Genomic DNA, 88,237 nt, shown 5'->3' with positions numbered 1-88,237 from the left:
CAATCACCGATAAGCTATCGGCAATTGGCTGTATAAAAGGTGTTTTGATCCCTGTCTCAAAAACGGGGGTCAGTCCCATTGTTTGGTATGTTTTTTGATAGATAGGTTCTCAACATTGAATGCATATTTATTTACTGGCCAGCTCCTTAATGATCAAACTTAATTCATAAATTCCCTTTTGAAGATCTTCAAGAGATGCATAAGCGTATGACAAGCGAATATAATTGCCTTTTTCCTGAGCATAAATACTGCCAAGATTGAGAAGAATCCCTTTTGTTAAGGCTTTTTTATAAAGTAATTTCATAGATATCGAAGGCAATATTTTTAACCAGATAAAGAATCCCCCTTTAGGAATAGTCCAAACAGCTGCATTCTTCATATTGGTTTCTAAAGCGCTCGTAACAAATTGCCTTCTTATCTTTAATTGATGTCTCACCCGTTCTAAATGCCGCTGATATTGGCCAGATGTAAACCATTCCGCCGCTACTCTTTGAGACAACGAGCTCGATCCGTAATCTGTCTGCATTTTAATGTCAGATAAACGTTCAATCACTGGCTCTGGCCCGACGATCCATCCAATCCTTAAGCCCGGGCTTAGCGTTTTCGATAAACTTCCTACATATAGCACATGACCGTTTTTATCTATTGTTTTAATAGGGTATGGCGGAATGTCATCTATCCACAGCTCACGATATATGTCATCTTCAATAATGGGAAGCTGCGTTTTTTCGCTTGCGGCAAGGATTTCTTTCCGCCGCTCTTCTGACATTAAGATACCAGTCGGATTTTGAAAACAAGGGTTTGTATATAATATGGCTCTTCCCCGTTCCCCCTTTGTCATATGAATATGATTTGGCAAAAGCCCCTCTTTATCGATAGGAAGTCCGGTCAGATTCATTCCGGCTGATTGAAATACATGTAATGAATAAAGATAAGATGGCTGATCAAGAAAAACAGTTGAACCTCTTTGCAAAAGTCCCATTGATATAAGCTGTAAGGCTTGCAGTGCTCCTGAAACTATAAGAATGGATGAAGGTGAAGCCTGAATCCCGATTGTTTTTAAATAATCACTCAATGCCTCTCTTAAAGGCAAGTATCCTTTTGGTTCCTCATATCCGAACGCCTCTATGTTTTGAGATACCTTGCCCATAATCTCTTTCATAGCAGACAAAGGAAAAATCTCTTTTGAAAGTTCTCCTTTGCTTAGCTGTATAAGATCAGAATTTGATTCTGATTTATTGATCTCTTGAACAATTCTTCGGCTTGGCTGCTGGATTCCCGAAGTTACATATTTCTCCCAATTGGGTGCAGAATTCTTAGCCAACAGTGTCCAAGTATTGTTGATGACAACTGTCCCTTTTCCCATTCTGCCTTCAATCAACCCATCTGCTATCAATTCCTCTAACGCTGTGATAACCGTGCTTCGATTTACATGAAAGTCTTTTGCAAGCGTGCGCTGGCTTGGAATCTTACTTCCAATCGGCCACTCTCCATTACCTATTTTCTCTTTTATATAATCAATGATTTGTAAGTACTTAGGAAGCTTTCTAACCGTTTTTTCTTCTGTAAAGCTCATCAAAAGCAGTCTCCTTCAACTAAAGTGGTTGGGTCAAAAATTATGTAACTGGTTGAAGCCATTTTATCAAATCTCTATTAGTATAAAACACACTAAATAACTGGTTGGTTTTTGTAAAGAAGGAGTGAAAATCATGAAAAAGAAAACTGTTCAACTCATCATATCTTACAGTCTTATGATCGGTTTGTGGGCATCAGCTTTTCCGGGAATTCGTGTAGGTCTGGAATATTACACACCCGAGCACCTTGCTTTATTTCGTTTGTTAATCGGATCTATGGCATTGTTGCTTTTTGCTGTGCTGACTAACATGCGCTTACCTGACATGAAAGATATCCCTGTCATCTTATTATTAGGGTTTTTAGGTTTTGCACTCTATCATATTTTGCTTAATATCGGTGAAAAAACAGTTAGTGCCGGGATTGCAAGCTTACTCGTAACCACAGCACCAATCTTTTCTGCGGTGTTGTCTCGCCTGTTTTTTGGTGAACATTTTGGCTTTTTTAAATGGATTGGCTCTATCATTAGTTTATTGGGTGTGTCATTTATTTCATTAGGGACAGGAGACCATACGCTTTCAATGAAAGGAATTCTGTTCATTCTGCTGGCAGCTTTTGCAGAGAGTATTTATTTTGTTTTTCAAGCCCGTTATATAAAAAAGTATGGTTTTATTCCATTTGTAACGTTTACGATTTGGGGTGCATCCTTACCAATGCTTGTTTTTCTTCCAGGCTTATGGGGGGAGTTTGTAAACGCCTCAATGAACTCCACATTGTCTATCGTTTACTTAGGTTTATTCCCCACGGTCATCCCATACTTTGCGCTTGCATATGTAACTTCAATCGTCGGTGCTTCTGAAGCAACGATTTCACTTTATGTAACACCGGCTTTGACGTTGGTGATTTCCTGGGTGTGGATAGGCGAAATGCCTTCACTTATTTCACTGCTAGGCGGAATGGTGACTGTCAGCGGGGTATGTTTCACCTACATAAAAGGAAGCAAAATAAAGATGTTAAAGGAGATGAAAAAGTTCTAATTTCTTTTCTGTCTTGATGCACGGTATCGGTACCCTGCTTCATGTCATTACATGAATGAATAAAAAAAACATACCAATCGTATTTGGTATGTTTTTTTCTAAGATGAGCTCTTAACATTGTAAGTCCAAAAAGCATATCTTAATTATACTCTCATCGTTTGATCAATTGGTGATCACAAACCTTTACTATTACATTATTTATTGCTTAATCAATACTGATAACTCACCTTCGAATACTTTTTCTTCTTTATGATTATAAGTAAATAACAATACAGTAAGTATTCCCGTTCCACTTTTCTTTGGTTTTTTATCCACTACCTCAACAACTGTATGCAATTCATCATCTGGATACACGGGTTTTATGAATTTAATATGATTCATCTCTGTTCCAGCAATAATATCGTCGCCATAGAATCCCTCTTCAATCCAGAGCTTAAATGAAATGGCTAACGTTTGTATGCCAGAAGCGATGATTCCATTAAATCTGCCTTTATTCGCTTTTTCCTCGTCTACATGCATATATTGAGGGTCAAATTCTTCCGCAAACCTCATTACATTTTCTTTTGTTACCCTAAAAGACTTTGTATGAAATACTTGTCCAATCGCAAATTCATCCAACTTCATAAATACACCTCTTATCAAAATATTTCTATCATCAACTATCACATAAAAAATACTTTATCATATTTCATGTAGATCATCCTTTACATTTTTACCTATAACACTTGTCAGATCAAATGCTCAGTTTGGGGAAAGAAACATTTGCAATAGCCAACGCGACAGCCCAAAGATGATTTTGCACATGAAATAAAAAAAACTGCGTTTATAATAGGATAGCTTGTTTTTTACAAACAAATCATTCAGAAACACATTTCGTTTTCTTCTCTTTTGGTCCATATAAAATTGAAGCAGCTTTTATAGGTTGTCTTAAGATAAAAGAAACCATCGAAGGGATGTCATAGTGAGTGAATATGAAAAAAGATACCAGCTGGTATCTTTTTATATTGAAACATTCATTTAGCTCAAAATGAGATCACTTTTTCGTTCCGTTCTGTATATCTTTCCGTTCTATATATCGATCTTAAAACGTGAAATTGGTCATAAAGTTTTATTTTACAGATTAGATACGATACACTCCGCATCCCCCGCGAGTTTGAATTCCCCAAACCCGTAAGGCAGCAACATATGATCTCCTTTTTTAAAGTCATATGTACGCTCGCCGGAGATTATCCGGCCTTCTCCTTCGATGACGCTGACAAGAAGGAATGATTTTTGCTGTTTTAAACTTGCCGATCCTGTTAACTCCCACTTTTCCACTGAAAAATAAGGGCACTCAATCAATATGGCTATGTGCAAATCATCTGTTTGTTTATATTGAACCGTTTGCTGCTCTGGCGCAAATGGTACGTCTATCACTTCTATGCTCTTTTCCAAATGGAGCTCGCGCAAATTGCCTTCTGTATCTTTCCGGCCATAATCATACAATCTGTAGGTTGTATCGGAATTCTGCTGCGTCTCTAAAATGAGAATGCCTGTCCCAATCGCATGAACGGTGCCGCTTGGCACATAGAAGAAATCCCCCGGTTTTACCTTTACGCGGCGCAGGAGCTTGTCCCATTTTCCACCTTCTATCATCGAGATCAGTTCTTCCTTTGTTTTTGCGTTGTGGCCATAAACGATTTCTGCATCTTCTTGGCAGTCTATAATATACCAGCATTCTGTTTTTCCGAGCTCTCCTTTTTCATGCGTTTTTGCATACTCATCTTTCGGATGCACCTGAACGGATAAGTCTTGATTGGCATCCAAAATTTTCGTGAGAAGAGGGAAGCGGTCCCCCTTTAGATGTCCGAATAAATGCCGGTGATGTTCCCATAATTCGCTGAGCGTGAGCCCCTTGTATATCCCGTTTTGAACAATGCTTTGCCCATTTTGATGTGCTGCAAAAGCCCAGCATTCCGCCGTTCGTTCTGACGGAATGTCATAGCCGAAAGCAGCCAAAGCGGTGCCGCCCCAAATCTTTTCTTTGAAAACAGGCTTGAAAAATAACGGTTCAGTCATCATGAAAAATTCCCCCGCTTTATATGATTTCATCCAGGAGTTTGTATGCTTCTTCTTTTGTCTGCACAGAGAGCAGCCTTTCCCTATAGCTGTCATCCATCAGTTTTCGAGATAGCATTTGCAGCAGTTTCAGATGCTGGTTCCCTCCGCTATCTTTCGGTACAGCAATCATAAAGATTAACTTTGCTTCTGATCCATCAAGACTGTTCCAGTCAATGCCTGATCGTTTGATTCCAAACACTACACTAGGCTTCTTGACGGCATCAGACTTCCCGTGCGGGATCGCAATATTCATGCCAATCGCCGTTGTCCCCTCTTGTTCGCGATTCATGATCGCTTGTTTAAAACCGCTCTCTGAATGCAGCATACCTGTGCGGGACAATTTTTGAATCATTTCATCGATAATGTCATCTCTGGTTTCGCCTGATAATGTTGGTTCAATAAGATCTATACTCATAATGTCTGTCAGCTTGTTAATATCCGTCTTCTCCATCTGTCTGCTTTCCGCTTCATTGTGCTGTTGCGGAACGTCATTCGATGCTGCAGCTTCACTCAGCCCGGCGGGTGAAGAAACCGGAATATCTTTTTTTAGTACATTAACTAAAAGAGCGGTGGTAAGAGATCCGGCAATCACTGCAATAAAAAACATCAATACATGATCAACGGCGCCTAGTACTGCCACTATAGGCCCGCCGTGTGCTACTCTGTCTCCGACATTGCCGATCATAGCGATCACAGAACCAGTCATAGAACCCGCCATAATCCCCGGAATGACGCGAAGCGGATCTTGTGCCGCGAATGGGATGGCTCCTTCAGTGATGCCAAAGAGACCCATGGTAAATGATGCTTTTCCCATTTCTCTTTCCGACTCCTGAAATTTTCTTTTTCCAAAAAACGTTGCAATCCCAAGGCCGATCGGCGGTATACAAATGGCGACGGCAATCGGTCCCATAATTTCATAGTTTCCTTCTCCGATCATGGCCGATCCGAAAAGGAATGCCACCTTGTTTACGGGGCCTCCCATATCAAATGAAATCATTGCGCCTAAAATCAATGCCAGCAGGATGGAGCTCGAACCTTTCATACCCGCCAGCCATACCGTTAAAGATTCGAAAATTTGGGCTACAGGTGCACCAATCAAAAACACAAACGCCAAACCTACAATTAGTGAAGCGAACACTGGAATAATAATAATCGGCATAATCGGCTGAATCGCTTTTGGAACCTTTAATTTTTTTATCCAAAGGGCAGCATACCCCGCCAAAAAACCGGCGATGATGCCGCCGAGAAAACCGGCGCCGCTTGCACTGCCGTAAAAGCTTCCCGTCGCTGCAATATATCCGCCGATCATTCCTGGTACAAGCCCGGGCTTATCAGCGATGCTGTACGCGATATATCCGGCCAAAATCGGGATCATGAATGAGAATGAGGCACTTCCGATCTGTTCAATCGTTTTCCAAAAAGATTCATCCGGAATGACTAAGCCCTTCGGTGTTTTCTCACCTCCAAGCGTCAATGCAACCGCTATCAATAACCCGCCGACGACGATGAATGGAACCATAAAAGAAACACCGTTCATTAAATGACGGTAAATCGGATTTTGTTTTTTCTCCTGTTGATTGCCGGCTTCCGAATTTGAAGCTGAACGGTAGACCGGCACATCGCCGCTAAGTGCTTTTTGAATTAATTCTTCCGGTTTGCGGATACCATCCTGAACCCCGACAGACAACAGTTTTTTTCCTATAAACCGGTCTTTGTTTACCGAACGGTCTGCCGCGATAATGATCGCGTCTGCTTCACGAATCTCCTCACCGGTCAGCTCATTTTCCACTCCGATTCCGCCTTGGGTCTCGACTTTCATTTGGACGCCTAATCTGTCGGCAGCTTTTTGCAGATTTTCCGCCGCCATATATGTATGGGCAATTCCATTCGGACATGATGTAATCGCTAACAGTTTCATACGAGTCCTCCTTTAAAGTATGAATCATAAGGCTTGTAACAACTGTATATCAAAATCATGCTTGTAAAAGCGCTGTTTTTTACCGTTAATTCCGGAAAAACCGGCATTTTTCCATATACAAAAAAAGCAGGGCATCAAAGCCCCGCTTTTAATAATTCAAATAAGATAAAAATGTCATAACATTTGTTTCTTTCGTCAGCTTATGAATGAATGCCGGGTGCTCACTCAGATATGACAGTTCATGGAACAATTGCTTTGTCATGTTTTGATCCTCGTGTTTGACAGCCAGCATAAAGACGAGCGACACTTTTTCAGCCCCCCAATCAAGCGGCTCTTTTAATGTGGCAATCGCAATGGCTGATTGTTTAATAAATTTAGAGTTTGCATGAGGAATCGCAATGCCAGCCCCAATGTTTGTCGCCGACATTTTTTCTCTCAACACAGCATGAATGGCATATTCCTTTTCCACATAGCCTTTCTCGTATAAAACCATTGCCATTTGTTCAATCAGCTTATAGCGATGAACTGACTCTTGCTGCAAAAAAACTAAGAAAGGAGTCGTATTGTTCAGCATCTTAAACGTTTTTTGTGTTTGGCGTCGCGCTTCGTCAACCTGATCCATAAATGCACTTAGTTTCTTCTCATCAGAAGGCTCCAACAGCGGTGATACAACAATATGAGGAATCGGCACATGTTCCAGCGCTACCGTGGCAATGACAAGATCTATGTCCCCATGCTTTGTTGTGTAATCTGCTAAATCAGCTTTTGCAATACAGGCCTTCACAGCGATTTGATGAAATTTCCGTTCAATTTTTGTCCGCAGCAATTGTGACATTCCAATGCCCATGTGGCAGACGATGATTGCCTTTTTACGCTTCTCGCTGCTGTGGTGCAAACGTTCGACCGCAGCTTGAAAATGCAATGTCAGATAAGCGGCCTCTTCCTCAGGAATAGAAAGAGCAAACGTTTGATTGATGTCTTCCAGAACGTCAATGATCATATGAAACAGATAGGGGTACATTTTTTTTATGTCATTTAGCATTGGATTTGATACAGAAAGATCGTAATTCAGCCGGTTTAGCACTGTGTTAAGATGGATGTTCAATCCGTTGATCAAATCCTGATCACTATGAAAATCAAGCAATTTCAGCTCTGACACACGATCGATTAAATGCCGCACAACCATGGGAAGCAAGGGATTTTCCAAAACCTTTTTTTCTTCTTCCCGAGACCGAAAACGAACTTTTCCGCCGAGTATATGGAGCGTTACATACACGGCTTCTTCTCTAGGGAAGCGGATGGCAAAAACCGCTTCCAGCCGTTTTAAACATGTCATTGCCCATTGATATTCTTTCTTCTTTTCTACTGCTGCCATTTCTGTTGGCGAAATCGAGATGGGCTGCTTCATTTTGATCCGGCGTATCATCAGCAATGTATGCAATAATAGATTCTCGAACGTTTCATCTGTGAAATAGATAGAATGGTGCTTTTGCAATGTTTTGAATTCATTCGACACACATTTCACTTCATGACTTAAGAACTTGCTTTTGATAAATTGACTTGTAAACTCTGGGTTATCAATCAAATCAGAGATTCTGGCTAAGGCTTTTCTTTTATTTCTTTCATTTCCCTCAATCTTTAAACCGAGCCGCTGCTTTGACACCAATTTGAGATCAAATCGCTTCAGCCACTCTTCAATTTCATGTAAATCCCTTTTGATGGAGGATTTATTCAAAAAATGCTGAGCGGCAATTTCTTTTGCTGAAACATGTTTTGTGTTCATTAATAATTGATAAGCGATTTGCAGAATTCTTTCTTCATCGGACTGGTGCTTTGAGCCAAAATGTTCAGTACCTAGTTGTTGAGTTAACCGGGTCCTTTCATGTTCTTCTATATTTAAATAGACACCTAACCCTGGTTTGCGAATGAGCTGAGCAGGAGAATGTTCATGCAAATAACCTTCGATCGTTTTCAGATCATTCCTGATCGTTTTTTCAGAACACTTTACCCTGTCGGCAAAATCTTGCACGACTAAATAGTCATCAGGTTCAGATAACAACAGATACAAAATGTCTTTTTGTCTAGTATTCATGTATCTCATCTGTTTTTCTATCCTTCCTGTGTTTCACTCAAATGATGTACTAATAGTATAAGTATACTACAGGAGAAACCGCTTACATTATAAAGTAAAATAAAAGCGCTAAAAGTTTCGTTTTTTACCGAAACTTCCGGAAAAATTGGATTTATGCGCAGAAAATCTGCTGTTCATTCATCAAAAAGAAGATACTCACCATAAAGGAGCACCTAGTGTATTGCAAGACCTCTCATACAGGTTTACAAAAAAAGAGCAGCTCCTCAGCTGCCGCGAGACAAAAATATAAAATTACAAGAATTCTTCTACCGAAAAATTGATGTTAGATGAGCTATCAGGGCTATGAAAAGTATTTAATTAAGGTTTTTGTGCAAATTGTAAAGTAAGGGGATTAACTGCAGAACTCATTGTTCCTTATAAGACTACATGATGTGGATGAAAGCGTAACAACGTTATGGATCTGAAAATCTTCTGTCCTTTTCAGAAAAAGAGAAAAAAGGAGAATGGCTATGAGTATTGAGATAAAGGCGGTAACTGAAGAGAATCGTGAATCTATTCTGTCTCTTCATGTTCACAAAAGCCAAATATCATATATAGAATCAACCAAGCAATGTCTAGAGGATGCATCAGAATGTCAGCATTATAAACCTGCTGGACTTTATTACGAAGGAGAGTTAGTCGGTTTTGCTATGTATGGATGGTTTCCTGAGTTTGATGAAGAAAATAAAAACGGCAGAGTGTGGCTTGACCGATTTTTCATTGACGAGCGTTTTCAAGGTCAAGGATTAGGGAGCATGATGCTTGAAGCTCTTATTCACCACCTTGCTGAGCTATATACATGCAACAGAATGTATTTAAGCATTTTTGAGAACAACATTCATGCTTTGCGCCTGTATCAAAAATTCGGCTTTACATTTAACGGTGAGCTCGATTTTAATGGCGAGAAGATCATGGTAAAAGAGCTATAAATACTTAAGCTGTTGAAAAGCTACATTGACGAGACTTCAATTCATGTAACATTATGGCGTTTCACGCAAAAGTGAAAAAGCATACTATGTTCTGTTCTTGGTATGCTTTTTAAATTCTTTCAGCACTTTCTCTTGATTTCAGTAAACGCAGCTTTCCGATTTTATTGCATTCTAATGCGAACCATACACTGCCTTCTTTGTCACAGCCAATTCCGTGAGGTTCGCCATTAGAGGTTTTGATTGTATATTCTTCAAAGGCTCTCTCTTTCGTCAATCTTCCTATTTTATTTGCTCCCCATTCAGTGAACCATAAATCCGATTCGACTCCCGCCGCAATAGCATGAGGCCGGGCATTTGGTGTAGGAATATCATATTCCGTTATTTCGCCGGACATCGTGATCCTTCCTATTTTATTTCCCATTATTTCTGTAAACCAAAGGGCACCATCATTTCCGTTGGCAAGACCTACTGGCGCTGCTCCCGGTGTTGGGATTGGGTATTCCGTTATTTCTCCTGAACGGGTTATCTTGCCGATCGCATTGTTTTGGTTTTCAGTGAACCAAAGTGAGTCATCGGGCCCCAACGTAATAAAAGAAGGATATGATTCTTTATTCGGCAGTTCGTATTCATGAATCACCCCTTCTGCTGTCAATCTCCCTATGCGATTTCCATTCATTTCAGTAAACCAAATATCACCGTTAAGACCTTCAGCAATTCCATATGGCGCTGAATTTGGATGAGGTAATGGGTACTCTGTAAATACGCCCGTTTCTGAAAGCCTTCCAATTTTATCAGTCCCATTTTCAGTAAACCAAATATCACCTATTGAAGATATGGTCAAACACAGCACTCGTGCATCAGGAGTTGGAACAATGAATTCTTTGATTGTTCCATTTTGATGAAGACAACTGATTTTATTTGCTTTATGTTGAGTAAACCATACATTTCCTTCACGAGAGACCGCTATCCCATAAGGACCAGAATCCGCCTGTAACATATCTATTTCTTGCAGCTCAATATTCAAATAAATCCCTCCATTTAAGCATAACCTTATACAAAAAAAGCCCCCTATTCTCATTATACGAGACAGGAGGCAATGGAATTCCAGTACAGACTTTAACATACTGACTTGCTTGTTACCTTATTTTCTGAGCGTGAAGACAAAAACAATTTAATATAAAAATTCTGAGGTATCTCGCTTTCGGGTTAGAAGTTGTGTTTTTCTCTAATGACTCGTATGTCTTCTAAAATTGCTGCCCTTCACTTCAGCTACGTCATATACGGTAACAAAGGCATTTTTATCAATTTCATTAATAATTTCCTTTAGTTTTGTTTCTTCAAGGCGGTTGATGACACATGTGATTTCTTTAAATTTCTCGTTGGAAAAACCGCCATAAGCTTCTTTATAGGTAGCACTTCGACCTAACTGATCACGTATTGTCTCTACCATTAATTCAGGCTGGGTTGAAATAATTTGAAAGGTTTTAGAACCGCTTAAGCCTTCCTCAACGATATGTATGACTTTGGACGCAATGTAGTAAGCAATGACTGACAGTAATGCCCCTTGTAAGCCAAATACAAGGGATACAAAAATAAACACAAAAAGGTTTAAGAATAAAATGAGATCGCTCGTTCCAAATGGCAATTTTCGAGACAGCAGCACAGCGAGCATATCAATTCCATCCAATGCGCCGCCGTTACGTAACGCTAACCCCATTCCCAATCCAAGGATAATCCCGCCAACAACGGTTATTAACAGGGTATCCCCCTCTATGATGGCTGGAGTGTGGTGGAAAAACATTGTGCCAGCGGCAAGTGATACGATTCCGATAATGGATAATAATGCAAAGTCTTTCCCGATTTGCTTATATCCTAACCAGACAAACGGGATGTTTAATGCTGCAATAAGGACCCCTAGCGGCAAATCAAATAGCTGTGAACCAACGATACTAAGGCCTGTCACCCCTCCATCAGATACACTGTTTGGAATGAGCACTGTTTCCAGTCCATATGCCGCTATAATTCCTCCGATAATAACCATTATGACTTGCAGAATCATTTTCGCTTTAAATTTTTTATGTTTTTTGACTGTATACATACCATTCCTCATTTCTCAAATATTTCGTTATATTTAACTATACCATAATAGATATTTTCAGCTAAAAACATCGTTTTTTTCAAATAAAGTAATTAACAGTAAGATTACCCTCTTTGACTTGGAACATTCAATTTGCCCGTGCCGTCTGTCGAACAAATCGCCCTTTCAGTTCAGATCGTGAATCAGGTCACAAATATCATTTGATGCAAGCTCTGACAGATTATGCTTCAACCCTGGCCAATAACTAGCAAGAGCCTTGGTTTCATGTTCGCAGCCGAGAGAACGTGAGCCGCCTCAGATTTACCCGCCAGGCCCTTTAAACTTCAACACCGAAATTCCTGATTTATTCTGTTATTATACTTTAAAAAGGAGGTTTGATTACAATGAATAGCCTGTGCCGCAGTAAACAAGCCCCATTTGAATACACCTTATCTCTTATAGGGGGAAAATGGAAAATGAGAATTCTCTATGAGTTAGGGTGTGAAAAAACGATGAGATACGGCGAGCTGAAAAGGGCTATGCCCTTCATCACCCATAAAATGTTAAGCGCACAGCTTAAGGAATTACAAATTGACGGCCTTATTCATCGGTCTGAGGTCTCTCAAGTCCCACTGAAAGTAGAGTATTCGTTATCTGACAGAGGGCGATCTTTGTATCCCCTCATAGAAGAAATGTGTAAGTGGGGAATGGCAGAAGGAATGCCTCATATGTAAAAGCTACTTACAAAAAAGTGCGTACTTGTTTCCCAATGAGAGGAATTTTATACTGAATGAAAATACTTCGTTTGGAGGAAAAAATGACAAAACAAGTCTATATCATTCATGGCTACAGAGCCTCCTCAACAAATCATTGGTTCCCTTGGCTGAAAAAACGTCTGCTCGCAGATGGGGTCCAAGCAGACATTTTAAACATGCCTCATCCGCTCGAGCCAAGACTTGAGGATTGGCTGGATACACTCTCTTTTTATCAACACACTTTAGATGAAAATACGTATTTGGTTGCGCACAGCCTAGGGTGCCCCGCCCTTTTAAGATTTTTGGAACATATTCAATTACGAAAACAGCTTGGCGGAATCATACTGGTTTCCGGCTTTGTCAAATCATTGCCCACTTTAAAGATGTTAGATGAATTTACACAGGGATCGTTTGATCATCAAAAAATCATCGAGACCGCGAAGCACCGCGCTGTCATTGCTTCTAAGAACGACCAAATTGTTCCATTTTCATGGAGCAAGGAGCTGGCACAACAAATTGACGCTGCGTTATACGAAGTCCAGCACGGGGGGCATTTTTTAGAAAATGAGGGTTTTACTTCTTTGCCTATTGTTTATGATGTGTTAACCTCTTATTTTTCAAAAGAAACTCGCTAAAGTCTTTCACACATCAGCTCATTCAATCGAGCCCGCTTTAGGAAAGCGGGCTTTCTAAAATCTCACTTAAAGCTTTATCAATTGCCTATCATCTGAAGTATTTGATGCTGAAGAAGGTTCATATAGGAGTATCCATTCAAAAAGCATTCAAAAGTTATCAGGAGCGGGAGACTGAGGGCCACTTATATCTTCAGTATTGTCATTCATAGCTGGGGATATTTTAAAAGCCATCATCCCCTAATGACTCCAGACCTCTCATATCCTCCAGGCAGCTTTCAGTTTTTTGATGCCTTCTCGTATGTTGAATTCAGAAACTCCTGCAAACCCAAGTGAGACCCTTTTCGCAGGAGGATTGTTTTTATAAGAAAGTGAAACAGGGTAAATTTTCACCCCATGTTCCTTTGCCTTCTCAATCAACTCTTTTTCACTAAATGGCAAATAAACGTCAAGTAAGATACGAAGTCCAGAGTTTTCTCCGCGAATCCTGACATGCTTTCCTAGTTCTCTTTGTACAGCCTCTAATAAAGCGGCTCTTTTTTTCCGGTAAAGCTTTCTCATTCTGTTGATGTGTTTTTGCCACTCTCCGCTTTTTATAAAGTCAGCCAGCGTCAGCTGACTGTGGCAGGACACCGTTTGCTTATATAAGGACGTTATTTCATGGCCTTTTTTCAAAAGAGGCGAAGGAAGAATCATGTAACTGATACGCAGCGAGGGAAGAAGAGACTTAGAAAAAGTGCCCATATAAATAACACGGTTATGCTGGTCAAGCCCCTGCAAAGAAGGAACCGGCTGTCCTGTGTATCTGAATTCCCCGTCATAATCGTCCTCTATGATGAATGATTGATTTTCTGCCGCCCATTTGAGAAGCTGCATTCTTCTGTTAATCGTCATGATTGTTCCCAGCGTAAATTGATGAGATGGCGTGACATATACAAGGCCTGGCTGCTGTTCTTTGATCTTCTGTATACAAATCCCTTCATCGTCGACCGGTATAGGAACGATATTCATACGATTGGCTTCAAAAATCTTGCGTGCTCTTGGATAACCGGGATCCTCATATCCTATGGAAATATTCGGTTCAAAAACTTGGCACAAGATTTGCAGAAGAATAGGATTGCCGGCACCTATGATGACTTGTTCAGGGACACAATGGACACCGCGTGATTGATACAGGTACTCCGCAATGAGTGTTCTCAGTGCAAACTCTCCTAAAGCATCTCCCGGCCGATAAAGCTCGTCGCCATATTGGTCTAAGCTATTGACCATGCTTCTTCGCCAAGCGGAAAAAGGAAAGTAAGAAGAATCTACATTTCCATAGTGAAAATCAATCCATTGTTTATTTTCTTGAACTTTTTCTTTAAAAGGTGATGCGCTCGGCATTTTACGATAGGCAAAATCAGAATCATGATAATCAGCAAACCATCCGCTTCTAGGCTTGCTCACGATATAGCCCTCAGCCGCAAGCTGTTCATACGCACGTTCTACAGTCGTTTGACTGATTGAAAGCTGACTCGCCAGGATTCTTTTTGAAGGGAGCTTCATTCCTTTTTGAATACGCCCTTGATGCATATTTTCTTTGAAATACCGATAAAGCTGCTGATAAAGCGGAATATCCAGATTTCTATTTAAAAAAGGCGTGATATCCATTTGCGCGTTTCCCCTAACTGGTATGCAATTTTTTATGAAAACTGGCTGTTTTTAAAAGGTCAATTACAGTTTATAGTCATTGTAATCCTTAGATACTGGTTTTGTTAAGAACATCCAGATCATGAAAAAGAAATATATTTGGAGTGATTGCAATGAACAAAGCAACAAATGGCTGGATGAATGGTTTTCTGGGGGTGCTCATTTTCAGCGGATCGCTGCCTGCGACCCGCTTGGCTGTGGCGGACTTCGATCCGTTGTTCCTCACCGTATGCCGCGCTGCGATAGCTGGTGTATTGGCCGGAGCGCTCCTTCTCATCTTCCGGCAGCAGCGACCTGCCAAAGGTGACATAACTGCGCTATTGGTGGTAGCGTTCGGCGTGGTGGTCGGTTTCCCATTGCTGACAGCCTTGGCGCTTCAGTATGTCACATCCGCCCATGCCATTGTTTTCATTGGGCTTCTTCCGCTCGCGACGGCGATCTTCGGCGTACTGCGCGGAGGGGAACGCCCCCGGCCAGCCTTCTGGATTTTCTCAGCTGCAGGCAGCTTACTAGTAGCAGGATTCGCCCTCATCCAAGGCGGAGGATCTTCCCCGATCGGCGACGCGTACATGCTGGCTTCTATCGTCGTATGCGGGCTCGGTTATGCAGAAGGGGCCCGGCTCTCGCGGCGGCTGGGAAACTGGCAGGTGATCTCTTGGGCTCTCGTTCTGTCGCTTCCTCTTATGCTGCCATTGTCATTCTATTTTACGCCGGACTCATGGTCGGGCGTCGGCGTTCCTGCACTGCTCAGTCTTGCGTATGTATCCTTATTCAGCATGCTGATTGGCTTCGTGTTCTGGTATCGGGGTCTCGCACAAGGCGGTATTGCGGCGGTTGGACAGCTGCAGCTTCTTCAGCCCTTCTTTGGACTGCTGCTTGCCTCAGTGATTCTGCACGAGAAAGTGGGCTGGGCACTCGTAGCAGTGAATATTGCCGTTATATTGTGCGTGGCAGCTGCTCGGCGATTCGCAAAGTAAGATAGGCTATGCAAAAACGGGGAAAACCTTTGTTTATTCCAGTTTCACTTTAACGAGTGAAACAAAAAGAAAAAAAACTGCAAAAGCTAAAGAGAACATTAAAAAATACCAGGGGTCTACAACCCTTGGTATCTTTGATGCGGCCGAGAGACTTGAACCTTCATGGATTATTCACCTACTAGACCCCTAAATCAAAGCTTATTTTCTTTACACTCCGTATATTCACTTTCCCATCATTTCTATATGTTTATATGAAATGTGATTTAAAAAATGGAGTCGGTAACGGGTATTTAATCAGTAAAATACGTTTACTGTTACGTCATTTATTGCTTCATCACCTCTTCTAAAGGCATATATTGAGGGTCAAATTCTATCGCAAACCGCGCATAGGTGGTGTTATGAGCATGTATGCCACGTAACAATAAAGGTGGAGAAACCTGAGTGTTTCAATCAGTTTTGGAATCAAATGCGTGCTGACGTTCCTCTGCTTTACTATTTAATATTCGGTAGCTGGACTTTCCAATATGAAGCGGAATATCCAACTTTTCTAAATTTGGCATTCCATTTCTTAAGAAAAGCTCTTTATCTTGATATCTCTGTAAAACTTCTCCCACAATCCACTCTTGATCGCCCAAAGTGGACATACTGTGTACTTTACACTCATAAGCAAAATACGCATCAGTTAAAATCGGTATCTCAGTTTTTAATCCTTCTTCGGATTGAATATTAAATTCTTCAAACTTATTGATATCTCTGCCACTATGGGTGCCTAATGCTTGAATTAATTCCGAACATCTCCCTGGAAGAAAATTCACACCGAAAACACCACTTTTCTCAATCATTTTGTACGTATATGTCTCTTTGTTTACTGATATCCCATACATTCCTGGAGAAGATCCGATATACGTATGCCACCCGGAAGCCATTGCGTTTTTTTCACCTTCATATTGAGCCGTAACTACAGCTACCATTCCAGGGTAGGCGTACCAAATTGGTTCATCTATCGGTGCTCTCATATTCATCGCTCCTTTTTTTAGATTCATTTTTTATTAGGATTTGAGATACGATAAAACGTGTTTCAACGTAAAGCTAAAGCAGCACGTACAGCTCTAATATGATTCACTGCATTGTTATGAGGAATCTATCTTCCTTCACTATAGCCAGTAGCGATAATAATGAATCAACCCATAACAAAGCAGTATCTCCATCGTATGTTTCGTTTAAGGATTCAAAAGGAGCAAGTTCTGCACCGCAATCGCCGCAAGAACGTAATACGATATCAGGCCCTGTGCTTTTGAATTGGCAGATCGAGCTTGCTTTAATAAAACACTCCTATCAACAATCCCCTTCTCTTTTTCAAGGCTAGGTACTTCTTCAAATGGACCTTTCATTTTAAGATGCAAGCCAGTTTAATAAATGGGCTCCCAGTACATGACGATTGGTTTCCGCCTTGCCATTGCGTCACGAGTAACCGAAGCATCTTGTCATCTTATACATCCTCCCTTTCAAATATTCATAAGAAGATGCACAAATCATAAACCCTATAGCAACTATAGGGTCAAGGATTAGTTATTTTTTAGCACTCTTAATTCTGTAAGGAAGTTTTCTTCTCTTAATGAGTGAAAGTCGATTGGAAGAGAAACTTGATATACTTTTCCATCTGTTTGGATGCCATGAGATTCAATATATTGATAAAGCTTACGATAATATTCATCATAATTTTTTGCAGACCAATCAAATGCGATACATACATATTCACCGGACGGGATCGTGTCTAGCGTTATGTTTTTTTCTCCTATGTCTATCTCTTTTCCATTTCGAACAGTCGTATAAATACTGTTACAATAAATGTCACGAGAATCCTTATAGGGCTTGAAAGCATAAATGAATCCATAATAGTTATCTACTACATCTCCTATTTTTTCTACAACATCAGCCAGCTTTCTGTAATACAAATCTGATTGATGATGAGGATTAACTTGAGGCGTCTCCACTTTTATTATTGTTTGTTCATCTATATAACGAAAATAAACGAAACCTTCGTCTTTTTTATTGCATATGTCTACTTGTTCATTAAGCTGATTCCTTCTTCTATGAAGTAATTGCCGGGCACGTTTAAGTTTTTCCATTTCTTGCACAATCATGTTTTCTTGCTCCTCAAGAAAGTGTTGCATATGTTCAGGGGTACAAGTATTCGAGCTGAAACGCTTGATTTCTTCCAGAGGTGTTCTAATATATTTTAGATACTTGATAATATCTAAATAAAAGAACTGTTTCACATGGTAATATCGATAGCCACTATCCTGATCTGTATAATGAGGCTTGAAAACTCCGATCCTATCATAATAGCGCAATGTTTGAATTGAGATGTTATTGAGACGGGCTGTTTCTCCAATTGTAAAATACTCCTTCATCCATTATCATCCTTTCTATCTGTTAGCTCTTCAGAAATTCTTTCATTTACCTATTCACAAATACGGCTTAAATCCTAAACTGAGTAAATAGAAATCCCTAAAATCTGCTGAAGACGAGTTTTATACCAAACTGTTATAAATGAATACATGTATGAAAGGAGTAACATTCTTATTCTCTATAAAAAACAAGCGTTGAAGTCACAATTAATATAAAACATTTATAATGTTTCATGTATAATCTATCTAGAACCAACTTTTTCGCAATATCAAAACTTTTAAAAAATTAATATAAATAGGGGGATTAACATGCTACTCTCAAATACAAATCTATACACTTGGAAGCCATTTTCTACTTCACCGCCACCGCCGTTTACTCCAGCTGTTGAATCAGCAGTGAATAAGCTTATATTTAAAACAGATTAAGAATCTGCGAAATATAAGCTGTTTCGCAGATTCGAAGGAGTAGACAATGAAATCTAAGATTCAGTTTATATTATCAATGATCATTTTCGGCACAATGGGTTTAGTTGTAAGATACATTGATTTATCTTCGAGTGAAACAGCTTTACTAAGCAGTTCAATTGGATGTCTATTTTTAATAGTTGTGTTTATGATGATGAAGAAAACCATTCCGTGGAAATTAGTCAAAGCAAATGCTTACATCTTATTTCTTTCTGGTATTGCATTAGGAGGGAATTGGATCTTTCTTTATCAATCGTACGATCATACAACACTTACTAATGCAACACTAGGGTATTACTTTGCACCTGTGTTTGTCATGATTCTCTCACCATTTGTCCTTAAGGAACAATTATCTGTCAAAAAAATGGTTTGTATTGGTGTAGCGATCATAGGCATGTTATTGATTGTTGGAAATGGCATAAATGCATCTGGAACAGACGATCTGCTTGGGATCTTTTTTGGATTAGTTGCGGCTGCATTTTACGCTGCATTGATGTTACTAAATAAATTTATACACCGCATGGGCAGGCTGGAGATTACAATCATCCAACTTGGATTAACAGCATTGCTGCTCTTGCCATATGTGTTTTTCACCGAAGGATTCGGTATCTTTGGAGTATCTGGATCATCCGTTCCTTTTATCATCATTTTAGGGATTGTAAACACTGGAATTGGATTTTGGTTATTTTTCTCGGGGATGCAAAAATTAAAAGGACAAAGTATTGCTATGTTAAGCTATGTAGACCCATTTGTAGCTATATTAATTTCTGCCATTATCCTGCAAGAACAAATGACCATTGTTCAAATGCTAGGTGGTGCACTCCTTTTAGGCTCAACATTTGTTAGCGAGAATAAATCAATCACATTTTCCAAAACGATTAAAGAAAATATCAGCTAAGTAACGCACAAAACAGTGGGGAGCATTTGTTCCCCACTGTTTTGTTTCTTTTGTTTGCAACTTGACCTAAACTAACCTGACGATTACTGTCATTACTAGTGTCACTTGTTTAACCTTTCGAAATATTAAAAGAAGCTGCTATGCGTAAAGTGCATAAAAAAATAATACCAAAGGCAGTTAAACCCTTGGTATCATTAGGATGCGGCCGAGATGACTTGAACCTTCACGGGTTATTCACTAACAAGCCCTCATTCTGAAAGCTTATTTTCATTACACTCCGTATATTCATTTTCCGTCATTTCTATAAGTTTTTATGAATTGTGATTAGAAAACCGAAAGAGCCACGCCAGAAGCCTCTGCTAAAAACAACAAGTGTTCCTTGAACTTTCACAAGAAGGCTCTGCAGAATCAAACATTTGAGCAGTACCACGCATTCATCCCAAGTTCGCTAATAAAAGCGGACTGATATTTAATCTTTTAATCTCTTTTCCATCAGTTCTGCCATTTGTTTCGAATTTGGATTTCCTTCATGTCGTAATTGATCAATGATATTCATATAATCCTTTTCATTTCGGTTCTGACTTAATTTATATGAAGCCTGAATCTCTCCCACCTTCATCTTAAATCCGACAATACCTTTCAGCTGACTTTCTAAGAGCTGAGGAGAAAGCTTATCCCATAAAACTGGATTCTTGCGGTGTTTTTCGTATTTTTGCAGTAACATTGTCAGGTCATGTTTTAACTCTTCTTCGTTCAAAATGCTGGCTGTACCGTATACATGTACGGCTTGATAGTTCCATGTTGGGACATTTTCCTTTTCATACCAAGAGGAAGAGATATAAGCGTGCGGTCCCTGAAACATAACAAGCACATCTTCACAGGTTTCAAATGTTCTCCACTGAGGATTTCCATAAGCAATATGCCCCGTTATATAGTAAGTATCTCCCTCTTTCATTAACTGCAATGGCAAATGAGTTGCAATTGGTTTCCCTTGTGCTGTTGTGACAATTGTGCCAAATGAGTTGTTTTGAACAAAGTCCCAAATGTCATCTACATTTGTCACCTTATAGTATTTTGGAATATACATATAAACCCGCCTTTCATAAAAAGTTATACGAGTGTTTTGATCATGATAAAGTCTATTTGTTCTTCATCACCCATATAAAAAGAGTGAGCTCCAGTTTGAACAAACCCCATTTTCTCATAAAAAGCAATAGCATTTTCATTTTTTTCCCATACGCCTAGCCAGATTTTCTTTTTATTAGATTCCAGCGCAATCTCCACAGCTTTATTGAACAGATATTTACCAAGGCCATGTTTTTGAAATTTGTTCTTGATATAAATCCTCTCGATTTCTAGTGATTCATCACCCATTTCTTCAGACTGAGCCTCATTGGTATTGACCTTTAAATATCCAGCGACTTCATGATTAAAATAAACAAAAAAGAATTGTGAAGAGATATTAGATAATTCCTTTTCCAGCTGTTTAGAATGAAACGCACTTTCCAAATAAGCTTTCATATTTTCAGGTGAATTCTGGTCTTTGAATGTATCATTGAATGTTTCAATACTTATTTCTTGGAGTATTTTTAAATCTTCATGGCTGCACTTTTTTAGTTTTACACTCATGCTCATATATGCTCCTTTTATAAAATTAATAATCTCTCTTGTTCCCTTTTTTTACATACTCCCAGTCAACTTCTACATTTTTTCTCATTCTTTGAAGAAGGTGAAAAATGGTTTCTGCTTCTTTTTCAGAAAATCCTGCTAATGCGACACTATTCGAATGATCATTTTCTCTTTTTATAACGGGAAACACATCTTTCCCTTTTTCGGTTGGAAAGAGTTTTTTTATCTTTTTGTTATGTTCATCATCCATCTTTTCAATAAAACCATTTATTTCGAGTTTTTTTATTGCACGAGCTGCGGTTGTTCGGTCTACTTTAATCATTTCAGCTAACTTTTCTTGAATGATTCCTGGGTTTTCACATATTCGGACAAGGTACAAATACTGCCCTTTTGTGAGGTTATATTCTTTAAATTCTATATTGCTTATCGAATCTAATGCCCTGGCAATCATTCCGATTTCGCGAAGAATTTCCTTCATCATGACCTCCTTAGTGCATATCTTTGTTGCAAATACAACAAAAATGACCTATATTGAATATAACGTAGCTTTGTTGTATTTGCAATAAAAATAACGAAAAAGAGGTCGAGTAAAGTGAAATATACTTTTTATGTAGTAGGAATTTTCATTTTAACTCTTGGTATTTCCTTCACTATCCAATCAGACCTTGGAACTTCACCCTTTGATGCAGTTGTGGTAGGACTGTCTAAAAATGTGGGGCTTACAGTGGGAAGCTGGGAAATCATAATAGCGTTCATATTGATATGCTGTAATTCAATTTTAAATAGACAAAGACCGGAAGTTTTGGGGATGTTAACAGCATTTATAACGGGGATTGGGATTGATATGTGGCTTTTTTTATTGCACAATTTGCTAACACCTGACCTATGGTTCAGCAAAGTGATTTGTTTTGGAACCGGCTTAGTCGTTATAGGATTAGGAACTGCAACCTATTTGCACACAAATTTTGCACCAATTCCAGTTGACAGATTAACATTAATCATAAAAGACTTAACTAGAACAAATATCTTTTTTTCGAGAACATTCATTTACCTTTTATTCTTGATAGTAGCAATCATTTTAAATGGACCAATTGGCGTCGGGACTTTATTAACCGTTTGTTTAGGAGGAATAATCCTTAATGCCTTTATGCCATTTACTGAACAAATATTAGACCGCATATTCACACACTCTAGTACATCATCACATGATGACAAAGATAAAAAGCATTCAATATAGTCTGCTTCATGTAAAGGGACAGTGTTGACACAAATATGATAGGTGATTCCTCATGAATCCACCCGTATACAGTGTGGCCATCATTTAAAAGCTGTCTAGATTTATTCGATTGAGCTAACATTCGTTACCACTCCTTAAACAATTTTTTCGAACTTTCATATCTATTCCATGGTAATATTTAGATATAACTAACTGAAAGGATTGGACAATGATGGTATTTGAAGCTAAGACTTTGTTTACTGAAGCTGAAAAACGAAAAAAAGATGATAAAAAACTGAAAAATCAACTGATTAAGCTAAGAAAAGCATGTAAGGCTGTTGATGGTGAGGAATGAAATAATGAAGAAACTGAGAAATATTTTTTATTGCAATGTTGTCCTGATGCTGCTCGTCTTATTGCTCGTTGGATGTATGGGCGGTAAGGAAGAAACATCAAATAATGATTCTGCATTACAATCTGAAAAAAATAATAATGAGACTGAAGATAGCAACCAAATAGCTAAGGACGAATCAGAGGCAACAACAGGATCAGAAGAATCCGTAACAAAGAATTCAAATGAAAATGCTTCAACAGAATCCTCAGCGGATGAATCAAAAGAAACCTCTTCAGAAGGACAAAAAAACGAGGCGAACAGCGAAAAAGACAATGTATTGGCGGAATATTCTTCTGAGAAAATCGAATATGCCAGAGTTTGGTTGCAGCTTGGAGCAAATCAAGAGATAGATGAATTGAATGTTCGACATATTTCGGCTGGCGAACCAATTAACCCGAATGATGACACCAGTGCTGGCTATCCGGAAGATGTTATCCAGTTAGCAGGCTCTCGTTTAGTGGATGGATCTGTAACTTATAGCGGTAATGGCGATGGCACGATTAAAGTATACAATGTTCCTTTACGCTGGGATTCCTCTGATGATTTAAGTAAAGGCGTAATGCGGGAAGTGACTGAGAATATAATAAAAAATACAAAAACAGTGTACGTTGATACAGGAGACAGTGAAAAAATCAAGCGCCTCATTGACATAATGGCTGTTCATTAATCAGTAATCGTTTTATTCAAACGAAAATGCCAAATAAAATAAGGGACGGTTCTTTCATACATTGAACCGCCCCTCTGTATTTTATTCTGACACAAGAAATACCAAGGGACTCAAAATTCTTGGTATCACGGTTGCCTTCATCCTTCAATGCTTCTTGCATGACAGATTCATAGAAATCTCACTTAGCAAAATGCCTTCCTGACGAATATCCTAATCCTTTAATCCCTTTCCATCGAGAATTTTCTTCATATATTTTTCAACCCTTGACTCTCGAGTTTTGGATTGTTTGGCTTGAGAAAAATAAAGAATGTATGCTCTTTGCCGTCCCGGGGTCAATGCTTCAAAAGCCGTTTTCAAGGCAGGGATTTCATCGAATTTATGCTGAAGTTCTTCTGGAATGATGTATTCCGTATTCTTTTTAACATTCACTTCCAAACCGGCTTTTTCAACTTCAATGGCTTCATCAATATAGGTTTTCAAGATGGGTTCCATTTCAGCTATTTCCTGAACATTGGTGAACCGAATCTGGCGAGCCGCCTGTACATTCTCCGTTTGTTGGATGAGAATCCCATGAGGATCCTGTAACAAGGCGCCTTTGTGAAACAGAAGCGCACAATATTCTTTAAATCCATGTATTAAAACGACGTTTTTTTTATGAAACGTATAACAAGGATGCATCCACTTAAATTCTTCAGTCAGCTCACAGTCAAGAACGATATTTCTCAACCGCTCATATTCTTCTTTCCACTTTTCAGCTTTACTTAAAAATTCATCAACCTTAGGATTCGTTCTGCTATTTGTCATCAGGACCCCCTCTTTTCCAAACAGTATGCTTTTTCATCACGTTAGCTTCACCGGTTTGATCGTACTTTCCTCTAACAATTTTTTAGGCTCTTCACCCATTTAGATATCACGCTCTTGATTTTTCTTCATCCCCTTCCCCTTAATTGGTATTTTGACATCACGGTATTTGTTTTATTCTCCTATCAGCAATGATATAGGTTCCGTCTTTATATGTATTTTATAGATTAAGCTTAAGACGAAGTTTATGCAACAATAAAAAAAGACTCTGACAAGCTATTATAACAACGACAATAAATGTTTATGTTTCCCCAACAAACAAAGAGAAACTGCTGACCGTTTAAATGACTTACAGGTTAGGTAAGTCCGGCAGTAGACAATTTCAAAACAAGCACAAAAAATACCAAGGCAGTCAAAGCCCTTGGTATCATGTTTGCTTTGGAACAACCATCAGTTAAGGTGATAAATTAAGATGAAACAAGAAAAAAGCAAACGCTTTTACTTGATTTAATAATATTTTTCTATTCCTATGAGAGTATTTTAACTTTATCCTAAACTTAAAATTCTTTTTATTACATTAGGAATAACAAATGACCGTTTGATTTCTTTATTTACTTGAATAATGTCTTTTTGTGTTTTCCCATTCTCTTCCCAAGTAACTTCTACTGTATAATCATTATTCGTATTTGGTGGATCTCCCATTATCGCTACTGCTATTTTTTTAGAATTCTTAGGTTCATCTGTTGCGTCACCTGATGCCTCAACAACACCATTTTCTTTAAACACAACCTCTTTTATTGAAAACTCAGAATCCCTTTTCCATGTAATATGAACCGCCCATAAGTCTTGCCTTGCAAGATCTATGTCTTTTTCAGGAGAATAGATAACACTCCATTTTTCATCTTTTGAATTACCCTTCAATATAGGAGGTTGGTGGGTGCCAGCATAAATAAACCATGCTAAAAAAACAAGCAGTACAACAGAAAAAATCATTGCTAAAATAAACCTACTTTTTTTCATTTTTAACTCCAATCTTTCTATGTAATAAATAGGATGTAAACTTATTATATTCTAATATGAATAATACATAGTAATATTAGGATATAAACTCATTCAAAAGATTGGACATGAAGGGATTTGAAGCAGAATCTTTGTTTATATGAAGCTTAAAATCGAGCAAAAGATTATAAAGAAGCTTTTATCACGATCATGTTGGTGTCACTGATAAATGGGAAGGCCTCTTTCCTCAACATTAGGGATAAAGCTTTTCAATAAAAGCAACTATTCTATTAAGATTTAACCTCTTTATTCCTATCAATTAATAAGGTTACTACAACACTAATTATGCTGACTAACGTTCCTAAAACAGAAACAAGAATTGTCAAAAAGCCATTGGGAATAAGAAATCCAATTGGAATCATCCCCAGAAAAGTTAAAACGATAAAACATTGATATACTCCAGATATTATTCTTACAACCATGTTGCCAAAAAAGGACATGGCTAATGGAGGGATGAATAAAAATACAACTATCCCAATTGATATCATTAAGATCATAGGCTCATCAAATGAAATGACATTATCTCCAGGGGAATCTTTAGCAGCCACTAGTATAACAACTATAGACATCATCAGTGTAAGTAAAACCAGAAAAAACCTTTTTAACATCGTTATGACTCCTTTTTTTATAAATGTGCCTGTAAACGGGTATTCTGCCTTTTTCCATTTCATAACCATTTTATATTATTCAATGAAAAAATATGCAGTCAAAACGCAGCTATCAATAATATTTATCACCACTTACTATTAATACATAAATTTACATATTAGTAAATAAACACTTTATATTCATATGTGACATTGCAATGCTTTACGTTTTTCTTTACAGCTTCCAAAGAATTCAAAAATTGTTCCTAGGCTCTTTCATATTCTAAAGAATCGATCAGGTTTCCTGCTACAATAAATTGACAATGTATAGTTTGGACAGTTTCTTACACTCCAAAATGTTGAGTGCACGATTTGCATCATTCATGGAGAAATACGTTTGTTTCATATAATATACATAAGACACTTTGAAAAAGTCGAAACAGGACTTCTGACAAATGTGTGGGTTGTTTTGCTTGCAGCCAATATCATGCGTCATAAATATCAAAGGAGGCAAAAACAGTATGAAAATCATTGTTACCAGTATATTCGTACAAGACCAAGACAAGGCACTGGAGTTTTATACAGAAAAGCTGGGGTTTGTAAAAAAGGAAGACGTTCCTATGGGGAAATTCAGGTGGATAACACTTGTTTCTCAAGATGATCAAGATGGAACCGAGCTTTTACTCGAACCGAATGAACATCCTGCCGCTAAGGAGTATCAAAAGAAGATATTCGCCGAGGGCTTCCCAGCAACAATGTTTGGCGTTACAGATATTCAAAAAGAGTACACACAATTAATGGAAAAAGGCGTGAAGTTCACTATGGAGCCGACAAAAATGGGAGAAGTCACAATAGCTGTCTTCGACGATACATGCGGCAACCTCATTCAAATCATACAGAAGTAGGCATGAAGTTCTTATATTAACACCTAATAGTCAAAACGATTAAAACAGATTTTACTTTGATATATAATGATCTAGGAATCATTGGCTCATTTATCTATACTCATAAATTATAATGGCGGTGGCTTATTATGACTCTGAATGAAATAATTGATTACTGCCTGTCTTATCCAGACACCTATAAAGACTATCCTTTTGGTGAAGGATGGACTGTGATGCGTCACAAAGGTAATAAAAAGTTGTTTGCGCTTATCTTTCATCTAGATGGTCATCTATGCATCAATCTTAAATGCGAACCTGAGCGCGCCAATTTTCTGCGCAGCATCTATAAGGAAGTGAAACCCGGTTATCATATGAATAAAGACCACTGGAATACCATTATTTTAGATGGTGCCCTCTCGAAAGAAACTCTAGGTGATATGGTGCAACATAGTTTCGAATTGACAAAGCCGAAGAAGTCTCATAGCTAAAATGAAAAACTGATCTATGTTAATTAGTCGAGTTACACGGACCAATTGACCTTTCCTTTATTGGAAATCATACACGTTCCGTATTGTATTTGCTTGATCTGATTTATTGAAAAAAGTTATTGACAACAAAAATATTATCATGTTATTATTAAATATTTTGATTATCCACCTCCATGTATGGTAAGCTTAAGAAGGTTACCATATACGGAGGTGGATGATATGTTTCAAATTGGCGATAACATTGTTTATCCAATGCACGGAGCAGGTATAATTGAAGCCATAGAAGAAAAAGAATTCTTAGAGGAAAAACAACAGTATTATGTCATAAAAATGTCAATCAGTAATATGAAAGTTATGATTCCAACGCGTAAAATATCGAGTTCAAGTATACGACCAGTTACTGATATACTTGCATTAAAACACATTATACACATTTTTCAGCATGGAGAATCAGATAGGTTACTGCCGTGGAAACAAAGGTATAAAGTAAACACGAACAAAATAAAAACGGGTGAAATACAAGACGGCGCTGAAGTTGTACGTGATTTAATGCGTATGAAGAAAGAAAAAGCACTTAATGCAAGCGAAAAAAAAATGTTGGATCATGCATATGAATTTTTGATCAGTGAACTGGAAGTAATTAAAGGAATTACTGAAAATCAAATAAAAAGTTTCTGTTAAGGTTAATATTACACCCTGAAAACATTCTGAATTTTTCGTTAGTATGACAATTAAAAGTAAATCATTTCAAAGACGTTCAACTTTTTCAACTTACTTTTATAACATTAACCTCTTTTGTTATTCCTACAATCGAATCCATTTTTATTATTTAAATTTCTTCAACGAACATTTGAAGTTTATCAAATAGTCACTTGATTTTAGTACCTGATTCACACTGGCACGGACAAGGAGCCGTAAGGATGAAAGAGAGGTAGGGCTTTCATTGTTTTAGGTATATCTAAGTGATTATTTCCAGAAAAAAATCAATCAATCTCCCCTCTATCTTTAAGAATTTCTTATATCCACTGCGACAGTCAATAGTAATTGTTTATCTTCTTTTCATAAAAGAAATACACGAGTTGGTAACATCTAAATATATGGTCAACGATAAAAAATGATTTATAATTCATTTAACATAATAAGAGCCAACGCAAGAATTAAGTAACGAGTTAAAGAAGCCTGCTTCTAATAAGAATCAGTCTTATGAAAAAATTGAAGTTGGGGAAATTCTTGTAGATGAACCAGCTGTTAATTTAACAATACATAAAAATTGTTGAATGAACGAAGAAAAGGATGATTTTTTACGAAAAGGGATGATCCTTTTTGTTTGCTGCTGGTAATGAATTTAAAAAGGGGGTGTAGGAATTATCATGGATTACTTTTAAAATAAAAATAACGCCAACTAGGAATCGGTACTGCGTTTAGTGTAACGCTTTTGGCGGATGGCATACGATACATTTATGTTGGCCATTTTTTGAATTTCGTAGATATTTTTTGTTTCCTCGCTACATAGTATTGGTCCCGAACTACGGCTGCCAAGCTTTTGGAACAGGAAAAGAAAAGATAAACTTTCAATCAAATGGTTCGCAGTACTTGAGATTGTGAACTCTTGTACTTAAATTAACGGGCAGGTTAGCCAAAAAGAAAGAATATAGTCGAAATAAAAAATAAATAATTTATATACATTCCGCATATTGTCAATCCAGTATGTTATACTGTAAACAAACCTTTGAAGCGTTAAATCTTTTGCTATTACCTTGTAACATCTCCCTACTCGAACGTTGAGTAGGGTTTTTTTATTGATTATTATAAGAGAACATAAAAAAACAGGCCCTATATAAAGAGCCTGTTTCTATAAAACGATTTAAGATTAAGAAGCTTTTTGAACGTTAGCAGCTTGAGCTCCACGAGCACCTTGCTCAACGTCAAACGTTACTTTTTGACCTTCGTCTAAAGATTTGAATCCGTCACCTTGGATTGCAGAGAAGTGTACGAATACGTCGTCTCCATTTTCACGTTCGATAAAGCCAAAACCTTTTTCTGCATTAAACCATTTAACTGTACCTTGTTCCATTTTTGTTGCCTCCTAGTGCGTTACCGCACATTGTATTACTATCCCTGCCCAAAGTATCATCAAGACGAAAAGTCAATATTCATACTATCCTTTACACCGAACAAAAATAATTCTTCTTAATCATAACACGAAACGGAAATAAATACAAATTAATATTATCATTTTATTCACGGCATTATTTGTTAAACATGTGGATGCCAGCGCAGAATAAAAATCCTATTCATCCCTATGGTTTGAAAACACCGTGAAAATAAATCATGAGTGTCTTCAAACCTTTTTCTTTGCTTAATCGTACTTCATTATTGATTGTTAAAGATCGCTTTAAAACACTCAGCTTTTTCTTGTTCAAGCGCAATATATTCTTTTAAAAGCTGGACTGTTCACTGGGAAAGCTTTGTTTTTGCAGATGTTTCCAAACGGCCACTCATGGTATATGCCCATTTGCCAAGATGCTCATAAAAATATAAAACTTGATCTCAAATCATCTTCCTTTTCTTCATATATTAATATGGTCTTCTAGCTCTCTTTATGTTGACACTCAAAAATCAATCCATTTTTGCGGTAGTATTTCCTTACTTGTCATGTTTGTTCCTCAAACAATCAATGTTTACGGTCTAAATAAACCGATTCCCATAGGGGAGCAGGGAGAGAGTTTGGCTCGATAAAGAGCCGGGTATAATCTTCATACGCTGCTGTATCCCGGCTGGCTCTGCTAATAAAGATTTAGTTGAGCTGGAAATCAGCTTCTCATTTCCAATAATTTAACATAGGGATGGGAATGATACTTATCATATATGGAGTATGACAGCTGAGACTTCAAAGGCCATAAAACGTTTTCTATACTTAAATTAAGATCATCAGGGAAGGAGAAACTTTAAAGAATGAAGGAACAAAACTTAAGGACTTTGAGAAAACTGGTTACACCTTATGAAAAGTCCGATTTACAAAAAAGTATTTGTCAAATCATTAACACATTGGCACCATTTTTCCTGTTATGGTGTTTGGCATATAAGAGCTTGTCGATTTCTTATTTCCTTACATTAGCGATTTCTGTCGTAGCGGCGGGTTTTTTAGTGAGAACCTTCATCATCTTTCATGATTGCTGCCACTATTCCTTTTTTAAGAACAGAAAGGCGAATCGAATCCTTGGAACAATAACAGGAATTCTGACTCTGCATCCTTTTGATCATTGGGCACACGACCATTCTGTCCATCATGCGACAAGCAGCAACCTGGACAAACGCGGTACAGGCGATATTTGGGTACTGACCGTTGAGGAATATAAGGAAGCCTCAACGAAGACAAAAATAATGTACCGTTTGTACAGAAACCCGTTTGTTATGTTTGTTATTGGGCCGATTTACGTCTTCGGGATTACCAATCGTTTTAATCGTAAAGGGGCAAAACGCAAAGAGCGGATGAATACATATGTAACGAATCTGGGGATCGTCGTTTTGGCAGCACTTTTATGTTGGGCTATTGGCTGGCAAAACTTCATGCTGGTTCAGGTGCCAATTTTTATGATATCGGGATCCCTCGGAATTTGGATGTTTTATATTCAGCATACGTTTGAGGATTCTTATTTTGAAGAAGATGAGCAGTGGGAATATGTAAAAGCAGCTGTTGAAGGAAGCTCTTTCTATAAGCTTCCAAAAGTCATGCAATGGCTAACAGGCAATATCGGTTTCCATCATGTTCATCATTTAAGCCCGAGAGTCCCAAACTATAAGCTTGAGAAAGTGCATAACAGCACCGAATCATTGCAAAACGTCCCAACCATCACACTGGCAACAAGTCTAAAGTCGTTAAAATTCCGCCTATGGGATGAAAAAGGCAAAAAATTTGTTGGTTTTAGCCACTTAAAAAAAGCTTCTAAAAGCCAAGCATCAGTGCGGCTAAGAGCGGATTAAATAAACTCCCCATAATCGATGATAAGGGGCAATGTATCTTGCAGAATAAAAGTGCAGACTCGCGCAAAGGTTTTGTGCAGAGGTCAGCACTTTTTTAATGCCAGATACACTTGCAGACTCCACCATGCGGTACATTTGTTGCCGTATTTTTTGAAAAAAAATAATACCAAATGTGGTTAAACCCTTGGTATTATTGGGATGCGGCCGTGAGGACTTGACCCTCCACGGGTTATTCACCCACTAGGCCCTCAATAAAGTGGAAGTATATTGTCAGTTACAAAAGCCTGTTATTTCAAGCATTTGAAGTCATTCATTACACTCATTTACATCATTTTATATTCATTTTGGGCACAAAATGGGCACTGTTTTCCAGACAGTAATCCACTGAATATTGTGTAGTTATGCATATGTCACTCAAGTCTCTTCATGGGTGTTCCTAAAGGGGCTTAATAAGTCTAAGAAAAAGAAATGATATTCCCAACAATAAAGAAACCCGTTTAAACTTAAAAAATATGTTTAAACGGGGCAATAGACTTACCACTCTTGAGCAGTAGGTGTAACTAATACATCATTTATCAATACATCAGAAGGCTGATCGACAACAAAAGCAATTGTCTTCGCGACATGCTTTACATCAATAGCTACTTCATCCAGGTTATTCAATACACCTTTCACGTCACTGTCTGTGACAGTATCTTGCCAATTAGTAGCTATAACACCAGGTGAAACCATGGATGCCTGTATGTTATACTTAACAGATACCTCTTTGCGCAAGCTTTCAGTTATTGCCTTCACAGCAAACTTTGTTGCGCTATAGACACCATGCCCCTCTCCTACTGCATGTCCTGCAATAGATCCAACATTTATGATTTGTCCTTTTCCTTGCTGTTTCATATGCGGCAGTACTGCTGCGATACCGTACAGAGTACCTTTCAGGTTTAAGTCAATCATTTTTTCCCACTCATCTACATGCGCATTGTCCCACATAGAAAACAACATGAGACCAGCGCAATTGATTAGCGTGTCAACTCTATCGAATTTTTCAATAGCATAGTCGATTAAGGCTTGGACGTCTTCTTTATTGGTAGCGTCCGTTGCTTTGTATACAGCAATTCCGTTATTACTTGAAATACGATTTACAATCTGCTGAAGCTTATTTTCACTTCTTGCAGCCAATACAACCTTTGCACCATTTTCAGCAAGATAGCTTGCTGTTGCCTCACCTATTCCGCTTGATGCACCTGTAATGACAACAACCTTATCTTCAATATATGACATGACAAAAAAACTCCTTTTTGTACGTGATTCCTTATTTTCACAAACCCGTTTATCCGTGTAAATGAAATACCTTACCAATCACTTTCCATTCTCCATTAACTTTAAGCAACTGATGATAGTCTGTGTAGGACTCTCCGTAAGCATCGTTTTCTAGGCTAATACGAGCTGTGGCAATTGTGCCTTCTACATCTAAAATGTCGATTCTTGACTTGAGATCTGGCGCGGCGCCTGCTTCATCAACAAAATCCCATAAATTCTTAATGGTGCCTCCGAGAAAACCATTAGAATTATATCCATACATTGTCGCATCTTCGTGGAAAGCTGGCTGCATAACTTCTTTCTTTCCAGTCACAAGTCCTTCTACATACTTGCCGATCACCTCAACTATTTGGTTATAATCCTTGATTGGTGTTTTACTCATTTTCTATTCCTCCTTATGCTATAGATTGGAATGAATTAAAAACGGAAACCATCAGTATACTGTTTTGGTACAGATGTCTCTTTTCTCAATTGTTTAGCAGCTTCAAGAGTCCAGTAAGGATTTCTTAGCATACCTCGTCCAACAGCGATAAGATCTGCTTCTTCATTGCCGATGATCGCATTAGCTAATTTTGGATCATCGAGTCTTCCTACAGCGATTACTGGAACTTGTAACGCTTCTTTGATTCTTCTTGCAAGTGGAGCTTGGTAAGCTGCGTGTGTTCCTGGTCGTCCCCAAGCAGCAATCTGTCCTTCACCACCAGAGGAGATATCAAACATATCCACTCCTGCTTCTTGATAGGCTTTAGCGAATTCGATGCTTTCTTCTATGCCATATCCGCCCTCAACATATTCTTTTGCAGAGATACGCATTAGTAATGGCATTTCGGCAGGCATTTCTTCTTTAGCAGCCTGAATGATTTCTCGACCAAATTTAGTCAAGTCTTTACCATATTCATCATCTCTTTTGTTTGTAAGTGGAGAATGGAACTGATGAATCAAATAGCCATGCGCCCCATGGATTTCGATCGTATCAAAACCAGCTTTGATTGCACGTCTTACCGCTAAACGGAATTTTTCTACCATTCCTTTCACTTCTTCGGTTGAAAGCGCTCTTGGTGTTTTAGATTTCTCATCAAAAGGGATTGCGGAAGGTGCAACCGGTACATCTGCATCTTCAGCTTTACGTCCAGCATGCGCAATCTGGATCCCCACTTTAGCTCCATGCTTATGAATAGCTTCGACAATTCTTGCAAGTGCCGGGATTTGTTCATCGGACCACAAACCTAAGTCATAGTCGGAAATTCTTCCATCAGGTTCTACATCGGTCATTTCAATCATGATAAACCCAGTTCCACCAACTGCACGGCTTACGTAATGCAAATAATGCCAATCAGTTGCAACACCGTCTTTCTTGTCGACAGAGTACATACACATCGGAGACATGACAACGCGGTTCTTCAGCTCCAAATTCTTAATTTTAAAAGTACTAAATAGATCTTGCATGTTTAAACATCCTTTCTTCCTAAAATAAATGTATGTGTCATACATATAAAATAACATATGCATGCATCATGCATACAATTTATCTCTAAATCGTTAAAAAGTCAAATCAAAGAGCTTTTAAAATTTCAAGCCCTTTGACAGATAAAGCTGTTTATAGTTCATTTATTAGCTCTTTCACTATTGTATCCAAGTTATGCGTTTTTAAATGCTTTTGTAAGATCTCATGGAAAACCTGAAGACTTTTCTGAAGTTTATTTTCCCCCAGTTCCGTCAATCTGGTATAGGTGCCCCTGCGATCATCTGAACAAATATGTTTCTCTAAGGCACCACAACTGTTGGCCTCCATGTTCCCCACCAGTCTGGAAAGAGCACTTTGGCTTAAACCTATCTTTTCCTGCAACTGTTGCAGCCTAAGGCTTTTGTCCGGTGACTTAGAAAGATAATAAAGAACATAGAACTCTTTAATCGAAAGGCTGAATTCAGCCTGTAATATGCTTTCCAATTCCTTTTTTATTGTATTTTGTATAGTATCCAGCGATAACCACTGATCCATGAACTCATTTGTATTCATAACTTAACTTCCCACCAGTCGCTCAAGTATATTCTTTTTTAAGTATATGACAAGCAGACTTTTTACTCAAATCATTAATTATATGTATGCAGCAAGCATATATTTTGATACATTTGTATTTACATGGGATATTGGAAACAAAAGAAGGAAAATCTAACTTTAAGTTCTTCTTGGGAAGTTATGCTAAATTTTTTATTTGAAATGAGGGATTAATTTGAGCAAAGTATTCATTATTGGAGCGAACGGGAAAGTTGGTAAAAATCTAGTCAATGTCTTGAACGAAAAAAAGGAACATGATGTAGCCGTCGGATTAAGGAAAGAAGAGCAATTTTCTTACTTTGAGGATAAAGGTGTTCAACCAATTCACCTAAATTTAGAAGACGATATAGAAACAATAACCGAAGCCATCAAAGAGTTTGATGTTGTTGTCTTCACAGCAGGATCTGGAGGACATACAGGTCCAGATAAAACACTTATGATCGATTTAGATGGAGCAGCAAAGGCTGTTGAGGCAGCTGAAAAAACTGCTGTAAAGCAATTCATTATGGTCAGCAGCATTGATTCAGACCGACGGGATTATTGGAAACCAGAGAGTATGAAACCTTACTTTATTGCGAAACATTATGCTGATAGAATTCTTAAAGAAAGTAATCTGAACTACACCATCTTACGACCAGGTGTTCTTTCTGACGAAAGAGGAACTGGAAAGATAACCACTGACCCTGCTGGTTCAGAAACCTCTCGTATATCCCGAGAAGATGTGGCACGCGTTATAGAAGCATCAATTGGAAACGAGAGAGCATACAGAAAAATCGTAACGCTTTTAGAAGGAGACACCCCCATAGAATCATTGTACAAATGATTTAAAATACTTGGGAAAAAGGGCCTTATGCTGGGCTCTCTTTTTCTGATGATATAAATAAATGATTATCTCAAATTCTTTTAATACTATACACTAATTCCAACCTTGGTTGGCTTAATATAAACTTTCAAGGGGATTTTGTTATGAAAACTACCTGTTCTTTAGAAACGCTATATTATCTTACAACTGAACAGAAATCACTTCTCTCGAGATGCTATCCATTGTGGGTGAATTGTCTAATAACAAGTAGGGATTTTGCTAACAAGCTAAAGGTAACAAAAGCTTGTTTTGAAGAAATCATCACGGTTTACGATTCTCTTGAATAGTTTACCAATTCTGATAATACGTAAGATAGGCTAAATTCTGAAAGTCCGTTAGACAGAAAAAGCAGAAATAAGGATATGCTTAAAACCATTTCAAACTTTCTAAGGAGGAAAAGTTATGGAGGACATTAACATTTACACAGTGCTGCTTGTCATTTGTTTTGGTTTTTTAGCTGCGTTTATCGATTCTGTTGTAGGAGGAGGCGGATTAATCGCATTACCTACATTGTTATTCTTAGGATTGACCCCAGCTCAGGCTGTTGCTACAAACAAATTAGCCGGAACAATAGGATCATTAACAAGTACATTTATGTTTTACCGTTCTGGAAAGATTGACTTTAAATCCATTTCCAAGTTATTCCCACTCGTTTTCATCGGTTCGATGGCCGGGGCATGGACAGTCCATTTAATGGACCCCGAATTGCTTAAACCTTTAATGCTGGTTATGCTGGCAGCTGTCGCAGTTTATACCATCCTTAAAAAGGATTGGGGAAGTATCTCAACCTATAAAAAACTATCTGTCCGCCATTTTATTATTTTTATCCTTTTAATTTTTGCAATCGGTTTTTACGATGGATTTCTCGGACCAGGAACAGGTTCATTTTTAATGTTTGCTTTCTTAATGATCGGATTTGATTTTTTAAAAGCAGCAGGCAATGCAAAGTTTTTGAATTTCGGCAGTAATATTGCTGGCTTGCTGATGTTTATGTACCTAGGGCAAGTCAACTATACATATGGTTTGCTAATGGGACTTGCACAAATTGCTGGCGCAGTTTGTGGCTCAAAGTTTGCAATTAGAAGAGGTAGTAGTTATGTGCGTACTTTATTCATTGTGGTAACCTGCTTGCTGTTAGTTAAAAACGTGTATGATTATATTCATTGAAAGTCTCTCGTTACTTAATAAAAGAGGCTTTCTCTTTCAAAAAGGCAACGCCCCCTTTTTTAATACAAGGTCTTCTAATTGCACTTATTTTGAAAAATACGCCATAGACCTTTCATTTGCCTACTGAATAATTTACGACAAAGCAAGCAACCTCTAAATCCTTTAATATGGTTGAAGTAAGGACCCTATTTCAATATTTCGTTCAAATAAAAGAGGAAGGGTTCTAATCCCCCTACCTCTTTATGCACCAACTCGGTCTGCTGCAATATTGAAACCACCATTTGAAGCATTGTCTGTATCTGCAAAGTGAGTAAATGCTAAGATGCTACTTAACACCATTACTGTCAATAGAATTCGGCTGATCTTCATTTATAATCTCTCCTTTCTTTCTTTTTCGTCTCGCCTCAATACTAATATGATAATACTCATTTGATAGCTCTAAATTCCCCCGATGGTGAAAATAATGCCCAATTTCGGTTGCAAAATTTTCAACGTCAGCAAACATTTTTCTGTCTGCAAGATAAGAAAATGCTTCATTAATTAAATGATATTCACCATTAGAAAAAAGTCCTTCCAAAATTTTAAACTTTGCTGTGTATTCCTTATCTTTGTTCTTATCAGCTACCTCTTTACCCTGCAAATAATATTCCTGGGCAACATTAAAATTATTTCTTTTCGCCTCAACATGAGCCATAGCAAATAAAGCTTTCGTTAAAAAACTGTGTTCAGATTTTTCAAAATTTTAATTGATAAGTCCAGATGATTAGCAGCCATATCGTAATCCTTTAATTCCTCATAACAAATTTCAATATTCATGTGAGACATACCAATCAAATGATGAATTCTTATATCCTCTGCAATATCTAAAGCCTTTAAAAATTGCAGTAAAGCCATTTCAAACTCCAAAGAATCAATTAAATTACCTGCTACAATAAATTGACATCGTAATGTCTGGACAGCATTTTCATCATATTTTCTTAAATATTTTCAGGGCTCGATTAGCATAGTTCATTGAGAAATAAGTCTGTTTCATATAATAATAAACGTACGACACTTTGAAGAAAAATTCTGCCCTCTCTATTTCATCCTCAACCTGATATAACTTAGATTCAGCAATCCTATAAGCACTTATAGCACTCGTTAACTCTTTTCGTCTAAATTCGTATATACCTAAGAAAAAGAAATAATAATATTCAAGCATTCCTGTCAATTGCCCCTGCTCTTCTATTTCCTTTATTGTTTCATAAGCACTATTTAGATCATCTATTTCTTTCGACTCCATATAAGATAACATTATCTCAAGCCTGAATTCTAACAATTGATAATATAACAGAGCGTCTTGGTTCTCTTCCATATTTACTAATTCAGCTTCTACTTCTTTTTTTATTCTCTCAGCTTTTTCAACTTGATCATTCTTTATCGAAGTGTACCAAGCGTTTAATTTTTTCCGTAACTAGATCATACGGAATTTTAGTTTTATCTAGAAGAATCGGACGCAAGAAATATCCCCCACCCTTACATAAATTATGATATTTTTTACATTAATTGTATTATGTCAGATTTAATTTAAGTATACAAAGATGAATTGCAAAAAGGTACATTATATTTACTCCTTTGCGGTTTTTTTGCGGCTATACTAATACTTTTGCGACTTCACGCTAAAACCCATTTAAAAAATAGGGGTGTTTACGGCTTGAAAACAAACATTGTATAATGAGAGACAATAATGAAATTGAGGTGAAAATATATGTTTTTAGCTCCACTATTTGAAAATGATGTTCCAGTAGCACTTCTCCGCCCTTAATGGAGTAAAGTGACTACTTCTCTCCGTTAGGGCAATTATTGACCTAATTTTAAATACGGAGGGAACAAAAAAATGAAAAATACCCTATTAGGTTCTATATATTTAGCTTTAGCCGCTAGTATCTGGGGTGGCATGTATGTTGTGGTTAAGGTTGTTGTCGCAGTAATTCCACCTATTGAATTGGTTTGGATTAGGTATGTAATCGCCATCCTTACACTTCTTATCGTTGGTTTAATAAAGAGACAATCTTGGAAAATTAATAAACGCCACCTTTTATTAATTGTCGTCATTGGATTAGTTGGCAACACAATTTCAATTGTTACGCAAGAATATGGAACGATGTTGTCTTCAGCACAAATGGGAGCAATTATTACGTCTTCCACACCAGCGTTTATGGTTATTTTTGCCCGACTATTACTCAAGGAGCCCCTTAATATAAAAAAAGGAGCTTCAATTATATTAGCCACAATAGGCGTATTATTTATTGTTGGAAACGGCCATATTGATACATCCAATCAAATTGGCGGTATTTCTCTACTTGTTGCAGCACTTACATGGGCACTGATGTCAGTGCTTATCAAACGTGTTCCAAGCAGTTATTCACCTATACTTGTTACAACATATTCAACTTTTGTTGCCATTGTGGCACTAACTCCTTTTATAAAACCTAGCACGATTTTTACGTCACAATTATTTGACGCTAAAATTCTAGGTGGTCTTTTGTATTTAGGAATTGTTTCAACAGCTTGTGCCTTTTTATTGTGGAACCGTGGACTACAACTATTAAATGCTTCAAGTGGGGGCCTCTTTTTCTTTTTTCAGCCTCTAGTTGGAACTTTACTTGGATGGCTTCTGCTGGGAGAACAAATAGGCGGGACATTTTGGATAGGCTCATTTTTAATTCTTAGCGGTGTGTTATTAGTTATTAAAGAGAAAGAAAAAGAAGTAAATTCATAACTAAAAGAAAAGCAAACTATTTCATATAGTTTGCTTTTCTTTTAAATTTAGTTTCTTTACTGTTTCTTCATAGTCTATTGTTTTCTTTGATAAACCTAGTCTATCATTCTCTCCGTTTCCAGGCATGCTACCCATTTCTTCATATTTATCACCTAGTTTTTCAAAGTAATCACTTTTTGACATAGTCTATAAATCCAGAACCAAAGTTGTATGCCTGTAAGGTTAAACGAACATCACCGCCAGCCTGTTTAAAAACCTTCTTAAAATGCTTAATACCAACTTCAATCGAACATTCTGGGTCAGTTATGGAGTTGGGAGGTAAGCCGATACTTTCGGAACTTTGCATGATATCTAAAGAACGCCCACCACTTTCCTGCATGGTGAGCGCCATGATAATATTCACTTGATCAAAAACACCTTCCTGACGGGCGTACTTTTCAAATACAGCCCTAAATCGTTCGACTTCCGGTGCAATGCCAACCGTTTCATATTCGCCATCCCCGCCGCCTATGAAATCGTCTCCCACTTGATTTTCTCTTGAAATCGTCATAATCACTGCGATACATAAAACAAAAAAGAAGATAAAAGGAGCCGAGAACATCAAAGGAAAAACTACCTTTTTACTTATCATCTTGTTCTTTCATCCTTTCTCAGTCGATCTTCAACTTTTGACGAGGTGCGCCTTCCAATATCATTTAAAGACACTTGCTCAAATGTATTAACGCTTTGTTCAGTCCGTTTAATGGATTGTGATGAAGGCTGTTTTTCTCTTGATACAGCCTTACTTTTTACCAGCAGGAGCAACAGCCTGTTTTTCCTCAACACGAATACCATCTGAATGAACTTTTGCGGGTTCAGATGGTCTGATTTTACGTTCGTATTGGCAATAGGCTGATTCTCTACTTTTGCAGGGTGAGGGCTTTCAAATCCATACTGCGGTTCAGATTGATTTATCATGACTTTTAATAAAAACACAATACATGACAGCGGAAATAGAACTCCTGCAACCCAGTTGTCTCATGTGTTGGCGGAATAGATTAAATTTGAAATGCAGTTAGAACCCAATTAAATTCAAGACTATAACTTACTTTAGGGAAGTGGGCAGTTTGTGGGCAGTAGACAATTTAAAAACAAGCACAAAAAAATACCAAGGGCGTCAAAACCCTTGGTATTATTGGTATGCGGCCGAGAGGACTTGAACCTCCACGGGTTATTCACCCACTAGGCCCTCAACCTAGCGCGTCTGCCATTCCGCCACGACCGCGTGATCATTAAATTGTTTGTGCTGGTTTAGTAGGCTCTTAACCTAGTAAAACCAATTCGCGTGCACTTTGTAAATAAAGTGCGGGTGAAGGGACTCGAACCCCCACGTCGTAAGACACTAGATCCTAAGTCTAGCGCGTCTGCCAATTCCGCCACACCCGCAAAAAGACAAATGGTGAGCCATGAAGGACTCGAACCTTCGACCCTCTGATTAAAAGTCAGATGCTCTACCAACTGAGCTAATGGCTCTTACTATTTAATTTCATAAAATAAAAATGGCTGGGCTAGCTGGATTCGAACCAACGCATGACGGAGTCAAAGTCCGTTGCCTTACCGCTTGGCTATAGCCCAACGAAAATGGAATGACCCGTACGGGATTCGAACCCGTGTTACCGCCGTGAAAGGGCGGTGTCTTAACCGCTTGACCAACGGGCCGATGGTTGAGAACTTATATCGTAATCTTATGGCGGAGAAGGAGGGATTTGAACCCTCGCGCCGCTTACGCGACCTACACCCTTAGCAGGGGCGCCTCTTCAGCCACTTGAGTACTTCTCCAAATATGGCTCCACAGGCAGGATTCGAACCTGCGACCGATCGGTTAACAGCCGATAGCTCTACCACTGAGCTACTGTGGAATAATGAGACAAGATTCATTATATCAGGCTTGTCATTAAGAGTCAAGAGGTAAATGTTTTTTATTTATCTCTCGTGACGACTTTTATAATGTAACATAGGCTTGCCAGTTTCGTCAACCTTTTTTACGAAAAAATTCTTTTTATTTTCCCGCGGCATTTTCCGCATCTGTATCTGTCAGGATTCATGGCGCGTCTCTTTATATACTGTTGGCCGCATGCCGTACATATATACCTATATGTTTTGTTGCTTTCTGTTTTTTTCTTTAGTGGCGTACAGAAGCGGGGCGCATTGACTTGCTGGAGAAGCGCTCTGAAATCTTTGTCCCTGTGCTTGTATCCTTTTCCTTCAAGGTGAAGGTGATAATGGCAGAGCTCGTGCTTAATGATGCCGATCAGTTCCTCCCTGCCGTGTTCAATCAAATATTTTCTGTTCAATTCGATGTTATGGGAGGTTAACAGGTATCTTCCGCCGGTCGTTTTGAGCCTGTCGTTGAAAACAGCCTGATGGCGAAACGGCTTTTTGAAGTATGTGTTCGAAATATCCTCTGTAAGCTTTTGCAGCTCTTTGTTATCCATGGTGCACCTCACTAAAAAAACATTGAACGGGACAATTCACTGTTCGCATACAATAGGGTAATCACCGCCCTCTTATGATAAAAGCTGAGGAGGAATGAGCCTATGCCAAATTGGCTGAAAAAGCAGATGCAAAAAGCATTCCTTGAAAAAGATAATTACCAAATTAAACTACTGAATCAATGCTGGTATTTCTATAGGAAAAAACACTGCTCGTAAGCAGTGCTTTTATTTTACCATAGACAGTGACACTCTGCCTTTTTGTACATCGACACCGTCAACCCAAACCGTCACGATGTCACCGACTGATACAACATCAAGCGGATGCTTGACGAATTGATTGCTGAGTTTTGAAATGTGCACAAGCCCGTCCTGTTTGACTCCGATATCAACAAACGCTCCGAAGTCCACTACATTGCGCACGGTGCCCTGCAGCTCCATTCCTTCTTTCAGATCCTCCAGTTGAAGGACGTCTGTTTTCAGCAGAGGCTTAGGCACCTCATCACGCGGATCACGTTCAGGTCTTGTCAGCTGTTCACAAATGTCTTTCAGCGTAATTTCACCGATTCCCAGTTCCTTTGCTGTTTCAGAAAGCTCAAGTTTGTTGATTTTATCCTTCAATTCCGCCGTACCGATCTGCTCTGTTGAAACACCGAGCTTTTTCAAAAGCGTTTTTGTTTCTTTATAGCTTTCCGGGTGGATTCCTGTTCTGTCCAAAGGCTCTGTCCCTTCCTGCACTCTTAAAAAGCCGATACATTGTTCATAGGTTTTCGCGCCGAGCCTTGGAATATCCTTCAGTTCTTTTCGATTCGAAAACTTTCCGAGCTCTTCCCGCTTTTTGACGATGTTGCCCGCTACGGATTTCGATAATCCCGCTACATACTGAAGCAGCGCAGCGGAAGCTGTGTTGACATTTACTCCTACTTGGTTTACGACTGTCTCGACGACAAAGCGCAGGGATTCATTTAAGCGTTTTTGGCTGACGTCATGCTGATACTGCCCTACTCCTACAGATTTCGGGTCAATTTTGACGAGTTCCGCAAGCGGATCTTGAAGTCTCCGTGCGATGGATACTGCACTGCGTTCCTCGACCTGAAGCTCAGGAAATTCTTCTCTGGCAAGCTCAGAAGCCGAATAGACGCTTGCCCCCGCTTCATTGACAATCACATAATAAATATCACGCGGCGTGTCCTTCAGCACATCCACAATGAATTGCTCTGTCTCCCTGGAGGCCGTGCCGTTTCCAATCGCCACCATTTCCACTTGAAACTCTTCAAGAATCGCTTTCACTTTCTCATGGGCTTCTTTCGTTTTTTTGACAGGTGCATGCGGGTAAATCACATCAATTTTTAAGACTTTCCCGGTTTCATCTGACACTGCCAGCTTACAGCCTGTTCGGAAAGCCGGATCTACACCGAGAACCGTCTTGCCTTTCATCGGCGGCTGAAGGAGAAGCTTTCTGAGGTTCTCAGAAAAAATATGAATCGCCTGTTCATCCGCTTTTTCCGACAGCTCTTTTCTGATTTCACGTTCAATGGCAGGCTGGATCAGTCTTTTGTAGCTGTCTTCAACCGTTTCCTGCAAAATTCCTTTTACAGACGTTGAACGGTTTTTGATGATTTGCTTTTCTAAGTAAGCCTTAATGTGATCTGCTGGCGGTTCGATAGACACCTTTAAAATGTCTTCTTTTTCGCCGCGGTTCATGGCAAGCACTCTGTGCGGAACGACCTTTGCGATTGGCTCTTCATACTCATAGTACATTTCGTACACGTTTTTTTCATCTGTGTCTGCTGATTTTCCGGCAGCTGACTTGATCGTTCCTTTTTTAAAGGTTTCCTGGCGAATCCATTTTCTGAAATTCGGTTCGTCTGAGATTTGTTCCGCAATAATGTGCTTGGCGCCTTCAATGGCTTCTTCTCTGGTGAACACTTCTTTTTCTTCGCTGATATATTGGTCTGCTGTTTCTGCAAGGCGGTCATCTTGCGGAAGGGTCATAATATAGTCAGCAAGCGGCTCAAGGCCTTTGCTTTTGGCGACTGTCGCTTTCGTTTTGCGCTTTTGTTTATACGGACGGTAGAGGTCTTCTACTTCCTGAAGTTTTATGGATTGGTCAATTTTGCGTTTTAATTCATCTGTTAGTTTATCCTGCTCGGCGATTAGCCTGATGACTTCTTCTTTTCGCTGATTCAGGTTTTGTATGTATTGCCATCGTTCAGAAATGGTCTGAATCTGAACCTCGTCCATTGAACCCGTCTGCTCTTTTCGATATCTGGCGATGAACGGAACTGTGTTGCCGTCCTCAAGCAGGCGGATGACGCTTTCAACATGTTTTTGTGATAAACCTATTTCTTTCGCAATTTGCTGTTTCAAAAGGGCTGACGTTTCCATGTAACCATAGCCTCCAATTTTGTCGTTCTTACTCTAGTGTATCAAAAACAGAAAAAAACACATAAAAAAAGAAGCCGGCTTTCCCAGCTTCTTTTTTCTGCTCTTCTAGGACAGCTGCCCAAGAATATATGTCAGATCATCTTTTCTTGATGTCGTGTACATTTTCAGCGAATTAGATATCTCTTCTACCGATTGGCCTTTTTTTAAGTGGGAGCGGATATCGGGTACGTTGAGTCCATCTGTATGTATAATGAACTTAGAACCCTTTTCATAGGTAGCGGTGTGCGTTTTGTATTTTTGCGGCTTGCCTGATAAATAGCCTGAAATCGGCAGAGGATAAAAGCTTTCACCAGACGGGGAATGCAGGATAAAACGTACATTTCCGACGGAGCAGTACGTAAACTGCCTTTGTTCAAAGTTGATTTTTAAGATAGAAGCTGTCGCCCCTCTTTTGTTTCTCATCGCCTGATTACAGCGTTCGATAATGCTTTGTACGTCTTCGTTCGCATAGTTTTCCACTAAGTCTTTGATTGCTGAAGAAGATTCGTTGGCAAGCGATCCGCTTCCAAGCCCGTCAGCTACCGCACAAATTAATTCTTTATCATCAGCTTTCATAAAAAAGCTGTCGCCGCAAATGGATTTTCCTTCTTTATTCAGTTGGTATACAAGGGTTTGAATATGCTGGTTTTCTTCAACCTGGATCATTACATTAACTCCATGGAGGGATCTTCAATCAAGGCCTCTCTGAGCTTCTTCACAGCTTTGCGCTGCAGACGCGAGACGTGCATTTGAGATATACCGAGAATGTCCCCAGTTTCTTTTTGGCTTTTGTTTTGAATGTACGTTAGGTCTATGATTTGTTTTTCACGGTCTGAAAGGACATGAAGCACGCTTTGCAGCATCATTTGCTGGTTCACCCGTTCATATCCATCCTCCTGTGATCCGACGATATCGAGAATGGTAACAGTGCTTCCGTCCGCATCTGCTTCAATGCTGTGATCGACAGATAAGGCTTGATAGCTTTTGCCCATCTCCATGGTTTCAAGAACCTCTTCCTCTGATACATCGAGGAATTCAGCAATCTCTTCCACTTTCGGCGACCTTTGTGTTTCTGTCGTCAGCTGATCGACCGCCATTTTGATTCTCGGCCCCAGTTCTTTGATTCGTCTCGGAACATGAACGCTCCACGTCTTATCTCTAAGGAAACGTTTAATCTCCCCGATAATTGTCGGGATCGCAAAAGCTTCAAACGATTTGCCCACCACGGGATCGTAGCGTTTTATTGCGCCGAGAAGCCCGATCATGCCGACCTGGCGGAGATCTTCGTGGAAGCTTTTGCCCTTTGAGTATTTCTTCGCAAGCATATCAACCAGATTTGTATACACCTGCACAAGCGTTTCTTGCGCCTGTTCATCTTGTTTTGTTTGGTAATCGCTTATGAGCCGATCGACTTCATCCTTAGTTAGTTTCGTAGTTTTTGATGGTTGTGTCATGATCAACTCGCTCCCCATTTAAATACTTTGTCATCGCTACGGTGACGCCGGAGTTGTTTTGCACTCTGACTTCATCCATGAGCGTTTCCATTAAATATAGACCGAGCCCTCCTTCTGATAATTGATCGACTGTGTGTGAAGGTGTGTACGGCCCAAGATCCTGCTGCTTTTCATCAAAATCAAAGCTGTCGCCTTCATCCGCCACAATGACCTCTAAACGATCTTCGAACACACCGAATCGGATTGACACTTCCCCGTTTTTGTCTTCTTTATATGCGTGCTGAACCGCATTTGTACACGCTTCACTCACTGCGATTTTCAAATCTTCAATTTCATCGTACGTATAGCCCATTCTGCTTGCGACGCCTGACAGAGTCAGCCGTATAATCCCTACGTATTCAGGCTGGGCCGGCACTTTCATTTCGATGTAATCAGCTTTGTTCTTCATTGCACTCCACCTTCTGACTTTGCAGAAATATCAATGATGTCCTTTAGACCTGTAATTTCGAACAGACGGATCAGGCGGTCAGACAGATTTTCAAGCTTGAGCGATCCGCCTTGTTTTTTCACTGTTTTAAATACACCTACAAAAACGCCAAGTCCAGTACTGTCCATGTAGCTGACATCCTTCAGGCAAATCCTTAAGTCAGCGCCTTGTTCTGCCAGAGGAACGAGTTTTTCTCTGAGAACCGGAGCTGAATACACATCAATTTCTCCTGCAATGTTTACTTGTATATCATTCACACTCTGTTTCACATCAACATTAATATTCATTCGTATCACCTCAAAGTATCCTTCAAATCACTAATTGTTGTATACCCTCGGCTGGCAAACGCTAAACCTTTCTTCTTAAAACAATTAACGTAAAATCATCGTGAAGCTGAAAATCCTGCAATTTGAGGAGGCTGTCATAAATGTTTTTGACCATTTCCTGCGCAGAGCAACACATATGTTCCTCAATGAGCTTCTGTATATCGAGACGCTCCAAGAAACCGTTTTCCGTCCTGCATTCTGTAACGCCGTCAGAAAATAAAACAATCATATCTCCCTTTTCGAGATACTGGTCAAATTGCCTGTAGTCATAATCCTGCGAGATCCCGAGAACCAGCCCTTTAGCTTCTAAATCGTAAAATGCATTGTCTTTTTGAGAATAGTAGAATCCCGGTTCATGTCCCGCTGAAGCATATGTAAATCGATGACTGTCCGTATTGTAATTGGCATAAAACATCGTAATAAACATACTGGCATCAACGTTTTGTTCAACAACACGATTCAAGTTTTTCAGCACCTGTGAAGGGTGAATGCCCGTTTCCGGCAAAGAATCCATCGCGTATTTAATCATAGACATACATAAAGCTGCCGGAATTCCTTTGCCGATGACGTCAGCAATGGCAATATTAATGGACTCTTTGTCTTTAACAAAATGGTAATAATCACCGCTCATCTGTTTGGCGGGCACACTGATCGCGCCGATGTCCAGCGCTTCTTCCTCCGGAATTTTTGTTCCCAGAAGCGTCTGCTGTACATTAGCTGCGATTTCAATTTCTGATTTAATTTCCTGCTGTATCCCTCTGAGGGTTTGATGCTCCTGATAAGCCATTCCATATCCAATCATGACTTCTATTAAAAAATCCAGCGAATGAAAAACATCTTCCGGGAGACTCGGATACAGCTCCTTCAGCACTTTTCGGTGAATGCTGATGATTTCTTCCGGAGGAATTTGATGCTCGATTGTTTTTCGGCTGAATTTTTGGGCTTGATATAAAGATGTTTCTGTTAATTCGGCTATATATCGGCTAAGCAGCTGATGGTACCGCTGCTCAATAACCTCCCTAAAATCCACTTTCTTACCTCCTACCGAAGCCATTTAATGGCTTGTATCTCTGTTCCTTCCCCCGCTACGGAATTTAAGCTAAATTCATCCATCAGCCTTTTCACGCCGGGAAGTCCTGCTCCGAGTCCGCCTGATGTAGAAAATCCATCTTCCATGACTTTACGGATATCAGGAATTCCCGGTCCCTTGTCTTCCGCTATAATTTTCAGGCCCGTTTTTCCTCTGTCTGCGACCTGTTCAATTCCAATCTGGCCCTTGCCGGCATATAAATAAATATTTCTGGCTAATTCTGATATAGCCGTTGTGATCCTTGCCTGGTCTACTGTGCCGAAACCCAGCTCTTTTGCAACGTTTCGCCCAAGCTGTCTGGCGGCCACGATATCCCATTCTGTCATGATCTTTACACAGGATTGGTCGTTCATTCGCTATTCCCCCAATTCCCGCTTCAATGTCTCAAGCCCTTGCTCTAAGTCGAGCGCCGTTTCGATTTCCTCAAGCGCAATTCCAAGTTCAATCAGCGTCACCGCAACGGCGGGCTGAATGCCGGTTAAGACAACTTTTGCGCCCATTAACTTAGACATTGTGATGACATCACCCAGCACTTTGGCGATAAATGAATCAATCATATCCACAGATGTCAGGTCAATGACGACCCCGTTTGCACCTGTTTCGTATATTTTATTTAATAAGTCTTCTTGAAAGGTTAATGCGGTTTGATCATCTAGTTCCCATTGAATAGATACTAATAAGCAATTATACAGTTTCAAGATCGGGATTTTCGGATGTCTCACAATATTATTCCCCCAATGAAACGATTTTTCGATCGGTGATTTCCAATGCTGTTTGAATTCCTTTTTGCAGGGTATTCTTAGTAATAACTTGGGATAAATCAATCCCAAGGTTAACGATCGTCTGGGCGATTTCCGGACGGATTCCAGCAAGCAGGCATTTCGCTCCGACAAGCCTTACCGCTTCAGACGCCTGAATAATATGATGGGCAACCATCGTATCGACGACAGGCACACCGGTAATATCGATCAGCACGACTTGGGAACGGTGTTTGACAACGCCGTTAAGCAGATTCTCCATAATTCGTTTTGCGCGTTCCGTATCAATCGTTCCGACCAGCGGCATTACCGTTATATTTTCAAAAACCGGGATCAGCGGCGCAGAAAGCTCCTGCAGTGCGATTTTTTGCAGGGATACTGTTTTTTCCCATGAGATGGAGTACTGATTAAAAATTTCTGTATTAATCGGACTGAAGAAGCGGTCAATCTGCCAGATTAATTCCGTACTCTCTTGATCTGGCAATCTCTTATCGTTCATCTTCGTGTAGAGACGCTTCCAGAATTCAGCAAGCGCCGTAGCCAGAAACTTCAAAGAAAGTCCGATTTGGACGGCTCTCAGCGCCAGTTCGCTGATTTGGCTTTCAGCAGCGCTCTCATCATTAACAGATGAAAGCAGAATGTCGATATATTCTTTAGATATATTTTCATAAACTTGGTCAGTCAGCTGATATGATTCTTGTTCACTTAATTCTTTTAGTGTGTCAGTCCACAATTGAAGCAGTTCATTTTGATTCTCGGCTATGAACTGATAGACAGTCTGATTCGACATCAAATTCGCTTACCTCCCGATAAAAAACAACATATTTTTTCGCTATTCCATTATTATATCGTTAATGTTTTTTGAAAACAAAAAAAGTTGCTCTATTTGAGCAACCAGGTAAATATTACTAAAAATCAATGAGTGCCAAACTGATCTGTAAGGCTTCATCAACCTTATCCATCATTTCATCATCCAGATGAGTAATCTTATCCGTTAACCTTTGCTTGTCAATCGTCCGAATTTGCTCCAGCAAAATAACGGAATCTCTTTCAAAACCGTAGCGTTTTGCATCAATTTCGACGTGGGTTGGTAATTTCGCTTTCTGTATTTGGGCTGTTATGGCTGCAACAATAGCAGTTGGGCTGAAGCGATTTCCGATGTCATTTTGGATCACTAAAACCGGGCGCACCCCGCCTTGCTCTGAGCCAACAACAGGAGATAAATCAGCAAAATAAACATCGCCGCGTTTCACAATCAAATGATTATCCTCCGCTGACTAAGCGCTCAACTGTCGTTTCAGCCTCGCACTCCGCAAAGTGAGCCTCGGAAGAAATGTTCAGGTTGATTTTCGCCATTTCCATATAGCCGCGTCTCATCAAATCACGGTTGTGACGAGTTGTTCGTTCGCTGACATAGGCTCTCACTGCTTGTGATATCAGTTCGTTTCTGCTTCGTTTCTCCCGCATCGCTACACCATCCAATTCAGCTACTAGGTTTTCGGGCAAGCTGATTTTCATTTCGGTTCTTGCGCTGGATTCAGACAAAAAACATACACCTCCACCAAACTTACGGATACGACTCTTTTATCCATCCAGTGATAATGATACCATTATTCACTCTTCAAGCAAAGCTGTTTTAAAAATTCTCTATCGTGATATGAGCTATTCGCTTGCATTCCCCTGCAATAAAGGGTTTCTTACTTCCATTATACTCCCATTTTCCAAAAACATACGGGGAACGCGGGAACTTATTGTACAAGCCACCTCGTAGTTAATGGTTTCGAGCCTGCCTGCGACCTCATCCATGGAAATATATTCATCCCCCTGGCAGCCGATCAATGTGACTTTTGAGCCTGGCGGATATTCCTGATCCAGCTCCACCATAAATTGGTCCATGCAGATTCGGCCGGCGATTTTCAGCCGTTTTCCTTTCACGAGTATCTCTGTTCCCTTTAATTGGCGGAGCCAGCCGTCCGCATAGCCAACGGGTACCGTTCCGATCCATGTGTCTTTTTCCGCTGTGTATTCGGCCCCGTAGCTGACACTTTCCCCTTTATGTACCTTTTTGACATGCGACAGGGTCGAATGCAGGGTGAATGCGGGACGCAGTTTAAACGGGATTTCATCGGTAATTTCCGCTGACGGACGCAGGCCGTACATGCCGATGCCAAATCTGACCGCGTTAAAAAAGCCTTTTTTCAGACGCAGGCCGGCGGCGCTGTTGGCGCAGTGAACCATCATTTTCTTTAAAGGCAGAGGAGCAATCAATTCTTTAAAGCGTTCAAACTGCATCAGAAAGTAGTCTCTTTGTTTTTCATCAGCAGTCGCAAAATGAGTGAAGACCCCTTTGCATTTTAAGCCCGGGTTGCGCTCCAGAATTTTCATCACGTGATGAATCTCTTCTTCTGTTTTTACGCCGAGCCTGTTCATTCCCGTATCGACTTTCAGATGAAAATGAAGGGAAGCTTTCTTGAGGTGGCGCGCAGCTTCCTGAAGCCATTCAACAGAATAACCCGTTAACGTCACGTCGTATTCCGCCGCGATTTTCACATACTCCGGAGGAACCGCGCCGAGCACCAATATAGGCGCTTTCAGGCCCCGCTGGCGAAGAGAAATCGCTTCATCCAAGATCGCCACGGCTAAGCATGATGCACCTGACTCAAGAGCCGCCTTCGCTACTTCAGCATCCCCATGTCCGTAGGCATTTGCTTTCACAACCGCCATCAGGTGGACATGTTCACCGATGTGTTTATTCATATTACTGACATTTTCTTTAATCGCGGACAGATCAATTTCCGCCCACGTGTCTCTGTAAAAAGGTTTTGTGCTCATTTATGACACTTCCTAGCGTTTATTCAATATCATTTACATATCATACTAAAATTATAGGGCAAAGTGAAATTCTGCCTGACGAAAAAAAGGCCAAATTTGATTCGGCCTTTAGGAGATTATTTGGATGATTGTCCCTTCATGCTTTTGGCGACTGTCACCATCTCCTCTTGTGAAAGATCTTTTGATGACAGAAGATAATCCACGCCTTCGTAAGTCCATGTTAGCGAAGCATCTGACAAAGCGCCGATTGTGTAGCCGAGATTAACCGGTTCCGCGTTCAGCGTGACTGAGGAGGACGCTTTCGCAACCTGGGCTTTTTCCTGAATTAAGGTAAACGATTTTTCTCCGCCGTAAGTCATGATGACGCGCTTGCCATCTTCCGTTGAAATATCTTTTTCCTCAAGCAGTTTTACGCCTAGCGGCAGTTCAAGCGGCGTTTTGACGGCAAAAGAGTCGGAAGGCTTCGCGCTAGTGGCGACATCCATTTGAGAAAGGGTCATATTTTTCTTTTCATCAAAGGACTCTTTGTCGAATTGCTTATTGAATTGGAAGCTGCTGAACTCTACTTTCACCATCACTTTTCGGTCGGTATCCATGACTTTGACAGATAGCGGGCTCATGTCCTTCTTGTTAAATGTGATTTCTTGTGTCGGAAGCATTTTGTTATGCTGATAGTTCGTTTTTGTTTCAAATACGTATTCTGATTCTTTTGAAGTGAAGACTGCATCCGAATCGTTTTGAATATCCTTTACAAGCGATTCAAACAAATAGACTTGGCTGCTGTTGTTTGGCCAGTCGCTTTGAAACCTGAAGCTCTTATTTAAAGACGGTGTGAGAACAAATACTCCGTTTTCATTTCGTAAAATGACTTGGTTTTGGTCCTTTTTCGGATTTTCCAGATAGACCCGGTACAGAGACGGTTTTTTGTGCCAGATTTCCACATTGTATACTTGCGGGTCACTCCCTGTCTCAATGGTCATTTTTGCTTTTGCTTTGTACGAGGTATATTCTTTCGCCTTCTCGTCCAGCCCGGTAACGACATCTTCCTGTGATTTTTGTCCGCAGGCAGAAAGAATAAGGACAGCCAGCAGTCCCGTTAAAAGCAAAACAAAGCTTTTTCTCACCTTTTTCAACCCCTTTTTCTCAATTGATGTAAAAGGAAGAAATCGCTTGTTTGACTTTAACGGTACGCTCGGTACACGGTTAAACAGAACAGAGGCGTACCATAAAAGCCTCAAACAACTCGTCTCCCTTAATGCATTATCAAATATATGAGAGGGGTGTCCCTAATATGCAGACTAGCTTGACAACCTTTCAATGACAACCTGTGCAGCCGCATATTCCTTCGTATGAGTGATTGACACATGAACAGCGGCTTGGCTCAGCTTTGCGCAAACAATAAAAGGCTTGCCATTCGAATCTTTTGTCACTTCAATGTCTTGAAAACTTAAATTCTTGCCTATTCCTGTGCCGAATGCTTTCGAAAAAGCTTCTTTTGCCGCAAATCTTCCTGCGAGAAATTCAATTTTTCTTTTCTCAGAAAGCTCATGATACTGAGTAAGTTCGCCGCCTGTTAAAATACGCTCGGCAAATCGTTTCTGGCGATCGGCCATTGAAGCGATCCGCTTAAGCTCAACGATGTCTAATCCTATACCGTAAATCATGTTTTACACCCTCCTTTGCGCTTGTACTATTTGAATGGTTTGTCTCATAAACGTGTTACTATAGAAATACCAAAATGATGAAATGGGGCTCGGCATGTTTATACGGACTGAAAACTTTCAAACCTTTATCAGGCTTTATCCCGTTGTCACCTTTATATTGGCTGCTCAGGCCGTTCTCTGGCTGTTCTTTTCACTTCCTGTTCCTTCAGTCGTGTTGTGGAGAGACGCTGTCACAGGCTATAACCTTGGCGTCGCTAACGGTGAATGGTGGCGGCTGGTCACGCCGATATTTCTTCACGCAGGGTTTACCCATTTGCTGTTTAATTCAATGTCCATCTTTTTATTTGCGCCGGCTCTGGAACGAATGCTCGGAAAAGCGCGTTTCCTTCTTGTGTATGCAGGTTCCGGAATGATCGGAAACATCGGCACGTATTTTACAGAACCGCTTGATTATGTGCATGTCGGAGCGTCCGGCGCGATCTTCGGGCTGTTCGGCGTTTATCTGTTTATGGTTCTTTATCGTAAAGAGCTGATCGGGCAGGACAACTCCAAAATGATTATCACATTGCTTGCCTTTGCCGTTCTCATGTCGTTTATCAACTCCAATATTAACATGATGGCCCACCTGTTTGGACTTTGCGGCGGGTTTCTCCTGTCTTTTTTATGTGTGCAAAAAAAAGAGCGGCGGTATTAACCGTCCGCTTTTTCATATGAGTACCAGTTTAAAATGAAATCTGCATCCTCTTCTCCCACATCTCTCACCGTTAATTCTTCCATATGGCTTGACGATTTTACCGAGGTGGAAATGGTATACAGCTTCCCCTTCTTTTGAAAATAAGATTGGCTCGCTTTGCATACCTGCATTCGCTTTCTCAACACAATTGCAGTCGTTCTGCCGATAAATCTCGATGTCAGCTGGAGGCGGTCTCCGCTGATCACCCAGGCCGCATCTTTATAAGCAAGATACCCGAAAAACAATTCAATCGGCAGCAGGACAATCGAGAGATAACCCCATGGCTGAAAGAAAATACACAGCGGAATGATGAAAAAGATGGAGAAAATGGTTGAGCGGAATAAGTACCGCTTCAATGCGCGCCGCGGCAGATGGCGGCGATTTTCTTCCAGCGTGTATTCCGGCGTAAAAGTACGCAGCATGCCGGGAAGCTTTTTTTTGTGGATCATCGGAAACAGAATGGTCGAAGCGCCCTCTGCTTTTTCCGGGTCTCCTCCGCCGCCCGCGCTGACGATTGACACCGTCGCAAAACCGAAAAGCTGGCGGATGATGTTTTCTTTTATTTTGATGGCTTGTATTTTGCGAAGCGGTATGGTGACTTGGTGTTTTTCAATAATACCCCTTGAAATCACCAATTCCTGCTCTTTTTTCATGATTTGAAAGTTAGCATATTTGAACATCATGCCGGCTATGCTGAGAATCCAGGTGATAAACAAACCAATAAATATAAGCACGGCGTATATGCCTATGTTGGCGTGCTGCAGAAAGGAGAATTTTTTGAAGAGCCAATCCATCGGCAGCACCTCATCCAGCTGAGAAATGAGCGCAAATACAGCAGAGATAATCACGCCGATTCCTCCGGATGTTGAAGCGGCCATAAGTAATTCTTTTGCATTCATGCTGTAGTTCACCTGCGGCTCTGCATCCGGGAGCGCCTCTTTATCTCCTGACAGGCCTTCATCGGTATCCGTTGAATTTCTTTCTGCTTTTTTCTTAAATACGGCTTCTTTGATTCTTTCAGCTTCTTCAACTGAAATAGCCGACAATACCGCTTCCGCCTCTTTGCCGCCGCCAGCCGTTTCAATTTGCAATTTGACAAGCTTGAAAATTTGCTGGACCACACCCGCACTCGTATTCATCGTTTGAATCCGGTCAATCGATATATACCTCTTTTTCGTCACAAACAAGCCTTCTTCGATTCTGAATTCATCATCTTCGATTCGATAGGAAAACTTTCTCCATTTGATGATGCTTGCTGCCACGAGCCAGATGAACAAAACGCCGAGCGCGATGGCTCCGTAAAAACGGACAGTGTGATTAGAGTTCACGATATACACAAAAAAGAATGGCAGAATAATATTTTTTATCGTTTGAATAATGGTATGGGATAAATTCAAAATGACTGCCGCCGGGTGAAGGCGTTTCGGTTCAGACATCATCGTCAGTCACCCTTGCCAGGCGCGAAATGGAGTCTCTCAGCTGATCCGCTTCCTCCATCTCTAAAGCAGGAATCGAATGCACAGTTGCCGCCGTGAAGATTTTCACTGTCGCCAGATTGTATTTTCTTAATAACGGCCCTTGCGAGGTGTCTACGTGCTGAACCCTGACCATCGGCACGATCACGCGTGTCACAACAAAGATACCTGATTGAATATCTATTTCGTTTTCATGAACTTCATAACGCCACACTTTGTGCCGGATCTTTGGAATCAGATAAATCGTCACAACCGAACCCAGCAGCCAAACTGCGCCGAGCACGCCGCTGATCCAGTACGGCCAATGAAAAAAATAACTTAACACTGCAACTGCTATGACAATAAGCAAGCAGACAGCGGAAATGATTATCTCTTGAAGTCGCCAAACCTTTAATCCGTCTGGACTGATTTGGTTTTTTGGCTGCTCTCTCAAAATACCTACCTCCCGTTTTTATCATCGTTACTTATACGCGCTTATGCAGAAAAAGTTTCATCTTTAAGCTTACATAGAAAAAACGGTTCCGTCAGCTGAAAGTTTGCTTAATGGGCATGAATTTTTGAACATAAAAAAAGCCCAAAACAACTCATGTTTTAGGCTCTTATATTCTTTACAGAATTAGTATGATTTTTTCTGGCGTCTGTCACCTGAAGAACGGCGATCGTTTGAACGCTTTTTATCATAGGAAGAACGGTTGTTGCTTTTCCCTTTACCGCCGCGGTAGCCGCCGCCTTGTCCGTCTCTGCGTTTGGAAGTGCGTTGGTTTTTGTAGCGTTTGCTGATCATCGGCGCTTCGTCTGTTAAGCGAACAGGCGTGCTGTCCGGCTCTTTTGTAGCCATTTTGATAGCCGCTGCAACCACTGTCACTGCATCATGATCTTCAAGCAGCTCAGCTGCCGCTGTCATGTAGAAGTTCAAGTTGTTTTCGCTGATTGTCGTACGAAGACGATCAACTGTAACCTGCTGCTGGCCTTCTAACGCTTCATCAAGTGTCGGCTCTTTCATGCGGTCCATTTTGCGTTTCGTTGTTTGTTCAATTGCGCGAAGCATGCTTTTCTCACGCGGTGTGATAAACGTCATCGCCATACCTGTTTTACCTGCGCGGCCTGTTCTTCCGATACGGTGAACATAGCTTTCAGGATCTTGAGGCACGTCGAAGTTGTACACGTGTGTAACACCTGAGATATCGAGTCCGCGAGCTGCAACATCAGTTGCAACAAGTACTTCGATTGCACCTTCTTTAAATTTGCGAAGCGCAACCATACGTTTCGCCTGCGTTAAATCACCGTGAATTCCTTCAGCTGCATATCCGCGAAGGTTCAGGGCTTCTGCCAGTTCATCAACACGGCGTTTTGTACGGCCGAATACAATCGCAAGCTCAGGAGACTGAATGTCAAGAAGACGAGTCAGTGTGTCGAACTTTTTACGTTCCTGTACTTCCAAATAGAACTGCTGAATGTTAGAAACAGTCATTTCTTTTGCTTTTACTTTTACGTGTTCAGGCTCAGTCATGAAACGTTCTGCAATGCGTTTGATCGGCGCTGGCATTGTAGCTGAGAACAGAAGCGTCTGATGCTCGCTCGGCACATTTGAAAGAATAGATTCGATGTCGTCGATGAATCCCATATTCAGCATTTCATCCGCTTCATCCATTACAACAGTATTTACATTGTTTAAACGAATAGTGCGGCGGTTAATGTGGTCAAGAAGACGTCCCGGTGTTCCGACAATGATATGCGGATTTTTCTTTAACGCCCGGATTTGTCGTCCAATATCCTGCCCACCGTAAATAGGAAGAACTTTCGCACGTTTATCTTGTCCGATTTTATATAATTCTTCAGATACTTGAATGGCTAATTCACGGGTTGGTGCGATTACGATTGCTTGAATATTAGGAGACTCGGGGTTAATTTTCTCAACAAGGGGTATACCAAACGCAGCTGTTTTACCTGTACCTGTTTGCGCTTGTCCAATGACATCTTTATTTGAAAGTCCGAGCGGAATCGTTTGTGCCTGAATCGGCGTTGCTTCTTCAAATCCCATACGGTTAATTGCCTTCATGAGATCAGAACTTAATTGAAAATCTTGAAACGTTATAGTCAAATTATTCAAACTCCTTCTAATTGCTGTTTCAGTAATGTCGTGATTTACCACTTAAAAACTGCCCTCCATGGAAAAAGGACAGGATCCTTACGTATACAAAGCCCGAATTACTTTAAGTTTTATCTTACCATTACACTACTTGTTTTTCAATAACGCGGTAAGCAGATCAGCATTTTGAATGCGCTCGCTGACCTGCTAACCAAATATGCCGGACGATGCCCAATCCCGCTCCTTGTGTCCGCGGAAAACCTAAGGTCAGCGGATGGCGGTCCGTACACATATTTTCGTATCGCGAAATAAACCTGTCATTATTGTACCATAGCCTCAGCCGGTCATACATACATTATTTCGGAGCGGCATACATTAGTGTCTACACATCATTTTTATTTTATGATTGCAATCTGCTTTTTTTCGCAGGATTTTTTAAGAAAACGGGCTCTCCATTAAATCTTTAACGATTTCTTCAAGCTTCATACCTCTTGACGCCTTGAATAAAATCAAATCTCCTTTTGATGCTTTATTCTTCAGGGCCTGAGTGAGATCTTTTTTGTCGCTGAAGTGGCTGATGCGTTCTTTGCCAAAATGTTCCATCGCACCTTCCGCGATAAATGCCCCCAGTTTTCCATACGTAAAGACGTGGTCAATTTTGTCCGGGCTGATCACAGCGCCGCATTCTTTATGGAACGTTTCTTCAAGATCGCCGAGTTCAAGCATGTCTCCGAGCACGACCATTTTCTTCCCGTATCCTTCAAGGCTTTCTGTCAGTTGGATTGCAGCCTTCATCGACGTCGGGCTCGCATTATAAGCGTCATTAATAATAGAAATGCCGCTGTCTGTTTTCATCAATTCAAGTCTCATGCCGGTGACCTTCAGGCCGCTTAATCCTTTTGCCGCATCCTCAGGCGTGATGCCGAAATAAGCCCCTGCGGCGATTGCCGCCATGGCGTTCATCACATTATGTTTGCCTAGTATAGGGATGAAAAACGTTTTTTCTATGCCTTTGATCGTAAAATGGGTTCCCGCTTCACTCTGGCTGACATCCCGCAGCTGATAATCGTTTTCCGCCCCAGTACCATACGTTTTCGTTTGGCAGCTGTAGTCCTTTTGCAAGAGCGGTTCGTCTCCGATATAAATCAGCACACCGTCTTCTTTCAGGCCGTTGATAATTTCCAGTTTCGCTTCCGCAATGCCTTCTCTTGAACCAAGATCCTGCATGTGGGATTCGCCGATATTTGTTATCACTGCCGCATCCGGATTTGCCAGGCGGCTCAGGAGGTCAATTTCTCCTTTTGCGCTCATTCCCATTTCCAGTACGGCAATTTCTGTATCTTCTGGCATCGCTAACACTGTAAGCGGCAGCCCGATATGGTTGTTGAAGTTTCCTCCTGTTTTATGGACGCGGTACCGCGTTTGCAGGACAGTGTGAATCATGTCTTTGGTCGTCGTTTTGCCGTTGCTTCCTGTTACCCCGATGACACGTGTGCCCAGCTCCTGTAAATAAGCTTTTGCAAGCTGCTGGAGCGCAGACAATGTATCTTCCACCAGAATCACAGCTTGATTCTCGGGCGGATTTGGTTCCGAGCGGTTCCACAGAACGGCAGACACACCAGCTTCAAAAGCCTGCGGCACAAAAGTGTGGCCGTTAAAATGCTCCCCTTTCAGCGGGATGAAAAGCTGATTGCTTTCCAGCTTTCTTGTATCTGTAGCAACTCCATGAATGACTGTATTTTCATATTGCGGGTTTGTCAGTGTGCCTTTGACCATTTCGGCAATTTTTTTTACGGTTCGCTTAATCAAGTAAGGTCCCTCTCTTTCTTTTGGTGATATACGGGAAAAGACACTGCCCTTTTACCGGCAGTGTCCGTCTTCATTTAGAATGTATGTTTAATCAATTGTTTTTCAGCGTGGCGTTCTTTAGCCAGCTCTACAAGCTGTTCAATGAGGTCAGCGTATTCAACTCCGGCTTCTTTCCAGAGAAGCGGGAACATGCTGAACGGTGTAAAACCAGGCATCGTGTTTACTTCATTGATCAGCACTTCGCCGTCAGCTGTCAGGAAAAAGTCCGCTCTGACAAGTCCTGAACCGTCAATTGATTTAAACGCTCTGATCGCCATGTCACTGATTTTCGCGTATTCCTCATCTGTTACAGTCGCAGGAATAATCAGGTCAGTGTCTCCATCCTCGTATTTCGCTTTGTAATCGTAGAAATCTGTCTTAGGTGCGATTTCTCCAACTGCAGAGCATTTAGGATCATCATTTCCGAGAACGCCGATTTCAATTTCGCGGCCGTTGATGCCTTCTTCGACTACGACTTTCCGGTCATATTGGAACGCCAGCTCAAACGCTTTTTGCAGTTCTTCACGGTTTCGGCATTTGCTGATTCCGACGCTTGAGCCAAGGTTGGCCGGCTTCACGAAGCAAGGGTAGCCCAATTCTTGTTCTACTTGCTCGCAGCTTTCTTCCGGAGAACGAGTCCAGTCTTTTTTAAGGAAGGCTGTGTATTTCGCCTGCGCAAGGCCGGCTTGCGCAAACAAATGCTTCATGACAACTTTATCCATACCAGCTGAGGAAGCGAGCACGCCGTTGCCGACATAAGGAATATTTAAAAGTTCAAGCATTCCCTGGATCGTTCCGTCCTCTCCGTTCGGGCCGTGCAGGAGCGGGAAGACGACATCAATTGCTTCATTTTGCTGTGACACTTCCTGCGGAAACATTTCCTGGTTGAGAGCAGATGGAGAAAAAGCAGTTCCGCCCTGCTCAAGCTGAAGCATTTTTACGTTGGAAACAGGCTCTGTTAAACGTGCGCCCCTTATCCATTCGCCTTTTTCAGTTATATAAATTGGATGTATATCAAACTTCTCAGTATTTAGCGCTTTTGTTACAGCCAGAGCTGTCTGAAGCGAAACATTATGTTCGGCTGACTTACCGCCGTACACTAATCCTAGACTTGTTTTCAATGGATACTCCCCCCACTACAATTCATCTTTACTATCTTATCACTTTCACAAGAAAATGATCTAATTATTTTTGGGCATGCTGAAGCTGAATGCATTTGTATGTAATTCCTTTTTATTTTATATTAAAATGGCATTGAAAAGGAGATGTGACAGATGAAAAAAATCACAACAAAAGAACAATTTAATGAATTGATTCAATCTGATAAAGAAATCATTGTAAAGTTTTATGCTGATTGGTGCCCTGACTGCACACGCATGAATATGTTCATCGGCGATATTTTGGAAACGTACAATCAAAACGATTGGTACGAGCTGAATAAGGACGAGCTTCCTGAACTGGCTGAAACATATCAGGTAATGGGTATTCCAAGCCTGCTCATTTTCAAAAATGGAGAAAAAACAGGCCATCTTCACAGCGCCAATGCCAAATCGCCTGAAGAAGTGACTGAATTCTTATCAGAACATATAAGCTAATTCGATAAGCAGCCCTATTTTATGTCGTCGGGCTCTACGTGAACATGAACATGAGTGACATCGTGTTCATGTTTTATTTTGTTTTCTACCTCATCTGCGACTTCATGGCCTTCCTCTACTGTCAGCTTCGGATCCACTGTAATGACCATCTCTATATGTACTGTGCTGCCCAAGTATCGCGCTTTCACGTCCTTAAGACGATGCACATTTTCTATCCGGCCGACAGTCTGTTTATAAGGCTCAAGATCTTTCAAATGAAACCCGTCCGTTAATGAATGCGAAGCGTCTTTGAAGATATCCCAGGCTGTCTTGCAAATGATAATTCCGATAATAAAAGCCGTAACCGGATCTATCCAGGCCAGCTGCAGCTGGGACGAAAAAACACCGATAAACGCTCCGGCACTGACAAATGCGTCTGACCTGCTGTCCTTCGCCGCCGCCATAAGTGCAGAGCTTTTAATGGATGCTGCGAGTCTTTTGTTATATAAATAGATGCCGTACATAAACACTGCACTGCCTAAAGCCGTCCACGCCGCGATAAGGCTTGGCGTTTCTGCTGTGCCGCCCGCAATCGCTTTTCCTCCGCCGATTAACACTTCAATTCCAACAGCCATCATAATAAAAGACGCAATAAGGGACGAAATTGTTTCAGCCCGATAATGGCCATATGGGTGGTCACTGTCAGCCGGCCTTTGGGAAATACGCAGTCCGATCAGCACCGCTATTGACGCCACAATATCTGTCCCATTGTTTAACCCGTCTGCTCTCAGCGCTTCAGAATGATACAGGACTCCGATTGTCAGCTTTACAGCAGCAAGAATGATATATGCCAAAATATTGAGGAGTGCTCCTTTTTCTCCCTTTTTAAGATTATCTGTCCTCCCCATTGAATACCAGCCTCCATTCTATTACATAGTATGGTTAAAAACATGAAAAATAGCAGCAGCGAATCTCAACGGGGAGGGAAATTTCGACAGCAAATTATTGCCCGGGAAACTTTTTGTCGATATGTTGAAGGTTTGCTTACTTACGAAAGAATAGGACTGTTTTCACCTTTACAGGCCGTGGCGGACATTGTATACTGAGGTTAATTGATAATGATTATCAATATCGTTTGATTGGAGGTTGGTGACACAATGACACCTCAGTCTGCAGAAATCAGAAAAAAGCATCTCATTCATCTGTTAATACAGAATGGTATATACAAAAAGTCAAAGCGTCATTTGTATGAATTGTCGCTGATGGAGCTGGAAAGTGAATACAAAACATTGTCAGGAGGCGCCAGGGCATGCCAAAGCGTAAAATAAAAACCTACCAACAGCTGATCCAGGAAAACAAAGAGGCGATCATGGGCAATCCAAAGCTGATGAACGTCATTTACGACAGAATTGACCGCAAGCATCAGAAGAATCTTCAGGAACAAAACAATACATAAAAAAGAGCCGGCAAAGGCTCTTTTTTATTTAATGAAAGGCTTCTGCGGCCAGCTTTTGAATGACCGCGTCGTCCATCGGCGGGTTATGGAGACCGGCGCGCACATCCCGGTAATAGCGCTGTAGCGGATTGGTGCGTTCGAGGCTTTTGGCCCCTGCAATTCTCATCGCTTTGTCTACAACAGAAAGCGCGGCGTTTGTGACGATATGTTTTGCCGCACCGAGCTCACTCTTCAAGTAAGGGCGGCGCTCCGGATCGTCATACAATTCAGCCGCATGAAAAAGAAAGTGTCTGGCATTCAGCAGTTCAAGCTCCATTTCGCCTGTTCTTTGCTGAACGGCCGGGACATCCTTGATCGGCCCCTTCAAACTATTTGGCGAATACTCGGAGGCAAAGCGCACCGCATAGTCTCTAGCAGCTTGAGCCACGCCGAGATAAACCGCCGGAATATGGAGCAGCCAGCCATTTGGCTTTGCTCCCCGCGGCCCTTGAAGCAGCTCCACCAGTTTATTGTCCTCAAGCGTTACCTCGTTTAATACAAGATCATGGCTGCCCGTAGCCCGCATCGCCATCATATCCCATGTTTCTTCAATTGATACACCAGGATCATTTTTATGAACCAACACGACACCTGTTGTTTGTTTTTCTTCAATCCATGCCGTCACTAAAAAATAATCAAGCGCTTGCGACATTGTCGTAAACGTTTTTCTTCCATTCACCACCCATTTGCCGTCCTTTTTGACGGCGGCAGTCCCGGGGCGTCCTCCCCTGGTCGGGCTCCCGGTTTTCGCTTCTGTCGCTGCTCTATTGATCACGGCGCCGTTTTGAACTTCCTTTGCGATAAACGCAAACACATCTTCATCCCAGCTGTTTCCTTCTCCGAGCTCTCCCATCACGCTTAAATGCCAGCCGATGCTCAGAGCTGCAGGAGCATCTCCCCGTGCAAGCCGCTCTTGAAAAAGCAGCATGTCGTAAACAGACATTCCTGCTCCTCCATGGGATTTTGGCACGGTTATCGCCGTATATCCCGAATCACGCAGTTTTTGTATTTTTTCGGCAGGAAATCGTCCCTGTTCATCATCCTCAGCGGCTGTTTGCTGAAATTCATCCGCTAGCTGTCCTATTTTCTCTATCCATTGCCGCTGTTTTTCGTTCCGTACAAATAATGACATCCGGCAGCCCCCCATTTTTTCAATTCCGATAAATTTAATATGTATTATAGATTTCCAGCCATGATTCCGCAACTGTTAACAATTTGTCCACGATAGAAAAACACGCCGTTCCCGAGGGAACAGCGTGTTTAAACCGGATTTGCATCCCGGTCTTGTTTCATACCGAGATAAATAAGCATATAAGTCAGGTAACCCATTGTCATGACCAATCCGCCGAAGAAAAAGCTTGAGAAAATCGGCTCTTCAAAGGCAGTAACTGCCGCAAGCACAATCCAGCTTGCATACAGATAAATGATAAAATAACGGATACCCGTCTTCATTTTATATATCATGTACAGCCCCACGAGAGAAAACAACCCCAGCGCGAGCCTGAAATATACAAGATGTTCAAACTGAAACATGAATGACACAAATGAGAATCCAAGCAGCAATACAATCGGTAAAGCGGTAATAAAGTTCCTCAATTCGAGACACCTCCGTCAGTACCTTTATTATAAACCAATTCATCGAATGATATTGATTTACGTGAGCTTTTTCACAAAAATGTCATTCCTTGCCTTTAAATTCGAACATCCCGTTTGCAGAAACTCCACCAGGCAACGGCAATGAAGAAAACAGCATGAATCACAATAATCCCAACAGAGAACAATGGCGTCATGCCTGAAAACAGAGCCGTTTGTCCGCTTTTGTACTGAGTGAAGTCCGTGTTTGCAAAAAGCAAAAAGCTTCCCCATTTGTTTTCAAACAGCTTCATGATTTGCACAAGTGAACTTGCTCCATATAAAACGACAAAAGAAACAACAACTGAAATGGCACTGTTGCGGAACAGTGATGAACAAAGCAAACCGAATAATCCCATCAGCACCGCTTCAAGCCAGTTTGTGCCGATTAGCTCCAATGTGTTGATGAACAATGTTTTTGATTCAGATGTCACGGACATACCAAAAAAGACAAGACCGAATAATAAAGCCAGAATGTAGTATGCCAGATAAAGATAGAAGCTGACCATTACAACTGTCATTAGTTTCGACCAAAAGACCTTTTGCCGCTTGACCGGGCGAATAAGCAGAAATTTGATTGTCTTTTTATCAAATTCATTAGAAATAATCGTTGCTGCAATGACAATGGTTAACGCCTGCAACAGGATATTCAGGCTCGGTGTATAGGAAAAGTAGCCGATGAAATTTTCGTCAGTTCCGGCACTGATAACGATCCGTTTAATGATCAGCGCCATGAAAAATTGAAAAACGGCCATCAATATAAGCGAAACAAATGTGACTTTCCGATTAAAGAGTTTCATATGTTCATTCCATATTAATTTAGACAAGCTCTTCTCCCTCCTCTTGATGAGCGGTTGTCGCTTTTATAAATTCGTCTTCCAGTGACTGCGTATAAGGCATAATTGAAAATACGTTCAGTCCTTGTCCGACTAGTGAGCGGTTCAGCTCTGGTATATTTTCTTTCGCTATATCCACCACGATGGAGCCGTCTTTACGTTCAGCTGTGTACTCGTTGCCCATCAGCCAATCGAGCGCTTTTTCCGCCGGCTGCACTTCAATAACGGCTTTCTCCGTTTTCTGACCGGCTCCATTCAGGCTTACTTCTGCTTTGATCTCGCCTTTTTGTATGATGATCACACGGTCACACAGGTCTTCAACTTCACGCAATAAATGAGTGGCGAATAAAACCGCTGTTCCTTCCTCTTCAGCGAGCTCCTTAATATGATCGCGAAAATCCTTCATACCGGCAGGATCAAGACCGTTTGTCGGCTCATCTAAAATGAGAAGCTTCGGCCGGTGAAGAATCGCCTGAGCAATGCCGAGACGCTGGCGCATGCCGAGGGAGTAGGTTTTCACTTTATCATCAATCGCTGATGTCAGCCCGACTCGTTCCACCACTTCGTCCAGTCTTTCATCAGTTATCTTTTTGTGCATATTTGCAAAGTGTTTGAGGTTTTCCCAGCCTGACAGGTACGGGTAAAACTCAGGGTTTTCAACGATCGCGCCGACAGCTTCCATCGCTTGTTCGAACTCAGTATCATGCTTGAATCCGTTGATGGCCACGCTTCCGCTGTTTTGTTTTAACAGTCCGACGATGATGCGGATGAGTGTCGTTTTTCCGGAACCGTTCGGACCGAGAAGACCGATAATCTCTCCCTGCCTGACGTCCATGCTGATCTGTTTTAAAATCTGTTTAGACCCTATTTTTTTATCAAGGCCTTCAATATGTAAAATCGGCTCAGCCATAAAGCCTTCCTCCTTTTTTCGACAAAAATAAACAGTGCCTAAAAATAGGCACTGTTTGTATTATAGCATTTGTTGCTTCCAAATGTTTGGTTAAACCGATAGAGTCGGTGCTTGCTCCGGCTGTTTGTTCTTTTCTGTTTCTGTAATGATGACGGCACAGGCCGCGTCTCCTGTTGTGTTGACCACTGTGCGAAGCATATCTAGCAAGCGGTCTATTCCGAGGATCAATCCGATCCCCTCAACAGGCAAGCCGACTGATTGAAGCACCATAGCGAGCATAATCAAACCGACTCCCGGAACACCCGCAGTTCCCACACTTGCTAATACAGCCGTCAATATCACCATCAGCAATTGCGTAAATGTAAGATCATGTCCGAATACCTGTGCAATGAAGATGGTGGCCACCCCTTGCATAATGGCTGTCCCGTCCATGTTAATCGTCGCCCCGAGCGGCTGAACGAAGCTGCTGATCGGCTCAGGCACTTTTAGTTTTTTCTGGGCTACATCCATTGATACCGGAAGCGTTGCATTGCTGCTTGAGGTACTGAACGCAACGACCATAACTTCTGAGAAATCTTTAAAGAATGTAATCGGATTTCTTTTTGCTAAAAGAGCCACTGTTGAACCGTAAGTGACGATTGCATGTATGACAAGAGCCAGCGTAACAACAATCATGTACAGCCCCATCGCTTTTATTGCACTGAATCCCTGGCTGCCGATAGCTGTCGCAATGAGACCAAACGTGCCGTATGGCGCAAACTTCATGACTAGGTTGACCAGATACATCATCAGTTCATTGCCCTGCTCCACAACTTTCAAAAGCATATCCGCTTTTTTGCCTAGCATCGTAATCCCGAGTCCGACAAAAATGGAAAACACGATAATCTGGAGCATATTTCCTTCGGTCATCGCTTGAACAGGATTGGCCGGAATCATGTTCAGAAGTGTGTCAGCAACACTCGGCGCTTCTTCTGCCTCGAATTTAGCGGATGAGACATCATAAGTGCCGAACTCACCCGGCTTAATGACAAGCGCCAGTATAAGCCCGATCGTAATCGCCACCGCTGTCGTGATGAGAAAATAAGAAATGGCCTTCACACCGATTCTGCCAAGCTTTTTAGGATCGCCAAGCCCGGCAACTCCTAATGTAAGAGAGAAAAAAACAATCGGCACGACAAGCATTTTAATGAGGTTTAAAAAGATGGTGCCAAGAGGCACGAATACAAACTTATTCAAATTTTCAAATAATTCAGGTGATGTTACGTTAAGAATAATCCCCGTGACGGCACCCAGAACCAATGCAATGATGATCTTTGTTGCCAGTTTCATCCGCATTCCTCCTTTTTTTGAAAAAAGCCCGCGAGAGATCCCGCGGGCTTTGGCTGTATCATAAAACCACAGGATTCTCTCTTCACGCTGATGAGGTTAGCTGCCGGGTTCGGACGAAGAGATGTCCGTTTTTCAGATGAAAAATGAACCCCAAACGATTGGGTCCCCCACTCCTTTTAAAAAGGATTAAGCGTGTGGCTTACTATTGTATGTTGTAGTTTTATTTATACAGAAAATATCCAATTTTGTAAACTATTTTTTGTTACTTTTCTCTCGGGGTCTTTTAGGCCCATTTTCCTTGTTGGTCACATCAAGAATATCAAGGAGAAATACAAAGATCGGAATCCCGATAATTAAGCCCCAAATGCCGAGAAAGTGCTCAGAAAAAATCAGGACTGTAAATGTGAAAAAGATCGGCAGCTCTGTTTTCGCTGACATCAGCTTCGGATTGAGGAAATATGTCTCAATCGCATGAATGGCGAAAATGACGAGCACAATGTAGAGCACATACATTCCGCCGCCTGTGCTGTATGCAATAATACTGAGCGGGATCAAGGAGATGACAACGCCTGCTACCGGGATCAATCCGAGAAAGAAAACCATGATGGACAGCCCCAACAGCTGAGGGAAGTGCATAATCCAGAGCGCAATAAAAGTCAGTATGCAGTTCACGAGTGCGATGATAAATTGTGCCTCAAGCACCTTGCCGAACGTTCTCGCGAATTTACCTCCGAAAAAAGCAATCTCATTATAAAAAACAGCAAGCTTGCTCGTTTTAAACTGCTCCATAAATTCAGACAGCCGTTTTTTCTCGAATAAGAAGAACATGCTGAGAATGAGCGCCATCACGATCTGCAAGCCGAATGTGCTGATATCGGCCAGATACGTATAAAGTACATTGAAACCCTCTTTGACATACGAACTGATATTAATATCTCCGAAAACACTTGTGATCTCATCAAAGAAAGGAATGCTGCTTGGATGATACGCAATATGTTTAATCTGCTTGATCAGCTGCTGAATCTGTGCGGCAACGACCGGATAAAACACAAACCCTCCGACTGTAAGCAGCACGGCCAGCAAAATGTAGAGAAACGTAATGACAACCCGCTGGCTCACGCGGAAGAACCGGCTTAAAAACTGCCGGACGACAAGCTCCAAACGATCCATAAGAAATGTGAAAATGAAGGTCAGCAATATTAAGTTGATCATGCTCTTAAATAGATATAACACACCAGTTAACACGACAAAGATGGAAAAACGCCTTACTCCCGGGTGCTGAAAAAATTTTACTAAAGCGGCCATTTATACACTCCTGTTAGGACAAACGTCCTTCATTCAATATAGTATCCATTTGTAAATTATATAACAAAAAAATGCTGAGGTCTCTGTCCTCACCTTAATTATTCTTAAACAATTAAAAAAACGGCCCCATGAATGGGCCGTTCTTTTTTTCAGACTGCTGTTTTCATTTTTTTCATGCCTTCCACAGCCTCCACGCTTTTTGCTTCATCGAATTCTTTTTCGCTTTTTGCAACGATAATTGTGGCGATTCCGTTTCCGATCAGGTTCACAATCGCTCTTCCTTCACTCATGAAACGGTCGACACCAAGCAGAAGCGCAAGACCCTCAAGCGGAATGACCTGAAGTGCTGACAGCGTTGACGCAAGAACGATAAATCCGCTTCCTGTCACACCGGCTGCCCCCTTCGAAGTCAGCATCAGAACGAGGATAATCGTAATTTGCTGGCCGATGCTGAGATCCACTCCAAACACTTGAGCCAGAAAGACAGTCGCCATTGATAAATAAATGGATGTTCCGTCAAGGTTAAACGAATAGCCGGTCGGAATAACAAGCCCGACGACTGATTTCGAACAGCCGTAGCGTTCCATTTTATCCATCATTCTCGGGAGAACCGATTCTGAAGAGCTTGTGCCGAGCACGATGAGAAGCTCATCTTTGATGAAGCGCAGGTAGTTCCACAGGCTGAATCCGTATAGCTTGCAGATGATATTTAAAACAACAAACACGAACAGGAACATTGTGATATACACGGACAGCATTAAGCTGGCAAGCGGCTTGATGGAATCGAGGCCGAAGTGCCCGATCGTATACGCCATCGCTCCGAATGCACCGATTGGAGCGGCACGCATAACGTAGCCGATAATTTTGAAAAAAACATGTGAAACTTTATCAAAGAAATCAATGACGCTTTTCCCTTTTTCACCTAATGCCGCTAGACCGACTCCGAAAAGAATGGAAAAGAATAAGACCTGCAAAATATCCCCTTTTGCGAAGGCATCAACCATGTTGGACGGTACGATGTGTGTGACAAATTCAACCCAGTCGATCCCCTGACCGCCATTTTGGGTGTATTGTGAGACATCTCCCTTTTCAAGCTTGCTGTAATCGAGGCCCGCACCCGGCTTCATAATATTGACGACAAATAAACCGATAATGAGTGCAAGGGTCGTAACAACCTCGAAATAAATAAATGCTTTTCCCCCTACTTTTCCAACCTTCTTCATATCGCCCATTTTTGCAATCCCGAGAACGATTGTGAAGAAAATGATTGGAGCGATCACCATTTTTACAGCGTTGATAAAGGTATCGCCAAGCGGTTTCATTTCTTTGCCGACATCCGGCCAAACCAATCCGACAATGACCCCGATGATGACCGCGGTTATGACTTGAACTGTTAAATTTTTAAACAGTTTCATATTCTTCCTCCCCCTGTCCTAGTCGCCTTTGTGTCTTTCTTACTAGAATGATAGCGTTTTCATTAGGGGTGGGGAAGTTTATGTTCATAACGGACATTTTGGTCTTTTTGGTCTCAGGTTTACACTTTAAATATGTAGCGGTTGACGGGGCGTCCGACTCCTCCGTACTGAACATCAAGCTGAATTGTTCCATTCTTTTCGAGATAATCAAGATAGCGTCTCGCTGTCACTCTGGCGATGCCGAGAGCCTTGGCAACCTCTTCAGCAGAAAGAGGTAACGTTTGCTGCTTCAAAAAAGCAATGAGCTCATTCATCGTAAAATGATTCAACCCCTTCGGCAGATCCTGTACGGCCTGCTGCGGGATATTGAGGATGGCATCAAGCTGATCCTGGGACAGCGTGTCGTTTTCCTGTATTTTTTGTTTATACCGCTTATATTTTTCAAGCGCCTGTCTCATGCGTTCGAGCTTAAACGGTTTTAAGATATAGTCAACTGCCCCATTTTGCAGCATAAGAGCAATTGTTTCCTTGTCTTTTGCAGCGGATACGACGATGACATCAACCTCAAGCTTTTGCTTTCTGATCTCCTGCAACGTTTTGATCCCGTCTTTTTTCGGCATGTACACATCCAGAATCACGAGTTCGGGCTGATTTTCTTTGATCAGCTTGATGCCTTCATCCCCGTTCCCCGCTTGCGCGCAGACGGTAAAGCCATTAACGGTTGTTATGAAATCCTTATTGACTTCCTGAACCATCGGATCGTCTTCAATGAGCAGAACCTTGATTTCCTTACGAGCCATGCTGCGCTTCCTCCCCCTTCATCGGAAAAACGATTGAAAAAGACGTTCCCTGTCCCGGGTGTGAATCGACCTCTATCGCACCCGATCCTTTGTCTGTTATTTGCTTGACTAAATAGAGGCCATAGCCTGTGCCGCCTGTTTTATTCACTGTAAATCCTTTTTCATAAAGGTACGGCATATGTGTGTGTTGAATCCCGCATCCGTTGTCTTCTATTAAAATCGCAAGGATATCCTCCGTTTGTTCAATGCTGATGTCAATTCGTTTGTCATCAGACTGAACGGTTTCAAACGAGCCGAAGGCATTTTCAATCAGGTTGCCGAGAAGCACAACGATATCATGCTGGTCAACATGCTCGGGAAATTGCTGCAGGCTGCTGTTTTCATCAATATGCACAGCAATGCCGAGCTCTTTTCCCCTTCTGATTTTACTTAACAAAAGCCCCGCCGCGGCGTCATTTTGAATGGAGCGATGCAGAAACTCAGTGACGTTTTCCTGCTCGGTTGAAGTCTGAAACGCCAGCTGCAGCGCTTTTTCAGATTTCCCGAGCTGGATCAGGCCTGCGATGGTATGGAGCTTGTTCATATGCTCATGATTTTGGACGCGGAGCGCTTCGACAAAGTTTTTGACACCCGTCAATTCCTCTGCCATCTTGGCTGCTTCCGTTCTGTCCTGAAAAATCGCGACGGCGCCGATGACTTTTTTCTTCATGACGATCGGAATCCTGCTGCTCATGATGACCTTTCCGCTCACACGAATTTCTTCATTATAAACCGCCTTGTTCCGTTCCACGATTTCAGGCAAGCGCGAATCCTTGAGTACATCCCAAATCACCTTTCCGACCAGATCGCCCTGCACCTCAAAAATCTGTTTGGCTTTTTCATTAAATATTGTGATGATATGCCGGTTGTCAATGGCGATCACGCCTTCGTTCATAGAGTGAAAGGTAGCGGTTCGCTCTTCATACATTCTGACAATCTCATGGGGCTCGAGCTGAAACATTTGTTTTTTGATATGACGGGCCAGCAGGAACGAACCCGCCAGGCCGAACCCGAGTGTCAGCACTACGATGAAGGCGATATCCCTTCTTAAATGAAACAATATATCAGCCATCCCCGGCAGTGTTTTTCCAACGAGTACTACGCCGACCTGGTTCAAATCCTGATCCTTTACCGGATAAAAGGCCCGGACAGCCGTCCCGATCTCGCCCGTTGCTTCTGAGAAATAAATGTGCTCCGCAAACGCAGCTTCTTCATCTGCACCCTTTGACTTTTTCCCGATGTTTGTGGTGACAGGATGAGTATAGCGAATGTGATCCATGTCCATGACGACAATGTAGTCTGCTTCATTGATCATCCGGATCTCTTCAACCGCATGCCGGACGGCTTCTGTTTGTTCTTTTCGTGATAACGCCTCTTTCACTTCGGTCATCTCCGACACCGTCCGAGCCGTATTCATCAGCCGTTTTTTCAGCTCCCTTTCCTCTGTATGCTGAATATTGCCTATGAGCACAATGCCGCCAATCAAAAAGGAGAAAATGACGAGTATGTAAGAAAGGATCGTGATTTTCCAGCGGATTGAGAGCTTTTTTTTGTTCATCAGCTTCTCCTTTCAGGTCTTTACGAATCATATCTGCCCCATTATTCTTAACATAAGGGAGGGGGCTTTTCATGAAGAGTTTGCTTGCATGTCTCGGTCTGATGATCGCCGGAATTGCAACCGCTTTATTTATCGGATTCCATGACCGTTCAAACGGCGAAGAGATTGTGTATGATGACGATCAGGAAGGCTTACAGGATCAAATCGTATTCAAATTCAGCCACGTTGTTGCTGAAAACACGCCAAAAGGGCTGGCCGCCAACAAATTCGCCGAGCTCGTAAACGAGAAATCAGGCGGGAAAATGAAAATTGAAGTGTTCCCGAATGGAAGCCTGTATTCGGACATTGAAGAAATCGAAGCATTGCAAAATGGCGACGTGCAATTTATCGCCCCCTCCACATCGAAGCTCGGTATGCTCTCTCCTGAATGGGGAGTTCTTGATCTTCCGTATGCATTTACAGACTATGATGCGGTTAAAAAAGGGCTGCACGGAACAATTGGAACACAGCTGTTTGATTCTTTAAAGAAAAATCAATTAAAAGGCCTGGCGTACTGGACAAACGGCTTTAAGCAAATCACCACGAATCAAGGTCCGGTCAAAACCCCGGATGATTTAAAGGGACAAGACCTGCGCATTATGCAAAGTAATGTAATAGAGGACCAGTTCAAACTGCTTGGTGCAGCACCCCACCAGGAATCTTTCAATGCTACTTTTCAGCTGTTAGAAAACAATATAGTAGACGGCGAGGAAAATACAATCTCAAACATCTATTCTAAAAAATTTTATAATGTTCAAGACTATTTGACAATAAGCAGCCACGGTTACCTCGGCTACGCTGTGATGACTGATGAGCATTTCTGGAACGCGCAAACACCGGAAACAAGACGCATTCTGACGGAAGCGATGCAGGAAACGACAGAGTGGAATGAAACGTATGCCGAAGAAATGAACAAGGAGCAGCTGGAAGAAATCAAAAAACATTCTTCTATTACAATCTACGAGCTGTCAGATAAAGAGAAAAAAGATTGGATGAAGCGCCTTGATCCTGTTTACCGGAAGTACGAGCCCATCTTCGGCCGGAAGCTGATTCAGGAGCTTCTGGAGCTGCGCAAGGATTCGTAGAACCCATCTCAATACGCTGTTTTTCGTTTATCTTTATTCCCATCGGAAATATAGAAAGAGAGACACGAAAAAAGGAGATGGGTACATGTTTAAACATACGAAAATGCTGCAGCATCCTGCTAAGCCAGATCGTCCAGATCCATTATTCGCTAAAAAAATGCAAGAAATTTTAGGCGGGCAATTCGGAGAAATTTCTGTTGCCATGCAGTACTTATTTCAAGGCTGGAATACAAGAGGAAATGAAAAATACAAGGATTTGCTGATGGATACGGCAACTGAAGAAATCGGGCACGTTGAAATGATCGCTACCATGATCGCCAGACTTCTTGAGGATGCCCCGCTTGATGAACAGGAAAAAGCGGCTGATGATCCGGTCATCGGTTCCATCATGGGAGGCATGAATCCTCACCATGCAATTGTATCAGGACTAGGCGCCATGCCGGAAAGCAGTACAGGCGTACCATGGAGCGGAGGCTACATCGTAGCGAGCGGAAACCTGCTGGCAGACTTCCGCGCCAATCTGAATGCGGAATCACAAGGCCGTTTACAGGTTGCACGCCTGTTTGAAATGACGGATGACAAAGGCGTCAAAGACATGCTCAGCTTCCTGCTAGCGCGTGACACAATGCACCAAAACCAATGGCTGGCCGCCATTAAAGAATTAGAAGTACAGGAAGGTCCGGTTGTGCCGGGTACATTCCCGAAAGCGCTCGAGAAACAGGAATTCTCTCATCAGCTTATCAATTTCTCTGAAGGTGAAGAAAGCGCCGAGCAAAACTGGCTGAAGGAGAAAGCCCCGGACGGAGAAGCGTTTGAATATGTGAACGAAGCAAAAGCTTTTGGAGAAAAGCCGGAATTGAAGCCAGCTCCTCCTTTTGTTCATAATACGCTTCCTGGGCGTGAGTAAGAGGCTATCATAAAAAGGATAGATCACTCCAGCGGTGATCTATCTTTTTTTGTGCGTTTTCTGCCGCTCAAGCATCTCCAGACGATTGCCAAATGGATCTGAAAAATAGAATCTGTCCGTTCCCGGAAGTCAATGATCTCAATTCCATTTAACTGCAAATGTTCTTTTAACCCTTCAATCTTCACAATCTCACATGCAGGGTGTGCTTTTTTGCGGGTACAAAAGGTTCATCTATCTTGCCCGTTCCAAATGTGAACCAGACTCCGCCTCTGGCTTTTAACGCATCAGGTTTTTGAAGATCGCCGTAAAATCGTCCACAGCATTTTCACAAACTTTAGGAATCATTCTCCCTGATTCTCCATTGAATGCCAATTCCTTGATTGTCATTCAGGCAAAAGAACAGGAAATACCATTGTTATGATGATCGATAAAATCAGTACCTGCTATACTAAGCTTTTGCCACAGTCCATCCAGGCTCGTATTCGATGTCCCTCCTGTCAAATAAACAAACGGCCTCCTCTGCATCCACCTGAGACAGCGTCACTTCAATAGAGAGAATCGTGCCCTTTTGCTCGATTTCTTTATAGATGATGTCGTGTTCGTTCTCCATAAAATGATCATAAGCTTCTCTGCTCTCCCAAACGCCGATGATCTCTGCGGTGAGCAGACCGTCTGCTGTTTTCCGCCATCCGCCGGCCTGTTTGATGAAGCCTTTTACATGTGATAATGCTCCCCACTGTGACTGCGCCTTCGAAAATGCTTCAGCGTTTGCCGCGTCCACCCCACATACAATCTTTTTGATCAGCATTTTGATTCCTCTGTTATGACCGTTTCCGCATGAATGTGCTCGACGCAGAGATTCACGGTCCTGACGTAAGAGCGTGTGCGGTGTATGGTGCCTTTTGGGACAAGCAGACTGTCATTCGCTTTTAACACCGCGGTTTCTTGATCCTTAAAATCAATAAGCAGCTCTCCCTCAAGAACGATAAATAATTCATCTGAGTCAGGGTGATGGTGCCAGTCGTATTCTCCTGTAAACACAGCGAGCCGTACACAATGGTCATTAACCTCTGAAATGGAGAAATTAGCGTGTTTTTCTTTGACTTCATTTGCAATGGCCAGCAGGTTTTGCATCTCAGGCATAAGTGAAAACTCCTTTTTCACCTATTTTACCGCAGAAGCGTCATTGGGAAGGTATATTTTTTTCCATTTCATCATAAAAAGCGATCCAGCTGCTGCGCCGGATCGCTTTTTATCTACAGGTTGTCTGCCTTTTATGCTTTACTTAGTTAGTCGTTGTCGCGGGCATTTCCGCCTTTTGAGCCGATTTCTTGATAGAATTCCTTATCATGATTTTTGCTTGTCGCTTCTCCGCCTTTACGGCCGATTTCTTGATAGAATTCTTTATCATGATTTTCGCTAGTGGCTTCTCCGCCTTTTTCACCGATTTCTTGATAGAACTCTTTGTCATGGTTCTTGCTAGTGGCTTCTCCGCCTTTTTCGCCGATTTCCTGATAGAATTCTTTGTCATGGTTTTTGCTAGTGGCTTCTCCGCCTTTTTGACCAATCTCTTGATAGAATTCTTTATCATGGTTTTTGCTAGTCGTTTCTCCGCCTTTTCTACCTGCTTCTTCTCTACTCATTTTGTTATCTTGTGCCATTTTGAATTCCTCCTTTAATTGGTGTTGGTTGTTGTATTCCCGCTGTCATTTCTTTTAAACAAACAAAACACATTGAGTGTGTTTTAAATGAAAAAAGCAGACGGAATGCGGTGCCCGTCTGCTTTTCTTCTATTCATGATTCTGTTCTGTTTCTATGAGCCGCTCAAGGATGCGCCGCTTTTTATAAAGCATCATGCCTGTTTCGGTAATGTCATTTAAGGTCGAGCGATTAGCCGCCGCGCCAAAGACCATTCCCGCGACCGGCACCATTTGAAAAAGCTTTTTCCAGCCAAAGGTGTCACGGTAGCCTAAAACCACTTCCCTCCAGCCTTGGATTTGGGAAGCGACATTCTTATATGTACGGTCCTGATCATAATCTTTTATTTCTTTCAGAATGGATTTTTTACCGACAACATCTGCTGAAGTAAGCTGCAGACATTTTACGATAAAGACCCGCTCTTTTTTCTCCTTTGGATCATAGCCATAGGCCACTGCGATATCCTGCAGTGTTTTTAATGATAAACCGAGCACAGCCGGAATGTCTGCCGCCAGTGTAAATACGCCGCCCACACCCGTGGTCGCTCCCTGAACGGTTGCAGCGTTGATTCGGTTTTTGCCCATCGCTTCAGCAACATCATCCATAACAGCCAGAGGCGCTTTTTGTACGTCCTCCAGTGATTCAAAGGTTTGCTCGGGCAGTTTCTTTTGAAACGTTTTGATAATCTGTTTTTCCGATGTCAGGTACTGTCCTCCAGTTTGAACAAAGCTGCCCACCTCATCCAAAAGCTTGCCGATCTTTTTCTGGATGAATTCCGGCGTCAGCTTGTCCAGCAGCTGAAACGGGAGACGGCTGAGTTTTTCCCAAAACCAGACTTTTTGCTGCTCCTTTTCCCATTTCTCTATTTCTTTTAATTGCTGATGTAAGTCTTCTTTTTGTTCTGTTGTCACCCAACTCGCACTTCCCTTCCGTTTTTCTACTATATAGTATACCTTCATTTTTCTCTAAAACGTTTTTATTTTTCACCTGCGGGTACCATTTTTATAAAAGCAGAAGGAGTGATGGATATGCCTTGGTCTATGAAGGATTACCCCGCTTCACTGAAAAATCTCGAGAAGCCTGTGAAGAAAAAGGCGATTGAAATTGCGAATGCCATGATTGATGAAGGCTATGAGGACGGACGCGCCATTCCGATTGCGACGAGCAAAGCAAAGGAATGGGCGGAAAACGCCTCAAAAAAGGAAATTGACGACTTTCTCAAACATGATGATGAAACAGAACGCGATGAGGAGGCAAATGATGACGCCAGACCTGAGCTAATGAATAAAGCGGAGCATGTCATCAAACATAAAAGTGGCTGGGCCGTCAAAGCTGAGGATGCCAAACGTGTATCTGAAATCAAGGATACGAAAAAGGAAGCGATTGAACGGGCGAAGGAAATTGCGGAACATAAAGACACAGAAGTCATTGTTCATTTGGCTGACGGCAGTGTGCAGAGAAAGATAAAAACAGGATCATAAGCGGATATGCTTTTGTACGTTTCGGGACTGGCTGGAGCGGTTATTGATTTATAAATCATTCAGGAGAGGTGAATATGATGCTTAGCTTTTTGGTTTCATTAGTTGTTGCTATCGTAATTGGACTAATCGGAAGCGCCATTGTCGGAAATCGCATGCCGGGAGGAATTTTCGGTTCGATGATTGCAGGGCTGATCGGCGCATGGATCGGGCACGGCCTATTCGGAACTTGGGGACCGAGCCTCGCAGGCTTTGCCATTATTCCGGCAATTATCGGGGCAGTGATCTTCGTATTCTTATTGAGCCTCGTATTCCGCGGACTGCGCAAAGAAGCCTAGATTTTAGATGATTCAGGAGGCATCGTTTCATACAGAAACGATGTCTTTTTATGTATGGACCTTATCAAATGCCCTACATATCATGTTACATAACAGGGAAAAATTTGAGAGTGATTTTTGACCATCATTGGTTGACAAGAAATCAGGATGGTCATATGATGTAGATAAAATAATTTGGTTTAAGGAAACTCTTTGTTGTATGGCAAAAACAATTAGAATTCAGGTGAATACATGATGAATAAGGACATCACAGCACAATCTCCCCGTTCCAAAGCAGTCCAAGATGCGCTTGACGGGAAAAGCAGAGGATTCAGAGGACTGCTGCCTTTTTTAGGCCCGGCGTTTATTGCAGCCATTGCCTATATCGATCCCGGTAACTTCGCAACAAATATATCAGCTGGATCTAAATATGGATATATGCTGCTATGGGTGATTTTATTTTCTAATATCATGGCGCTCTTGATCCAATCACTCTCCGCCAAACTCGGTATCGCGACCGGCAAAAACCTGCCTGAGGTCGCTCGTGAGGAATTTCCTAAGCCCGTCTCTATCGGCTTATGGATTCAAGGCGAGCTCGTCATTATCGCGACTGATCTGGCGGAATTTATCGGAGCGGCATTGGGACTGTATTTGCTGTTCGGCATCCCGATGCTCGAAGCGTCTATTATTGCGGCGATCGGCTCTTTCGCGATTTTGGAGCTTCAGCGCCGCGGTTATCGCTCACTTGAAGCCGGTATTGCCGGCATGCTGTTTGTAGTGGTCATCGCCTTTGCGCTGCAGACCTTTTTTGCAAAGCCAGATGCCGTCTCAGTGATGAAAGGACTTTTCGTTCCGACATTTCATGGCACCGACAGCGTTCTTCTTGCAGCAGGTATTCTCGGCGCAACCGTTATGCCGCACGCCATTTATTTACACTCTGCCCTCACACAGCGGCGGGTGGTCGGCAAAACAGATGCTGAACGGAAGAAAATCTTCAGATTCGAATTTATTGATATTTTAATAGCGATGCTGATTGCAGGGGCTATTAATGCGAGTATGCTGATTGTGGCTGCCGCATTATTCTTCAAAAACGGGCTGTTTGTCGAGGACCTTGATGTCGCGTTTCAGCAGTTCGGTCATCTTGTCAGTCCTGTTTCAGCCGCGTTATTCGGAATCGGCCTGCTGGTTGCGGGCCTGTCCAGCTCGTCTGTCGGAACACTTTCAGGCGATGTGATTATGCAGGGATTTATCAACTACCGCATCCCGCTGTATGTACGGCGGTTCATCACCATCATTCCGCCGATCTTGATCATCGCATCAGGAGTCAATCCGACGTCGGCTCTTGTGCTGAGCCAGGTGGTTCTTTCCTTCGGCATTGCCTTTGCTTTAATCCCGCTTATTATGTTCACAAGCAATAAGCGGATTATGGGTTCGCTGATCAATGCCAAATGGGTAACAGTGGTTTCCTGGCTGATCGCTGTGCTGATTGTTGCTTTGAATGTGTTTTTGATCGTCGATACGTTCCGTTAGAAAAAACCGGCTGAAAGAGCCGGTTTTTTATTTTGTCTTAAAAGCTCATTGATATCATTTTTTACAGAAATTTGTTATGATAGAAGAAAAAATCGGAGTTTTGATAATGTCAGTATTTATTCTGTTTTATTTATGGATTGTCCCTATTGTTATCGGAATTTTATGTTCTGTTATCGCTTATAAATCAACAGGTAAAAAAATGCGAATCGCGCCCGGCATCGCCATGGTGGTGCTCAGTATCATTTCCTTGATTACGGCTTTTACGGCTGGAGGCGCTAATTTTCACGTGTTTATCGGCGGAATGTTTTTATTCGGCACTTTATTAGTTGGTTCTGCTTTTCCTTTCTTTTTCGGACTTTCGAAAAAAGGGAAATAAGCTTATAAAGACATTCTAGATTTGATACGAATAAACAGATGAAACAGACAAGGACAAATGCGCTGATCTTTCTGCTTTGAAAGAAGATGCATTTGTCCTTGTGTCCGTTTTGGGCACGGCGAAAATCATGACAGGCTGCATAGATCATTCCTGCTGATCCCAACGAGTCATTTTAAACAACCGATTTTATGCCTCCCCCTCCGTAAAATCAAAAAACAGGAGCCTTCACAGGCCCCTATTTTTTTAGAATAACCGTTTTAAGCTTTGTTTCAATGACGGCATTTCAATTTTTTGGTTTTCGAAGAAGTTTTTCAGCATATATTTGCTGAAGCCTTTTGCCTGTCCATGGGTGATTTTGCCGGGCAGCGGCGGTTCGTTTCCGATCATGACGTCGACAACGACCGGCTGATCGGAGTGAAGCGCCTCATGGAAAGCCGGTGCAAGTTCTTCCGCTCTCGTCACCTTGATGCCTTTTGCTCCGCAGCTTTCTGCAAATGCGGCATAGTCGACATTCTGAAGTTTTGTGACATAGTCGATGTTCCCTTTGACCTGCTGTTCATATTCAATCATGCCGAGATTTTCATTGTTTAAAATGACAACAGTAATCGGGAGCTTATATTTGACTGCGGTCGGGAGATCCTGCATGACCATGGAAAAGCCCCCGTCACCGCAGACTGCGATGGCTTGGCGCTCCGGTTCAGACAAGCTCGCCGCTATAGCTCCCGGCAGGCCGCAGCCCATTGTCGCAAGCCAGCTGGAAACGATGAAATCCTGGTTGACGTTCATTTTGAAATGCCGCGCCATCCAGACGGTGACAGTGCCGACATCTACAGACAGCACCGCGTCTTCCGCTGCTGCCTCCTGAAGACGTGCGATGACCTGCTGAGGTTTAAGCGGTGTTGCCGCCTCAGTTTCATCTTTTTCGATTTCGTTCCACCAATGCTGCATATGTTCAGTGCAGGCATTCAGGAATCTTCTGTCTTCCTTCCGTTCAATATACTCCGTCAATTCGCGCAGACCGAGAGCCGAGTCACAGACAAGCCCCGCTGTTACCGGATAGCGTTTGCCGATTTTCGCCGGGTCTGAATCAAGCTGGATTGCCGGTGTGTCTTCCGGCAAGTAATCACGATACGGGAACGAGGTGCCAAGCATAATTAACAAATCGCATTCTTCCATTGCCTCATAGGCCGGCTTTGTCCCAATCTGTCCAAGGTTGCCGAGAAAGTGCGGGTGTTTATCGGGAACGACGCCTTTTGCCGGAAGCGTGACGACGATCGGCGCCGCTGCTTTATCCGCAAATTCCAGCAACTCCCGCTCCGCCTTTTTCATTCCCTGTCCCGCCAAAATGATCGGCTTTTTCGCATTGTTAATGTATTGCGCGCATGTCACGAGCTGTTCTTTTTTCGGTTCAAGATTTCCTTCAATATATACCGGTGATGTGTAAACGGGTTCCCGTTTGATTTTCTCCGCAAACAAATCATCTGACACGCTTAATACCGCAACGCCTTTTTTGCTGTAGGCGGTGCGGATCGCCTGATTCAACAGATCCGGCAGTGATTCCGCACTATGTACCTCCCTGTTGAACACTGCCACGTCTTCAAACATTTGCTCAAGCTTAATTTCCTGAAAGTAGTCCCGTCCGACTTCGCCTGAAGAAACCTGGCCTGCAATCGCAAGCACAGGAGCGCCGTCCGCTTTTGCATCGTATAAACCGTTCAATAAGTGCACCGCACCCGGACCTGCAATTGACAGGCAGACACCGATCTTGCCGGTGAGTTTTGCCTCAGCCGCGGCTGCCAGCGCTGCCACCTCTTCATGGCGGGTTTGGATGAATTCCAATTGATTTCTGTCGTGTCTCAGTTCCTCAATAAATTCGTTAATGCTGTCTCCGGGGATGCCGTAAACATGATCAACTCCCCATTGTTCAAGCAGTTCTGTCATTGCTTGTCCTGCTGTTTTGTGTGCCATGCCGTATCCTCCTTTTTCCTTTTTTCAATACCACAGGGGGAGCCGTTTAAAACCCGGAGGCAACTATCGCTTGCTGTATTTCCTTCTGAACAGGTCTAGGGCCGCCAAAAAGCTCTTGTCCTTGACGGTAATCCGGATGCCCGCAGCGCCGTTTAGAAAATCTCTGATTTGCATTTTCCGATTTGGCACCACCAAAAGCGGCAATCGCTCCGGCGAAAACCACTTCAGCCCGGCCGTTTCCATGCCGTTTTCTATCGCTTGTCCGCCTGTTATGTTCCCTGCAAACACATGCTGTTCGTCTTGAAACTTAGGTCTTAGATAGACACCCAATTCCCCGGAAAGCTCTATCAGATATCCCGTTTCTTCCATTACCTCCCGGACCGCCGCTGCCTCCGGGGTTTCTCCTGATTCAACCCGTCCGCCCGGCAAATCCCATAAAGGAACGTCTTTTCGTTTGACCAGCAGAATCTGCCGTTTTGTGTTTGTCACTATGACAAATGCCCCTTCCGTATACATCGCCATTTCCCCTTTATTTGAAAAAAGACCAAGGAGATGTCCCTTGGTCTTAGCTGCTTACTTTTTAAAATGATACGGCAATGTGGCAACGATTATGTCCTTCTTCCAGAACAGCCGGACTCTGAGCAGGAAGGCTGACTGGTTGTGCAGAATGGTGTGCCAGCGTTTTTTTGTGATAAATTGCGGGAACAGCACCATGACAGAAAACTGTTTCTTCTTCGCTTTTGCTTCAACAGTTTCCAAAAACTTATCAAACGGATGGACCAGGCTTCTGTACGAAGAGTGAAGCGTGACGAGACGCACTCCATTATTCAGCTCTTCCCAGCGTTTTTCCACTTTCTTTTCCTGTTCTCTGTCAAACGACACGTGAACGGCAATGACCTGATCTGACAGTGATTTCGCATATTGAATGGATTTTTGCACAACGGTTGTGACGCCGGCTACAGGCACAATTACGACCGTACCTTTGATTTCTTCCGGCTGTTTGTTTACGATGCGAAGCTGTTCACCGACAGCCGTATAGTGATTTTTAATCGCAAAAAACAAAAAAACGACGATAGGCATAAAGATTAAAACAGGCCATACGACATTAAACTTCGTGACAAACAGGATGGACAGAACCATAAACGATATCAATGCGCCGCAGGCGTTGATCAGCATTTTCCCAATCCAGCCTTTTGGTTTTTGTTTGATCCATTTGATGCACATCCCTGTTTGTGAAAGGGTAAATGGAATAAACACACCGACCGCGTATAGCGGGATTAAGTGCTCCGTCTGCCCTCCAAATAACAGAATCAGCACAATTGAGGCAACACCTAAAAAGATAATCCCGTTTGAGAAGCCTAAGCGGTCGCCTCTTACTGTAAACATGCGCGGCATGTATTGGTCTCTCGCCAAGTTGAAGGCAAGCTGCGGGAAAGCTGAAAAGCCCGTATTCGCCGCAAGGACCAAAATTAACGATGTCACACCCTGAATGACATAGTAAAACACATTTCTGCCGAAGGTATCCGACGCGATTTGTGAAATGACCGTTTCATTCGGTTTCGGAGCCGTCCCGTAACCGTATGCAAGTACCGTAATGCCGGCAAACAGAACCGCAAGCAAGATCCCCATCATAGCCAACGTTCTCGCCGCGTTTCGCGCAGGCGGGTTTTTGAAGGCTGGAATCGCGTTGGAGATCGCTTCAACTCCGGTGAGCGCGGAGCAGCCGGATGAAAAAGCCTTAAGCAGCAAAAACAGCGTAATGCCGGCTACCGGTGTGCCGATCGGTGTATGATGGACTGGCTGATCAATTTGTCCTGTCACAAGCTTAAAAAGACCGACGGCAATCAGGATGAAAAGCGCCGCCACAAACAGATAGACCGGGTAAGCAAGAATCGATGCTGATTCTGACAGCCCCCGCAGATTTAAAATCATAATCACTAAAACAAGTAAAACAGCAATCGGTATATGATAATCATGCAGTGCCGGGAACGCCGACGTGATGGCGTCCGTCCCTGCGGAAATACTTACTGCTACAGTTAATATATAATCGACAAGCAATGAACCGCCTGCAATCAGCCCGGGCTTTTCGCCGAGGTTTTCTTTTGATACAACATACGCCCCGCCGCCCTGCGGATAAGCGTAAATAATTTGCCTGTATGAGAGAATCAGCGCGAGCAGCAAAATGAGTACGCCGACCGCTATCGGAATGGAATACCAAAATGCAGCAGCGCTTACCGCCGCCAATATGATAAGAATTTGTTCCGTTCCGTAAGCGACAGATGATAAAGCATCTGAGGAAAGCATAGCAAGCGCCTTTAATTTCGTCAGTTTTTGTTCCCCTGCTGCTTGTGATTTTAACGGTTTCCCAATCAAAAAACGTTTGATTGAATGATACATCGATGTCTTCCCCTTTTAATTTCATTTTTCATTAAAACAATAAAACATCCGCATCTGCTCTCACATTTTGTAATAGTCCTTTCTGCTATGATGTCTCTGTATGCGATTTACATCCTGAAAATTGAACAGCAAAAAACACAGAGGCAAACGGATGCCCCTGTGCCTTAACATCGAACACAGGTTTCATTCATCTCCTCTCATGAACGCTTACGAGGTTAGCTGACGGATTCGGGCATATGAGAGTTTGCCCTACCTAAAAAGGATTCACCCCGAGCGGCAAAATGCCGCCAAAATGGGTCCCCCGCTCTGTTTACAGATTAAGCGATTTGTTTTCTAAAAGAGATCATACTCCCGTTTACGTATGTTGTAAAGAGGCTTATCGGCCGGGAGAAAAAAATAAAATGACAGGTTCCACAAATGGAAATTTTAGACCAAAAAAACAAAAAACAGAGGCTGATATCAGCCTCTGTCTTATTCTCTGTCTGTCTTTCTCTTTCTTCGTCTAACGGTTACCCAAATGAAGGCTGCCGCAATTACCATCATGAGAGCCAGCACGCCGATATACAGCAGTTTTTGCCCATGATCTTGTGCTGTTTTTTCTGTTTCAGAACTGTTTGTTTCCGATTTGAGCTGCTGGTGGTTTGTAAACACCTGCTGGCTGTTTGTTTCATTGATGACGGTCGCCGTGTCATCATTGCTGTTCAAAAAGCTGATGATTTCTTTTGTGACGGCCGCGCCATTTCCTTTCAGCGGCGTAAAAACAGCCATTGTATAATTTGAATCCCATAAAGACGCTTGGGTAAATGCCACTTGTTTCGTCGTCTCGTTCAGCATTTCAAAGCCCGACACGTCAAACGAGCCGTTTTTCGCTTGAGGCACGAGCAGATCAGAAGATTTCTCTTTCAAAAGAGAGAACTGGCTGATGCCGCCGATGAAAATTAAGTTCCGGCCTTTCGCGTCCTCCGCTTTGACTTCAGATGCTTTCCTTACTGTGAAAGATTGCTGGGCTTCGGTTCCAAAGGAATCAGTAACGAGAGAAAGCTCCTTAAGCTTGGATTTGCTCACACTGTCAGGAAGCACAATCAGCGTTGCCTGTTCCTGATTTCCGGCGTATGGAAGCGGCCATTCTTGAAAATCGGCTGACGGAGATGTGCCTTTGATCGTGTAAGACAATGTGCTGCTTTTATCAATGAAGACCCATTTCTCTTCGTCCGTTGTGTTGCAAGGGTTGTTTTCCTTTAAGCCCGTGGTGATAAACTGTATATCAATGTAGCGGTTTTTCTGCAGCAGCGCAGGATCTACTTTCAGCGTGACATGATAGTATCCGTTTTTATCTTCTTTTCCTAATTCATCAAGGCGGACTGAATGCGGCTGCCCGTTAATGAGGACCTTCAGCTCTGCTGCTTGAGAGGCTGAACCGCTTTCTGCCGCGGCTGCTTGAATCGTTTCCGATTTCTTTAGTTTAAGCGACAGCTTGGCTGATTGATTTTGGTCTATCACCGCAGAAGCCGGATAAAAATAATGTGCTGAAGATGTTTTGTCAGCTCCGATTGTCATATCTTCTGCCCCGAATTTCTCAAGGGTCAGCTTATTGCTTTCCTGCTTTTCAGCCTTCTGAAGCTTGCCAATTGAAAGTGTTTCCCCGCTTAGCTGGCCTGTGTAAGTCTGATCGGCGATGACGCTGATTTTTTCTGAGAGCACATCATCAGATGCCGCTTGTGCAAACAGAACCGGCTGCTGCTTGCCCTGTGCTTTCAGCACGCGCTCCGCAAGCAGAAGTTTTTCTCCTTTTGCCTGTAAGCCGGCTTGTTTGATCAGCTTTTTCACCTTGCCGTTCCAATGCTTGTCCACACCGATGAAAATGGTCGGCTTGTCGATTTGCTTCACTTCAGATTCCTTCACAAACGCAATGCTGACACTGCTGTCCGCCGTTTTCAGGTAGCCTTCTGTTTTGACAGCCGCTTCAATTTCTGCCGAACTCGGGTTATCCGGAATGACAATCGCAGTCTCTTCCGCTGTATTTCCCGATTGGGCAAATGGGTATGGGTAATGTTCAAGTGATGTTCCCTTCGCTTCGCTGCTGTCCGCCAGTGTCAGGCGGCTGTCCGGATAAATTTTGATCCAGTTGCCGGACGTATCCTGTCTGACGCAGACGCCCTCTTTCATGACGCCGTAAAATTTCAGTGATACGCTGTGATAGCCTGGGGCGGACTGGCTTTTGTTCAAGTTCAGCTTCAGTGTTTTCCGTTTTGAATCGCCGTTTAGCTTTAACGTTTTTACCGGTTCATTGTCAATTACAGCCGTTAACGATGAAGGAGAAATTAAAAGATCTGATGCCTCATATTCAATCACCAATTGCTGGCTGCCGGAAGAGGCGCCTGCCGGAATTTGATACGTCAGTTCCGCGCTGTCTTTTGATCCGTACAATGTCATAAGATCGTTTGTCAGCACCTGCTGTTTGGCTTGTTCACGGCTGCTTTTGCCCAGAAGCGAGCCATCGACCTGCATCTCTTGAGCGAAGGCCTCTTGTCCAGTCGCTGCCAGCAGCAGGAAGCTTGTAAGAAAAATAAGTAGTTGTTTCAAAAAGGTCACCCGCTTTTATGTTGATTGTATCGTTCTGTTTTGTACCATTTGACCTCTTGCTTGAATAAACGGTGCTTGATTTCTACGAATAAAGAATAGATCACGAGCACAATCCATGCCTGCGAGTACGTAAAGTACATAAGAAATACGATAAAGAAGTTTTGCCTGTTCATTTCTGTTTTTTCGATGCTTAACGTAATCATGACCTCCGTCATAAATAAGAAAAACGCCAAAATCCAAAGGATCATTGCCAAAAACCCGACTGACAAATGCAAATCAAAAAACAGATTGACCACAAATATCGTGTTTGACATGATCACGCCAAAGAAAAACAGGAAATACGTAAAGAAAAAGTAAAACAAATCAAAGATAATCCGTTTTCGTTTCAGTTTGAAAAACTGCGCCAAAAACTTCAGGACGACATATTGGTTGCCGCGCGCCCATCTCGTCCGCTGGCGCCACCACACCTTCCACGTTTCCGGCTCCTGCTCCCAAGTAATAGCTGCCGGGAAAAAGCGGATGTGATAGCCGAGGTTATACACCCGGATGGTCAGCTCGGTATCTTCAGCCAGCGCTTTATCATCCCAGCCCCCGAGCTTTTCAATAATGCTTCTGCGGATCGCGAAATTGGTTCCGGGAATGGTAGCGATTTTGAACCACTTCCATCTGCCTCCCTGCGCCATCCACTGAAAACAGATCGTTTCAATATTGATAAACTTCGTCAGCAGCGTTTTTGCCGCATTGATGACGCGGAATTTCCCTACCACTGCGCCTGCCTTCTCGTCATTCATCAGACCGAGAACAAGATAATACACGGCCATTTTTTCAGGCGTGTTGTCGGCGTCATATACACAAATGACATCGCCGTTCGATTCAGCAAAACCGGAGTTGAGCGCCGAGGATTTGCCTTTTCCGGCGTTAGGCGGTTTTGTGATCACCATTTTGATAAAATCGTATTTCTCGGAAAATTCATTGACGATATCACCCGTCCCGTCTGAAGAATTATCGTTTACCACAATAATCTCCAGCCGGTCCTTCGGATAATAAAGATTCACCATTGCTTTCAGCGTCTGCCGAATGACAACTTCTTCATTATGGGCCGGGATGAGCACACTGACCTTCGGCAGCTCCTTCATATTTTCTCTCCACTTCGGAATGTTCCGCTCGAAGGTCATGTAGTGGCGGAATCCGCCCTGCATGAGAAACATGTGATAGAGAAGCATCACCCATATTAAACTTAGCGAGATAAAGAACAGCGTATTACCCAAGGCTTCTTCTCTCCTTAAACATTCGTTTTTTCAATGTGGCTCTTAAGTAAAACGTATAGCTGACAAACATCACGACAAACAAGAGCACAACGGCGGAGAGAATCCATAACGCCTTTTCCAGCGGGGTTTGCCGATGGTGGTCGAAAAACTCGCCAATGGCACTTACATTTGTTTTTTACGTGAACCGTTCCGTCACCGCTTGTATGGATTTCCACTTTGTCCGTTTTGACAGTTTGCTGCGTTTTCTTCAAATCAAGCCATTCACTGTCCGGAATGCGTTCCATCTGATCAACGAGCTCCGGCAAACGGCAGGCTCCTTCGTATCTGCCAATCCCCCTTTGTCGCCCGAAGCGAATCAGACGCACCAATATATGACGAAATTATTACTGCCATGTTACAAATTATATTAACTATAAAAGAAAAAAACGAAGATTACTAGCTTTTTTTCCCCTTTTTGAACTTTCAAAAAACAGGACCTAAGTCCAATAAAAAACCTGTGCGATTGGGACTGACCCCATAAGATGAGACAAATAAAAAACACCTTCAAGTTTGAAAACGGATGATTGTTAGCCGAAATTAGA

Annotated in this window: 86 protein-coding genes, 7 tRNA genes, 8 pseudogenes and 2 riboswitches; of the genes and pseudogenes, 27 read left to right on the top strand and 74 right to left on the bottom strand. The window is 41.8% G+C overall.

All coding sequences use genetic code 11. The features are described 5' to 3' along the window. Positions 1-127: 127 nt before the first annotated feature. Positions 128-1,576: a MocR-like pyridoxine biosynthesis transcription factor PdxR gene (gene pdxR, locus MTN95_RS19185; RefSeq protein ID WP_248339707.1), complete on the bottom strand. Its 1,449-nt coding sequence runs from the start codon at positions 1,574-1,576 to the stop codon at positions 128-130. Between the two features lie 133 nt (positions 1,577-1,709). Here pdxR (MTN95_RS19185) and MTN95_RS19180 point away from each other — a divergent pair, with 133 nt between their 5' ends. Next, positions 1,710-2,609, top strand: a complete 900-nt coding sequence (locus MTN95_RS19180) for a DMT family transporter (protein ID WP_248339706.1) — start codon at positions 1,710-1,712, stop codon at positions 2,607-2,609. A gap of 198 nt (positions 2,610-2,807) precedes the next feature. Here the strand turns inward: MTN95_RS19180 and MTN95_RS19175 are convergent, their stop codons facing one another. The 4 genes from MTN95_RS19175 to manR form a co-directional block, all read right to left on the bottom strand. Then, the gene (locus tag MTN95_RS19175; RefSeq protein WP_024120353.1) at positions 2,808-3,233 is read right to left on the bottom strand and encodes a MaoC family dehydratase; all 426 of its coding nucleotides are present in this window, start codon (positions 3,231-3,233) and stop codon (positions 2,808-2,810) included. 489 nt (positions 3,234-3,722) lie between these two features. Then, positions 3,723-4,670 (bottom strand): mannose-6-phosphate isomerase, class I, encoded by a 948-nt coding sequence (gene manA, locus MTN95_RS19170; RefSeq protein WP_248339704.1) that lies wholly within the window; start codon positions 4,668-4,670, stop codon positions 3,723-3,725. A gap of 16 nt (positions 4,671-4,686) precedes the next feature. Continuing rightward, positions 4,687-6,627, bottom strand: coding sequence for a PTS fructose transporter subunit IIABC (locus tag MTN95_RS19165; RefSeq protein WP_248339703.1), 1,941 nt, complete (start codon positions 6,625-6,627; stop codon positions 4,687-4,689). A 148-nt stretch (positions 6,628-6,775) separates the two neighbouring features. Further along, the gene (gene manR, locus MTN95_RS19160) at positions 6,776-8,728 is read right to left on the bottom strand and encodes a mannose transport/utilization transcriptional regulator ManR (protein ID WP_248339701.1); all 1,953 of its coding nucleotides are present in this window, start codon (positions 8,726-8,728) and stop codon (positions 6,776-6,778) included. 500 nt (positions 8,729-9,228) lie between these two features. Between manR and bltD the strand changes: the two genes are divergently transcribed. Continuing rightward, on the top strand, positions 9,229-9,687 hold the full coding sequence (gene bltD, locus MTN95_RS19155) for a spermine/spermidine acetyltransferase (RefSeq protein WP_248339699.1): 459 nt from the start codon (positions 9,229-9,231) through the stop codon (positions 9,685-9,687). Positions 9,688-9,796: 109 nt separating this feature from the next. On the opposite strand, the gene MTN95_RS19150 is transcribed toward bltD, so the two are convergent. Both MTN95_RS19150 and MTN95_RS19145 read right to left on the bottom strand, forming a co-directional pair. Beyond that, on the bottom strand, positions 9,797-10,711 hold the full coding sequence (locus MTN95_RS19150) for a Vgb family protein (protein WP_248339698.1): 915 nt from the start codon (positions 10,709-10,711) through the stop codon (positions 9,797-9,799). Positions 10,712-10,912: 201 nt separating this feature from the next. Next, on the bottom strand, positions 10,913-11,785 hold the full coding sequence (locus MTN95_RS19145) for a YitT family protein (RefSeq protein ID WP_105955123.1): 873 nt from the start codon (positions 11,783-11,785) through the stop codon (positions 10,913-10,915). A gap of 383 nt (positions 11,786-12,168) precedes the next feature. Between MTN95_RS19145 and MTN95_RS19140 the strand changes: the two genes are divergently transcribed. Further along, positions 12,169-12,498, top strand: coding sequence for a winged helix-turn-helix transcriptional regulator (locus MTN95_RS19140; RefSeq protein ID WP_105955124.1), 330 nt, complete (start codon positions 12,169-12,171; stop codon positions 12,496-12,498). A gap of 83 nt (positions 12,499-12,581) precedes the next feature. After that, entirely contained in the window at positions 12,582-13,154 is a 573-nt protein-coding gene (locus tag MTN95_RS19135) for an alpha/beta hydrolase (RefSeq protein WP_248339696.1), read from the top strand. Positions 13,155-13,409: 255 nt separating this feature from the next. On the opposite strand, the gene pdxR (MTN95_RS19130) is transcribed toward MTN95_RS19135, so the two are convergent. Then, positions 13,410-14,801: a MocR-like pyridoxine biosynthesis transcription factor PdxR gene (gene pdxR / locus MTN95_RS19130; protein WP_248339695.1), complete on the bottom strand. Its 1,392-nt coding sequence runs from the start codon at positions 14,799-14,801 to the stop codon at positions 13,410-13,412. 152 nt (positions 14,802-14,953) lie between these two features. On the opposite strand from pdxR (MTN95_RS19130), the gene MTN95_RS19125 reads away from it, so the two are divergent. Continuing rightward, the gene (locus MTN95_RS19125) at positions 14,954-15,817 is read left to right on the top strand and encodes a DMT family transporter (protein ID WP_248339694.1); all 864 of its coding nucleotides are present in this window, start codon (positions 14,954-14,956) and stop codon (positions 15,815-15,817) included. 446 nt (positions 15,818-16,263) lie between these two features. Here MTN95_RS19125 and MTN95_RS19120 read toward each other — a convergent pair whose 3' ends face one another. Together MTN95_RS19120 and MTN95_RS19115 are read right to left on the bottom strand one after the other, a co-directional pair. Further along, entirely contained in the window at positions 16,264-16,833 is a 570-nt protein-coding gene (locus MTN95_RS19120) for a flavin reductase family protein (protein WP_248339693.1), read from the bottom strand. Between the two features lie 549 nt (positions 16,834-17,382). Further along, positions 17,383-18,231, bottom strand: coding sequence for a MerR family transcriptional regulator (locus MTN95_RS19115; protein WP_105955129.1), 849 nt, complete (start codon positions 18,229-18,231; stop codon positions 17,383-17,385). A 469-nt stretch (positions 18,232-18,700) separates the two neighbouring features. Here MTN95_RS19115 and MTN95_RS19110 point away from each other — a divergent pair, with 469 nt between their 5' ends. After that, complete coding sequence (locus MTN95_RS19110; RefSeq protein ID WP_105955131.1) at positions 18,701-19,591, top strand: DMT family transporter; 891 nt, start codon at positions 18,701-18,703, stop codon at positions 19,589-19,591. Positions 19,592-20,060: 469 nt separating this feature from the next. Here the strand turns inward: MTN95_RS19110 and MTN95_RS19105 are convergent, their stop codons facing one another. From MTN95_RS19105 to MTN95_RS19095, 3 genes are read right to left on the bottom strand one after another with little or no spacing between them, the layout of a single operon-like run. Then, positions 20,061-20,678, bottom strand: coding sequence for an FMN-binding negative transcriptional regulator (locus MTN95_RS19105; protein WP_248339692.1), 618 nt, complete (start codon positions 20,676-20,678; stop codon positions 20,061-20,063). A gap of 23 nt (positions 20,679-20,701) precedes the next feature. Beyond that, positions 20,702-21,220, bottom strand: coding sequence for a spermidine/spermine N(1)-acetyltransferase (gene paiA, locus MTN95_RS19100; RefSeq protein WP_105955134.1), 519 nt, complete (start codon positions 21,218-21,220; stop codon positions 20,702-20,704). A gap of 25 nt (positions 21,221-21,245) precedes the next feature. Beyond that, positions 21,246-21,698, bottom strand: coding sequence for a MarR family winged helix-turn-helix transcriptional regulator (locus MTN95_RS19095; protein ID WP_044161669.1), 453 nt, complete (start codon positions 21,696-21,698; stop codon positions 21,246-21,248). 114 nt (positions 21,699-21,812) lie between these two features. On the opposite strand from MTN95_RS19095, the gene MTN95_RS19090 reads away from it, so the two are divergent. The 3 genes and pseudogenes from MTN95_RS19090 (at position 21,813) to MTN95_RS19080 (ending at position 23,497) form a co-directional block, all read left to right on the top strand. Continuing rightward, positions 21,813-22,457, top strand: coding sequence for a YczE/YyaS/YitT family protein (locus MTN95_RS19090; protein WP_202853906.1), 645 nt, complete (start codon positions 21,813-21,815; stop codon positions 22,455-22,457). A gap of 208 nt (positions 22,458-22,665) precedes the next feature. Then, a pseudogene (locus MTN95_RS19085) lies at positions 22,666-22,776 on the top strand (hypothetical protein); the annotation flags it as partial. 19 nt (positions 22,777-22,795) lie between these two features. Continuing rightward, positions 22,796-23,497 carry a hypothetical protein gene (locus MTN95_RS19080; protein ID WP_248339691.1) on the top strand — a complete coding sequence of 234 codons (702 nt, stop codon included), beginning with the start codon at positions 22,796-22,798 and terminating at the stop codon, positions 23,495-23,497. 210 nt (positions 23,498-23,707) lie between these two features. On the opposite strand, the gene MTN95_RS19075 is transcribed toward MTN95_RS19080, so the two are convergent. From MTN95_RS19075 to MTN95_RS19060, 4 genes and pseudogenes are all read right to left on the bottom strand, one after another. Next, on the bottom strand, positions 23,708-24,301 hold the full coding sequence (locus MTN95_RS19075; protein WP_248339689.1) for a YdeI/OmpD-associated family protein: 594 nt from the start codon (positions 24,299-24,301) through the stop codon (positions 23,708-23,710). A 543-nt stretch (positions 24,302-24,844) separates the two neighbouring features. Further along, positions 24,845-25,318: a hypothetical protein gene (locus MTN95_RS19070; protein WP_248339687.1), complete on the bottom strand. Its 474-nt coding sequence runs from the start codon at positions 25,316-25,318 to the stop codon at positions 24,845-24,847. A gap of 269 nt (positions 25,319-25,587) precedes the next feature. Further along, the gene (locus MTN95_RS19065; RefSeq protein WP_105955138.1) at positions 25,588-25,965 is read right to left on the bottom strand and encodes a hypothetical protein; all 378 of its coding nucleotides are present in this window, start codon (positions 25,963-25,965) and stop codon (positions 25,588-25,590) included. Positions 25,966-26,140: 175 nt separating this feature from the next. Beyond that, positions 26,141-26,377 (bottom strand): annotated as a pseudogene (locus tag MTN95_RS19060) (tetratricopeptide repeat protein); the annotation flags it as partial. 88 nt (positions 26,378-26,465) lie between these two features. Here MTN95_RS19060 and MTN95_RS19055 point away from each other — a divergent pair. The 3 genes from MTN95_RS19055 (at position 26,466) to MTN95_RS19045 (ending at position 27,997) form a co-directional block, all read left to right on the top strand. Then, positions 26,466-26,849 carry a VOC family protein gene (locus MTN95_RS19055; protein ID WP_105955139.1) on the top strand — a complete coding sequence of 128 codons (384 nt, stop codon included), beginning with the start codon at positions 26,466-26,468 and terminating at the stop codon, positions 26,847-26,849. 128 nt (positions 26,850-26,977) lie between these two features. Further along, positions 26,978-27,316, top strand: coding sequence for an MmcQ/YjbR family DNA-binding protein (locus tag MTN95_RS19050; RefSeq protein WP_227598948.1), 339 nt, complete (start codon positions 26,978-26,980; stop codon positions 27,314-27,316). A 219-nt stretch (positions 27,317-27,535) separates the two neighbouring features. Beyond that, on the top strand, positions 27,536-27,997 hold the full coding sequence (locus MTN95_RS19045; protein ID WP_105991449.1) for a CarD family transcriptional regulator: 462 nt from the start codon (positions 27,536-27,538) through the stop codon (positions 27,995-27,997). 1,189 nt (positions 27,998-29,186) lie between these two features. On the opposite strand, the gene cspC is transcribed toward MTN95_RS19045, so the two are convergent. Together cspC and MTN95_RS21710 are read right to left on the bottom strand one after the other, a co-directional pair. Further along, positions 29,187-29,390 carry a cold shock protein CspC gene (gene cspC / locus MTN95_RS19040; RefSeq protein WP_010333137.1) on the bottom strand — a complete coding sequence of 68 codons (204 nt, stop codon included), beginning with the start codon at positions 29,388-29,390 and terminating at the stop codon, positions 29,187-29,189. A gap of 600 nt (positions 29,391-29,990) precedes the next feature. Continuing rightward, positions 29,991-30,107, bottom strand: coding sequence for a molecular chaperone TorD family protein (locus MTN95_RS21710; RefSeq protein ID WP_369334113.1), 117 nt, complete (start codon positions 30,105-30,107; stop codon positions 29,991-29,993). 164 nt (positions 30,108-30,271) lie between these two features. On the opposite strand from MTN95_RS21710, the gene desA reads away from it, so the two are divergent. Beyond that, positions 30,272-31,300, top strand: a complete 1,029-nt coding sequence (desA, locus tag MTN95_RS19035; RefSeq protein WP_248339683.1) for a Delta(5) desaturase DesA — start codon at positions 30,272-30,274, stop codon at positions 31,298-31,300. Positions 31,301-31,834: 534 nt separating this feature from the next. Here the strand turns inward: desA and MTN95_RS19030 are convergent. From MTN95_RS19030 to MTN95_RS19015, 4 genes are all read right to left on the bottom strand, one after another. After that, positions 31,835-32,578, bottom strand: a complete 744-nt coding sequence (locus MTN95_RS19030; RefSeq protein WP_105955148.1) for an SDR family oxidoreductase — start codon at positions 32,576-32,578, stop codon at positions 31,835-31,837. Between the two features lie 49 nt (positions 32,579-32,627). Next, entirely contained in the window at positions 32,628-32,999 is a 372-nt protein-coding gene (locus tag MTN95_RS19025; RefSeq protein ID WP_101670027.1) for a nuclear transport factor 2 family protein, read from the bottom strand. Positions 33,000-33,034: 35 nt separating this feature from the next. Next, positions 33,035-34,063: an NADH:flavin oxidoreductase/NADH oxidase gene (locus tag MTN95_RS19020; RefSeq protein ID WP_105991452.1), complete on the bottom strand. Its 1,029-nt coding sequence runs from the start codon at positions 34,061-34,063 to the stop codon at positions 33,035-33,037. Between the two features lie 151 nt (positions 34,064-34,214). Beyond that, on the bottom strand, positions 34,215-34,634 hold the full coding sequence (locus tag MTN95_RS19015) for a MarR family winged helix-turn-helix transcriptional regulator (protein ID WP_101670025.1): 420 nt from the start codon (positions 34,632-34,634) through the stop codon (positions 34,215-34,217). Between the two features lie 214 nt (positions 34,635-34,848). On the opposite strand from MTN95_RS19015, the gene MTN95_RS19010 reads away from it, so the two are divergent. Together MTN95_RS19010 and MTN95_RS19005 are read left to right on the top strand one after the other, a co-directional pair. Then, on the top strand, positions 34,849-35,496 hold the full coding sequence (locus MTN95_RS19010) for an SDR family oxidoreductase (RefSeq protein ID WP_105955151.1): 648 nt from the start codon (positions 34,849-34,851) through the stop codon (positions 35,494-35,496). A 441-nt stretch (positions 35,497-35,937) separates the two neighbouring features. Continuing rightward, positions 35,938-36,702 carry a TSUP family transporter gene (locus MTN95_RS19005; RefSeq protein ID WP_167559272.1) on the top strand — a complete coding sequence of 255 codons (765 nt, stop codon included), beginning with the start codon at positions 35,938-35,940 and terminating at the stop codon, positions 36,700-36,702. A 325-nt stretch (positions 36,703-37,027) separates the two neighbouring features. On the opposite strand, the pseudogene MTN95_RS19000 reads toward MTN95_RS19005, so the two are convergent. Next, positions 37,028-38,201 (bottom strand): annotated as a pseudogene (locus MTN95_RS19000) (response regulator aspartate phosphatase). 377 nt (positions 38,202-38,578) lie between these two features. On the opposite strand from MTN95_RS19000, the gene MTN95_RS18995 reads away from it, so the two are divergent. Next, complete coding sequence (locus MTN95_RS18995) at positions 38,579-39,463, top strand: DMT family transporter (protein WP_248339682.1); 885 nt, start codon at positions 38,579-38,581, stop codon at positions 39,461-39,463. 21 nt (positions 39,464-39,484) lie between these two features. Here the strand turns inward: MTN95_RS18995 and MTN95_RS18990 are convergent. The 11 genes and pseudogenes from MTN95_RS18990 to MTN95_RS18940 form a co-directional block, all read right to left on the bottom strand. Next, positions 39,485-39,631, bottom strand: a pseudogene (locus MTN95_RS18990) (lipoprotein); the annotation flags it as partial. Between the two features lie 4 nt (positions 39,632-39,635). Beyond that, positions 39,636-40,094, bottom strand: a pseudogene (locus tag MTN95_RS18985) (lysozyme family protein); the annotation flags it as partial. Then, positions 40,091-40,426: pseudogene (locus MTN95_RS18980) on the bottom strand (hypothetical protein); the annotation flags it as partial. The pseudogenes MTN95_RS18985 and MTN95_RS18980, both read right to left, overlap by 4 nt. 217 nt (positions 40,427-40,643) lie before the next feature. Further along, positions 40,644-40,727 (bottom strand) — tRNA-Leu (locus MTN95_RS18975). Between the two features lie 79 nt (positions 40,728-40,806). Beyond that, positions 40,807-40,888: transfer RNA gene (locus MTN95_RS18970), tRNA-Leu, on the bottom strand. An 11-nt stretch (positions 40,889-40,899) separates the two neighbouring features. Further along, a tRNA-Lys gene (locus MTN95_RS18965) sits at positions 40,900-40,975 on the bottom strand. Between the two features lie 27 nt (positions 40,976-41,002). After that, positions 41,003-41,077: transfer RNA gene (locus tag MTN95_RS18960), tRNA-Gln, on the bottom strand. A 12-nt stretch (positions 41,078-41,089) separates the two neighbouring features. Then, positions 41,090-41,161 (bottom strand) — tRNA-Glu (locus MTN95_RS18955). 29 nt (positions 41,162-41,190) lie between these two features. Next, positions 41,191-41,281 (bottom strand) — tRNA-Ser (locus MTN95_RS18950). A 5-nt stretch (positions 41,282-41,286) separates the two neighbouring features. Further along, positions 41,287-41,361: transfer RNA gene (locus MTN95_RS18945), tRNA-Asn, on the bottom strand. 123 nt (positions 41,362-41,484) lie between these two features. After that, positions 41,485-41,937: a SprT family protein gene (locus MTN95_RS18940; protein ID WP_024120307.1), complete on the bottom strand. Its 453-nt coding sequence runs from the start codon at positions 41,935-41,937 to the stop codon at positions 41,485-41,487. 102 nt (positions 41,938-42,039) lie between these two features. Between MTN95_RS18940 and cmpA the strand changes: the two genes are divergently transcribed. Beyond that, positions 42,040-42,153, top strand: a complete 114-nt coding sequence (gene cmpA, locus MTN95_RS18935) for a cortex morphogenetic protein CmpA (RefSeq protein ID WP_003225207.1) — start codon at positions 42,040-42,042, stop codon at positions 42,151-42,153. Between the two features lie 9 nt (positions 42,154-42,162). Here cmpA and MTN95_RS18930 read toward each other — a convergent pair whose 3' ends face one another. The 14 genes from MTN95_RS18930 to acpS all read right to left on the bottom strand — a co-directional run bounded on the left by MTN95_RS18930 (position 42,163) and on the right by acpS (position 52,972). Further along, positions 42,163-44,322, bottom strand: a complete 2,160-nt coding sequence (locus MTN95_RS18930) for a Tex family protein (protein WP_248339681.1) — start codon at positions 44,320-44,322, stop codon at positions 42,163-42,165. Positions 44,323-44,427: 105 nt separating this feature from the next. After that, a complete protein-coding gene (gene rsbX, locus MTN95_RS18925) occupies positions 44,428-45,027 on the bottom strand; it encodes a phosphoserine phosphatase RsbX (RefSeq protein ID WP_044161719.1) in 600 nt (199 codons plus the stop codon). After that, positions 45,027-45,815: an RNA polymerase sigma factor SigB gene (gene sigB / locus MTN95_RS18920; protein ID WP_024120303.1), complete on the bottom strand. Its 789-nt coding sequence runs from the start codon at positions 45,813-45,815 to the stop codon at positions 45,027-45,029. The genes rsbX and sigB overlap by 1 nt, the downstream gene beginning before the upstream one ends. Continuing rightward, on the bottom strand, positions 45,781-46,263 hold the full coding sequence (gene rsbW, locus MTN95_RS18915) for an anti-sigma B factor RsbW (RefSeq protein WP_024120302.1): 483 nt from the start codon (positions 46,261-46,263) through the stop codon (positions 45,781-45,783). The genes sigB and rsbW overlap by 35 nt, the downstream gene beginning before the upstream one ends. Next, positions 46,260-46,589 (bottom strand): anti-sigma factor antagonist RsbV, encoded by a 330-nt coding sequence (gene rsbV, locus MTN95_RS18910; protein ID WP_103671961.1) that lies wholly within the window; start codon positions 46,587-46,589, stop codon positions 46,260-46,262. Before rsbV ends, rsbW begins: the two co-directional genes overlap by 4 nt. Before the next feature lie 61 nt (positions 46,590-46,650). Next, positions 46,651-47,658 carry a phosphoserine phosphatase RsbU gene (gene rsbU / locus MTN95_RS18905; RefSeq protein ID WP_105955158.1) on the bottom strand — a complete coding sequence of 336 codons (1,008 nt, stop codon included), beginning with the start codon at positions 47,656-47,658 and terminating at the stop codon, positions 46,651-46,653. A gap of 11 nt (positions 47,659-47,669) precedes the next feature. Then, entirely contained in the window at positions 47,670-48,071 is a 402-nt protein-coding gene (gene rsbT / locus MTN95_RS18900) for a serine/threonine-protein kinase RsbT (RefSeq protein WP_105955159.1), read from the bottom strand. A 3-nt stretch (positions 48,072-48,074) separates the two neighbouring features. Beyond that, a complete protein-coding gene (gene rsbS, locus MTN95_RS18895) occupies positions 48,075-48,440 on the bottom strand; it encodes an RsbT antagonist protein RsbS (protein WP_003225190.1) in 366 nt (121 codons plus the stop codon). Between the two features lie 4 nt (positions 48,441-48,444). Then, positions 48,445-49,269, bottom strand: a complete 825-nt coding sequence (gene rsbRA, locus MTN95_RS18890; protein WP_105955160.1) for an RsbT co-antagonist protein RsbRA — start codon at positions 49,267-49,269, stop codon at positions 48,445-48,447. A gap of 115 nt (positions 49,270-49,384) precedes the next feature. Beyond that, complete coding sequence (gene ndoA, locus MTN95_RS18885) at positions 49,385-49,735, bottom strand: type II toxin-antitoxin system endoribonuclease NdoA (RefSeq protein ID WP_003156187.1); 351 nt, start codon at positions 49,733-49,735, stop codon at positions 49,385-49,387. A gap of 4 nt (positions 49,736-49,739) precedes the next feature. Further along, a complete protein-coding gene (endB, locus tag MTN95_RS18880; protein WP_003225183.1) occupies positions 49,740-50,021 on the bottom strand; it encodes a type II toxin-antitoxin system antitoxin EndoAI in 282 nt (93 codons plus the stop codon). A gap of 117 nt (positions 50,022-50,138) precedes the next feature. Then, entirely contained in the window at positions 50,139-51,308 is a 1,170-nt protein-coding gene (gene alr, locus MTN95_RS18875; protein ID WP_248339679.1) for an alanine racemase, read from the bottom strand. A 116-nt stretch (positions 51,309-51,424) separates the two neighbouring features. Beyond that, a complete protein-coding gene (locus MTN95_RS18870) occupies positions 51,425-52,441 on the bottom strand; it encodes a LolA family protein (RefSeq protein WP_082687822.1) in 1,017 nt (338 codons plus the stop codon). 165 nt (positions 52,442-52,606) lie between these two features. Next, positions 52,607-52,972: a holo-ACP synthase gene (acpS, locus tag MTN95_RS18865; RefSeq protein ID WP_105955161.1), complete on the bottom strand. Its 366-nt coding sequence runs from the start codon at positions 52,970-52,972 to the stop codon at positions 52,607-52,609. A 94-nt stretch (positions 52,973-53,066) separates the two neighbouring features. Here acpS and MTN95_RS18860 point away from each other — a divergent pair, with 94 nt between their 5' ends. Continuing rightward, positions 53,067-53,666 (top strand): rhomboid family intramembrane serine protease, encoded by a 600-nt coding sequence (locus MTN95_RS18860; RefSeq protein WP_024120294.1) that lies wholly within the window; start codon positions 53,067-53,069, stop codon positions 53,664-53,666. On the opposite strand, the gene MTN95_RS18855 is transcribed toward MTN95_RS18860, so the two are convergent. The 5 genes from MTN95_RS18855 to MTN95_RS18835 form a co-directional block, all read right to left on the bottom strand. Further along, entirely contained in the window at positions 53,663-55,144 is a 1,482-nt protein-coding gene (locus MTN95_RS18855) for a PH domain-containing protein (protein WP_105955163.1), read from the bottom strand. The genes MTN95_RS18860 and MTN95_RS18855 overlap by 4 nt on opposite strands. Continuing rightward, a complete protein-coding gene (locus MTN95_RS18850; protein ID WP_024120292.1) occupies positions 55,134-55,613 on the bottom strand; it encodes a PH domain-containing protein in 480 nt (159 codons plus the stop codon). Before MTN95_RS18850 ends, MTN95_RS18855 begins: the two co-directional genes overlap by 11 nt. Before the next feature lie 183 nt (positions 55,614-55,796). Next, positions 55,797-57,281 (bottom strand): degradosome RNA helicase CshA, encoded by a 1,485-nt coding sequence (gene cshA, locus MTN95_RS18845; RefSeq protein ID WP_142389218.1) that lies wholly within the window; start codon positions 57,279-57,281, stop codon positions 55,797-55,799. 423 nt (positions 57,282-57,704) lie between these two features. After that, complete coding sequence (locus tag MTN95_RS18840) at positions 57,705-59,078, bottom strand: UDP-N-acetylmuramoyl-tripeptide--D-alanyl-D-alanine ligase (protein ID WP_105991468.1); 1,374 nt, start codon at positions 59,076-59,078, stop codon at positions 57,705-57,707. A 74-nt stretch (positions 59,079-59,152) separates the two neighbouring features. Then, positions 59,153-60,238, bottom strand: coding sequence for a D-alanine--D-alanine ligase (locus MTN95_RS18835; protein WP_024120289.1), 1,086 nt, complete (start codon positions 60,236-60,238; stop codon positions 59,153-59,155). A gap of 153 nt (positions 60,239-60,391) precedes the next feature. On the opposite strand from MTN95_RS18835, the gene MTN95_RS18830 reads away from it, so the two are divergent. Continuing rightward, positions 60,392-60,712: a thioredoxin family protein gene (locus MTN95_RS18830; protein ID WP_202853092.1), complete on the top strand. Its 321-nt coding sequence runs from the start codon at positions 60,392-60,394 to the stop codon at positions 60,710-60,712. Between the two features lie 14 nt (positions 60,713-60,726). Here the strand turns inward: MTN95_RS18830 and MTN95_RS18825 are convergent, their stop codons facing one another. Continuing rightward, positions 60,727-61,599, bottom strand: coding sequence for a cation diffusion facilitator family transporter (locus MTN95_RS18825; protein WP_248339677.1), 873 nt, complete (start codon positions 61,597-61,599; stop codon positions 60,727-60,729). Positions 61,600-61,848: 249 nt separating this feature from the next. Between MTN95_RS18825 and MTN95_RS18820 the strand changes: the two are divergent. Together MTN95_RS18820 and fbpB are read left to right on the top strand one after the other, a co-directional pair. Next, a pseudogene (locus MTN95_RS18820) lies at positions 61,849-62,014 on the top strand (Fur-regulated basic protein FbpA). Further along, the gene (gene fbpB, locus MTN95_RS18815; protein WP_010333101.1) at positions 62,001-62,147 is read left to right on the top strand and encodes a Fur-regulated basic protein FbpB; all 147 of its coding nucleotides are present in this window, start codon (positions 62,001-62,003) and stop codon (positions 62,145-62,147) included. The pseudogene MTN95_RS18820 and the gene fbpB overlap by 14 nt, the downstream one beginning before the upstream one ends. 28 nt (positions 62,148-62,175) lie before the next feature. Here fbpB and MTN95_RS18810 read toward each other — a convergent pair whose 3' ends face one another. The 9 genes from MTN95_RS18810 to dctS form a co-directional block, all read right to left on the bottom strand. Further along, positions 62,176-63,318 carry an acyl-CoA dehydrogenase family protein gene (locus MTN95_RS18810; protein ID WP_105991472.1) on the bottom strand — a complete coding sequence of 381 codons (1,143 nt, stop codon included), beginning with the start codon at positions 63,316-63,318 and terminating at the stop codon, positions 62,176-62,178. Positions 63,319-63,446: 128 nt separating this feature from the next. Next, a complete protein-coding gene (locus tag MTN95_RS18805; protein WP_003225151.1) occupies positions 63,447-63,782 on the bottom strand; it encodes a hypothetical protein in 336 nt (111 codons plus the stop codon). A gap of 95 nt (positions 63,783-63,877) precedes the next feature. After that, positions 63,878-64,645: an ABC transporter permease gene (locus MTN95_RS18800; protein WP_282459653.1), complete on the bottom strand. Its 768-nt coding sequence runs from the start codon at positions 64,643-64,645 to the stop codon at positions 63,878-63,880. Then, positions 64,638-65,564, bottom strand: coding sequence for an ABC transporter ATP-binding protein (locus MTN95_RS18795; protein WP_105955167.1), 927 nt, complete (start codon positions 65,562-65,564; stop codon positions 64,638-64,640). The genes MTN95_RS18800 and MTN95_RS18795 overlap by 8 nt, the downstream gene beginning before the upstream one ends. A 90-nt stretch (positions 65,565-65,654) precedes the next feature. Then, entirely contained in the window at positions 65,655-66,893 is a 1,239-nt protein-coding gene (locus tag MTN95_RS18790) for a dicarboxylate/amino acid:cation symporter (RefSeq protein ID WP_105955168.1), read from the bottom strand. Between the two features lie 71 nt (positions 66,894-66,964). Beyond that, positions 66,965-67,096: riboswitch (cyclic di-AMP (ydaO/yuaA leader) on the bottom strand. Positions 67,097-67,145: 49 nt separating this feature from the next. Beyond that, positions 67,146-68,198 carry an AI-2E family transporter gene (locus MTN95_RS18785; RefSeq protein WP_044161754.1) on the bottom strand — a complete coding sequence of 351 codons (1,053 nt, stop codon included), beginning with the start codon at positions 68,196-68,198 and terminating at the stop codon, positions 67,146-67,148. Positions 68,199-68,347: 149 nt separating this feature from the next. Continuing rightward, positions 68,348-69,613 carry a C4-dicarboxylate transporter DctP gene (dctP, locus tag MTN95_RS18780; protein ID WP_059353128.1) on the bottom strand — a complete coding sequence of 422 codons (1,266 nt, stop codon included), beginning with the start codon at positions 69,611-69,613 and terminating at the stop codon, positions 68,348-68,350. Positions 69,614-69,732: 119 nt separating this feature from the next. Then, the gene (locus MTN95_RS18775) at positions 69,733-70,413 is read right to left on the bottom strand and encodes a two-component system response regulator DctR (RefSeq protein WP_248339675.1); all 681 of its coding nucleotides are present in this window, start codon (positions 70,411-70,413) and stop codon (positions 69,733-69,735) included. Then, complete coding sequence (dctS, locus tag MTN95_RS18770) at positions 70,403-72,010, bottom strand: two-component system sensor histidine kinase DctS (protein WP_044161761.1); 1,608 nt, start codon at positions 72,008-72,010, stop codon at positions 70,403-70,405. Before dctS ends, MTN95_RS18775 begins: the two co-directional genes overlap by 11 nt. A gap of 71 nt (positions 72,011-72,081) precedes the next feature. Between dctS and MTN95_RS18765 the strand changes: the two genes are divergently transcribed. Together MTN95_RS18765 and MTN95_RS18760 are read left to right on the top strand one after the other, a co-directional pair. Then, positions 72,082-73,134 (top strand): TRAP transporter substrate-binding protein, encoded by a 1,053-nt coding sequence (locus tag MTN95_RS18765; protein ID WP_105955172.1) that lies wholly within the window; start codon positions 72,082-72,084, stop codon positions 73,132-73,134. Positions 73,135-73,219: 85 nt separating this feature from the next. Continuing rightward, positions 73,220-74,041, top strand: coding sequence for a manganese catalase (locus tag MTN95_RS18760; protein WP_248339674.1), 822 nt, complete (start codon positions 73,220-73,222; stop codon positions 74,039-74,041). Between the two features lie 448 nt (positions 74,042-74,489). On the opposite strand, the gene MTN95_RS18755 is transcribed toward MTN95_RS18760, so the two are convergent. The 4 genes from MTN95_RS18755 to MTN95_RS18740 form a co-directional block, all read right to left on the bottom strand. Then, entirely contained in the window at positions 74,490-74,849 is a 360-nt protein-coding gene (locus MTN95_RS18755; RefSeq protein WP_105991477.1) for a YdbC family protein, read from the bottom strand. After that, positions 74,843-75,184 carry a cupin domain-containing protein gene (locus tag MTN95_RS18750; RefSeq protein WP_095714113.1) on the bottom strand — a complete coding sequence of 114 codons (342 nt, stop codon included), beginning with the start codon at positions 75,182-75,184 and terminating at the stop codon, positions 74,843-74,845. Before MTN95_RS18750 ends, MTN95_RS18755 begins: the two co-directional genes overlap by 7 nt. Before the next feature lie 146 nt (positions 75,185-75,330). Then, positions 75,331-75,702, bottom strand: coding sequence for a glucose starvation-inducible protein GsiB (gene gsiB / locus MTN95_RS18745; RefSeq protein ID WP_010333086.1), 372 nt, complete (start codon positions 75,700-75,702; stop codon positions 75,331-75,333). Between the two features lie 129 nt (positions 75,703-75,831). Next, the gene (locus MTN95_RS18740) at positions 75,832-76,650 is read right to left on the bottom strand and encodes an EcsC family protein (protein ID WP_105955174.1); all 819 of its coding nucleotides are present in this window, start codon (positions 76,648-76,650) and stop codon (positions 75,832-75,834) included. 117 nt (positions 76,651-76,767) lie between these two features. Between MTN95_RS18740 and MTN95_RS18735 the strand changes: the two genes are divergently transcribed. From MTN95_RS18735 to MTN95_RS18720, 4 genes are all read left to right on the top strand, one after another. Next, a complete protein-coding gene (locus MTN95_RS18735; protein WP_227598978.1) occupies positions 76,768-77,220 on the top strand; it encodes a DUF2188 domain-containing protein in 453 nt (150 codons plus the stop codon). A gap of 77 nt (positions 77,221-77,297) precedes the next feature. After that, positions 77,298-77,555 (top strand): GlsB/YeaQ/YmgE family stress response membrane protein, encoded by a 258-nt coding sequence (locus MTN95_RS18730; RefSeq protein ID WP_105955231.1) that lies wholly within the window; start codon positions 77,298-77,300, stop codon positions 77,553-77,555. A 231-nt stretch (positions 77,556-77,786) separates the two neighbouring features. Further along, positions 77,787-79,064, top strand: a complete 1,278-nt coding sequence (locus MTN95_RS18725; protein ID WP_049809886.1) for an Nramp family divalent metal transporter — start codon at positions 77,787-77,789, stop codon at positions 79,062-79,064. 106 nt (positions 79,065-79,170) lie between these two features. Then, positions 79,171-79,440 (top strand): hypothetical protein, encoded by a 270-nt coding sequence (locus MTN95_RS18720; RefSeq protein WP_010333081.1) that lies wholly within the window; start codon positions 79,171-79,173, stop codon positions 79,438-79,440. A 243-nt stretch (positions 79,441-79,683) separates the two neighbouring features. Here the strand turns inward: MTN95_RS18720 and MTN95_RS18715 are convergent, their stop codons facing one another. The 6 genes and pseudogenes from MTN95_RS18715 to MTN95_RS18690 form a co-directional block, all read right to left on the bottom strand. After that, positions 79,684-81,408, bottom strand: a complete 1,725-nt coding sequence (locus MTN95_RS18715) for a pyruvate oxidase (RefSeq protein ID WP_248339672.1) — start codon at positions 81,406-81,408, stop codon at positions 79,684-79,686. 63 nt (positions 81,409-81,471) lie between these two features. Further along, positions 81,472-81,924, bottom strand: a complete 453-nt coding sequence (locus MTN95_RS18710; protein WP_202853099.1) for an NUDIX hydrolase — start codon at positions 81,922-81,924, stop codon at positions 81,472-81,474. A 57-nt stretch (positions 81,925-81,981) separates the two neighbouring features. Continuing rightward, entirely contained in the window at positions 81,982-83,805 is a 1,824-nt protein-coding gene (gene kimA, locus MTN95_RS18705; protein ID WP_227598982.1) for a potassium transporter KimA, read from the bottom strand. Between the two features lie 189 nt (positions 83,806-83,994). Continuing rightward, positions 83,995-84,139: riboswitch (cyclic di-AMP (ydaO/yuaA leader) on the bottom strand. A gap of 137 nt (positions 84,140-84,276) precedes the next feature. Then, positions 84,277-86,388: a cellulose biosynthesis cyclic di-GMP-binding regulatory protein BcsB gene (locus MTN95_RS18700; protein WP_248339670.1), complete on the bottom strand. Its 2,112-nt coding sequence runs from the start codon at positions 86,386-86,388 to the stop codon at positions 84,277-84,279. A 5-nt stretch (positions 86,389-86,393) separates the two neighbouring features. Further along, positions 86,394-87,656, bottom strand: coding sequence for a glycosyltransferase family 2 protein (locus MTN95_RS18695; RefSeq protein ID WP_248339669.1), 1,263 nt, complete (start codon positions 87,654-87,656; stop codon positions 86,394-86,396). Next, positions 87,649-87,979 (bottom strand): annotated as a pseudogene (locus MTN95_RS18690) (DUF2334 domain-containing protein); the annotation flags it as partial. The pseudogene MTN95_RS18690 and the gene MTN95_RS18695, both read right to left, overlap by 8 nt. Positions 87,980-88,237 lie beyond the last annotated feature (258 nt).

This window comes from Bacillus sp. 2CMS4F (assembly GCF_023161785.1).
Lineage (GTDB): Bacteria > Bacillota > Bacilli > Bacillales > Bacillaceae > Bacillus > Bacillus halotolerans.
Note: the sequence above shows the minus strand (reverse complement) of the source record. Positions and strands in the feature narration are given on the sequence as shown.

Coding starts and splice junctions, on each gene's coding strand:
- MTN95_RS18765 (WP_105955172.1), top strand. CDS start 72,082: ATGAAGAGTTTGCTTGCATGTCTCGGTCTGATGATCGCCGGAATTGCA.
- MTN95_RS19180 (WP_248339706.1), top strand. CDS start 1,710: ATGAAAAAGAAAACTGTTCAACTCATCATATCTTACAGTCTTATGATC.
- MTN95_RS19165 (WP_248339703.1), bottom strand. CDS start 6,627: ATGAAACTGTTAGCGATTACATCATGTCCGAATGGAATTGCCCATACA.
- MTN95_RS18795 (WP_105955167.1), bottom strand. CDS start 65,564: ATGGCTGAGCCGATTTTACATATTGAAGGCCTTGATAAAAAAATAGGG.
- MTN95_RS19030 (WP_105955148.1), bottom strand. CDS start 32,578: ATGTCATATATTGAAGATAAGGTTGTTGTCATTACAGGTGCATCAAGC.
- MTN95_RS18730 (WP_105955231.1), top strand. CDS start 77,298: ATGCTTAGCTTTTTGGTTTCATTAGTTGTTGCTATCGTAATTGGACTA.
- MTN95_RS19055 (WP_105955139.1), top strand. CDS start 26,466: ATGAAAATCATTGTTACCAGTATATTCGTACAAGACCAAGACAAGGCA.
- MTN95_RS19070 (WP_248339687.1), bottom strand. CDS start 25,318: ATGAAAAAAAGTAGGTTTATTTTAGCAATGATTTTTTCTGTTGTACTG.
- MTN95_RS18810 (WP_105991472.1), bottom strand. CDS start 63,318: ATGTCATTATTTGTACGGAACGAAAAACAGCGGCAATGGATAGAGAAA.
- MTN95_RS18750 (WP_095714113.1), bottom strand. CDS start 75,184: ATGCCTGAGATGCAAAACCTGCTGGCCATTGCAAATGAAGTCAAAGAA.
- paiA (WP_105955134.1), bottom strand. CDS start 21,220: ATGAGTGTAAAACTAAAAAAGTGCAGCCATGAAGATTTAAAAATACTC.
- MTN95_RS19020 (WP_105991452.1), bottom strand. CDS start 34,063: ATGCAAGATCTATTTAGTACTTTTAAAATTAAGAATTTGGAGCTGAAG.
- MTN95_RS19080 (WP_248339691.1), top strand. CDS start 22,796: ATGAAGAAACTGAGAAATATTTTTTATTGCAATGTTGTCCTGATGCTG.
- fbpB (WP_010333101.1), top strand. CDS start 62,001: ATGCCAAAGCGTAAAATAAAAACCTACCAACAGCTGATCCAGGAAAAC.
- MTN95_RS18940 (WP_024120307.1), bottom strand. CDS start 41,937: ATGGATAACAAAGAGCTGCAAAAGCTTACAGAGGATATTTCGAACACA.
- alr (WP_248339679.1), bottom strand. CDS start 51,308: ATGAGCACAAAACCTTTTTACAGAGACACGTGGGCGGAAATTGATCTG.
- MTN95_RS18735 (WP_227598978.1), top strand. CDS start 76,768: ATGCCTTGGTCTATGAAGGATTACCCCGCTTCACTGAAAAATCTCGAG.
- cspC (WP_010333137.1), bottom strand. CDS start 29,390: ATGGAACAAGGTACAGTTAAATGGTTTAATGCAGAAAAAGGTTTTGGC.
- MTN95_RS19015 (WP_101670025.1), bottom strand. CDS start 34,634: ATGAATACAAATGAGTTCATGGATCAGTGGTTATCGCTGGATACTATA.
- MTN95_RS18995 (WP_248339682.1), top strand. CDS start 38,579: ATGAAAAATACCCTATTAGGTTCTATATATTTAGCTTTAGCCGCTAGT.
- MTN95_RS19110 (WP_105955131.1), top strand. CDS start 18,701: ATGAAATCTAAGATTCAGTTTATATTATCAATGATCATTTTCGGCACA.
- MTN95_RS18725 (WP_049809886.1), top strand. CDS start 77,787: ATGATGAATAAGGACATCACAGCACAATCTCCCCGTTCCAAAGCAGTC.
- MTN95_RS18715 (WP_248339672.1), bottom strand. CDS start 81,408: ATGGCACACAAAACAGCAGGACAAGCAATGACAGAACTGCTTGAACAA.
- pdxR (WP_248339695.1), bottom strand. CDS start 14,801: ATGGATATCACGCCTTTTTTAAATAGAAATCTGGATATTCCGCTTTAT.
- bltD (WP_248339699.1), top strand. CDS start 9,229: ATGAGTATTGAGATAAAGGCGGTAACTGAAGAGAATCGTGAATCTATT.
- MTN95_RS19045 (WP_105991449.1), top strand. CDS start 27,536: ATGTTTCAAATTGGCGATAACATTGTTTATCCAATGCACGGAGCAGGT.
- acpS (WP_105955161.1), bottom strand. CDS start 52,972: ATGATTTACGGTATAGGATTAGACATCGTTGAGCTTAAGCGGATCGCT.
- rsbV (WP_103671961.1), bottom strand. CDS start 46,589: ATGAATATTAATGTTGATGTGAAACAGAGTGTGAATGATATACAAGTA.
- MTN95_RS18710 (WP_202853099.1), bottom strand. CDS start 81,924: ATGTATACGGAAGGGGCATTTGTCATAGTGACAAACACAAAACGGCAG.
- MTN95_RS18830 (WP_202853092.1), top strand. CDS start 60,392: ATGAAAAAAATCACAACAAAAGAACAATTTAATGAATTGATTCAATCT.
- dctS (WP_044161761.1), bottom strand. CDS start 72,010: ATGAACAAAAAAAAGCTCTCAATCCGCTGGAAAATCACGATCCTTTCT.
- MTN95_RS18855 (WP_105955163.1), bottom strand. CDS start 55,144: ATGATGTCTGAACCGAAACGCCTTCACCCGGCGGCAGTCATTTTGAAT.
- rsbX (WP_044161719.1), bottom strand. CDS start 45,027: ATGATCCAGGTTGAAGAAAACCAGCATATTCAAACCCTTGTATACCAA.
- pdxR (WP_248339707.1), bottom strand. CDS start 1,576: ATGAGCTTTACAGAAGAAAAAACGGTTAGAAAGCTTCCTAAGTACTTA.
- cmpA (WP_003225207.1), top strand. CDS start 42,040: ATGCCAAATTGGCTGAAAAAGCAGATGCAAAAAGCATTCCTTGAAAAA.
- kimA (WP_227598982.1), bottom strand. CDS start 83,805: ATGTATCATTCAATCAAACGTTTTTTGATTGGGAAACCGTTAAAATCA.
- rsbW (WP_024120302.1), bottom strand. CDS start 46,263: ATGAAGAACAAAGCTGATTACATCGAAATGAAAGTGCCGGCCCAGCCT.
- MTN95_RS19140 (WP_105955124.1), top strand. CDS start 12,169: ATGAATAGCCTGTGCCGCAGTAAACAAGCCCCATTTGAATACACCTTA.
- desA (WP_248339683.1), top strand. CDS start 30,272: ATGAAGGAACAAAACTTAAGGACTTTGAGAAAACTGGTTACACCTTAT.
- MTN95_RS18720 (WP_010333081.1), top strand. CDS start 79,171: ATGTCAGTATTTATTCTGTTTTATTTATGGATTGTCCCTATTGTTATC.
- MTN95_RS19065 (WP_105955138.1), bottom strand. CDS start 25,965: ATGTTAAAAAGGTTTTTTCTGGTTTTACTTACACTGATGATGTCTATA.
- sigB (WP_024120303.1), bottom strand. CDS start 45,815: ATGACACAACCATCAAAAACTACGAAACTAACTAAGGATGAAGTCGAT.
- MTN95_RS19120 (WP_248339693.1), bottom strand. CDS start 16,833: ATGAGAGCACCGATAGATGAACCAATTTGGTACGCCTACCCTGGAATG.
- MTN95_RS18860 (WP_024120294.1), top strand. CDS start 53,067: ATGTTTATACGGACTGAAAACTTTCAAACCTTTATCAGGCTTTATCCC.
- gsiB (WP_010333086.1), bottom strand. CDS start 75,702: ATGGCACAAGATAACAAAATGAGTAGAGAAGAAGCAGGTAGAAAAGGC.
- MTN95_RS18790 (WP_105955168.1), bottom strand. CDS start 66,893: ATGAAACTGGCAACAAAGATCATCATTGCATTGGTTCTGGGTGCCGTC.
- MTN95_RS18755 (WP_105991477.1), bottom strand. CDS start 74,849: ATGCTGATCAAAAAGATTGTATGTGGGGTGGACGCGGCAAACGCTGAA.
- MTN95_RS19145 (WP_105955123.1), bottom strand. CDS start 11,785: ATGTATACAGTCAAAAAACATAAAAAATTTAAAGCGAAAATGATTCTG.
- MTN95_RS19175 (WP_024120353.1), bottom strand. CDS start 3,233: ATGAAGTTGGATGAATTTGCGATTGGACAAGTATTTCATACAAAGTCT.
- MTN95_RS19125 (WP_248339694.1), top strand. CDS start 14,954: ATGAACAAAGCAACAAATGGCTGGATGAATGGTTTTCTGGGGGTGCTC.
- dctP (WP_059353128.1), bottom strand. CDS start 69,613: ATGAAACTGTTTAAAAATTTAACAGTTCAAGTCATAACCGCGGTCATC.
- MTN95_RS19105 (WP_248339692.1), bottom strand. CDS start 20,678: ATGTATATTCCAAAATACTATAAGGTGACAAATGTAGATGACATTTGG.
- MTN95_RS18760 (WP_248339674.1), top strand. CDS start 73,220: ATGTTTAAACATACGAAAATGCTGCAGCATCCTGCTAAGCCAGATCGT.
- manR (WP_248339701.1), bottom strand. CDS start 8,728: ATGAGATACATGAATACTAGACAAAAAGACATTTTGTATCTGTTGTTA.
- MTN95_RS18825 (WP_248339677.1), bottom strand. CDS start 61,599: ATGGGGAGGACAGATAATCTTAAAAAGGGAGAAAAAGGAGCACTCCTC.
- manA (WP_248339704.1), bottom strand. CDS start 4,670: ATGATGACTGAACCGTTATTTTTCAAGCCTGTTTTCAAAGAAAAGATT.
- rsbT (WP_105955159.1), bottom strand. CDS start 48,071: ATGAACGACCAATCCTGTGTAAAGATCATGACAGAATGGGATATCGTG.
- MTN95_RS18930 (WP_248339681.1), bottom strand. CDS start 44,322: ATGGAAACGTCAGCCCTTTTGAAACAGCAAATTGCGAAAGAAATAGGT.
- MTN95_RS18785 (WP_044161754.1), bottom strand. CDS start 68,198: ATGGCCGCTTTAGTAAAATTTTTTCAGCACCCGGGAGTAAGGCGTTTT.
- MTN95_RS19005 (WP_167559272.1), top strand. CDS start 35,938: ATGGAGGACATTAACATTTACACAGTGCTGCTTGTCATTTGTTTTGGT.
- MTN95_RS19025 (WP_101670027.1), bottom strand. CDS start 32,999: ATGAGTAAAACACCAATCAAGGATTATAACCAAATAGTTGAGGTGATC.
- MTN95_RS19115 (WP_105955129.1), bottom strand. CDS start 18,231: ATGAAGGAGTATTTTACAATTGGAGAAACAGCCCGTCTCAATAACATC.
- MTN95_RS18775 (WP_248339675.1), bottom strand. CDS start 70,413: ATGGCTCGTAAGGAAATCAAGGTTCTGCTCATTGAAGACGATCCGATG.
- MTN95_RS19075 (WP_248339689.1), bottom strand. CDS start 24,301: ATGACAAATAGCAGAACGAATCCTAAGGTTGATGAATTTTTAAGTAAA.
- MTN95_RS19050 (WP_227598948.1), top strand. CDS start 26,978: ATGACTCTGAATGAAATAATTGATTACTGCCTGTCTTATCCAGACACC.
- MTN95_RS19095 (WP_044161669.1), bottom strand. CDS start 21,698: ATGAAGGAAATTCTTCGCGAAATCGGAATGATTGCCAGGGCATTAGAT.
- MTN95_RS19135 (WP_248339696.1), top strand. CDS start 12,582: ATGACAAAACAAGTCTATATCATTCATGGCTACAGAGCCTCCTCAACA.